This window comes from Gordonia sp. X0973 (assembly GCF_013348785.1).
Classification (GTDB): Bacteria; Actinomycetota; Actinomycetes; order Mycobacteriales; family Mycobacteriaceae; genus Gordonia.
Genome location: NZ_CP054691.1, coordinates 1,018,698 through 1,130,980 on the forward strand (window position 1 = coordinate 1,018,698; position 112,283 = coordinate 1,130,980).

Sequence of the window (112,283 nt, forward strand, 5' to 3'; positions counted from 1 at the left end):
GTAGAGGACGACGCCGAGCCACCGGGGTGCCTGCGGCCACGCGATCTTGAGGATCATGCCGGCCAGCGCGCCGCTCCAGACGATGCCGAGCACCCACCACCGTGTCGGCGAGGGGAGGGCCAGGTAGCAGAACGGGGTGTACGAACCGGCGATGAACAGGAAGATCATCGAGTGGTCGGCCCGCTTCATGAGCATGGCGGCCCGTTCCGAACCCCACTTGTGGCGGTGGTAGGTGGCGCTGATGGTGAAGAGGCCGAAGACGGTGATGCCGTAGACGGCGCACGCCACCGCGGCGCCGACGCCTTTGAGTTGCGCGGCGCCGATCACGATCGCCGCGACGGCGAGCGTCGAAATCCAGGCCGAGTACTGGTGGATCACGCCGCGCAGCCGCGGCTTGCTCTCCAGGTGAATCGGAGTGGGGATCGGGGAGGTCATGAACCTACGGTACCGTAAGTTACTCTCGGGTATCTCGTTTTGGTGTCGGACCTCACTGGCGACCGGCGTAGGATCGGACGCGATGAAACTCCTTCCCGACACGCTGCGTACCCCCATGTACGCGGTCTATGAACGACGGCTGGCGCAGCTGTTGGACCGGGAACGCCTGCCCAAGCATGTCGCCATCATCTGCGACGGCAACCGGCGTTGGGCGCGCGAAGCGGGTTTCGAGGACGTCAGCCACGGCCACCGGGTGGGTGCCGCCCGCATCGCGGACATGCTGTCCTGGTGCGATGAGCTGGGCATCGGCACGGTGACCATCTACCTCCTCTCGACGGAGAATCTGCAGCGCCCCTCCGAGGAACTCGACGCGCTGATGGAGATCGTCCCCGACATCGTCGACGAGATCTCCGCCCCGGAGCGGGGATGGCGCGTACGCCTCGTCGGCAACATCGACCAGTTGCCCGCCGTCGCGGCCCAGCGGTTGAAATCCGCGGCCGACCGCACGTCGTCGCATGACGGCCGGCTCAACGTGAACGTCGCCGTCGGCTACGGCGGCCGCCAGGAGATCGTCGACTCGGTCCGCGACCTGCTCGCCGAGCACATCGCCGCAGGCGATTCCGGCGACGCGCTCATCGAGGCGGTGACCGTCGACGCGATCGACCGCAATCTCTACACCAAGGGCCAGCCCGACCCCGACCTGGTCATCCGGACCTCGGGTGAACAGCGCCTCTCCGGCTTCCTGCTATGGCAGAGCGCCTACTCGGAGATCTGGTTCACCGACGCCTATTGGCCGGAGTTCCGCCGCGTCGACTTCCTGCGCGCGCTGCGCGACTTCGGCGCGCGGAATCGCCGGTTCGGGCGTTGACGTGAATCCGCTGGTCGTCACACTAGATTGAGCTTATGTACGACGACGCGGACGAGTGCGAGACGCAGACCGGTCTCGGTGATTTCGAGTTCGAGCGGAAATTCCTCCTGCGCGACCTGCCCGTCGAGGCGGCCGGCGACCCCACGCCCACCCTGATCGTGCAGGCCTATGTCTTCGCCGACGACGGGTTCGCCGTGCGCGTGCGGATCAGCGGACCCGCTGGAGAACTCGACCTCGACTCGGCACCGTCGGATCTGGCGCAGGCGCTGACCGAGAGCGACGACGCGATGGGAACGCTCGGCGTCAAGGGGCCGGCGAATGCCGGAACCCGATACGAGGCGGAGCGGGCGATCGATCCGCTGGTCGCCGGGTCGATCGCGGCCCGGTCGTCGGCGCTGATCGCGAAGGTCCGGTACTCGATGTGGATGGGGGAGGACGGGTGGATCGTCGACCGCTTCCTCGCCGACAACGCCCCGCTGCTGGTCGGGGAGGTGGAACGGGCGCGGCCGGTGACCGACCTCGCCATCCCGGACTTCTGCGTCACCGAGGTGTCGGAGGATCCGCGGTTCGGCAACGAATACCTCGCCCATCATCCGTTCCCGACCTGGGCGGCACAGTTCGCCGACGAGTACCGCATCCTCGGGCCCGGATTCATGCACACGCTGGGCGAGAACCGCTTCGGGGTCGAGTAGTTGCTGTTGGTGCCGCTTACCGGCATCAACAGCAACCTGAGAGGAGAGCGATGAAGGCAGTGGTGCTCGGATCGAGCGGGACGATGGGCGCACTCGTGTGCAACCAGCTGGGCGAGCGCGGCGTCGAGGTCGTCGAGGCGAACCGCCGCACCGGGGTCGACGCCGAGACCGGAGCGGGGCTCGCGGCCGCCGTCGACGGTGCCGACGTGGTCGTCGACTGTCTCAACCTCAACACCCAGTCCGCGAACAAGGCCAAGGCGTTCTTCGGCACGGCCGCGCGCAACACCGCCGCCGCGGCGAAGAACGCGGGGGCTCGGGTGGTCTGCCTGTCCATCTGCAACGCCGCCGATCCCGCGGTCAATCGCCGCATGGGCTACTACCAGGGCAAAGCCGCCCAGGAACAGGTTTATCGCGACGCGCTGGGCGACCGGTTGACCATCGTGCGGACGACCCAGTGGTTCGAATTGGCCACCACGATGCTCGACCGCATGTCGATCGGACCGCTGGCCGTCGTACCGCATATGGTGACCGCGCCGCTCGCCGCCTCCGACGGCGCGGTGGTGCTGGCAGACGCGGCGACCGGCGAGAACTACCGGGCCAAAACCGTCGTGGAAGTACGGGGACCCGAGCAGCTGGACCTCGTCGACGTGGCCAAGGCGCTGCGCGCCGCGCAGGGGCGGCGCGGCCCCGTGGTGCCGATCAGCTTCGGCGGGTCCGCCTTGCGCGACGGCGGGCTGATCCCCGTGCACGCCGACGTCGTCACCGCGATGACGCTCACCCAGTGGGTGGCGGCACAGCCGGTGCGCTGAAGCGGCGTTTCAGAGCTTGCGCAGCCGCACCCGGTTGATCGAGTGATCGGAGTCCTTGCGCAAGACCAGGTCGGCGCGCGGACGCGTCGGCAGGATGTTCTCCACCAGGTTGGGCCGGTTGATCGACGTCCAGATGTCGTGGGCGGCCGCGGTGGCCTGCACGTCGTTGAGCCCGGCGTAGGAGTGGAAATGCGAATTCGGGTCGGCGAACGAGGTGGTGCGCATCTGCAGGAAGCGCGAGATGTACCAGCGCTCGATGTCGGCGGTCTTCGCGTCGACGTAGACCGAGAAGTCGAAGAGATCCGAGACCATCAGCGTCGGCCCGGTCTGCAGCACGTTGAGGCCCTCGATGATGAGGATGTCGGGCTGGCGGACGAAGTGCCGGACGTCGGGGACGATGTCGTAGGTCAGATGCGAGTAAACCGGGGCGGTGACCTCGCGCGCCCCCGACTTCACCTCGGTGACGAACCTCATGAGCGCACGGCGGTCATAGGACTCCGGGAAGCCCTTGCGGTGCATCAGACCGCGGCGCTCCAACTCCCGCTTGGGGTACAGGAATCCGTCGGTGGTGATCAGGTCGACCTTCGGGTGGGTGTCCCAGCGCGCCAACAGGGTGGCCAGCAGGCGGGCCGTCGTCGACTTGCCCACGGCGACGCTGCCGGCGATGCCGATGACGAACGGCACCTGCTGGGCGGTCTGCAACTCCCCGAGGAAGGTCGAGGTCGCGGCGTATAGACGTTGGCGGGCGGCGACGCGCAGGTGGATGAGACGCGACAGCGGCAGATAGACGTCGGCGACCTCGGCCATGTCGAGCTTCTCGCCGAGGCCGGCGATCGCGTCGAGTTCGCCCTGCGTCAGGACCATCGGCATGGATTCGCGCAACTCGCGCCACTGCCGACGGTCGAGCTCGAGGTACAGGCTGGGATCGCGCCCCGATGATCGCTTCATCGGCGCACCCGCAACCCTGGTCTGTTACCGGACGGCATCTGACAAGCGTATTGGCCGCGTCGTTGCGGTGTCAGGCGGGTCCAGTCGCGGGGTCGCCGACGGCATGGCGAGTCGGTCCCCCGCTACCAGGGCTCCCGCGTTCTTGATCCGACGGTGCAGGGCGAAGAACTCGTAGCCGGTGATGCCGTCGATGGTGGCGAGCGTCGTCGTGATGAAGCCGTAGAAACTGTCGTGATCGGCCGCCATCACCGTCGCGGAGAGGTTCCAGGTCCCGCTAATGGCAGCGGCGAAGGGCACTGTCGGGTTCCTTCCCAGGGACTGGCCGGCGGCGTCGAGTTTTGCCGGCGCCACGTTCATCCAGATCGCCGCCAGCACACCTCCGGTCGCGGCCTGCGCCACGTCGACGTCGAAGTAGGCCACGCCGGAGGAGACGAGTTGCTCGACGCGCCTGGTCACCTTGCCCGTCGTCGTATCGAGGTTGCGGGCCAGCGTCGTGAAGGGCAGCCGTCCGTCACGGGTGAGATGCTCGATGATCGCCCGATCCTCGGTGCCCGGCAGTCGCCCCTCGGAGGGGGATTCCGGTTGCCGGAAGAGATTGGTGGCGGCCAGCGATTGGATCTGCGAGGCGGTCAGCGTGCCCTGCCAGTGGTGCCAGTCGTGCGGACTTCCGCCCGCGAACTGGTGCAGGACCGTGGCGGTGCGGACATCGAGGACCTGTGGCGTGCGAGGAAGCATCCGGGTGAGCAGGTCGGAGGCGTCCTCGCTGGTCTTTGCGCGCAGGTTGAAGACGATTTCCCAGCCGGCGGAGTGGATCGACACCCAGGACACGTCGTCGCGACGGGCCAGCGATAACGCGATGGCGTCGGCGGCCTCCGGGCGACAGCGCAGTCGCACCAGTTTGATCGCCCCGCCGAAGGCCCGGGGGTCCAATGCCAGGGTCACGCGCAACAAGCCCTCGCGGCGCAGTCGGCGGTATCGTCGCGACACCGTGTGCTCCGGCTCGCCCAACGCCTCCGCGATCTCGCGAAACGACGCCCGGGGCGAGATCTGAATGGCAGCGACGATTTGCGTATCCAAGAGGTCGAGATTGCTGAAAATATCTGGAACTGAGCGATCCATTGTGGGAATTCTACGGCATTCGCGGATGTGAGTGACTGAAATCGCCACCCGGCGCGAGACTGGGGTCAACTCGATTCCTGAGATTAAGGGGCCTTTCATGACACGCAAATGGTGGACACTGGGCGTTATCTGCGCGGCAACCTTCATGTTGCTGCTCGACGTCACCATCGTCGCCGTCGCGCTACCCCAAATCCAACATTCCCTCGGTGCCAGCTTCACCGCTCTGCAGTGGATCACCGATTCGTACGCGCTGGCCCTTGCCGCCCTCCTATTGACCTCCGGGTCTATCGCGGACCGGTTCGGCCGCAAACGGGTGTTCCTCGGTGGTTTGATCGTCTTCACCCTCGGATCGGTGCTGTGCGGTATTGCGCAGAGCGCCGAGATGCTGATCGCCTCCCGCGTGCTCCAGGGTGTCGGCGGTGCCGCGCTCTTCGCCACGTCGCTGGCACTGTTGGCCGCGACCTTCCACGGTCGGGAACGTGGCATCGCCTTCGGCGTGTGGGGGGCGGTCACCGGCATCGCCACCGCACTCGGTCCCGTCCTGGGCGGGGTCATCACCACCGAGATCAACTGGCGCGGGGTGTTCTGGGTGAACCTGCCGATCGGGATCGCGGCCATCGCCGTCACGGTGCTGCGCGTCGACGAGTCCCGGTCCCCGCACGCCCGACGGGTCGATCTGGCCGGCATGGTGGTCTTCACCGCGGCTCTGCTGGCACTCGTCTACGGGCTGACCGAGGCCGGCCAGCGCTCCTGGGGTGACGCCCTCGTCGTTTCCTCGCTGATCACCGCGGCGGTCCTGCTCATCGTGTTCACCGTGATCGAGGCAACCGTTGCCGAGCCGATGTTCGATCTCTCGCTACTGCGAGTGCCTACTTTCGTCGGTGGCTCGATCGCCGCGGTAACGATGAACGGCACCCTGTTCGCGATGCTGATCTACGTCGTCCTCTATCTGCAGGACGCGCAGGGCTACAGTGCGATGCAGACCGGCCTGCGGTTGCTGATCATGTCGGTCTGCTCGATGGTGGTGGCCACCGTCTCGGGTCGCCTATCCGAGCGCGTCCCGGTGCGGTGGCTGATCGGCCCCGGACTCTTCCTCGTCGGCGTCGGCCTCCTGCTGATGCAGGGTCTGCGCGCCGACAGTTCCTGGACCCACCTGATCCCGGGACTGGTCGTCGCCGGCATCGGATCCGGGCTCGTCAATCCTCCGCTAGCCTCCACCGCGGTCGGCGTGGTCGACGTCCACCGGTCGGGCATGGCGTCGGGAATCAACACGACCTTCCGGCAGGTCGGCATCGCCGTGGGCATCGCGGTCTACGGCTCGATCTTCTCGGCCCGATTGGCATCTGGCCTGCGGGAGCGGCTCGGCTCCTCGTCGGGAATCGACCCGGCGCGACTGGCCGGCGCCGCACACAACGGGCAAGCGCAGGCGCTGATCTCGCGGTTCCCCGCCGCGCGGCAGGAGATGCTCACCGCCGCGGTACACGGCGCCTTCGCCGACGCGATGAACGCGCTGTTCCTCACGAGCGCGGTCGCCGCGATCATCGGGGCGGTCGCCGCAGCGGTGCTCATCCGGAGCAACGACTTCGTCGTCCAGGCGCCAGCGGCGCCCGCACCCGAGACCGGCGAACCGGTGGCCATCGTTCGGTAACGTCGACGCCATGCCCGTCTACCTCCCCGCCGACGACGAGATCGTCACCGAATACCTGCGCATCGGGTTGGCATTCGACCTCTTGGAGGAGGGGTTCGTCGACGCCTACACCGGCGACCCGGCCCTGCGCGCCCAGGTCCGTGACGAGGGACGGCCCGACCCGGCCGTCCTCGCCCGCAGCGCGGCACAGCTGCACGACCGGCTGCCCGGCGATCTGCCGGCCGACCGGGCCGAGTTCATCGGATCGCATCTGCGGGCGCTGGAGTGCTCGGCGCGCAAATTCGCGGGCGAGGACATCGGCTTCGTCGACGAGGTGCGGGCCTACTTCGACGTCGACATCGCCCCGCAGGACCCGCAGGTATACCGGGAATCGCACCGGCAACTGGCCGACGCGCTCGGCGTCGCCGACGATCCAGAGACGTTGCGCGCCGCGTACCGCGCCTACCGCAGGGCCACCGAGATCCCCGCCGACCGTCTCGGCGACTGCGTCACCGCCTTCGCCTCGGCATTGCGCGACGAGGTGCGCAAATCCGTCGACCTCCCGGTGGCCGAGACCGTCGAGTTCGAGATCGTCTCCGACCAGCCCTGGTCCGGGTTCAACTACTACCTCGGCGGCTACCGCTCGCGCGTCGCCATCAACACCGACGTGCCGCAGCAACTTTCGGCGCTGCCGCATCTGGTCGCCCACGAGGCCTATCCGGGCCATCACACCGAGCACTGCCGCAAGGAGGAGCTGCTCGTCGGGGGCGGGCAGGGGGAGCAGACGATCTTTCTGGTCAACACGCCGCAATGCCTCATGGCCGAAGGGCTGGCCGATCACGCGCTGCGCGCGGCGATCGGGCCGGATTGGCCGCTGTGGGCCGAAACCGTCTACGCCGACCTGGGGCTGCGGTTCGACGCCCATCGCGCGCGGGCCGTCGGCGAGGCGACGGCCGGGCTGCTGGCGGTGCGCCAGGACGCGGCCCTGCTGCTGCACGACCGGGGCTCCGACGCCGACGAGGTCACCACCTATCTCGCGCGCTGGCTGCTCGTCGGCGAGGACCGGGCACGGCAGATGCTGCGGTTCCTCACCTCTGGGCTGTGGCGTGCCTACATCAGCACCTATGTCGAGGGATACCGCCTGCTCGGCGACTGGCTCGACGCCGGTGCCGCCGATGCGCCGGACCCGGCGGCGGCGCGAGCGCGGCGATTCGGCCGGCTCCTCGACGAGCCGCTGACCCCGGCCCGACTCCGCGCCGAGTTGGCCAACTAAACTCGCCGGTATGGCTGAGGCGAATGAAGCAACGTCGGTGAACACGATGTCCCTGGCGGAACTCGACCCGGATGTCGCCGCGGCGATGAATGGCGAACTCTCCCGCCAGCGCGACACCCTGGAGATGATCGCCTCGGAGAACTTCGTGCCGCGCGCGGTGTTGCAGGCGCAGGGCAGCGTGCTGACCAACAAGTACGCCGAGGGCTACCCGGGCCGTCGCTACTACGGCGGCTGCGAATACGTCGACGTCGTGGAGGACATCGCCCGCGACCGCGCCAAGGAGCTGTTCGGCGCGGAGTTCGCCAACGTGCAGCCGCATTCGGGCGCGCAGGCCAACGCCGCCGTGCTGATGAGCCTGATGGAGCCGGGCGAGACCCTGATGGGCCTCGACCTCGCCCACGGCGGGCACTTGACGCACGGTATGCGCCTGAACTTCTCCGGCAAGCTCTACGAGAACGTCTTCTACGGGGTCAGCAAGGAAGACTTCCGCGTCGACATGGACGAGGTGCGCAAGATCGCCCTCGACACGAAGCCCAAGGTCATCTGCGCCGGCTGGTCGGCCTACCCGCGCACCCTGGACTTCGCCGCCTTCCGCGAGATCGCCGACGAGGTGGGCGCCCACCTGTGGGTCGACATGGCCCACTTCGCCGGACTGGTCGCCGCCGGACTGCACCCGAACCCGGTGCCGCATGCCGACGTCGTGTCCACTACCGTGCACAAGACCCTCGGCGGCCCGCGCTCCGGCCTGATCCTGGCCAAGAAGGACTGGGCGAAGAAGCTCAACTCCGCGGTGTTCCCCGGCCAGCAGGGCGGACCGCTCATGCACGTGATCGCAGGCAAGGCCGTCGCGCTCAAGATCGCCGGCGGCGAGGAGTTCAAGGCCCGTCAGCAGCGCACCCTCGCCGGTGCGAAGATCCTCGCCGAGCGGCTCACCGGCTCCGACGTCGCCGACTCCGGCGTCTCCGTGCTGACCGGCGGCACCGACGTCCACCTGGTACTCGTCGACCTGCGCAACAGCCAGCTCGACGGCCAGCAGGCCGAGGATCTGCTGCACGAGGTCGGGATCACCGTCAACCGCAACGCCGTGCCCTTCGACCCGCGCCCGCCGATGGTCACCTCCGGGCTGCGCATCGGCACTCCGGCGCTGGCCACCCGCGGATTCGGCGACGAGCAGTTCGCCGAGGTCGCCGACATCATCGCCACCGCGCTGGCCGCCGGGAAGTCGGCCGACGTCTCGGCCCTGCGCGGCCGGGTCTCCGCGTTGGCGCTGGACTTCCCGCTGTACGAGGGCCTCGAGCAGTGGGGACTCATGAGCCGGGTCTGAGACCGGGTATCCTGTTCGGCGTGAGCATCCTCGAAACCGACGACCTCGTCATCGCCCTGGAAAAGGCGCTCCCCGAACTGTCGGAGGAGCACCAAGTCGACGCGACCGCGTGGAACCCGCACGACTGGGTGCCGTGGGATCTCGGCCGCAACTACGCCTTCCTCGGCGGCAAGGACTGGGAGCCGTCCGACAGCGACACCTCTGCCGAGGTGCGCGCGGCGGTGCTGGCGCTGCTGCTGCTCAAGGACAACCTGCCGTCGTACCACCGTCTGCTGGCGATGTACTTCCCGGCCTTCTCCGACTGGCGCCAGCTGGTCGGCGTGTGGACCGCCGAGGACAACCGCCACGCCATCGTGCTGCGCGACTGGCTCGTCGTGACCCGTTCGCTCGACCCCGTCGACGCGGAGAACCGTCGTCGCATCCACGTCGTCGCCGGGTACCGGCAGACCGAGGACGCCATCGCTGACCTGCGCCCGATGGACGTGCTGGCCCTGCTCGCGGTCCACGAATTCCAGACCGTCGGCTTCATCGCGAAGTTGCAGGAGGCCACCGCCGACGACGTGCTCTCGCAGATCCTCACCAAGATCTCGAACGACGACGAGGCACAGGCCCGCTACTTCGCCGGATTCCTCGGTGCCGGACTCGTGGCCGACCAGGATGCCACGGTGAAGGCGATCGACTGGGCGCTGAACCACATCGACACCATCGGCGCCGACATCGCCGACTACGACGAGCAGCGCAAACTGTTCGCCTCTTACGAGGACGAGTCGACCCGCGGCGTGATCGCCAAGGCCATCGTCGACCAGGTCAAGCTGGAGAGCATCGACGGTCTCTCCGACGAGGCCGACGCCGCCAAGAAGCGGATCCTGGAGCTCGCCGCCAAGGCGTAGCCGAACCCCGCAGTTTCGGATGGACCCGACGCCCTCTGGGTGTCGGGTCCATTCCGTTCTGCAGGGTTTGCACAAAGTTCACATGGCGCACGGCGCGCCACCGGTTCTCGTGGCCCGTGCGGCGTAGCGTCGGAGGCGATGAACCGCAGGGGAAAGCGATTCATCCGGGAGGTCCGATTCGTGGATTTTGCAGTCACGAGGGGGCCGGCCCCGGTCCCACGCTCGCGCGGCTAGCCCGGTCGCAACAGCACGGATCCGCCGGTCACCAGTAACACCCAGTCGGTGCGGGTGCCGCGCCGACATAGGAGTCCACGTGACTACTCGCACCTATGTCCTCGACACCTCCGTGCTGCTCTCCGATCCGAAAGCGGTGACCCGCTTCGACGAGCACCGCGTGGTCCTACCGCTGGTCGTCATCAGCGAACTCGAGGGCAAACGCCACCATCACGAGCTGGGCTGGTTCGCCCGAGAGGCGTTGCGCCTGCTCGACGACCTGCGTGGCGAGTACGGCCGGCTCGACCGGCCGATCCCGATCGGGGAGAGTGGCGGCACCCTGCAGGTCGAACTCAACCACACCGACCCGTCGGTGCTGCCCAGCGGATTCCGTACCGACGACAACGACTCGCGCATCCTCGCCTGTGCGCTCAACCTGCGGGCCGAGGGACTCGACGTCACGCTCGTCACCAAGGACACACCGCTGCGCGTCAAGGCGGGCGCGGTGGGGCTGGCCGCAGACGAATACCACGCCCAGGACGTCGTCGTCTCCGGGTGGACCGGGATGACCGAGCTCGAGGTGGACCGCGACACGATCAACGCTTTGTTCGACGAGGGTGTCGTCGACATCGACGAAGCGCGCGACCTGCCGTGTCACACCGGCGTCCGCCTGCTCGGCGGGACGTCGAGCGCGTTGGGTCGGGTGAACGCCGAGAAGCGGGTGCAGTTGGTGCGGGGCGACCGGGAGGCATTCGGACTGCACGGCCGCTCCGCCGAACAGCGGGTCGCGCTCGACCTGCTGCTCGACGACAGCGTCGGCATCGTGTCGCTCGGCGGCAAGGCGGGTACCGGCAAGTCCGCGCTCGCGCTCTGCGCCGGGTTGGAGGCCGTGCTGGAGCGCCGCACCCAACGCAAGGTCGTGGTCTTCCGGCCGCTCTACGCCGTCGGCGGTCAGCAATTGGGCTACCTGCCGGGCGGGGAGGCGGAGAAGATGGGGCCGTGGGCGCAGGCCGTGTTCGACACGTTGGAAGGATTGGCGTCGACGGAGGTCATCGACGAGGTCGCGTCGCGCGGGATGCTCGAGGTGCTGCCGCTCACACATATCCGCGGGCGTTCGCTGCACGATTCCTTCGTCATCGTCGACGAGGCGCAGTCGCTGGAGCGGAATGTGCTGCTGACGGTGCTGTCGCGCCTGGGCTCGGGTTCCCGGGTGGTCCTCACCCACGACGTGGCGCAGCGCGACAACCTGCGCGTCGGGCGCCACGACGGTGTCGCCGCGGTGATCGAGAAGCTCAAGGGCCATCCGCTGTTCGCCCACATCACGTTGACGCGCTCGGAGCGGTCGCCGATCGCGGCGCTCGTCACCGATGTGCTGGAGGAGTTCACCTAGACGGGGAAACGAATCGGCCCCACACTCCCTGGCGGGTGAGTGTGGGGCCGATTCGTTTGGTGTGCGTCAGCTCTGTCCGACCTTGCCGAGGATCTGGGGCAGGATGTTGAGCGCCCCCTCGACGATGCCGCCGAGAAGCCCGCCGGCAGCGCCGTTGGGGGAGTCCTTCATGTTCTGCGGACTCGCGCCGGCGGCGTCGCCGCTCGGTGCCTGGGCGTTGACGCCGATGGTGATCTTCGGCGACTTCGCCGGATCCAGCCACTTGAGGATCTTGACCATCTCCGACTGTCCCACGGCCACGCAACCCTCGGTGGGCTGGCCGTTGGTGACGTGCAGGAAGATCGCCGACGCCTTGCCGGGGACGCGGCTCGGGTTGTGGGCGATGTTCACCGCGTAGTCGTAGACCGGACCCGAGTTGTAGAGGTTCTCCGCGTCGGCACTGGGCTTGCCCTTGTGGTGGACCAGCGTGTTGTAGGTCTTGGACTTCATGTCCGAGTCCCACCAGTCGTCGACGGTCACCTGCTTGTACGGCATCTTGGTGCCCGGGTTGGCCTTGCGTCCGAAGGCCTGGTCCAGGGCGAAGGTGCCGCTCGGCGTGCGGGGCACGTTGTCGGCGGGTTCGCCCTGGCCCTTGGAGCCGAGGTGCGCGGTGGTCGGTCCGACGACGGGCTTCCAGTTGCCGTCGGCGCCGCGCTCGTAGGCGGTCAGGGTGCCGGTGGTATCCGAGGCAGCTTTCGCATTGACGACGATGAGCTGCGAGGTCTGGCCGGTGACATTGGTCTTGTCACCGGGGTTGCGACCGGTCAGCTGGTCCAGGATGCCGTTCAATTCTCCGCCCGCGGACCCGGTATCGGGGAGCGGTACGGCTGCGGCCATCGCCGGGACGGTCAGCGCGGTCGCGAGCAATGCCGCGAAGGCGAGTCCCAAAAGTCTCAAATTTCTCTGTAGTAACTTCAGCACCATTTCAGTGTGCCATCCAAAATCGGACATCGAGTCACGTGACGATCACAGTGCGGCAAGGATCCGGTCAAGTCGGATCACCGGCCGACCAACTCGAACCCGACGGCCCGCCGCCCGCCGAAGTCCTCGCGGGCGGGGGTGGTCATCTCCACCTGCCGCTGCGCCTGTTCGGCCACCGGGGTGTCCGGGTCCAGGACGCGTAGGTATTCACGGTGCTCGGCCAGGGAGCGGACCGCGGCCTCGATATCCGCGTGCGAGACGGCGACGGCGTGCGTGGCCAGCGGGCCGTTCTCGAACAGCCAGCGCGGCCCGGTTCCGCGCAGCTCGCCAACCGCCTGCCGCACCGCGGCGGCGAACTCCATGTGATCGCGTTGGTTGGGGAAGCCGGGCGCCCACTCCGGTCCGCCGTAGGTTGCCAGCACCACGTCGGGCCTGATGCGTTCGACGGCCTCGGCGACCTTCGCCCGCAGCGGGCCGGTGTTGAACACCTCGCTGTCGGGAAAGCCCCAGAACTCGACCTCGGAGACCCCGACCTCGGCGGCCGAGGCCCGCTGCTCGTCCTCCCGCAGCGGACCGCACTCCTCCGGTGCCATGCCCTCGATACCGGCTTCGCCGCTCGTCGCGAGTCCGTAGACGACGCGTTTGCCCTCGTGTGTCCACCGGTGTACAGCGGCGGCCATGCCGTATTCCGGATCGTCGGGGTGGGCGACGAGGACGAGGGCGGTCTGCCAGTCGTCGGGAAAGGGGAGCAGGGCGGTCATGACCCCAGGCTAGCCACGGTCATGCGTGCGTGTGCATGTCGATGTGGTCGGCCGGCTTGGCGCGCCGGCCCTCGTCGACGTCGAGGAACTCGTTCGCGGAGATGTAGGCCCGGCTGATGAGTTCGTCGGCGCGGGAGAAGTCCAACGCCCCGATCGTCAACGGGCACGGTGGTGGCAGCACGCGCAGGTCGGCGGTGTCGGCGTACTCCCGGATGTCGCGGACGAGGCGTTTCTGGATCAGTAGCGACATGGTGTGCAGAATCGTGTCGGCGACCGTCCGCGGCGGCTTGAGAAGCGCGCACGGATAGCCGCACGGCAGGACGTAGATCGTGTCGGCGGCCGATTCGACGGCCAGCGAGACCGGCGTGTTGTCGGCGACCCCGCCGTCGACGAGGAGCCGGCCGCCCAGTTCGACGGCCGGGAAGATCCCCGAGATCGCGCTGCTCGCCAATATCGCGTCGGCCGCCGACCCGGAGGCGAGGTCGACCTGTTCGCCGGTCAGCAGGTCGGTGGCCACCACGGTCAGCGGCGTCCGGGCCCGCTCGATCAGGGTGAAGTCGAGGTGTTCATCGATGAGGGTGCGCATACCCCGGTTGCTGAACAGGGCCGATTGGCGGCCGACGAGTGCGCCGAACAACTGTCCGGCATGCGGTCGGAACAGTTGCCAGGCGCTCAGCGAACGCCACACGTCGCCGAGTGACTCGACGACGGCAGGACTCGTGCCCCGGTTGGCGAGGTAGGCGGCGTTGAGCGCCCCGGCCGACGTGCCGAACAGCAGATCCGGGGCGATGCCGCGCTCGGCGAGGGCTGCCAGCATCCCCACCTGCATCGCACCCAGGTTCGCGCCTCCGGAAAGGACAAAGGCCGTGGTCATCGTCGCACCTCCTATTCCAGGATAGGAGGGTGCGGCGACGACCTCTGGTCGCCTCGCTCAGGTCAACGCGACGACCGGGCCGTCGGACATGACGACGCCGGTGTCGACGACGGGCCGATTGGTCGGTGCCAGGCCCCCGTCGGCGCGCACCCGGTAGGTGGTGATCCGGGTGGTGATTCCGACGGTGAGGACGTCGATGTCGTAGAGCCACTTGCCGCTCGGGTGCAGCGCGACCTGTCCGCACAGCGTGCCGGCCGGCCCGGGGTACGGTGATCCCGCGATGCGGGTCAACCGGCCGTCGGGGTGGATGCGGTAGGCGGCGATCGAGGTGCCGACGGCGTTGGGGACGTAGAGGCGTTTGCCGTCGGGGCTGGTGATGACGCCGTGGGGCACGCCACCGGTGGGATACGGCGAGCCGGGTGTCGGGGTGAGCGAGCCGTCGGCGTGGATGCGGAACCCGGACAGGCCGAAGCCGAATTCGTCGCTGGAGTAGAGGAATCTCCCGTCGGGCGTGTAGCCGGGGGCCACGGGTCCGAAGGCGACGGGGGTGGTGCCGATGCTGCGTGCCCCGCCGTTCGGGCTCAACGCATAGCTGGTCAGCGTGGTGCTGATGTAGCTGGTGACGCGCAGGAATCTGCCGTCCGGATCGATCGAGGCCATGCCGACGGCGCTGCTCGGGGTGCCGATGGCGGGCCGCGGCCGGTTGAGGGGGCGCAGTGCGCCCGACGGGGTGATCGCGAGCGTGGCGACCTGGCCGGGGAAGCCGCCGAGGACGACGTACAGGTGCTTGCCGTCGGGGGTGACGCGCGCCCCGGTCGGGGCGCCGCCGACGGCGACCGTGTTGAGCAGGTGCAGGCTACCGGCGTCGTCGATCCGGAACGCGCTGACCGCGCCGTCGCCGACATGCGGGACGTAGAGCTTCTTCTTGTCCGGCGAGACCGAGATCCCGAGGATTCCGAAGCCGGTGCGGAAGGGACTGCCGGGTGTCGGCGTCAGGGCGCCGTCGTCGTGGACGCGCATCACGCTGAGTCCCATCGACGCGTCGCCTGCGGTGATCAGGAAGTGTTTGGCGGGTGGTTCGGCGACCGCGCTCGACGACGGTAGTGCGCCGACGGACATCAGGGCTGCCGCACTCAGGGCGGTCAGGACCGATAGGAATCGGGGAGGATGCATCTGAGGATTCTCGATGCGTATCCCCTCGCGCGGTGTCCAAGGTCTGGACACTCTGCGTCCGGTGGGCGATTCCCCGGGTGTCGGTCAGCGCTCCCGGTCGAGATTGGCCATTTTCAGGACGTCCAGGCGAGCGTCGAGTTCCGCCTCGGTCAGCTTGTCGCCGATCAGGCCGCGGTCGATCACGGTCTGGCGGATCGTCTTGCCCTCCTTGAGCGCCTGCTTGGCGACGGCGGCGGCCTCCTCGTAGCCGATCGCGCTGTTGAGTGGCGTCACGATCGACGGGGAGCTCTCCGCAAGGGTGCGCAGGCGGTCGGTGTGGGCGACCAGTCCGCTGATGCACCGGTCGGCGAAGAGGCGCGACACGTTGGTCAGCAGGGTGATCGATTCCAGCACGTTGCGGGCCATCATCGGGATGTAGACGTTCAACTCGAAGGCGCCGTTGCCGCCGCCCCAGGTGACGGCGGCGTCGTTGCCGATGACCTGGGCCGCGACCTGGGTGACCGCCTCGGGAAGCACCGGGTTCACCTTGCCCGGCATGATCGAGCTGCCCGGCTGCAGGTCGGGGAGCTGGATCTCGCCCAGGCCGGTCAGCGGGCCGGAACCCATCCACCGGATGTCGTTGGCGATCTTGGTGAGCGAGACGGCGATCGTCTTCAACTGGCCGGACAGTTCGACGAGGCCGTCGCGGGCGGCCTGCGCCTCGAAGTTGTCGGCCGCGAGGCGTAGCGCGTCGACGCTGGTCAACTTCACGAGTTCCGCGACGACCTTGGTGCCGAAACCGTCGGGGGCGTTGAGCCCGGTGCCGACAGCGGTGCCGCCGATCGGCAGTTCCCCGACGCGGGGGAGCGTCGATTCGATGCGCTCGATGCCGGCCTGGACCTGACGGGCGTACCCGCCGAATTCCTGACCGAGAGTGACCGGCACGGCGTCCATCAGGTGGGTGCGCCCGCTCTTGACCGTTTCCCGCCACTCTTGCGACTTGGCGGCCAAGGCGTCGTGTAGATGCGCGAGGGCGGGGATGAGCTGCGTGACCGCGGCCTCGGTGGCGGCGACGTGCGTCGCGGTGGGGAAGGTGTCATTGGACGACTGCGACATGTTGACGTCGTCGTTGGGGTGGACGTCGACGCCCTGGGCCTTGGCGATCGACGCGATCACCTCGTTGGCGTTCATGTTGGAACTGGTGCCCGACCCGGTCTGAAAGACGTCGATCGGGAACTGGTCGTCATGCTTACCGTCGGCGATCTCTGATGCCGCGGCGATGATGGCGTCGGCCTTCTCGGCGCTGAGCAGGCCGAGATCCTTGTTGACCTGGGCGCAGGCGGCCTTGAGTAGGCCGAGTGCGCGGATCTGGGTGCGCTCCAGCGGGCGGTGGCTGATGGGGAAGTTCTCGACGGCCCGTTGGGTCTGTGCGCGCCAGAGCGCGTCGACGGGCACTTTCACCTCGCCCATCGTGTCGTGCTCGATGCGGTATTCCTGCTCTGCCATGCGAGATTCCTCCGGAGTCGACGTAGTTAGGTTGCCCTACGTTCTCGACGGTACCAGCGCGCGTCCTCGCGGCTAGAACGGCGGATCGCCGGGTTGCCGTGGTGAGCGTTCGCGGCTCCGGCGGTTGCGGGTGCGTTCGGCTCGGCGGCGTTCATGTTTGCGCTGTGTGCGCGTCTTGACTCGGCGGGGCCGGTCGGGGGTGGTGGGTGGCGCGGTTTGTGCCGATGTTTCGGATGTTCGCCATCGGTAGCGCACCAAGCCGCCGAATAGGTCGGCGTTGTTCTCCGCCGGGCCGTCGATGATGATCCGTTCCGGTGTTGCCCACGTGGTCCGGGTGTGTCCGTCGGCGTCGGTGTGCTGGTCGTCGACCCAGTTGCTGAAGGTCTTCAGCAGGTGGTGGAACTTGCACTTGGCGTTGAGGTAGTCGGGGTGGGTGGGTCCGCCGGTGGCAGGCGAGTCGTGGTCGTATTCGACGACGTGGTCGATTTCGGCGTCGAATGCCGGACGGTCGCAGCCGGGGACCGTGCAGTAGCCATCGCGGATGCGGATGAACAGATCGAGCGCCGCTGACGGGCGGTACGGGTTGGTGGGCTGGTACAGCGGCAGCTCCGGCGTGGACGAGTCGGCGGGCGCCGCGCGTCCCGCGACTGGCCGGACGGTCGAGTCGGGGCGGTTGATGATGTCGCGGGCGTGGTCGGCGCTGATGACGCCGTGGCCGGCCAAGAATCCGGGATGGTCGGCCGAGTCGGTGGCGGTCGCCTCGTCGCAGACGACGTGGACGACGATTCGGCCTGCCGTGTCGGTTGCCAGCTGCCCTGGAGCGGGGATGTCGGCGGTGCAGTCTTTGTGCCCGCATTCGCAGGTGAATGCCTGGCCGGTGAGGAGGCTGTAAAAGGCGTCGCTCGCTCGGGCGTCACGGCTGCGGGTGTCGTGCTCACAGGCCGTGGCGGCCAAGGCGGTGACGGCGTCATGAGCGATGCGGGCGTTCTCGGCGGTCATCGAGGCGCCGATGGTTGCCATGCCGTTGGCGGTCGGATTGGTCCACGTGGTGCGGCCCGCGAGGCTGCGTTCCCGGGCACGACGCACCGCGTCGGGATCGTGGCGGAACACGATCCGATCGGCCAGGTTGCGGATGCGGCTGGTGGACCAGGCGCCGGGCTTGGTGCGGATGGCGGTGGCGATTCCGGCGTCGACCGGTGCGGTCTCGTCGTCGGCGAGTAGTTCGGTGCGGGAGATGATGAGTCGCGCGTCGGCGGGAGAGATCAGGCCGTCGCGCAGGCACTCGTCGACACGGGGGAGCCGGTCGCGCAACGCGAGCCCTTGACCGAGCAGGTTCTCGGCCCAGCCCTGGGAGATGGCCATGGTCATTGCCAAGCGGGTGGCGGTCTGGGTATGCGCGTCGAAGAGGTCGAGGCCGTCGTCGCCCGCATCGGTCATGGCGGCGAGGACCGTGTCGAACAGTTCGGCACTGCGCCGATAGCGCAACCAGGCGATAAACGACTCGGCACGAACACACGCCCCTACCCCGGCAAGGGTGGATTCCGCGTCACCGCCGGCGGGATCCGACGCGAAGACGGCCATCGCGGCGCTGACATCGGCCCAACGTGCCGACGCCGAATCCTCGACGCGAGGAGCCGCCATACCACGGGTGTCGGTGCTGGTGGCGGGGCTCATGGACCAATTCTACTCGAATGTATGTGCTAATACAACACCTCGTTGTGCGGCTTTGCTTGTTCTTTCGATAAGGGTCGTCACCGTGTTATCGGCCACCCCGTCGATGAGTTCGTACCGGTGGCCGTCGTCGGGCATGTTGTCCGCGGCTTCGCCCGCTTCCCCGGCCTCAAGTGGCGGGTGCCGGGCGAATGAGCTGCCGCGGTTAGCGCTCTTTCGACCGGATTCGCACGCCGCTGATCGGCACGTTGACCGTGCCCGAGGGGTCGGTGAAGAAGTCGTTGCCCTTGTCGTCGACGACGATGAAGGCGGGGAAGTTCTCCACCTCGATCTTCCAGACCGCTTCCATCCCGAGTTCGGGGTACTCGATCACTTCCTGGCTCTTGATGCAGTCGAGCGCCAGGCGCGCGGCCGGGCCACCGATGGAACCGAGGTAGAAGCCGCCGTGCGCGTCGCACGCCTGCGTGACCTGCTTGGAGCGGTTGCCCTTGGCGAGCATGACCATCGATCCGCCGGCGGCCTGGAACTGCTCGACGTAGGAGTCCATGCGCCCGGCGGTGGTGGGTCCGAAGGATCCAGAGGCCATGCCCTCCGGGGTCTTGGCGGGTCCGGCGTAGTACACCGGGTGATCCTTCAGGTACTGCGGCATCGGCTCCCCGGCGTCGAGGCGCTCGGCGATCTTCGCGTGCGCGATGTCGCGGGCGACGACGAGCGGGCCGGTCAGCGACAGCCGCGTCTTCACCGGGTACTTGCTCAACTCGGCGAGGATCTCGGCCATCGGCCGGTTCAAGTCGATCTCGACCACCTGCCCGCCCTCGATGTCCTCGGCCACCCCGGCGTCGGGCATGTACTGCGCGGGGTCGGTCTCGAGCTGCTCGAGGAACACCCCGTCGGCGGTGATCTTGCCCAGCGCCTGACGGTCGGCCGAACACGAGACGGCGATCGCGACGGGGCAGGACGCGCCGTGTCGGGGCAGCCGGATGACGCGGACGTCGTGGCAGAAATACTTGCCGCCGAACTGCGCGCCGATCCCGAAGGACTGGGTCAGCTTGAAGACTTCCTCCTCCAGCTCGCGGTCGCGGAAGCCGTGCCCGGACATCGAGCCCTCGGTGGGCAGGGTGTCGATGTAGTGCGCCGACGCGTACTTGGCCGTCTTGAGCGCGAACTCCGCCGAGGTCCCGCCGATTACGACGGCCAGGTGGTAGGGCGGGCAGGCCGCGGTTCCCAGCGAGCGGATCTTCTCGTCGAGGAATTCGAGCAGGCGCTTGGGGTTCAGGATCGCCTTGGTCTCCTGGAACAGGAAGGACTTGTTGGCCGATCCGCCGCCCTTGGCCATGAACAGGAACTTGTACTCCGGCCCCTTCGGGCCCTGCCCGGTCGCGTAGATCTCTACCTGGGCGGGCAGGTTGGTGCCGGTGTTCTTCTCGTCGTAGACGGTGAGCGGCGCCAGCTGCGAATAGCGCAGGTTGAGCTTGGTGTAGGCGTCGTAGACACCGCGCGAGATCGCTTCGGCGTCGTCGGCGCCGGTCAGCACGCCCTCGCCCTTCTTGCCCATGATGATGGCGGTGCCGGTGTCCTGGCACATCGGCAGCACGCCGCCGGCGGAGATGTTGACGTTCTTGAGCAGGTCGAGCGCGACGAAGCGGTCGTTGCCCGAGGCCTCCGGGTCGTCGATGATCTTGCGGAGCTGCTTCAGATGCGCTGGGCGCAGGTAGTGGCTGATGTCGTGCATCGCCTCTTCGGTCAGCGCGGTGATGGCCTCCGGCGACACCGTCAAGAACTTGCGACCGTCGACCTCGAACGTCGACACGCCTTCGGTGGTGATGAGCCGGTAGGGCGTCTCATCCGGGCCGGTGGGAAGCAGGTCGGAGTACAGGAATTCCGGAGCCTGGGCTGGAGTGCTCACATCCGGAATGATACTGAGCACGCCCGTTTACCTGCGGGTTAGTGCAGGCTAACTAATCGATCAGACCGCGTTCGCGCGCCAGCGCGATGACCTTGGTGCGGCTGTTGACCCCCAGCTTGTCGAAGATGTGGACCAGGTGCGATTTGACCGTCGCCTCGGAGATGAACAGGCGGCGCGCGATCTCCCGGTTTGATCCGCCGACCGTGAGTTGCTCGACGATGTCCAGTTCGCGCACGGTCAACGCCTGTGTCGGCGACGCCATCCGGTCCAGGAGCCGGGCGGCGACCGGCGGCCCGAGGACCGTCGCGCCCACCGCGGCTTCCCGAATTCCGGAGATCAGGTTGTCCGGTGCCGTGTCCTTGAGTAGATAGCCGGTGGCGCCGGCGTCGACCGCGCGCACGATGTCGGCGTCGGAAGCGTAGGTGGTCAGGATGATGACTCGAGGTGCGTCGTCGAGGGCTCGGATGCGGGCGGTGGCACCAACGCCGTCGGCGCCGGTATCGGCACCGCTGCGCAGGCGCAGGTCCATGAGGACGACATCGGGGCGGTGGCGGCTCGCGAGCTCGACGGCTTCCTGCGCCGACTCGGCTTCGGCGACGATCTCGATGTCGTCGACCGGATCGAGTACCGCACGCAACCCGGCCCGGACGATGGGATGGTCGTCGACCAGCATGACGTGGATCAACTGCGGACCTCCGACTGGTTGCCGACGGGCAGACAGACATGGACGGTGGTGCCGTCACCGGGCTCGGAGTCGATGGTGACCGCTCCGCCGAGCCGCTGAATCCGTGACCGCAGCGCCGCCAATCCGAATCCGGTGCCTGTTCCGGTCGGGCGTGCGGGCATACCGCGCCCATTGTCGACGACATCGAGATGGATCTCGTCGCCGAGCGAGGTGAGGGTGACGATTGCCTGGTCGGCGCCAGAGTGGCGGGCGGCGTTGCGCAGTGCCTCGTTGGCGGCGCGGATCAGCGCATCCCGGATCTCGGGGGTTGTCGTGATCGGGTCGCCATGAGTCTGCAACCGCGTGGGCAGGCCCAGGCTGCGGGCCTGGTCGACCGCATCGCCGACCGCCGCCGAGAGTGAATCCGCGGATGGTCGAGAGTCGATGCCCCGCAAGAAGTCTCGGGTCTGCGCCAGCGCGCTCGACGCCATGTCGAGAGCCGTGCGCGTCTGCGTCAGTCGTTGCGCCGCCGGCGTCGTCTCGTCGGTCGCCGACTGCAGGAGCATGACGATGCCGGCCAACGCCTGCCCGGCGCCGTCGTGGACCTCGCTGCCGAGTCGTTCCCGCTCTGCGAGTATGTCGGCGTCGCGGCGCTGTCGGGACAACTGTTCTTGGGTCTCCAACAGCCGGCGGTTCAATTCCTCGCGCCGCTGGGCCGAGGCCACGACGCGGTGCAGGGTTTCGGTGACCGCGATTGCCGAAGCGATACCGATGAGCGGACCGATGACCGCGCCGGGGCCGGACGGTCCCAGCCGCTGGGACGCGGTCGCGGCAACGGCTGCGACGGCGATCTCGACGGGTATCGCGGCGACGACCGGCAGGAAGTGCCAGCACAGCATGGCGAGGACGAAAGCCACCCACACGAAGCCGGGCCAAAAGGTGGCCAGCAGCGCCCAGCCGCCGACGAGGACGATCAGCCATAGGATCGCGAAGCGTGAATGGTCGGCGCGGAGGAGGACCGCCCCCGCGACGTACCAGGCGCAGAGCGCGGCGGCACAGAGCACGGGGATCAACACGGCCCCCTCCGACGTGAGAACACGTGCCACGCCCACCCCCATGAGGACGCCGAAGAGCAGATGGCCGGCCCACCGCATGTAGCGGTCGCCGGCGAGGGGGTGGGGGTTGGTCGAGCGCACGTACCCAGTATCGCGGTGACCGCCATCGGCCGCCTCCAACTTTCGGTTGAGGTGAAGACCGTTCTTCGAGGCGATTCGGGCCGGGCTTCGCCGCTTCTAGCGTGGGAAGCACCGAAATGGAGGTGCAGATGTACATCGGATGGCGCGAGATCCGTCGATCGGCGGGCAAGTTCGGACTGATGGTCGGCGTGATCGCGCTCTTGGCTTTCCTGGTGGTCATGTTGTCGGCGTTGACGGCAGGACTGGGGTGGCAATCCTCGTCGGCAGTCCAACGACTGCCGGGCGTCGGACTGATCGTTCAGCGCGACGCCGGGGGGACCCCGGTCAACCTGGTCGACAGCCGACTCGACGAGACCGTGGTCGCGCAGGTCGGCGAAGCCGACCCGCAGGCGCGACCGTTGGGGATCGCCATGGCGGGACTCTCCGCTCGGCACCTCGACGCCGCGGTTGCCCTCGTCGGGCGGGAAGGCGCTGCCCCAGGTGTGACGATCAACGCTGCGACCGCCTCGACCCTCGGTGTACGCGTGGGCGACCCGGTCTCCGTCGGCGGCGTTTCAACGACGGTGACCGCGATCGCCGACACCGCGATGTTCGCGCACGCCCAAGTGGCCGAGGTGCCGATCGCCGTGTGGCGCGTCGCGGCACATCGCACCGAACCGAGCGCCATGATCCTCACGCGCGAAGTCGGACCGATCTCCGGGGCGTCGACGGCCATCGGGGGGAGCCGTCTGAACCTGATCCCCGGCTACGCCTCCGAGCACGGCTCGCTGCTGCTTATCCAGGGACTGTTGGTGGTCATCGCGGCGGTCGTCGTGGGGGCCTTCTTCGCCGTGTGGACCAGTCAGCGGCTGGTCGGCCTCGCCGTCGTACGAGCGATGGGCGCTGGACGCGGGTACCTACTAGCCGACGGACTCGGCCAAGTAGCGGCAATTCTCGCTGTCGGATTGGTCCTGGGTACCGCCGCTGGCGGAGGGCTCGCCGGCGCCGTCGCGGGCGTGGTGCCGATCTCTCTCACAGCGAGCGGTGTCGCGCTCCCCGTAGCGATCATGGCTGTCCTCGGACTGGTCGGTGCGTTGCTCGCGCTGCGGCCGTTGACCTCCGTCGACCCTTTGACCGCCCTCAACCGTTAGGAGCCCAGGAATGAGCCTTTCCTTGTCGAACGTGACCCTCACCTACCCCGACGGCGACGCCGATCGCGTGACCGCCGTCGACGATCTGAGTCTGGCCGTCCGCCCCGGCCAGGTGATTGCGCTGACCGGACCATCAGGGTGCGGGAAGTCCAGTGCGCTGGCGGTCGCCGGCACACTCATCCGCCCCGACTCCGGAGATGTTGAGATCGATGGCGTCGACGTCGGCGAATTGGCCTCCCGGGATGCCGCCCGGATACGGCGGGACAAGATCGGCTTCGTCTTTCAGAACGACAATCTGCTCCCGGATCTGTCCGTGCTGGAGCAGCTACTGCTCACCGCCCACCTGCGTGGCGAGCGGCCCGCGCGGCATCGCGACGAGGCGATGGGCCTCCTCGCCGACGTCGGTCTCTCGGGCAGCGAGCACAAACTCCCGCACCAACTCTCCGGCGGTATGCGGCAGCGGGTGAACATCGCCCGCGCGCTGATGGGGCCGCGCCGGGTGCTGTTGATCGACGAACCGACGTCGGCGCTCGACCAGGCGCGCGGTCGCGCCATCGTCGATCTGATCGTGAGGCTCTCGAAGGTGCGCGACCTGGCGGCGCTCCTGGTCACCCATGACCTGCAGTCGTTGGACGGCGGCGTCGACGGCGTGGTGCACATGCTCGACGGACGCCTCGTCGACGAGGATCCGGCCGCCTGATACCCGTGCCGCCAGCGGCCGTGTCAGACGTCGATGCGGGCGTATTCGCGCAGCTTCTTGGTGCGGTGGATGCTCTCGATGCGGCGGATCGTGCCCGACTTGGAGCGCATCACCAGCGAGCGGGTCGTCGCGCCGTTGGCGCGGTAGGAGACGCCGCGCAGCATGTCGCCGTTGGTCACGCCGGTGGCCGCGAAGAAGGTGTTCTCGCCGCTGACCAGGGTGTCGGTGTCCAACACCTTGTCGAGGTCGTGGCCGGCCGCGATGGCCTTGGCCTTCTCCTCGTCGTTGCGGGGCCAGAGCTTGCCCTGGATCTCCCCGCCCATGCACTTCATCGCGACGGCGGTGATGATGCCCTCCGGGGTGCCGCCGATGCCCATCAGCAGGTCGACCGAGCTGGCGTCGTCGGCGGCGGCGATCGCGCCGGCGACGTCGCCGTCGGAGATGAGTCGCACCTTCGCGCCGGCGGCCCGGATCTGCGCGATCAGATCGGCGTGGCGGGGGCGGTCGAGGACGACGACGGTCAGATCGGCGACCTCGATGCCCTTGGCCTTCGCGACCGACTCGATGTTCCAGCCGACCGGCTTGGTGATGTCGATGTGGCCCTTGCCCTCGGGGCCGACGCAGATCTTATCCATGTAGAAGACGGCCGACGGGTCGTACATCGTGCCGCGCTCGGACACCGCGATCACCGCGATGGAGTTGGGGCGACCCTCGGCCATGAGGGTGGTGCCGTCGATCGGGTCGACGGCGACATCGCAGTCGGGGCCCTCGCCGTTGCCGACCTCTTCGCCGTTGTAGAGCATCGGCGCCTCGTCCTTCTCGCCCTCGCCGATGACGACGACGCCGCGCATCGACACGGTCGAGAGCAGTTCGCGCATCGCGTCCACGGCAGCACCGTCGCCGCCGTTCTTGTCGCCGCGTCCGGCCCATCGTCCCGCGGCCAGGGCGGCGGCCTCGGTCACGCGGACCAGTTCCATCGCCAGGTTGCGGTCGGGGGCTTCATGGGTCTCGGACATGTGGGTGCCTCTCCTGAGTCGAGCTTCGTCGGGCCCGACTGTGCCGCCGGGTGGTCGGTTGGTGTTGGGTCTATCTTTTCACGGCGTCCGCTACCGCTTTTCACAACTCCTACTGTTGCAACGGTAGGAGTTGTGAGAACCGGTAGCCGACGTGGCCGATCCGGCTGGGATACTGGGGGTCATGGCGCCGAAACCGCGAATCCTCAACGACAGCCGCGACATGATCTGGACGCTGCTGGCCCTGCTGGTGCTGGTCGCACTCGTGGTGGTCTCGTCGCGGAACTGCTCGGTGGGGCTGCACGGCAATGCCTCCGACGACAAGATCCCACCCTTCGACACCCATGCCGCGCTGCAGGCCGATGCCGCGACGATGGGCTTCCCGATCCGCCAGCCCCTATTGCCGGCCGATTGGAAACCGAATTCGGGGACGTCCGCGAACGTCGGCGCGACGCGGGTCAGCACCGTCGGGTGGATCACCCCGAGCGGCTACTACCTGGGACTCTCGCAGACCAATGCCACCGAGGAAGCGCTGCTCCCGACGTTGAGCCCGGACCCGGACAAGGAGGGCACGCTCTCCGGCACCGGCACCCGCGAGATCGAGGGAACCCGCTGGGTCACCTACGTCGCCGGTGACCGCCTCGCCCCGGACAAGGGGGTGCGCAAGGTCTGGGTCGCCAACCTCGGCGACGTGCGGATCGGATTGACCGGCAAGTCCGACGACGCGGACTTCACCACGCTGGCGCGCTCGGTGGTCCAGGCCAAGCCGCTGCCGTCGCGGCGGTAGGCCGGATCGCCGCTACTCGTCCTCGTCGTTGAGCACTGCCTCGATGCGCTCGCGCGCGCCCGCAAGATGTTCCTCGCAGCGATTCGCCAGCGCCTCGCCGCGTTCCCACAGCTTCACCGAGGTGTCGAGGTCCAGGCCGCCCTGCTCCAACGCGCCGACGACCTCGACGAGTTCGTCGCGCGCCTGCTCGTAGCCCAGTTCGGCGACCGGGGTCCACGACGACGGGTCGATGCTCACGGCTTCTCCTCCTGATCGGTGACCTGTGCGCGCACCGCGCCGTCGGCGACGCGGATCCGCAGCCGCGCGCCGGCCGGCAGGTCGTCGAGCTTTCCGGCGACGCGCGAACCGTCGTCGAGATTCTGCACGATCGCGTAGCCGCGGGCCAGTGTCTGCGCCGGCCCCAAGGTGGCCAGACGGGCGGCGAGGTGCTCGTGGCGGTGCCGTTGGGTCTCGACGAGACGACTGATCTCGCGGCGCGCGTCGGCCCGATGCCGCTGCACGGCACTCGCATGGGCGTCGACGATCCGCAGCGGATCGGCCAGCACCGGTCGTGCGCGCAGGCCGTCGACGATGTGGGATTCCCGCTGTACCCAGTTGCGCAGGGCGCCGGCGCTGCGTCGGCGCATCGTCGCGATACCGGCCAGCTCGGCCTCGACGTCGGGCACCACGCGCTTGGCGGCGTCGGTGGGGGTGGCGGCGCGCAGGTCGGCGACGAGGTCGAGCAGCGGGGTGTCCGGCTCGTGGCCGATGGCGCTGATCACCGGGGTGGCGCAGGCGGCGACGGCGCGCAGCAGCTGTTCGTCGGAGAAGGGCAGCAGGTCCTCGACGCTGCCGCCGCCGCGCGCGATGACGATGACGTCGATCTCGGGATCGTCGTCGAGGATCTTCAGCTCGCCAAGGATGCGCGGCACCGCCGACGGTCCCTGAACGGGGGCGTCGCGCACGGTGATCCGCACCGCGGGCCAGCGCGACTGGGCGACGGATACGACGTCGCGACTGGCGGCGGAGGCGCGCCCGCTGATCAGGCCGACGCCGCGCGGCAGGAAGGGCAGCGGCCGTTTGAGGCGCGGGTCGAAGAGTCCCTCGGCGGCCAGCAGTTGGCGCAACTTCTCGATCCGGGCCAGCAGTTCGCCGATGCCGACGGCACGGATCTCGGTGACGCGCAGCGAGAGGGTGCCGCGGCCGGTGTAGAAGGACGGGCGGCCGCACAGGACGACGCGCGTGCCGTCGGCGAGGGGGACCGGGGATCGGTCGATGACCTCGGGCGGGCAGGTGACCGTCAACGACATGTCCGCGGCCGGATCGCGCAGCGTGATGAACGCTGTGCGGGTGCCCGGCCGTCGAGACAACTGGGTGATCTGTCCTTCCACCCAGATCTGGCCGAGCCGATGGATCCAGTCGGCGATCTTGGCGTTGACCGTGCGGACCGGCCAGGGCTCGTCGGCGGAATTGGCTGCGGTCACCGCGAGTGGCAGCCTAGCGGTCCGACTTCGCGGCGATGCGGTTCTCCAGCATCGTCAAGAAGGGGGTCCGATTGCGGCTGTCGCGCTCGTAGTCGGCGAGGATGCGCAGATCGTCGACGTCGACGCTGCGGATCTTAGCGCGCAGCTGGGCCAGCGTCAGGTTGTCGTAGTCGAGGAACTCGGCGACCTCCGGTGCCGGGATCTTCGACTTCTTCGGCTCGGCGGCGCGCGCCGGGGGGTCGGTGACCTCGGGAACCGAGCTGTAGAGCGCGAACCGCCCGGTGCTCGCCTCGGCGACCGGAGACCCCGCGTCCGCGGCGGGTGCCGCCTTCTTCGCCGCCGTTTTCTTAGCCGGGGCCTTCTTGGCTGCGACTTTTTTCGCGGCGGCCTTCTTGGCGGGTGCCTTCTTCGCCGGAGTGGTGGTCGCGGCGGGCGCGGGTGCCGGTTTTGCGGGGGCGGGCGGCGGCGGGGTAGCCGGAGCCGACTCCTCGTCCTCGTCGAAGACGGCCCACGCGGGCTGCTCCTCGGGCTTGTCGAAGAGGCCGTCGAGTACGGCGTCCCCCTTGATGGCCAACTCGGCGATGTTCTGCTGCAGTCGCATGCCCGCCTGGACGGCGCTGCTCACCGCGGTCATCGGCATGGTCACGAGCTGGGTGGGGAGCCTGCGCGTCTCTTCCAGAGCGGTCACGATCAGGCCGGCCGCGAGGCGCGCGGAGTACGGGCGATGCTTCATGCCCTCAACTGTGCCATATCACGCGTGCCAGCCGTTTAGCCACCGGCGTCGGAAGTCCGTACCCTAGAGGTCATGTCATCCAAGCGCGTCCTGCTGGCCGAACCCCGCGGCTACTGTGCCGGAGTCGACCGGGCGGTCGAGACGGTGGAGCGGGCCCTCGACAAGCACGGTGCCCCGGTCTACGTCCGCAAGGAGATCGTGCACAACCGGCACGTCGTCGACACGCTGTCGGAGCGCGGGGCGGTCTTCGTCGGGGAGACCGACGAGGTGCCCGAGGGGGCCATCGTCGTGTTCTCGGCGCACGGGGTGTCCCCGGCCGTCCACGAGTCGGCGCAGCAGCGGAATCTGATGACGATCGACGCGACCTGCCCGCTGGTCACCAAGGTGCACCAGGAGGCCAAGCGCTTCGCCCGCGACGACTACGACATCCTGCTGATCGGCCACGAGGGCCACGAGGAGGTCGAGGGCACCTCCGGCGAGGCACCCGAGCACATCCAGATCGTCGACGGTCCGGACCACGTCGAGGACGTGACCGTGCGCGACGGGAGGCCCGTCGTGTGGCTGTCACAGACGACGCTGTCGGTCGACGAGACGATGGAGACGGTCAAACGACTGCGCGAGAAGTTCCCGCAGCTGCAGGATCCGCCCAGCGACGACATCTGCTACGCCACCCAGAACCGCCAGGTCGCGGTGAAGGCGATGGCCAAGCACTGTGAACTCGTCATCGTCGTCGGGTCGAAGAACTCGTCGAACTCGGTGCGCCTCGTCGAGGTCGCGCTGCAGGCCGGCGCCTCGAACGCCTACCTCGTCGACTACGCCCGCGAGATCGATCCGCAGTGGCTCGAGGGTGTTTCGACGGTGGGCGTGACGTCGGGGGCATCGGTGCCCGAGGTGCTGGTCCGCGGCGTGCTGGACTTCCTGTCCGAGTACGGCTACGACTCGGTGGAGACGATCAACACCGCCGAGGAGACGCTGACCTTCGCGCTGCCCCGCGAGCTGCGCCCGTCGCGCACTGCGAAGTAGGGCCCGCTACCTCGGCGCAACGACGCGAATGCCCGCGTCGGTGGCCGCACGTGTGAGTTCGCCGTCGTAGGTCGCGATCTCGTCGACTCCCAATCGCAGTGCCGTGGCCAGGTGGATGGCGTCGTTGGAGCGCAGCGGCGAGTGCGTGCCGGCCGCCATCAGATCGCCTCGCGTGATGTCGACGAGAACTGTCGCATCGAGCACGGTCGTGATCGCTTCGGCGGTGACCACCGACGGGTGACGACCCGAAGCGCAGTGCAACTCGGTGTGCAGTAGCCACGATGCGACCAGCCGGCGATCGGGATGTTCGGCGAGCTCGTCGGCAATGGCCTGAGATTCGGTTTCCTCGACGATCAGCTTCATCGCCGCCGACGTGTCGAGATAGGTAGTCACCATCGGCCGCGGGTGTCGGAGATGATAGCGGCCGTCGTGACCGGCGACGTGCGACGGCGAATGGTCCCGACTGCGGACACCGGGAGGCGGGCCGGGCGCGCCTCGCCTCGTGCGATCGCCGCGTCGAGGGCATCGCCACCAGCCGGTACGAGCAGCGCGGTCGGGTGACCGTTGTTGGTGACCTGCAGGGTTTCACCCGACGCAACGCGGCGAAGGATCTCGGCGCTCTGGTTACGCATCTCGCGGTGGGTGATCGACTCCATGTAGCACATCGTAGCACTCGCTTGAGGTCACAGTCCGTCGTCGGGCATCGCCACCATCCGGTGGCGCGGTTTCCGGAAGGCGATGACCGCGCCGAGTAGGACGGCCAAGCCGAAGGCGCCGCCGATCGCGGCGATCCGAGGCGTGAGGTCGGGATCGGGTGCGGGCGGTGCCGGTCGGAACCGGATCGACGACGGGGAGTCGTCGGCCACGCCGGTGACCGTCAACGCCGCCAGCGGGTCGACCACCCCGCACCCGGTCCGCGCGTCCGGGGCGGTACCGCGACCGATGGCCGTCGCGGTGATCCGACGCATCACGGCGCGGGCGTCGAGATCGGGGAAGCGCGACCGCACCAGGGCGACCGTGGCCGTGACATAGGCGGCGGCGAAACTGGTGCCGCTGACCGGGACGGCGCCCTGCGCGCCGGAGAGTCCGCTGACCAGCCCCGATTGGCCGGGACGCGGGTCCAGACTGGTCAAATCGGTGCCCGGGGCCGCCACGCTCACCCACGGGCCGCCCAGGCTGAACCCCGACGGCTTGCCGTCGAGCGAATCGACGGCCCCGACGGTGAGCACGTAGTCGGAGAACCAGGCCGGCGTGGCGACGGTGCGCACCGCCGACCACTGCTGTCGCGCCGCGGCGGGTGGATTCTGCTCGCGGCACCCGCCGTCGGAGGAGACGTTTCCGGCCGCCACCACGACGACCACGTCCCGGTCCACCGCGTGGCGCAGGGCCACACCCAGCTCGCCGTCGTGCAATGCACTCGCCGCGGCGGCCGGGGCGCACGCGACCTCGGAGATGTTGACGACGGTGGCGCCGAGCCGGACGGCCCGCATGACCGCGGCGGCCAGTCCGGCGACCGTCCCGTAGCCGCCGCCGACGACGGGCTGTTCCTCCTGGTCACCGCTGCGCTGCCGCGGTGCGAAGGCGGCACTGGATTGTCGGATGGAGATGAGTGAGACGTCGGGCGCCAACCCGGTGAAATCGTCGGTGGCGCTCGGCCGTGCCGCGATGAGCCCGGCGACCAGCGTGCCGTGTGCGTCGCAATCGGTGCGTCCGCTGCCACCGGTGACGAAGTCGCCTCCGTCCAGCACGGCGGGCAGTCGCGGATGTGGGCTGACACCGGTGTCGATGACGGCGACCCGTTGCCCGCGCCCGGTGCTGATCCGGTGCAGGCGGTCGACTTCGAGTTGGGCATGGACCGCACGCGTCGCCGACGTCGTGCGGCTCGTGGCGATCGGCACCGCACACTTGGTGCGCTGTTCGGCGGTGCCGGCCGGCACCGAGTCGGACGGGGGAGCGGTCTGCGCGACCTGCGGCGGACGGACCGCGACGGCCGGTCCGCCCGACAGTGCCGCGACGAGGATCGCACCCGCGGCGACGCAGGCCCGCACGGCCTTCACCAGGCCTCCCGGATCACGCGGTAGACCTCCAGCGTCCACAGCAACAGCGGCAACAAGGCGACGAGAAGCGCGTATTCGACGAGTTCGGCCATCCGCCGCTGGACCGGGGAGAAAGTGCGCCCGGCCGCCCACCAGCCGATCAGCGCCGCGACGGTGGCGACCCCGCACGCGGTCGCCGCACCGGCGAGGCACAGGGCCGGTCGTTGCAGGACCAGTGACGTGACGACGGTGGCTCCGAGTGATCCGATGATCACCGCGATACCACCGCCGACCAGCGAAGACGCCTGAAGCAGATCGGTGTGCGACCGACCGCGCAGCATCATGGTCAATCCCACGATCACGACGATCGCAGTGAACCGCCAATCGGGCGGGTCGACGCCGAGGACCACGGCGGCGGTCGCGGCCGCCACGGTGGTACCCGCGCAGATCCCGGTGAGGCAGGACCGGGCGTGTTCGGCTCGCTCCACGAGGGCGTCGACGTCGGGGAGATGACTGGACGAGACGGCGTCGACCGCGTCGATCGTCGGGAGCAGCGGCGACTCGACCGGCTCGATGGGCTCGCCAGGCGACGGTACCGGTGGGAGCGGGATCTTCGCGACGGCGACGGTCAGTCGCGGTGCCGCATTGGCGCCGAGGAGGGCGAGTACCGCTATCAGTGCCGCGACCTGTGGTCGGGACAGCCCAGCCAGCGCCGCCGCAGCCGCGACCGTGGCGAGGCATCCGAGGGTGATCGTTGCGATGTGGGCGATCGGCCCCACCCGCGTGTACCGCAGCGTTAGCGTCGCGGCCACCGTTGCCGCGACGGCGGCGAGCAGTGCGCGCGGTGCGTCGGCCGATCCGGGGACGACGGCGAATCCGGCTGCGGCGGCCATCAGCGTCGCCGTCGGGCACAGCGCGGCGAGGACGATCGGATCGCGCTGCTCGCGCCGGCCGGCGTACAGGGCGGCGGCGATCAGCATCACCGCGCCGACCGCGGCGAAGAGCGCGGCGCCGAACGCGACTGTCGTCGACGACGAGATGCCGGCGACCCCCAGTCCGCCCGCGCCCACCGCCGATGCCGCGACCACGCCGAACGCCCCGGCGATCCGTGCCGCACGCGGCGACCACGAGCCGTGGCGCGCACCGGTGACCTCGGTCAAGGCGTCGAGGGTGTCGTCGACGAGCACGGCCGGTTCCTCGGCCGGTCCCTCCCGCAGCAGGAGCCACGTCCCGTCGTGGATCTCCGCGTCGCGCAGGGTGTCGCCCGGTGCGAGCGGAGCGCCGCCGAGTGGGCTCAACGTCCACTCCAGCGTCGGGTCGGCGACCTCCGGTTCACCGGCGAGGCGGGCCACCAGTTCGTCGAGAAAGTCGGTGATCGGCAGGCCGGTGGGCAGGCCGACGTCGATGCTCGACGACGGTCCGGCCACGGACACGCGTGCCCAAGCAGTCATTTTCATCCCCCCAGATGAGATCCCTGACCGCAGGGTTTACCAGGGGCACACCCGGCGGGGGAACGAAACCGGGAAACCCGTTCACGCAATCCGCGTCGCGGCGCGCCCGCACGCCGATAAGGTGCCGTCAGGCGGTCCGGGGGGGAGCGCCGTGGTCAACGATCTGGGGGGATCCGTGACTGATTCGACGCGGCTGTTCGTGCGCGAGACCAGGGTGGCGCCGCCGCCGGCGCCCGGTGGCGACATCGACCTCGTCGCGCCGCCGGAGGTAGCGCGTCCGGTGCCGGCCGGCCTCGCCGCATCCGCGCTACCAGCGGTGATGGTGGTCGCGGTCGTCGGGATGATCGCGCTCATGTTCGTCACCGGCGGCCGTTCGGTGCTCGCGAATCCGCTGTTTCTGATGTTCCCGATGATGATGCTCATGTCGATGGTCGGCATGTTCGCGACCGGCGGGCGCAACGGCGGCAAGCGTGCGGCTGAATTGGGCGCCGAGCGTCGCGACTACTTCCGCTACCTCGCCCAGCTGCGCGGGCAGGTCGCCACGACCGTCGACGAGCAATCCGCCGCCCTGCGCTGGTGTCATCCGGCGCCGAGCGCGCTGTCGCGGCTCGTCGGGTCGCGCCGGATGTGGGAGCGTCGCGGTGGTGACGCCGACTTCGCCCACCTGCGGTTGGGCGTCGGTTCGCAGCGCCTGGCCACCCGGTTGGTGCCGCCCGAGATGGCGCCGCCCGAGGACTTGGAGCCGGTCGCGATGGTGGCGCTGCGCCGATTCCTGCGGGCACATGCGGCGGTGCACCGCCTACCGATCGCGGTCTCGCTGCGCGGATTCCCGGTGGTCGCCGTCGACGGTCCGCTCGACGACGCACGTGCGCTGGTCCGCGCGATGCTGCTCCAGCTGGTGGTGTGGCACGGCCCGGACCAGGTGCGCATCGCCGTCGCGGCGGACCCCGCGCGGTGGCCCGAATGGGATTGGGTCAAGTGGTTGCCGCATGCGACCCGGACCGATGACCAGGGCGAACAGCGATTGGGCGCCCCGGCGCTGCTGGTCCCTTCGCTGCACGAGGTGGAGGCCGCGTTGGCCGCCGTCTTCGCCGAACGCACCCGGTTCACCCGCGGCGAACCGGGGACGCAGGCCCTGCCGTTGGTGGTCATCGTCGTCGACGGCGGCCTGATCACCGGAAGCGAGCGGCTGGCCGGTGAAGCCGGCATCGACGGGGTGGCGATCTGTGCGCTCGACGGCGCGCTGAGCCATGTCGCGAGCCGGCGCGGCCTCGCGCTCGAGATGGTGGGGACCAAGGTTGCCGCGCGCACCGCGATCGGTCGGGAGGAGTTCGCCGTCGCCGATCGTCTCAGCGTGGTGGCCGCGGCGTCCGCGGCGCGGCGATTGGCGCCGTACCGGCCGTCGACGGCATTGCAGATGCTCGTCGACCTCGACGACGGCGGGCCCGTCGGCGATCCCGGCTTGGGCGGCCTGCTCGACCTGGGTGATCCCCGCGCATTCGACCCCACTGTTCGCTGGCGCGGGCGCACCGGGCGGGAACGACTGCGGGTGCCGATCGGCTACACACCCGACGGGACCGCGGTCGAACTGGACCTCAAAGAGAGCGCCCACGGCGGGATGGGGCCGCACGGTCTCTGCGTCGGCGCGACGGGGTCGGGGAAGTCCGAGTTGCTGCGCACCCTCGTGCTGGCGTTGATGGCCTCGCACTCGCCCGACGAGCTGAACCTGGTCCTGGTCGACTTCAAGGGCGGTGCGACCTTTCTGGGCCTGGAGCGCGGTCGGCACGTCGCCGCGGTGATCACGAACCTGGAGCAGGAGTTGTCCCTGGTCGACCGTATGGGCGACGCGCTGCGGGGAGAGCTGAACCGACGTCAGGAGGTGCTGCGGGCGGCCGGGAACTTCGCGAACGTGACCGAGTACGAGCAGGCCCGTGCCGACGGCGCCGACCTGGCGCCCATGCCGGCGCTGTTCGTCGTGGTCGACGAGTTCTCCGAACTGTTGGCCCAGAAGCCGGACTTCGCCGAACTGTTCGTGGCCATCGGCCGTCTGGGGCGCTCGCTGCACATCCATCTGCTGCTGGCGTCGCAGCGGTTGGAGGAGGGGAAGCTGCGCGGTCTCGATTCGCATCTGTCTTACCGCATCGGACTGAAGACGTTCTCCGCCAACGAATCTCGCTCGGTCCTCGGTGTGCCGGATGCCTATCACCTGCCCAGCGTGCCCGGATCGGCCTATCTCAAGTGCGACTCCGACGCGCCGCGCCGGTTCAACACCTGCTACGTCTCCGGGCCCGTTCCCGACGGTTCCGACGATCAGGGAGGGGAGGTCGACGAGTCGGCGCGGCGGGGTGCGCAGCGCTCGACCGGACTGGTCCTGGATTTCACGGCGGGGTCGGGATGCACCGGGTCGGGGTCTCGATACACCGGGTCTCGATACGCGCGCTCCTCCGTCGCGCCCACTCGACCCAAGTTGGCTGGCGCCTCGTCGGCACTCGACCACCGGGGAACCGCGCCGGGCGAGCCAGGGTCCGCGCGCCGGGGCGGGCCGTCGCTGTTGGAAGTCCTCGTCGGGCGCATGGCCGGGCATGGCTCCGCGGCGCACGAGGTGTGGTTGCCACCCCTGGACGAGTCGCCACCCGTCGGGACCTTGCTCGATCCGTTGCCTGCCCGGATGACCGGTGTGACCGGGGCGCTGCGCCTGCCGATCGGACTCGTCGACCGCCCATACGATCAACGGCGCGAACTGCTCGTCGTCGACCTGTCCGGTGCCGCCGGGAATGCCGCGGTGGTCGGCGGCCCGCAGTCGGGGAAGTCGACGGCACTGCGCACGCTGATCGCGTCGGCCGCCCTGACCCACACCCCGTCGCAGGTGCAGTTCTACTGCCTCGACTTCGGGGGCGGGGGTCTGCTCGGATTGGCCGGACTGCCACATGTCGGATCGGTGGCGACGCGGGCCGACCCGGAACGGATCCGCCGGACCCTCGCCGAGGTGCGCGCGGTGATCGCCCGACGAGAAGAGGCATTCGCGCGGCTCGGCGTCGAATCGATGCGCGAGTATCGGGACCGTCGTGCTCACGGGGATCTCGCCGATCCGCACGGGGACGTCTTCTTGGTCGTCGACGGCATCGGCGCGTTGCGCGACGAGTTCGAGGAACTCGAGGCCGATCTCGGTGCGATCGCGCTCGGCGGCCTGTCCTACGGCGTACACGTCGTCCTCAGTGCCACCCGCTGGGCACAGATCCACCCCTCGGTGCGCGACCTCCTGGGGTCGCGGGTCGAGCTGCGGCTCGGCGACCCGCTCGATTCCGAGATGAGCAGGCGCTGCGCCGAACTCGTTCCGATCAACCGCCCCGGTAGAGGGATCACCGCGGAGGAACTGCACCTGCTCGTCGCCCGCCCGGCACTCACGCCGGATACCGGGCTGGCCGAACTCGTCGAGCACGTCGCGGCCCAGCATCCCGACGAGCAGGCCCCGCCGGTGCCGTTGTTGCCCTCTGTCCTCGCGCTGTCGGAGTTACGCGGACGGCTCGCCGAAGCCGACCTCGTCCTGCCCGCCGGTGTCGTGCCGATCGGCGTCGGGGAGGCGGATCTGGCGCCGGTGCTGCTGGATTTCACCACCCGTCCGCACCTGCTGGCCTTCGCCGACGTCGAACACGGCAAGACGACGCTGCTGCGAACCCTCGCCTCGGGCGTCGTCGACAGTGGATCGCCGGAGGAATGCAAGGTCGTCCTCGTCGACTACCGCCGCACGATGCTCGGACTGATCCCGGATTCGCATCGGGCCGGGTATGCCAGCTCCGCCGCGTCGGCCGGGCCGTTGATGATGGAGCTCGCGAATCTGCTGGAGGGGCGGCTGCCGCCGGCCGACGTCACCCCCGCCCAGCTCGCGGCACGCGATTGGTGGTCGGGCCCCGACATCTACCTTTTCGTCGACGACTACGACATGGTGGCCACCGCGTCGGGAAACCCGCTGCTACCGCTAGTCGAGCTGCTGTCCAGTGCGCGCGACATCGGCTTTCACCTGATTCTCGCGCGACGTTCCGGCGGCGTCTCGCGCGCGCTGTTCGACCCGGTCATCGCCGCGCTGCGGGAGCTGTCGGTCGACACCTTGCTGATGAGTGGTGACCGCGACGAGGGCTACGTCGTCGGTCAGACGCGCATGAGCCGGCGCATTCCGGGTCGCGGCGAATTCGTCACGCGGACCGGTAGCGAGGTGATCCACGTGGCCGGTGGCGTGTGAACCGCCCGCTGGCGATCGCGCGCAGTCACGCCGATGCGGGGGTCGCGGCGCTGCTCGTCGTCGAAATCGGCCGGGATGACGAGTGGCGCGTCCACCGCGTCGCAGGTGCGGCCGCGACGTCGTCGACGCTGGTGCTGCGCGGCCTGTCCGTCGCGGACATGGGTGGGATCGCCGCGCTGGCGGCCGACGTCGACCTGGTGGTCGTCGACGCCGACGGGCCACGCCGCCGGGCCGCGTTGCGATCGGTCGCTGCCGTCGCGGGGCCGGTGCGGTTACTCGCCGTCGACGACGAACTGCTCCACCGGTTCGGCGCGCACCCTCCGCTGCCGCCCGTCGCGCCGCAGATCGTTCCGCTGCGCCGGGCGCCGTCGAGGAGCTGGCCGGTGGCCGTGGTCGCGCTGGTCGCCGTGCTGGTGTGCGGGGCGGTCGGGGTGTCGGCCGTCGGACGGGCGCACCGCGACGGATCGACCAGCGTGGCCCGGGTCGGCACTGTGGCGGTGGCGATTCCCGACGGGTGGCGGCGCACCGACCTCTCGGGGGAGCCGTCGCCGCGAGCGGTCTTCGCCGATCCCACGTCGGGCAGCCGCGTCATCGTCGCGGTAAGTCCGTTGCGCTCGGGGGCGACCGCCCGCAGCGTCGCCGCGAGCCTCGCCGAGCGGATCCGGCAGCGCGGGGACGACGCGGTGAGCGAGTTCGCCGCCAGCGCCGAATTCGCCGGACGTCGGGTGACCGTCTACCGGGAAACTCCCGACTCGGGTGCTCCGATTCGCTGGTACGTCCGGGTGGTCGGGTCCGTGGAGCACGGTCGACGGCAGGTCAGTATCGGGTGCCAGGACTCCGGTGGACGCGCGTTGGCCGCAGCCTGTCGTCGGGCCGTCGCGAGCGTGCGGTAGCGCAACGGGCCCCGAGCGTCGATCGAACAGTCGAGGAAGCTCCGCGGGTTGCCGGCGAGGGATTAGTCTTCGCCCGTGAACACAGGTTCGGACGGTCGCGGATCGGTCACCCTCACCCAGGGCCCGCCCGGCACGGTGTGGATTCCCGGTCAATCCGCGATCATCGGGTCCGACGCGCACGACGACGAGGAGGCGCCGGCCCGCTCGGTGACCGTCGACGGCTTCTGGATGCAGGCGCACCAGGTCACCAACGAGCAGTTCGCCCGGTTCGTCGCCGACACCGGGTATGTCACGGTCGCGCAGCGGCCGCGGAACCCGACCGACTATTCGGATGCGCCGGGGGAGAATCTGCAACCGGGGTCGATGGTGTTCCAGGCGACGCCGGGACCGGTCGACCTGCGGCACCCCGGTCAGTGGTGGACGTGGACACCCGGTGCGGCGTGGAACCATCCGCTCGGCCCGGGCTCGACCATCGAGGGGCACGAGCGGCACCCCGTCGTCCATGTCGCCTTCGAAGACGCGCAGGCCTACGCGCGCTGGGCCGACCTCGACCTGCCCACCGAGGCGCAGTGGGAGGTCGCGGCGCGCGGCGGTCTGCCGCACGCCGAGTACACCTGGGGTGATCGGCCCGAGGCCCCCTGGCAACCATTGGCGAACTATTGGCACGGCGAGTTCCCGTATCTCCCCGATACCGGCTACGGACAGCTGGCTCCCGTGGGCAGCTTCCCGCCCAACGCCTACGGCTTGTACGACATGGCCGGCAACGCGTGGGATTGGACCGTCGACCGGTGCGGCCCGCGTCGCGACGAGCACCCCGGCTGTGCCCCCGCGTCCGTCGACCCGGCGCGTCCGGGGTTCGGCGTGCCGCGCCAGGTGATCAAAGGCGGGTCGTTCCTGTGTGCCGATGGCTACTGCGTGCACTACCGGCCGGCCGCGCGACAGCCGCAAGCGATCGACACCGGCACGAGTCACATCGGGTTCCGCTGCATCAAACGCGCGGACCCGCCGAACCTGCTATCCGTGCGTGGGATCTAGCCGTGCGCTGAACTCGAGCTCCACCTCGTCGGCGACCTTCAACGCGCCCATCGCCAGCGAGTAGGGCTTGAGCCCGACGGTCTTGTGGCTGATCGTCGTCGTCGCACTCAGTTCTCGGACCGTGCCGGTCTCGGCGACGGTGATGCCGACCCGATGGGGCACGGTCTTACCGGCGACGGTCAGCTCGCCGTCGAGGCGGAATCCGCCGTCGACGGGGGAGATGTTCGTCGACGAGAAGGTGATCGCCGGGAACTTCGACGCCTTGAGCGACTTGAGCGCGTTGGACCGCGCCAGCACCTTCTCGGCGCCGGTCATCGGGGTCAGACCGCCCTCGCCGCTGAGCACCTCGAGCGAATCGACGACGACGCGCAACTCCACGCGTCGCGGATCGGCGCCGTCCACGTCGACGGTGCCCGTCCAATCGTCGAACCGAATGGTGAGTCGGTGGCCGGTCTTGGCGGCCGGACCGGTCTTGTCGGTCTTGATCAGCAACTCGCCGTCGGCCGGACCGATCGTCCACTGCGTCGCGCTCATGGTCCCGACCCTAGTGCGGCGGGGGGCCCGTCGCGCGTTTTGACCCTGATCAGGGGACTGAAGTACTCTGGCGTGCTGGTGCTTCGGCATCGGTGTGCGCTGCGGCGCGCCCGATAATCGGAGTCCTCGGGTCCCAACTGGTCGCCGAGGATGACTCCGCCGCCGCCCCTGACCAGCAGTCACGACAAAGAGTTGAGGATCAACCGTGTCTACCTACACCCCGAAGGCGGGTGACATCACGCGCACGTGGCATGTCATCGACGCCACCGACGTGGTGCTCGGCCGCCTCGCCGTGCAGAGCGCAACGCTCCTGCGCGGCAAGCACAAGCCGACCTACGCCCCGCACATCGACGGCGGCGATTTCGTCGTCATCGTCAACGCCGACAAGGTCGCCATCACCGGCAACAAGGCCACCGGCAAGATGAAGTACCGCCACTCGGGTCACCCGGGCGGCCTCAAGTCCACCGCGCTCGGCGAGCTGCTCGCGACCAAGCCGGAGCGCGCCGTCGAGCAGGCCATCAAGGGCATGCTCCCCAAGACCAAGCTCGGTCGTGCCATGGGCTCCAAGCTCAAGGTGTACGCCGGCCCGAATCATCCGCATGCGGCGCAGAGCCCCGTGCCCTTCGAGATCAAGCAGGTGGCCCAGTGAGCGACGAGAACGTGACTGAAGAGAACATCGAGGTCGTCGAGACCGCCGACGGCGACATCGAGATCGCCGCCGACGACTACTCCACCGAGACCGAGGCCCCCGCGCCCCGCGTCGAGCGCGCCCCGGTCGTGCTGGATCACCCGATCCAGACCGTCGGTCGCCGCAAGGAGGCCATCGTCCGCGTCCGCATGGTGCCCGGCACCGGCGAGTTCCACCTCAACGGTGGCCGCGACCTGGCGACCTACTTCCCGAACAAGGTGCACCAGCAGCTCGTCAAGTCGCCGCTGGTGACCGTCGACCGCAGCGAGTCGTTCGACATCTACGCCCGCCTCAACGGCGGCGGCCCCTCGGGCCAGGCCGGCGCGCTGCGCCTGGCCATCGCGCGTGCGCTGATCGAGGTCAGCCCCGAGGATCGCCCGGCCCTGAAGAAGGCCGGCTTCCTCACCCGGGACGCGCGTGCCGTCGAGCGCAAGAAGTACGGCCTGAAGAAGGCGCGTAAGGCCTCGCAGTACAGCAAGCGCTGACCCGAGTGTCACACTCCGATCTGCAGGTCGCGGCGCCGCCGCGCCTGTTCGGAACCGACGGCGTCCGCGGTCGGGCCAACGCGCAGCTCACTGCCGAGCTGGCGTTGCGCCTGGCCGCGGCCACCGCGGAAGTTTTGCACACCCCGAGTTCGGGCAACGCCCGGCCGACGGCCGTCGTCGGCCGCGACCCGCGTGCCTCCGGGGAATTCTTGGAGGCCGCCGTGTGCGCCGGATTGGCCGCGCACGGGGTGGACGCGATCCGCGTCGGCGTGGTGCCGACGCCGGCGGTCGCCTTCCTCACCGCGGACTACGACGCCACCTTCGGCGTGATGATCTCCGCGTCGCACAATCCGATGCCCGACAACGGCATCAAGATCTTCGGCGCCGGCGGGCACAAGCTCGACGACGCGGTGGAGGACCGCATCGAGACGGCGATGGAAACCGTCGAGACGATGAAGCGTCCCACCGGGGCCGACATCGGGCGCCTGATCGACGCTCCCGACGCCGCCGCGCGCTACCTGGACCACCTCGCCCAGCAGGTCTCCACCGATCTTTCCGGGCTGACCGTCGTCGTCGACTGCGCCCACGGGGCCGCGTCGACCCTCGCGCCGCTGGCCTACCGTGCGGCCGGGGCGAACGTCATCGCGATCCACGCCGAGCCCGACGGCCTCAACATCAACGACGGCTGCGGCTCCACCCACATGGACAAGCTGCGCGCCGCCGTCGCCGAACACGGGGCCGATCTCGGCCTCGCGCACGACGGCGACGCCGACCGCTGCCTGGCCGTCGACGCCCGCGGCGAGGTCGTCGACGGCGACATGATCATGGCGATCCTGGCCACCGCGATGGCGCGGGCCGGGAGCCTGCGCGACGACGTGCTCGTCGCGACGGTGATGAGCAATCTCGGTCTGCACCTGGCGATGGACAAGGCCGGTATCGAGTTGCGCACGACCGCCGTCGGTGACCGCTACGTCCTCGAGGAACTGCGCCGCGGCCAGTACTCGCTGGGCGGGGAGCAGTCCGGCCACATCGTCGTGCCGGGCGCTGGGACCACCGGGGACGGCATCCTCACCGGGTTGCTGGTGATGGAGCAGATGGCCGCGTCGAAGCAGGGCCTCGCCGACCTGGCGTCGATTATGACCGTGCTGCCACAAGAGCTGATCAACGTGCGGGTTGCCGACAAGCATGCCGTCGCCGACGCGGAGTCCGTGCGTGACGCGGTCAGCGTCGCCGAGGCCGAATTGGCCGGCGAGGGACGGGTGCTGTTGCGCCCGTCGGGCACCGAGCAGCTGGTGCGGGTCATGGTCGAGGCACCGACCGCCGACGCCGCGCACGGCATCGCCACGCGTATCGCCGACGTCGTCGCGGCCGCCGGTAGCTGATTTCCTAGTCGATCGCGGTGGCCAGCATTGCGGCTGCGTTGCGGTCGCCGGCCATGAACCACGCCGCGAGCCGATCACCGTCGCGCCTGGCGACCAGGGTGGGGCGGTCGGCGGGGACCAGCGGCGAATTGAACTCCACGATCCCGCGCAGCGGGCGCTCCCGTAGGTCGGGATGTTGCGCGAGTGCCTCCTCCAACGCCGCCCAGTAGACGGCGTTGTTGACGTGGCGCATCATGTCGATATCCGCCTCGCGCAGCAGGAAGGGGACCGGCTGGGCGTCGGGGTGCGGTTGGGCGTCGAGCCACGCCCGCCAGCGCAGCGGGCCGGGCTCGGCCGGCGCCCCGAAGGTCGTGACGAAATGGTCGTCCAGGCGCGACGGGGTCTCGGTCTCGGCGTTGAAGTTGATCCAGAAGGCGTCGGTCTCCACGTGCGCTCCGGTCTCGCCGTCGAGGTCGATCCGCACCCCGCACCAGTGTGATCCCATCTTCGAGCACCACCGCACGGCGGTGAGTTCCTCCGGCCAAGTCCCGCCGTGACGGATGTCGATCACCGTGCGTCGTGCGATCCAGTGCGGGTGGATCTCGTCGTAGTCGAGGGCGGCCAGGTGGTCCTGCCCGGCGTCCTGCAGATAGCGGGCGATGGCGTCGAAGCGGAGGCTGCCGTCGGGGCGCACGGCGTCGATGCGGACGGGGCGGTTCCGGCGGAACACCACCCCGCTCGCGGTGAGCTCGTCCAAGGCAGAAGGGCGGCGCTGGAGCGGATCGCTGATCATGGGTTCAGTCAATCACGACGGGATGATTGCGCCCCGGTTTCGATTGGGCCACTGTCCTCATCGGACCCTTGGGGAGTGGGGCGATTGAGTTCTAAAGTTTCTGATGTGACTCCTGTGATTAAACGACGCAACACCGGCAGGCTTACCCGGGCAGCAGTGGCGGTCGCCGCTGTGCTCGGCCTCGGCGTTGCCGGCGTCGTGACCGTCGCATCCTTCGGCCACGGCACCGCACCGTCGCCGGTGGCCCGGATCTGGGGCATCGACCTCGGTTCGCTCTCTCCCGGACCCGCCCCGGTAGACCATCGGGTGAACCACCCGCCGCGGCACGGCAAACCGGGCGCCAAGCCGGGAGTCAAGAAGCCCGGGGCCAAGCCGGGCGCGAAGAACCGGCATCACAAGCCGGGTCCGCGCACCGCTCCGCGCCGCGGCGGCAACGCACTGCCCGGCGTCGGCCGGCGGTGTACCCGCGTGCAGGCAAACGTCATCCGCTCGACGCCGCGCGGTCCGGTCGTGTGCGCCCAGATGGGATCGGGCGATCACCGGTGGATCAGCATCAGCGGCGTCGACCCGCAGGTCCGCAAACTCGGCGGCAAGTGCTCCGGGCAGTACACCACCGCCCGTGGTGCGCGCGGTCGTGCGATGCAGTGCGCCCGGGGGCACTGGACGTACAACGGCTGAGCGTCGCCGTCACATGGCGCCGCGCGCCAGGATCGCGTCCGACCACGACGCGGAGACGGCGGTCAGCCCGCGCAGGGCCTTGGCATAGCGGGGCATGATCTCCAGCGGCCGGTGTTTGGCCGCGTACACGATCCACTCGCCGGCCGCCTCGGCCGAAAGAGCGGGGGCGTGGGCGTACTGCGTCGTCGGGGCGATCATCGGCGTGGCGACCAGCGGGAAGCAGACGTTCGTGACGTCGACGCCCGTGTCGTTGAGCTCGGCCGCGAGGCTGCGGCCAAAGGTGGCCAGCGCCGCCTTCGACGCGCCGTAGGCGGCGAACTTGGGCATGGCACCGTTGGTGACGCCCCAGGTACACACGTTGATGAAATGCCCGTCGTCGCGTTTGCGGAACTCGTCGAGGACGCCGAGCGTGAGGCCCACCGGACCGAAGTAGTTGATCGCCATGGTGCGCTGGAAGTCGTGCATGCGCGACGTGGAGTCCGCGACGTCGCGGCGGATCGACCGCCCGGCGTTGTTCACGATGATATCGGGGGTGCCGAATCGGGTCAGCACCGCGTCGAGGATGTCGCCGACGCCCTGCTCGGTGGACAGGTCGCCGGGGACGGCGAAGGCCGTGCCGCCGGCGGTGGCGATCTCGTCTGCGACGCGGTTCAGCTCGTCGGCGCCGCGCGCGACCAGGATGAGCGTCGCGCCCTCGGCCGCGAGCTGCCGGGCCGCCTCCTCGCCGATCCCCGACGAGGCGCCCGTGACCAGCACGGTCTTCCCGGACAGGTCACGCGGCGAAACGGCGTCGGCCAGGTCGTGCACGGTCACCGCGCGCTGCAGTGCGGTGCGGGTCGCGAGCTGTCGGGAGCCGCGCGAGAGGGTGCGGAGGAGCTTGGGAGCCATGGTTGACCAGCCTAGTCGGGGGTCCGACGCCCGGGTGGAGCGGGAAGACCGTTCGATGGAACCGTTCGGGCCGGCACTGCGTCTAAGGAATATGGGGCACACACGACAGATCCGGATGGATGCCGACGAAGCGCGGCGGCTGGCGGGCGACTGCCGCCGGGTAGCGGAGACCATCGACGAGCACGTGGCACTGCTGCTGACCGGCGGATACGGGTCGGTCCGGGGCGATCGGGCGGCACCGTCGCATTCCGGATACCGTGCGGCGGTGGAGACCGTCGCGGGGCGCCTGGCGCTGCGGGCCGTCGAGTTGCGGTCGGCCGCACGCGGACTCACCGCCCGTGCCGAGACGACGACCCTGGCCGATGCCGCCGCGGCACGGCGTATCGCCGGAATCGCCGCACGATGAGTGCCGCGCAGCGCGCGATCGGCGTCGACCTCGGATCCCTCACGGAAGACGCGAATCTGCTCCGATCGGTCGGAGCGCGGCTGGATGATCGATGGCGGGAGACCGACGAACTGCGTTCCCGCGCCGTGGACCTCGGATTCGTCGACGGCGAGGAATCCGTCCTCGACCAGCACCCGGCGGATCTCCTGTCCGTATTGGCCGATCTGCCACGGCGGCTGCGCGACGACCTCGAAGCGCTCGGGCACGTCGCGGAAGCCGTCGAGGCCGCACGCGACGGCCTGGCGCAGGTCTGCTCCCGCGTCGCCGACATCCTCGGTGATGCGGTTGACGCGATCGGTGGACCCGGCGCCGATGTCGACGATCCGTCGGAGCCGGACGACTCCGCCACAGCGGGGATGCAAGCGGCGGATATCGATCAACGCGTGGTCGTCGCGACGCGGAGCGGAGCACGTCGGATCGACGACGAGCTGGCCGGGCTGGATTCCGACCTGGTCCTGATCGGCGGGCACTGATGGGGGAGCGGACCGGGCGGATCCGCTCGGCGATCGCGGAGACCCTGGCGGCCATCGACGCCGCGGAACTCGCCCGCGCCGACGAAATATCGCAGGCGAATCCCGCCCGGGCCAGCCCGCCGTCGACGGCGTCGGCGCGGCAATCCGAACGGCTCCTGCGCCCGGCACGCTGGTGGGAATAAGCTCGACGGGTGTTTGGCAACAAGAAGGCCCCGGCGCCCCCGCCGCCCGACGAGCTGATGACCGATCTGGCGCGCCGCGGACCGCACAAGGTGCTGCGCGGCGACCTCGGCTTCGTCGGCGTACCGGGCGCGCTGTTCACGCCCCAGCCGTCCAGCGACCAACCGGCCAGCGGTCTGCCGCTGGTCGTCTTCGGCCACTCCTGGCTGTCGGACAGCGGGCGGTACCGCGATCTGATGGTGCATCTCGCCAGCCACGGCTTCGTCGCCGCCGTGCCCGACGTCGAGCGCGGTCCCGCCCCCTCGGACGTGGCCCTGGCCGCCGGGCTCCGCACGGCGCTGGCGAACCTGCCGCGGGTGCGTCTGGGACTGTCCGAGTCGGTCACCGTCGACGGCGAGCGGACCGTGCTGGCCGGACACGGCTTCGGCGCCTCGGCCGCCGTCCTGGCCCTCGGCCCCGACGTGCTGGCCGGCACCGAGACGGTCGACGCCCAGGGGTTGGCGGCGGTCTTCCCCGCGCCGAGCACCACGACGGCCTTCGCGGCCGCCTCGTCGGTGCGCACGCCGGCGATGGTCATCGCCGCCGGTCAGGCGCTCGACACCGTCGACGCGAACCCGTTGCCGCTGGCCCAGGCACTGGCCGGACCGGTCACCCTGCACACCCTCCCGGGTACGTCGGAACGGGCGCTGCTGCAGCGGCACACGCTGAAGTCCCTGATCGGCGTCAACGGTGCGGCCAAAGACACCCATGCCGCCGTGCGGGCCATGCTGACCGGCTTCCTGCAGGCCACCGTCGGCGACGATCCGCAGCGCTACGAGACCTTCCTCGACCCGGAATCGACGCTGGGTGCTGCGCTTCCCGTGGATCGCGCCGAACCGGACGACGACGACCGCAGCCATCTGGAGAAGCTGGTCAGCGGTCCGCCGAAGCCCCCGTCGAAGACCTCTGCCCTCTCGCCGATTCGGGCGCTGAGCGGGCGCTAGGTACCCTAGAACGCTATGTGCGGAATCGTCGGATACGTGGGCCAGCGCCAGGCGCTGGGGATTGTCGTCGACGCCCTGCGCCGGATGGAATACCGCGGCTACGATTCCGCCGGCGTGGCCATTCTCGACGGCCGGGGCGGCCTCGTCGTCGAGAAGAAGGCCGGGCGCCTGGAGAACCTCGACAAGCAGATCGCACTGGTCGATCCGGCGTCGTTGACCGGCACCACCGGTATGGGCCACACCCGGTGGGCCACCCACGGCAAGCCGACGGATCGCAACGCCCACCCGCACGTGTCGGCCGACGGGAAGATCGCCGTCGTCCACAACGGCATCATCGAGAACTATGCGCCGCTGCGCGCCGAACTCGAGGCCGCCGGCGTCGAATTCCACTCCGACACCGACACCGAGACCGCGGTCCACCTTGTTCAGCGCGCCTACGATTCCGGCGAGACCGCGGGTGACTTCGTCGCCAGTGCCTATGCCGCGCTGCGCCTGCTCGAGGGTGCGTTCACCCTGGTGTTCACCCATGCCGACCACCCGAACACCATCGTCGCGGCACGACGGTCGACGCCGCTGGTCGTCGGCGTCGGCGACGGGGAGATGTTCGTCGCCTCCGACGTCACCGCCTTCATCGAGCACACCCGCGACGCGGTGGAACTCGGCCAGGACCAGGTGGTCGTCATCACCGCCGACTCGTACGCGATCACCGACTTCGACGGCACCGCCCGCGACGGCAAGCCCTTCCACATCGACTGGGACCTCGCGGCCGCCGAAAAGGGTGGATACGACTACTTCATGCTCAAGGAGATCGCCGAGCAGCCCGAGGCGTTGACCAACACGCTGCTGGGCCACCTACGCGACGGCCATATTGTGCTCGACGAGCAGCGGATCTCCGACGACGACCTGCGCGATGTCAACAAGGTCTTCGTCGTCGCCTGCGGTACCGCTTACCACGCGGGGCTGCTCGCCAAGTACGCCATCGAGCACTGGACCCGGCTGCCCGTGGAGGTCGAGCTCGCCAGCGAGTTCCGCTACCGCGACCCGGTGCTGGACCGCTCGACGCTGGTCGTCGCGATCTCCCAGTCCGGCGAGACCGCGGACACCCTCGAGGCCGTGCGCCACGCGAAAGACCAGAACGCGCGCGTGCTGGCCATCTGCAACACCAACGGCGCCCAGATCCCGCGCGAATCCGACGCGGTGCTCTACACCCACGCCGGACCCGAGATCGGCGTCGCCTCCACCAAGTGCTTCCTGGCGCAGATCGTCGCGGCCTACCTCGTCGGCCTGGCGCTGGCGCAGGCGCGCGGCACCAAGTTCACCGACGAGGTGACCCGCGAATTCCACGAGATGGAATCGGCGGCCACCGCCGTGCAGCAGGTGCTCGACTCGATGGATCCCGTGCGCGAGCTGGCCAAGAAGATGGCCGATCGTGACACGGTGCTGTTCCTCGGCCGCCACGTCGGCTACCCGGTGGCGCTGGAAGGCGCGCTCAAGCTCAAGGAATTGGCCTACATCCATGCCGAGGGATTCGCGGCGGGTGAACTGAAGCACGGTCCCATCGCCCTCATCGAATCCGGACTGCCGGTATTCGTCGTGATGCCCTCGCCCGAGGGGCGCGCGGTGCTGCATTCGAAGATGGTCAGCAACATCCGCGAGATCCAGGCCCGCGGCGCGGAGACGATCGTGATGGCCGAGGACGACGACGAGGCCGCGCGCGCCGTCGCCGACCATTTCATCCCGCTGCCGCGCACCTCCACGCTGTTGCAGCCGCTCGTTTCGACGATCCCGCTGCAGGTCTTCGCCGCGACCGTCGCCGAGGAACGTGGCTACGACGTCGACAAGCCGCGCAACCTCGCGAAGTCCGTCACCGTCGAGTAGCCGCTGTGGACGCGTTGACCGTTGCGGTGTCCCAGCCCCGGACACGGTCGAACGACGTCGCCGCCAACGCAATGGAGCACGCGCGGGCGATCGTCGACTCCCGCGCGCGGTTGGTGGTCTTTCCCGAGTTGTCGCTGACCGGCTACGAACTGGACGCCGAACCGGTCGCCGTGGACGACGAGCGGCTCGCGCCGATCATCGACGCCTGCGCCGCGACGGGTGCGGTGGCCTTGGTCGGCCTGCCGGTGCGCGACGGTGGATCGTCGTATATCGCGACGGTGAGAGTCGACGCCGACGGTAGCGCGCTCGCGTACCGCAAGCAGATGCTCGGCGGTGCGGAGTCGAGGTCCTTCGCCGCCGGGAAGGGGCCGGCGGTCATCGAGGTCGACGGGTGGCGGGTCGGGCTCGGTATCTGCAAGGACACCGGCGCGGCCGGGCACATCCGGGCGACGGCCGAGCTGGGGATCGACCTTTATGCCGCGGGCCTCGTCCACCGACCCGACGAGGCGGCCGAACAGGACCGACGGGGTACGGCGATCGCGACGGACTGCGGCGCCTACGTGGCATTCGCCAGCCACGCCGGACCGACCGGCGGAGGATATGAGACGACACTGGGACGGTCGACGATCTGGTCGCCGGAGGGACGGGTGATGGCGACCGTCGGCGATCGTCCCGGCGAGACCGCGGTGGCGGCCTGTCGCCGGGCCGCATGACTGTGATCGACGAATCAGGAATGGTGGTCGGTATGTCCAACCCGCGCATCGAACCCGACGTCCGGTACCCGACGGTCGCGCAGATCCGCGACGCGGAGGCCGCGACGGGGCTGCTGGCGGGCGGTGTCCTGATGAGCCGGGCCGCGCACGGGGTGGCGTCGGCCATCATCGACGACCTGCGCGCCACCGGCGGTGTGTACGGCCGGCGGGTCGGTCTGGTCGTCGGGTCCGGCGACAACGGCGGCGACGCACTGTTCGCCGGCGGGGTTCTGGCCCGGCGCGGAGTCGCCGTCTCCGCCGTGTTGCTCGCGCCGGACCGCGCACACCGCGGCGGCCTGGCGGCGCTGCGCGCGGCCGGCGGCCGGGTCGTCGCCGAGTTCGGCGAACTCGACGTCGTCGTCGACGGGGTGGTCGGTATCGGCGGCACCGGTCCGCTGCGCCCGCCCGCGGCAGCGGTCTTCGACGCGGTTGGAACGCGGTCGCCGCGGGCGCGCGTCGTGGCCGTCGACCTGCCGTCCGGCGTCGACGCCGATACCGGCGAGGTGCACGAGCCAGCCGTGCGCGCCGATCTGACCGTCACCTTCGGCGTCCCGCGTCGTGCCCACGTGCTGGCCGCACCGCAGTGCGGGCGGATCGTCGTCGTCGATATCGGACTCGGGCATCACGCCGCAGACGGCGCCGTACTCGGATCGCTGTCGGATGCGCAGGTGGGTGCGGCCTGGCCGGTGCCCGGACCGTTCGACGACAAGTATCGCCAGGGCGTCGTCGGAATCGTGGCCGGATCGGCGCGCTATCCGGGCGCCGCGCTGCTGTGTACCGGTGCCGCCGTCGCGGCGACGTCGGGGATGACCCGCTACGCCGGACCCGCGGCAGCCGCCGTCGTCGACCACCATCCCGAGGTCGTCGTCGCCGACGAACCCGAGCGGGCCGGAAAGGTCCAGGCGTGGGTCGTCGGCCCCGGATTCGGCACCGACGATGCCGCACTGATCCGGTTGCGCACGGTGCTGGCCGCCGACGTGCCCGTCCTCGTCGACGCCGACGGGATCACCCTGCTCGCACAGCATCGGGAACTCCTCGCCGCGCGCACCGCCCCGACGCTGCTCACCCCGCATGCCGGGGAGTTCGCCCGGCTGACCGGTGAACCGCTGGGACCCGACCGGGTCGCTGCCGTCGCCGCCTGCGCCGCCGAGTTCGGTGCGACGGTGCTGCTCAAGGGCCGGGCGACGGTGATAGCGGCGGCCGACCACAGTCAGGTCCTCGTCAACGAGGCCGGATCGTCCTGGGCGGCGACCGCCGGATCGGGGGACGCGCTGGCCGGGATCATCGGGGCGTTGCTGGCGACGGGGCTGCAACCCGCCGTCGCAGCGGCGATGGGGGCACGTGCGCATAGTGTCGCCGCACACATCGCCGCGGGGAGTCCGGGCGCCCCGATCGGAGCATCGTCGCTGGTAGCGGCCATCAGCGACGCGATTCGGACGCTGCGCGGGCAAGCGGGTCCGGCATCGTCGGTCGGCGGAATCTGAGACAATAGTTCCTTGATGCCTGTCTCCACCGGAACCACAGCTCTGGGCACCGCCACCGTCGACCTGGCGGCCATCGCCCACAACCTCCGCGTCCTTTCCGATGTCGCGGGGGTGGGCGTGCTCGCCGTCGTCAAGGCCGGCGGATACGGTCACGGCGCCCTTCCCGTCGCGCGCACCCTCGTCGACGCGGGGGCCGTCGGGCTGGGCGTCGCCCACGTCGGTGAGGCGGTCGCACTGCGCGAGGGCGGGATCGCCGCACCCGTGACCGCCTGGCTGCACACCCCCGACACCGATTTCGAGTCGGCCATCGCCGCCGACGTCGACGTCGCCGTCTCCTCGTCGCGCCAACTCGACGCGGTCGTCGCGGCGGCGGCCCGGCGCGGGGAGACGGCCAGCGTGACGGTGAAGGTCGACACCGGGATGAACCGCGGCGGTGTGGCGGCGCCGGAGTGGCCGGCCTTCGTCGAGGCCTTTGGCCGGGCGCACGCCGCCGGCGCGGTACGGCTGCACGGGGCGATGGCGCACCTGGCCTGCGGCGACGAACCGGAGAATCCGGCGAACGACGAGCAGGCGGCCGGGTTGCGCGCCGCCGTCGACGACCTGCGCCGCATCGGCGCGCAGCCGGAGCTGGTCCACCTCGCCAACACCCCGGCCGCCCTGACCCGCCCCGACCTCGCCTTCGACGCGGTGCGCCCCGGGATCGGCGTATACGGGCTGAACCCGGTGCCGCGACACAGCACGGCCGACCTCATCCCCGCCATGACGCTGCGCACGCAGGTGTCGCTGGTGAAGCAGGTGTCCGCGGGCAGCGGAATCTCCTACGGCCACACCTATCGCGCGCCGGCCGACACCGTGGTCGCGGTCATCCCGGTCGGTTATGCCGACGGTGTGCCGCGGTTGCTCTCGGGGCGTCTGCGGGTGCGGATCAACGGACGCGACTTCACCGGTGTCGGGCGGATCTGTATGGATCAGTTCGTCGTCGACCTCGGCCCGGACGGCGGCGGCGTCGTCGAGGGCGACGAGGTGACGCTGTTCGGCACCGGTGCCGACGGTGGCCCGACCGCGCGCGAATGGGCCGATCTCACCGACACCATCGACTACGAGATCGTCACCGGCATCGGCCCCCGCATCGCGCGCGTCTACACCGGAGGTGGGGCCTGATGGCACGCCGACGTAATCCACGGGCGGGTGTTTCGACGATCGGCACCCTCGCGGCCAGCGGCGTCGCGCGGCAGCTGACGCAGGCCCGCGCCGGACTCGACGACCCGTACGCCGACATCGCCTTCGACTCCGTCTACCGCGACGACGAGTACACGGTCGCCGCCGACGACGGGGTGCGGCTGGCGGCCCGCGTCGTGGGCGGCGGAACGGACCCCGAACTGACCGTGGTGTTCGTCCACGGGTTCGCGCTGCGGATGAGCTCGTGGTACTTCCAGCGCGCCGCCCTCGCCGAGGCGTGGGGGGAGCGGACCCGCCTGGTGTTCTTCGATCACCGCGGCCACGGGCGCAGCGCCGCGGCCCCGGCGCATTCCGCGACGATGACACAGCTCGGCGACGACATCGCGGCCGTGATCCGCGCGCTCGCTCCGACCGGTCCCGTCGTCATCGTCGGCCACTCGATGGGCGGCATGGCGACGATGGCGCTCGCACGCCGCCAGCCCGGGCTGTTCGGTCCCGGCGGGCGCGTCGTCGGGGTGGGGCTGATCGCCACCGCGGCCCGCGGCATCACCGACGCCGGCGTCGGCACGGCACTGCAGAACCCGGTCGTCACCGCCTTCCGCGCCGTCGTGCGCCGCGCGCCCTGGTTCATCCAGGCCGGGCGCACCCGGGCCCGCCGCGCCCTGGAGCCCGTGCTGCTGGCTGCCAGTTTCGGCCCCGATTTCTACAGCCCGACCGCGGCGCGCGCCGTCGAACGGATGATCCGCCAGACGCCGCTCTCGACGATCGTGCATTTCCTGCAGGTCCTCGAGGTGCATGACGAGACGGCCGCGTTGCCGGTGCTCGCGCGGGTGCCCAGCGTGGTGGTCTGCGGCGACGAGGACTGCATGACGCCCTTCCCCAATTCCTATTCGCTCTACGGGGTGCTCGGGGAGAACTGCCGGCTGACCATCGTGCAGGGGGCCGGTCACATGGTGCAGATGGAACGCCCGGCCGAGATCGACGAGATTCTCGACGAGCTGATCACCCGGGTGCGCGAGGAGCTGTCCGTGCGGGTGGCCGCGGACGGCCCCGCGGAGCCGCTGGTCGAAGAGCCCTTCGTCGTGCCCGATTCACCGCCCGCGCCGAAACCGTGGTGGAAGCCGTGGGCATGACCGCCGGTGTATCCGGCGAGGTCGTGTTGACCGAGGTCGCCGACACCGAGGACTTCGGCCGTTCGCTGGCGACTACGTTGCGCGCCGGCGACCTGGTGATCCTCGACGGCCCGCTCGGGGCGGGGAAGACCGCGCTGTCACGGGGTATCGGCGCCGGGTTGGGCGTCGTCGGGCGGGTGACCTCGCCGACGTTCGTGATCGCCCGGGCGCATCGGGCCTCGGAGCCGGGTCGTCCCGGTATGGTGCACGTCGACGCCTACCGGCTCGGCGGCAGTGAGCCCGGATCGGATACGGGTGTCGATCTGCTCGACGAACTGGACGCGTTGGACCTCGACACCGACCTGCGCGACAGCGTCGTCGTCGTCGAATGGGGGGCCGGGGTGGCCGAACGACTCGCCGCGCGGCATCTGTTGGTGCGGCTGTCGCGGGAGCCGGAATCCGAGGTGCGGCACGCACGGTGGCGGTGGGTCGATGCCTGACGAAGGGGTGGTCGACCGCGAGCGACGCGTCCTCGTGATCGACACCGCCACGTCGGCGGTGGTGACCGGGCTGGCCGTCGTGTCGGGCGACGGCACGGTCGCCGAGGCCGGCTCGCGGATCGTCGCCGACGACCGCCGCCACGCCGAGACGCTGACCACCCTGATGCGGGAGTGTCTCGCCGAAACCGGCTGGCACGGAACCGATCTCGACGCCGTCGTCGTCGGGTGCGGCCCCGGTCCGTTCACCGGGCTGCGGGTCGGGATGGCGACCGCCGCCGCCTACGGCGATGCCCTGCGGATCCCGGTGTACGGCGTATGCACCCTCGACGCCCTCGCCGGCACCGTGTCCCGCGACGTCGATGCTCGCTCACTCGTCGTCGTCACCGATGCGCGACGCCGCGAGGTCTATTGGGCGCGATATGTCGACGGCAAGCGTGTCGACGGTCCCGGTGTGCTCGCGCCCGCCGCGTTGGCGCAGCAACTCGCCGACGAGACGACCGACCTCGTCGCGGGCGTGCCGTCGATGCTGCCCGAAGTGGGGGAGCGGATCGTCGACGCGACGCCGGATGTCGTCGGCCTGGCCGCCGTCGCCGCCGAGGACGTGCTCGCCGCCGCCGTTCCGGAGCCGTTGGTGCCGCTGTACCTGCGTCGCCCGGATGCCGTCGAACTCGCCGACCAGAAGAAGCACGCGGCACGCAAGAAGCGGGTCGCCCGATGACGGTGATCGACGAACTGAAGCTGGCCGACGTCGGTGTGTGCGCCGCCTTGGAGCAGGAGCTGTTCGCCGGTGACTCGCCCTGGCCCGCGGCCGCGTTCCGGGCCGAGTTGAAGGCGCCCTACAACCGCTACTTCGCCGCGCGCGAGGAAGCGGGGGAGCCGCCCATCGGATACGCGGGCATCTCCATCCTCGGTCCGGCAGATGATCACGAGTGCGAGATCCACACCATCGCCGTGGGTCTGGCCCATCGCGGAAGAGGGCTCGGGCGCGACCTGCTCGACGCCATGCTCGCCGTCGCCGATGCCCGCGACGCCCCGGTGTTCCTCGAGGTCCGCGTCGACAACGACCCCGCGATCGGGCTCTACGAGAGCGCCGGGTTCATCCGCTCCGGGATCCGCAAGGGGTACTACCAGCCGTCCGGTGCCGACGCGTACACCATGATCCGTCCCGCGGCGAGCGGGAAGATGCCGGAGAACCCCGATGAGTGAACCGTTGATCGTGATGGGTATCGAGAGCTCCTGCGACGAGACCGGCGTCGGCATCGTGGAGTGGATGCCGAACCGTGGCGGCTCGTCCGCGGCCGCGGGTCCCGTCCGACTCCTCGCCGACGAGGTGGCGTCGTCGGTCGCCGAGCACGCCCGCTACGGAGGCGTGGTGCCCGAGGTGGCGTCGCGAGCGCATCTGGAGGCGATGGTGCCGACGATGCGGCGCGCCCTGGCCGCGGCGGGTATCGAGAAGCCCGATGCGATCGCGGTGACGATCGGACCCGGACTGGCCGGTGCGCTACTCGTCGGGGTGGCGGCGGCGAAGGCGTACGCCCTGGCTTGGGAGGTGCCGCTATATGCGGTGAACCACCTCGGCGGCCACGTCGCCGTCGATACGCTGGAGCACGGCCCGATGCCGCCGTGTATCGCGCTGCTCGTCTCCGGCGGACACACACATCTGCTGCGCGTCACCGATCTGGGCGAGCCGATCGAGGAACTCGGGACCACCGTCGACGACGCCGCCGGTGAGGCCTTCGACAAGGTCGCGCGGTTGCTGGGCCTCGGCTACCCGGGCGGCCCGGCGATCGACGAATTGGCGCGCGACGGGGATGCGACGGCGATCGCGTTCCCGCGCGGCATGACCGGTCCTCGAGACGCGCGGTACGACTTCTCGTTCAGCGGGCTGAAGACCGCGGTCGCACGGTATGTCGAGGGATGCGAACGTCGCGGCGAGGAGGTGCCGATGGCCGATGTCGCCGCGTCCTTCCAGGAGGCCGTCGCCGACGTGCTGACCAAGAAGGCGCTGCGTGCGTGTGCCGATTTCGACGTCGACACGCTGGTGCTGGGCGGCGGTGCGACGGCCAATTCCCGCATCCGGTCGTTGGCGCAGGAGCGCTGCGACGCGGCGGGGATCACCCTGCGCGTGCCCAAGCCGCGGCTGTGTACCGACAACGGCGTGATGATCGCGACCCTGGGCGCCCATGTGATCGCCGGCGGCGCGGCTCCGTCGCCGCTCACCGTCGCGACCGATCCGGGGATGTCGGTGCAGATCAGCGCTTACTGACTGCCCAGTCGGCGTGATTGGGGTGCCCAGTCGGCGGGTTTGGGGTGGGTAGGCGTTACTGGTCGAGGGTGGCGCCGCCATCGACACGCAGATCGTGCAGCGTGATGTGGCGGGCCTCGTCGGAGGCCAGGAAGACCGCGGTGGCCGCGATGTCCTCGGGTTGCGCGAGTCGGCCCAGCGGGATACCAAGTCGGAAATCCTGCGCCGAACCCGCGATCACCGCATCGGCGCTGTCCTGCGCGGGCACCGACTCGGGCCACATGCCGCGCAGCATCGGGGTGTCGGTGGAGCCGGGCGTGATCACGTTGCACCGGATACCGCGCGCCGCGAGTTCCAGTCCGGCACTGCGCACCAGACTGGTGACCGCCGCCTTCGTCGCGCCGTAGGCGGCGAGACCCAGACGCGGGGAGGCGGCCGCGTTCGACGAGATCACGGTGATCGTCCCGCCGTCGGCGATGGCGCCGGACGAAGCGCGCAGCAGCACCATCGTCGCGGTGAGGTTGACCGCCAGCAGCCGGTCCCACTCCTCGTCGTCGATGGAGCTGACCGGTCCGGTGGCCAATCGGGCCGCGGCGTGTACGACGGTGGTCAGCGGGCCGCCCAGGAGTTCGGGTGCGCGCCGGATCAGATCGGCGACGGCGGCCCGGTCGGCGAGGTCGGCGACGACGGCCCGACCGCCGGTCTCCTCGGCGATCGCGGTTACCGCCGGATCGGCGTCGGTGAGCAGCACCGATGCCCCCGCCGTGGCGAAGGCTCGCGCCGTCGCGGCACCGATGCCCCCGGCCGCCCCGGTGATCAGCGCCCGGCGCCCGGCCAGCACGGCGTCAGACATTGGACTTCAGGGCGGTCAGCACGTCGTCGGAGGAGATGGACACGCCGCAGGTGGTGTTCACGTAGTCGACCGCGTCGGCGTGGAAGTCGGCGTTGAAATCGGCGATCCCGTCGGTGACCAGGAAGGCCTGGACGTCCTGCATGAACGCGTCGGCGGCGGTCAGCATGCAGCCGATGTGACCGTAGATGCCGGTGATGATCAGCTGGTCGCGACCGTCGTGGGCCAGCAGCGACCGGAGATCGGTCCGCGCGAAGGCCGAGTACCGCCACTTGGTCACGGTGATGTCGGCCGGTCGCGGCGCGAACGGTTCGATGATCGCGGCTTCCTCGTCGGTGCCGATGCCCGTGCCCCAGCGCTGCGTCAGCAAACCGCGCCGGGACGGGTGCTGGTTGGGCGGCTGCGCGGTGAGGATCGTCGGGACGCCCGCCGCGTCGCACGCATCGCGCAGCGCGCCGATCGCCGAGATGACGCTCGCCAGCGGCTCCGATCCGGGCTCGTAGACGTCGACGAAGTAGTTCTGCATGTCGTGGATGAGCAGCGCGGAGCGACTCGGATCGACCTGCCAGTCGAGCATCGGCGCACTGCGCGGCCGCACGTCGGAGAGCCGGTACTCCGCAATCGGGGGGATGGACATATGTGCTCCGATCAGGGTTCTAGCTCAGGGCGCCGGTGATGTCGCGCAGGATGGCCTCGACGCCGAGCGGGCCGGTTCCGCTCGTCCACGGGGCCCCGTCGACGGGGATGACGTGCCCGGCCTTCGCCGCACCCAGGGCGTCGAATCCGGGTTTGGTGCGTGCCGTCTGCAGCGCGGCGCGGGCCTGCTCCGCGCTGCCGAGCACGCCGAAGAAGATGTAGTCGGCGTCGATGAGGTCGAGCTTCTCCATGCTGACCTTCTCCCCGGAGCGGTGCGCCGAGTCGATCTTCTCCTGGGCGGCGGGCCGCTCGATGCCGACACGGCGCAACACCTGGCTCGACAGCGAATTCCCGCCGACGAGGGTGGGCCCCTCCGCGGTCCAGCGCACCACGCTGGCGGTCAGCGGCTTGCCGCCCGGGTGCGCCGCGACGAGGCGGTGCGCGGCGTCGAGCTTGCCGGTGATCTCGGCCAGCACCCGATGGTGCTCGTCGGGGCGGTTCAGGACCTGCGCCATCTGCGCGAAGTACTTCTCCCAACCGTCGCTCGTCTTGGCGACGAGGATCGTCGGCGCGATCTTGGCGAGGTCATCGATGCTGTTGCGCGAGCCGGTGGTGTCGTCGACGACGATGAGATCCGGGTGGACCTTGAGGATCTGCCCCAGGTTCGGGGAGCGCGTGGAGGCGACGATCGGGATCTGCGCGCCCTTCGCAGCGGGTGCGAGGTAATCCGGGATGCCGGATTGGCCGCGCCCGGACGTCGTGCCGACCGGGGTGACGCCCAACGCGAGCGCGGCGTCGAGGGAGCCCTCGGCCAGCGTCACGACCCGCTTCGGCGTCGTCGGGATGGTGACGGCACGCCCGGCGGCATCGGTGTAGGAGTGGTCGGGACCGCCGGAGGATGGTGAACCGGACGAGCCGCAGGCCACCGTCCCGAGTAGCAGCAATGCGGCGCCGGTGGCCGCCGCCAGACCCCGCAGCGGTCGTCGGGTGAGCGTCGTTGTCAGGGGCTTCACGGTGCCGCCTTTCGGGTGGGGGATGGTTCGGTCAGGTCGTCGAGCAGCAGCGTCGCCCACCACACGATGTCGTGCCCGCCGGCGAATCGGCGCAGCTCGACGGGCCAGTCGGCCGCGGTCAATTTCTCGGCCAGCGCTTCGACGGAGTCGACGAGGAGGTGCTCGTTCGCGCCGACGGCCAGCCGGAGGGGACGGGGGAGGGCGCGGGAGAGTTCGTCGCCGATCCAGCCCGGCCCGGGGGCCCACTGCTGCGGGCGCGCCGTCCGGCCGGGCTCCCACCACATGGACGGCGAGTAGGCGAGGACCTCGTCGACGGCGTCGGGGAACCACGCGGCCGCCGCCAATGCGGCCACGGCGCCGAGGCTCTGGCCGGCCCACACGGTGCTGGTGGGGGTGCCGAGCGTCGCGCGGGCCGGTGCCAGCACCTCGTCGACGACGGTGGTGAGGAATTCCCGGTTCGCGCCCAGTTGGCGCAGTCGGGGCGATGCGCCGACCGGCGCGTCGATGCCGAGGAGTGCGACGGGGGAGTCGTCGGCGCCGAGCCGCCCGGCGAGTACCCCGGGCAGATCGCAGGTGTCGAACCACTTGTCGGCGTCGAGGAGCACGACGATCCGCGTCGGCGCCGTCGTGTCGGGCTTCGAGGTGTCGGGCACTCTGCCGATCGGCGCGGTCAGCCGCCATCGCACTGGGGCCGAGTCCGCGTCCCCCCACGTGGCGGGTTCCAGTGTGCCGCTCGCGAGAAGCGCGACGCGATCGCCCGTGGGACGGTGCCACGCCGCCAGGTCGGGTGCGCCCGCGGTGCGCAGGACCGACCCGAAGGGCGATTCGGCCAAGGGGTTCGCCGGATCGCTCACGGCTTTGGCCGCGACGTCGCGCGAATAGTGCAGCATCCCGTCGTCGTGCAGGGCCGGGTCGTCGGCCGGATAGGGGTAGAAGCGGTAGGTCGCCATCGTGCCGCGCGGCACGGCGAGTTCGGCAATCCAGTCGTCGGTGCCCGGTCGGCGGCGCATCTGCCCGCGGCTCAGCGCCGGGCCGTCGGTGAGGCGGTTGACCCAGGCGTAGACGCCGTGGGTGTCGGCCGGGGCGGTGAAGCGCAGCACGACCTTCTCGGTGTGCGGCTCGGCGGATTGCGGCGCATCGGTCGGTGCCGCGACGGTCGGCGTCGTGTTCGTCGACGGGGAGTCGTTGAGGATGTCGGCGACGACGGCGAGGGAGTCGGGGGAGACCATTCCGGGATGGTCGACGGGGAGCCCGGTGTAGGTCGGCGTCCCGTCGACATGGGGTTCCCACGCGGTCGCCGAGAGGAAGTCCTCCGCGCCGCGCTCTGCGGCGAAGTGGGCAACGTCGACGTCGACGACGCCGGTGCGGTGCTCGCGCATGAGCGTCGCGAAGTGGCTGACGACGTCGGTGATGCGCCGGACCTGCTCGAGGGTGAGGGTGCCCAAGGCCGCGTGGTGGTCGCGCAGGGCGGCGAGCACCTCGTCGTCGGAGTCGAGCGCCGCGTCGTCGCGCGTACCCGCCATGATCAGCAATGCCCGGCGGACCTCGGCGGGCGTCGCCGGGGCCCGATCGGCCCAGCACTCGCTCGGATAGGCGTCGAGCAACACCAGCTGGGTGACCTCGCGGCCGCGGGCGGATGCCTGCGCGGCCATCTCGTGGGCGATGACGCCGCCGACGGACCAGCCGAGCAACCGGATCGGCCCGGTGGGCGCGACCTTCTCGACGGCGTCGAGGTAGTCGGTGGCCACCGAGGTCAACGAACGCGGAAGGTGTTCGCCGCGCAATCCGTCGGCCTGCAATGCGTAGAGCCCGACTTTCGGGTCGAGATGGGGCAGCAGCCCGGCGTAGCACCAGCCGAGCCCGCCCGCGGGGTGGACGGCGAAGACCGGTGCGGGGACATGGCTGCGGTGCCGGTCGTGATCGGGGGCGGCGCGCAGGGTGAGCAGCCGGCCGAACGGGTCGGCCGCCGGGCCGTCGCCGGCCAGCTGCGCGGCGAGTGCGGCGACCGATGGCGCGGCGAACAGATCGGCGACGCCGACGGGGGTGCCGAGAACCTCGGTGCAGCGCAGGGCGAGCGCCGAGGCGCTCAGCGAGGTGCCGCCGAGATCGAAGAAGCTGTCGGTGACCGACACCTCGTCGCGCAGCAGTGCCTGGGCGAAGAGCGGTTCGAGGGTCATTTCGACGGGGGTGCGCGGGGCGATGATCGACGTCGCGCCCAGCCGCGGTTCGGGGAGCCGGCGGCGGTCCAGTTTGCCGTTGCGGGTCATCGGCAGGGCGTCGAGCACCTCGATCGCGTCGGGCACCATGTAGCCGGGCAGGCGACGGGCCAACTGATCGCGGACCTGCAGCGGATCGACCCCCGCACCGACCGCGTAGCCGACGATGATCGTCGAGTCGCCGCTGCCGGTCGTGATCGTGCGGGTGACCACGACGGCCTGCTCGACGCCGGGCAGATCGGCCAGTGTCGCCTGGATCTCGCCCAGCTCGATACGCCGCCCGCGGACCTTCACCTGGTCGTCGACGCGACCGTCGTAGATCAACCGCCCGGCCTCGTCGCGGTGTACGAGGTCGCCGGTGGCGTACATGCGCTCCCCATCGGCGAAGGGGTCGGCGACGAAGCGCGTCGCGGTCAACGCGGGGCGGCCCAGGTAGCCGCGGGCCAGCTGGATGCCGGACAGGTAGAGCTCGCCGACCGCTCCGGCGGGCTGCGGGCGCAGCGCCTTGTCGAGGACGTAGCAGGCGGTGTTGGCGATGGGGGACCCGATCGGCACCTCGTCGCCGGTCCAGTCGGGCCCGGGGGTCCAGTGGGTGACGTCGACGGCGGCCTCGGTGGGGCCGTAGAGGTTGTGGACCGCGGCCGGCAGTGTGTCGGTCGCATGGCGCAGCACGTCGGGCGGCAGGGCCTCGCCGGAGCAGACGACGAGGCGCAGGTGCTCGAGTGGGGTTTGCTCCACCGCATCGGCGGCGAGGAAGGCGGCGAGCGCCGAGGGGACGAAGTGGCAGACCGTGATGCGGCGCTGCGCGAACTGCGCGGCCAGGGCGGCGGCGTCGCGCTCGATCCCCGGCGTCGCGAGCACCAGGGTGGCCCCGCTGATCAACGGCCAGAAGAACTCCCACACCGAGACGTCGAACGAGTACGGCGTCTTCTGCAGCACCCGATCGGCGGGCGTCAGCGCGAACGTGTCGTCCATCCACCGCAGCCGGTTGACGATGCTCCGGTGCTCGACGACCACACCCTTCGGGCGCCCCGTCGATCCGGAGGTGAAGATGATGTACGCCGCGTCGCGAGGGGCGGGGTCTCCGTACACCGGCGCGGCTGGTGCCTTAGTGGCATTCGACCACCGGAATGAGGACCGCGTCTCGCGGACGAATTGGAGGCGGCTCGAGTCGGACCGCTCTTCGGGCAGGGTGAGCAGTGCTGCCGGTTGCGCATCGGCGAGCATGCCGTCGATGCGCTCGTCTGGCAGCTCCGGGTCGATCGGCAGATAGGCGGCGCCGCAGGCGAGCGTGGCCAATATGGCGATCACCATTTCCGGGGAGCGGGCCATCTTCAGCGCAACGACGCTGCCGCGCCCGACGCGCAGCGCCCCGACGAGATCGGCGACGGAGGCGTGCAACTCGGCATAGGTGAGGGAGCCGCCGTCCCATTCCAGGGCGACCCGGTCGGCGTGCTCCGCGGCGGCGGCCGCCAACAGCTGCCACAGCGTCGTCGACTCGGCCTCATCGCGGGTGGGCTCGTCGTCGGTCTGGTTGAGGTCGACCGACTCGCGGCGGGCCTCGGCGGGGAGCGCGACGGGCAGCGATCCGAGCAGCACCTGCGCGTCGGCGGAGCTGAGGCGTCCCAAGAGGTCGGCGATCCGCTGTCCGTGCGCCCGCGTCTCGTCGACGCTGTAGCGCGCCGGGTTGGCCTCGACCTCCAGCACGAAGCCGCCGTCGGGCTGCGGGGAGCCGGTGAGCGTCAGGTCGTCGACGGGTCCCATCGCGATGTTGCCGACGGTGCCGGTCGCCGGGCCGAACCGCAACTGCGGCGTGAAGAATTTGAGGTTGGCGACCGGGCCGTAGAGCGGGGTGTCGGCGCCGACGAGCCCGAGGTCGCGGCGCAGGTGATCGGCCCGATACCGGGTGTGCGGGCGCACCGCCCGCAATTCGGTGCCCACCTCGTCGATCAATCCGCCCACGGTCGCGGTCGGGGTCACGTGCAGCCGCAACGGAAGGATGTTGACCTCCGGCTCCAGCGTCACCGGGGCACCCAGTCGACGGTTCGCCCACGGCACGCCGATCGTCGTGTCGGATTCGCCGGAGTAGGCACCGACGTAGCAGGCCAGGGTCGCCATCAGCGATTCCGCCCAGCCGCGGTCGGTCGCCGAGGTCCGCGGCGGCAGCCGGTGGGTGAACCGGATCGCGCGGTCGTGGGCGAGGGCGGGTTCGCCGCGCGACACCGAGGGCGGCCGGGCCGTGTCGACGTAGTCGGCCCAGAATCGCGCATCGCTGGCGGCGTGATCCGCCTCGTCACCCGCGCCGGGTGCCGCGAAGGGGGACTCGGGGCGGGGCTGTCCGTCGAGGTCGGCGGTGTAGCAGTCCGCGACCCACCGCAGCAGCCGCGCGAACGAATACCCGTCGACGGCGATGTGGTGGATCCGCGTGATCCAGACGTGCCGTACGTGCTCGCCCGCCGCTTCGGGCAGCACGCGCACGAGGTGCTGGCCGGAGAGCGCGTCGCCGACGATCTCGTCGACGATCGGGGCGGTCGTCATCGCGGCGTCGATGATCGCGGCCACGTCGCCCGCGACGGCCTCGCTGATCTGGACCGGGTGATCCGCCACGCCGGGGAGCGGGTGGGCGCGCGGTCCGTCGCCGTCGTCGGCATATCGCACGTTGAGCGCGGGCACCTGCCGCAGGCAGTCGCCGAGCACCGAGGCGAAGCGCTGCGCGTCGAAGTCGCCGTCGATATCGATGCGCTCGGCGCACTGATACACGGGGGCGTGGGCCACCTGCAGCTGCGCGAACCACACAGCGAGCTGGGCGGCGGTGAGATCGATCGGCAAGGGCGGGCTTTCCATCGGGTGTGGTCTCTAATTAGGTTAGCCTATGGTTTAGGATCGACGGATGCCTGGTTACCCCGCTGAAGTGGCAGAACAGTATCGGGAAGCCGGATATTGGATCGGCCAGACGCACAGCTCGATGCTTGCCGATTCCGTCGCCGCACATCCCGGGGCGATCGCGGTGAGCGACGACCGCCGGGCGCTGACCTATCGCGAACTGCTCGAGGGTTCGCGCCGTGTCGCCAACGGGATCGTCGAGCGCCACGACCTGCGGCCCGGCGACCGCGCGGTGGTCCAATTCCCGAACGTCGTCGACTACGTCGAGGTGCTGTTCGCGCTCTTCGACGCCGGTGTGCTGCCGGTGTTCGCCCTCGCGAGTCACAGCACCGCCGAGTTGGAAGACCTGGTGACGCGCTGCGACGCCGCCGCCTTCATTACCGCCGACACCGGCTCCGGTGCCGATTTCCGTGCGCATGCCGACCATCTCGCCCGGGTGCGGCCGACCATGTCCGACGGGCGCCCCTTCGCGACGATCGTCGCCGACCTCGACGCACCCGATCCGCTCGCCGCGGTCCGCAGCGCCAACGCCGATTCGACGGGCCGCTCCGGCGCCCCGTCCGACATCGCCTTCCTGCAGTTGTCCGGCGGGACGACGGGGGCGCCGAAGCTGATCGGGCGCACCCACGACGACTACCTCTACTCGGTGCGCGAATCGGCCCGCATCTGCGGCCTCGACGAGACCTCGGTGTTCGGGGTGGTGTTGCCGGTGTCGCACAACTTCACCATGAGCAGCCCGGGCATCCTCGGGGCGCTGTACGCCGGGGCCCACATCGTGATGGTGCCGGCCACGGATGCCCGAACGGTCTTCTCCGCGATCGCCGAGCACCGGATCACCCAGCTGTCGGCGGTGCCGCCGCTGGTCGCGACCTGGCTCGACTCGCCGGAGTCCACGCGGCACGACACGTCGTCGTTGCGCGTGCTGCAGGTCGGCGGGGCGAAGCTGCTGGAGACGGTCGCCCGGCGCATCCCGGAGGTGTTCGGCCGCGTCACCCTGCAGCAGGTGTTCGGGATGGCCGAGGGGCTGGTCAATTACACGCGGCTCGACGACGATGTCGAGCGCATCGTCTCCACGCAGGGGCGTCCCATCAGCCCGGCCGACGAGGTGCGGATCGTCGACGCCGACGGCAACGCCCTGCCCGACGGGCAGGAGGGCAGCCTGCAAACCCGCGGCCCGTACACGATCCGCGAGTATTGGGGCGGCGCGTCGCCGGAGTCGTTCACCGCCGACGGCTTCTACTGCACGGGCGACCGCGTCATCCGCGACGCCGCCGGCTATCTCACCGTCGTCGGGCGCGACAAGGACCAGATCAACCGGGCGGGGGAGAAGATCGCGCCGACCGAGGTGGAGGAGGCGCTGCTGCGGCACCCCGCGGTACGCGACGCCTCGGTGGTCGGCGCACCAGACGAGCGGCTCGGCGAGCGGATCGTCGCTTACGTGATCCCGTCCACGGCCGCGGTGCGGGACGAGGAAGTACCCGACGAGTTCGCCCTGCGCGGCTTCCTGCGGGAGGCCGGATTGGCGCGGTTCAAGATTCCCGACGACGTGCTCGTCGTCGACGAGTTCCCGACCACGGCTGTCGGCAAGGTGAGCAAGAAGGATCAGCGACGCGACGCCGGGACCTCCGGCGACGGTGCCACGACGGCCGCACCGGAGGCGAGCGGTAACCCCCTGGACGACGAGCGGCTGCGAGCCGATCTCGCCGACAAGCTGATGATCGATCCGGCGGCGCTGTCGGGAACGGTCCTGCTCGCCGACAGCGGGATCGACTCGTTGGCACTGATGGCGCTGCTGGACAAGTGGCGGGCCGCCGGGGCGGTGGGCCTGGACTTCGAGACCGTCGCACAGTCGCCGACCCTGGACGACCTCTTCGCGGCCGTCCGGCAGGCGGCCCGGTGACGGCGGTCGCGCCGGCACGCGGCGCGGCGCGGCGCGGACGGTCCGCCGGGCGCCTCGCCCTGTGGTGGGCGGTGTTGCTGCTGATCGTGGTCGCCCTGGTCTGTCTCAGCGTGTTCGTCGGCGCCCGCGACGTCAGCCCGGGGGCCGTGTGGGATGCGCTGACCGGATCGCGCCACGGCTTCGACCTCACCGCGGTCACCGGCTACCGCGTTCCGCGCGCGATTTTGGCGATCCTCGTCGGCGCCGCCCTCGGTGTCTCGGGCCTGCTGATCCAACGGCTGATGAGCAATCCGCTCGGCGACCCGCAGATCCTCGGCGTGAACGCCGGCGCCTCGCTCGCCATCGTCGTGATGGGGCTGTTCGGGCTGACCGCCATCTGGGCCTACGTCTGGTTCGCCTTCGCCGGGGCGATCATCGCCATGGCGATCGTCTACGCGCTCGGCACGGCCGGGCGCGGTCCGCTCACCCCGCTGCGGGTCACGATGGCCGGTATCGCGGTCACCGCGGTGCTCACCGGGCTGGTGCGCGGGGTCGCGCTGATGTGGCCGCACACCTTCGACAACATGCGCATCTGGGAGGTCGGCTCGGTCACCGGGCGCGACCTGTCCGTCGCCGCATGGGTGGCACCGTTCATCGTCGTCGGCATCGTCGTCGCGTTCGGGATCGCGCATGCGGTCGACGTGATCGGCATGGGCGACGAGATGGCCACCGCGCTCGGCGTCCGCGTCGGGCGGATCCGGGTCATCGCACTGGTCGCCGCCACGTTGCTGGCCGGGGCGGCGACAGCCGCCGCCGGGCCGATCGGGTTCGTCGGCCTCATGGTGCCGCACGCGATCCGGCTGACCCTGGGCGTCACCGGGCGGTGGGCGGTCGCCTTCGCCGTCCTCGGCGGTGCACTCGTGGTGCTGGCCGCCGACATCGTCGCGCGCCTGTTCAACGAGGACGCGATGCCCGTCGGGATCGTCACCGCCTTCGTCGGCGCGCCGATCCTGATCCTGTTGATCCGCAACTCGGCCGGGGCGAACCGATGAGCGCGCCGCCGGTGCCGATGGGACCCTCGACCGGGGGAAGGGCGGCCGGGATCGACTTCGGCCGGCCGCAGGTCGTCGTGCGGGTGGGCGGCTACTCACAACGGCTCGACCGCCGCGCGGTCCTCGTCGGCTCCCTCGTCGCGGTCCTGCTGGTCGTCGCCTTCGTCGGCGGGCTGGTGGCCGGGGACGACGGGGTCGGGCTGGCCAAGGTTCCCGCCGGTCTGTTCGGCGGCGACCAGCTGGCGGAGTTTGCCATCCGCGAACTGCAACTGCCGCGCGTCCTCGCCGCGATCGTCCTCGGCGCCGCGATGGCCCTGTCCGGCGGCATCTTCCAACTCCTGACGCGCAACCCCCTGGGCAGTCCCGATCTCATCGGCTTCGGTGTCGGCTCCTACACGGGCGCGCTGATCGCCTCCCTGCTCCTCGGCCTGGGCTTTGCCGGAATGTCATTGTTCGCGCTGGTCGGCGGCCTACTCACCGCGGCGGCGGTCTACCTGCTCGCCTACCGGGGCGGGGTCGGCGGATTCCGGTTGGTGATCACCGGTGTCGCGCTCAGCGCCATGCTCGCCGCGGTGAACTATTGGCTCATCCTGCGGGCCCCCAACCTCGACGACGCCATGCTCAGCGCGCAGTGGGGGGCGGGCACGCTCGACACCCCCGTCGCGCGCAATTGGTCCTACCTGTGGCCCGCCTTCGCCGTGGTCGCCGTCCTGGCGCTGGCGCTGGCACTGCTGGGCCCGCGCACCCGCGTCCTCGACCTCGGCCCCGACCTGGCGCGCGCGATGGGGGCCCAGACCCGCGCCGGGACGATCGCCCTGCCCGTCATCGGCGTGGCGCTGATCGCGGTGGCGACGACCATCGCCGGTCCGGTCGCCTTCGTGGCCCTGGCCGCGCCGCATATCGCGCGTCGGCTGTGCCGCTGCGGGCACACACCCTGGACCGTCACCGCCCTTGTCGGCGCCCTGCTGTTCCTGCTCGGCGACATCCTCGCCCAGCGGATCTCGGCGGTGGTCGGCGGATCGCTGCCCGTCGGCGTCATCACCGTGTGCGTCGGCGGGGTCTACCTCTGCTACCTGTTGTTCACCGAGATGAGGCGAGCCCGTGGCTGAACCCCTACCCGAATCCGACCGGCTCGCCGCGCGCGACGTCACGCTGGGCTACGACGGCACTGTCGTCGTCGACGGGCTGAGCCTGTCGATCCCCGACGACCGGTTCACCGTCATCATCGGGCCCAACGCCTGTGGGAAATCGACGCTGTTGAAGGCGCTGGCGCGGGTATTGGCCCCGACCGGTGGCGGCGTCGTACTCGACGGGAAGGCGATCGACTCCTATGCGCCGCGCGAGGTGGCGAAGATCCTCGGCCTGCTGCCGCAGTCGTCGACGCCGCCGGAGGACATCCGGGTGGCCGAGCTCGTCGCGCGCGGGCGGTTCCCGCACCAGGGCTTCCTGCGGAACTGGTCGCCCTACGACGAGCAGGTCGTGGCCGACGCCCTCGCCGCCACGCGCACCACCGAGCTGTCCGGGCACCGCGTCGACCAGCTCTCCGGCGGTCAGCGCCAGCGGGTGTGGGTCGCGATGGTGCTGGCGCAGCAGACGCCGCTCATCCTGCTCGACGAGCCGACCACCTTCCTCGACATCGCCCACCAGATCGAATTGCTCGAACTGTGCCGCTCGCTCAACCGTGAGCAGGGCCGGACCGTCGTGGCCGTGCTGCACGACCTGAACCAGGCGTGCCGCTACGCCGACCACATCGTCGCGATGCGTGACGGGCGCATCGTCGCGCAGGGCGAGCCGGCGCGGGTGGTGACCGAGGAGGTCGTGCAGGAGGTGTTCGGGCTGGCGTGCCGGATCATCGACGACCCGGAATCCGGCACACCGCTGGTTATCCCGAGGATGATGCAGCCATGACCGACCCCGCATCCGGCACCCTCGACCTGGCGCGACTGCCCGCGACGCGCCGCGACCTGCACGCCCATCCGGAATTGGCCTTCGACGAGCACCGCACCGCCGGGGTGATCGCCGACTACCTGCGCGGACTCGGCATCGAGGTGACGACGGGGATCGGCGGCACCGGCGTCGTCGGCGTGATCGTCGGCGGCCGACCGGGCCCGACGGTCGGCCTGCGGGCCGACATGGACGCGCTGCCCATCGTCGAAGAGCTGCCGCGCGAGCACGCGTCGACCGTCCAGGGCGTCATGCACGCCTGCGGTCACGACGGGCACTGCGCCATCCTGCTCGGTGCCGCCGAACTCCTTTCCACCGCACCCGATTTCGCGGGAACGGTCGTACTCGTCTTCCAACCGGCCGAGGAGGGCGGGGCCGGGGCCGCGGCGATGATCGCCGACGGGGTGCTCGAGAAGTTCGGGATCCTGGAGATCTACGGGCTGCACAACATCCCGGGCATTCCGGCCGGGCACTTCGCGGTGCGCCCGGGTACGCAGCTGGCCTCCTTCGACGACCTCGACATCGTGCTGCGCGCCACCGGCGGGCACGCGATGGCGCCGCATCTCACCGGTGACGTCATCGTCGCGGGTTCGGCGCTGGTCACCGAGCTGCAGACCGTCGTGGCGCGACGTCTGGACCCCCTGGTCCCCGCCGTCGTGTCGATCACCCAGTTCACCGCCGGGACGACCAACAACGTGCTCCCGCCGACCGCCCGCCTGCGCGGCACCGCCCGCTGTCTGGAGGCCGCGGCGCGCACGGAGATCGAGAAGCTGGTGCGGCAGATCTGCGAGTCGGTCGCCGCCGCACACGGCGTCGAGGTCGAGCTGACCTATGAGCACCGCTATCCGTGCACCGTGAACGACCCGGTCGCCGCGGCCCGCTCGGCCCGCGTCGCCGCCGGTCTGGTCGGTCCCGACCGTGTCGACCCGAACTGCGCGGGGATCCTCGCCGCGGAGGACTTCGCCTTTTTCCTGAACGAGATCCCGGGCGCCTATGCGTTCATCGGGAACGGGCCGATCACCGCGGAGTCCGGGCCGGTCCACAACCCGGCCTACGACTTCAACGACGCGATCATCGAGCCGGGGGCTCGGTACCTGGCCGCGATCGCCCGGCAGGCGTTGGCCGACCTGGCCTGATCAGCTCGGCCGGACCACCGTGAGCTTGCCGCTGATGTGCTGGCTCCCGTAGACGATTCCGGTCTTCTGGTCGACGACCACGGTGTGCACGGCGGCACCGGTCGGCAGGGTGGCGACGATCGCGCCCGAATCCGCGTTGAGCACCGTGATGGTCTTCTTCTGCAGATTCGCCGTATACGCGAGGCGCCGACCAGCGTCGAACGCGATCTTCGACGGCGAGGTCTTGGTGTCGATGGTCCGCACGACCCGGAGCGATGCCGGGTCGATGATCGAGATCTTGCCGGTGTCGAAGCTCGCGGCCCACACTCGGCCGGTCGTCGGGTCGACCTTCGGCCGGGAGTTCGACGGCGTCGGGATCTTCTTGATCACGCGCCCGGTGCGCAGGTCGACGACTGCCACGAAGTTGTTCTTCTTGGCCTCGTAGTCGGCGTTGCCGACGTAGAGCCGGTTGCGCCCGGCGTCCACGTCGAGGAAGGAGGCCTTGTACAGGTTGCCGATGTCGCCGATGTGGCGTCCGGCCGAGCTGAAGACGGCGACCTTGTCCGCGCCGTTGAGGCCGACGTAGAAGCGGCCGGTGGCCGGGTCGGCGACAGCGCCCATCGGGTGCGACTTCGGCAGGGAGGTGAGATTGCCCGGGCCGACGCGCTTGTCGTCCATCCCGAACACGGTGATACCGCTGGCGTGTGCGTTGGTGACCAGCACCCGACCGCGTCGGGAGTCGATGGCGAGACCGTCCGGCACCTGCTTGACCGGGATGAGTTCGGCGCCGCCGATCATCATCATCCCGCCGGGCTGGTTGGCCAGGTCGATGGAGCGAACCGGCCGGTTGGTCGTGGTGTCGAAGACCTCGACCTTGGGGCGCACGGGATCCGGGCTCGGGATGAAATCCGAGCCGCGGGTGCGCAGCGAGTCGTTGTTGTCGGCGATGAACAGGCGGTTGCGGCCCTGGTCGAGGGCGAGTTCGCCGCCGCTCGCGACACCGGCCGGGACCGACGACACCGCGAAGCGCGGGGCCGCACCGGCCGGGGCGATCGGGGAGAGCAGCGCTGTCGAGGCGGTGACGGCGACAGCGGCGGCGGTCAGCGAGCTGCGAAGAAGACGGCGATCCATGAGGTAATCCTAACCTAGGCTCCGGCCGTGGACCGGAGATGGGCTCTCGATCACCTCGGAGAGGCGGGCCCGCGGAGTCCGGCATAAGCACCAGCCTCCCTTGAGTGCTGGCACTCTCGGGTATAGAGTGCTAGTCGGCACTGTGAGATCCCTCGTTCACCCGCGACGGCGAGGGTTTGTCCGAGCAGGGCCACAAACGTCAGCGTTTTTCGTTCAGGAATGAAAGTAGAGGACTCACATCGTGGCGAGTGTGAACATCAAGCCGCTCGAGGACAAGATCCTGGTCCAGGCGCTCGAGGCCGAGACCACCACCGCTTCTGGCCTGGTGATCCCGGATACGGCGAAGGAGAAGCCCTCCGAGGGCAAGGTCATCGCCGTGGGCCCGGGTCGCTGGGACGACGCGGGTGCCAAGCGCATCCCGGTGGACGTCGCCGAGGGCGAAACCGTGATCTACAGCAAGTACGGCGGGACCGAGATCAAGTACGACGGCCAGGATTACCTGATCCTGTCCGCGCGCGACGTTCTCGCCGTCGTCGGCAAGTAATACGCCGCAAGCGTAAGACCGCCCCGGGCCGATTGGCCCGGGGCGGTCTTGTCTTGTCGTCTGTGTCGTGCTCAGCCGGCCAGTTTGCCGCGCCGGCCGCGTCCCTTGAGGATCATCGCCCGCTCGGACTCGCCCAGGCCGCCCCAGATGCCGTACGGTTCGCCGACGCGCAGCGCGTGCTCGCGGCACTGCGCCAGGACCGGGCAACTGTGGCACAGTTCCTTGGCTCGCCGCTCGCGCCGGGCGCGGGCACTGCCGCGCTCGCCGTCGGGGTGGAAGAAGACTGACGATTCTTCGCCCCGGCAGGTGCCCAGGCGCTGCCAGTCCCAGATGTCGGCGTTCGGGCCGGGTAGCGATGGAAGCGACATGATGCGTCTCCTTGGGTGTCGTCGTTGTTGCAGCCCCGGGGTCGGGGCGTTCTCGGGCCCCTTGTGGGGTGCCCTCGCGGCCACAGTAAACACGCGCAACGACATAAGTCAATTTACTGAATCCAATATCGAGGATAGTAAAAATTACACCAGATTTAACGTTCTGGTTACTGGTCAGAAGGGTCTGGACCTGATACTGGAGTATCGGGTCCGACCTGACCGATCGAGCACCGATCAAGCACCGACCACATGCCGCGGGACCCTCCGATAGCGTTGGCGCTCATGGTGGACCTGGTGGCGGCGCAGGCGTCGTGGACGGAGGCCGTGGCCGTCGGCGCGACCGGTGCGGTCGCACGCGCGCGGAGCCTGCTCGACCGCCTCGACGCCGCGCTCGGTCCGTGCGGCGATCCGACCGCGCGCGCACTGCTCTCCCTGTCCGCCAGCACCCGCGGGTCGTGGCTGCGCCAGTCCAACCGACATCGAGCCGCGCTGCGTTTCGACGGGGAGGCGGCGCGGCTGGTCGCCGAGGGCTTCGGGCGGACACCGCCGAGGGGGCTGCCCCGCGCCGCGTTCGCCGACGCCCTGATCGGCCTGGCCGCCGACGAACTGGGGTTGGGTCGGTTCGACGATTCGTCGCGCCTGTTGCGGCGGGTGCGCACCGCCCTCGATGCGGACGGCGGCGAACCGGGGGAGCGGCCCTGGTTGACCGACGGCCGCGTCGAACTGCGCTGGCGCTGGGTCATGGCCGAGAACGCGCTCTACCGAGGGGACGCCGAATCCGGTTCCCGCTGGGCGCGCGCCGCCGGTGACTTGGGACGCGAGGCGCCGACGGCGCACCACCGGCTCAAGACGCGCCTGATCGCCGCGGCGGCGGCAGCGGCGACCGGGGATCGCACCCTGGCGGCCGACGAGGCGGCGGCGGTGGCGCGGGAGGCCGCGAGCAACCGGCTGGTGCCGCTGGAGTGGGCCGCGGCGCAGTTGGCGGCGGGGGTCGACTCCTGTGACTGGGCGCCGCGCCGCATCGTCGAGACATCCGCGGCGCTGCGCGAATCCGGGTTTGCCGAGGCGGCGGATTTCGGAACTGTCGGCGACGGCGGATAGGCTGGATCGGCGATTGTGGACCCGGGCGTTTTCGGATGCCCCGGCCACGTGTAACACGGGGATTGCAGCTGACGATGAAACTTACGGGTGACGCGCTTGATACGGCCGTCCTGGCCGCTGGCCAGGGTGACCGGCAGGCGCTAGCCGACGTTCTCGAAAGCATCCAGGAGCCACTTCTGCGGTACTGCCGGGGACGGATCGGAGTCGGAGAACGCCACCTGTTCTCCGCTGATGACATCGCGCAGGAGGCATTGATGGCGGTGATGACGGCGCTGCCCCGGTATCGGGATGAAGGCCGTCCGTTCCTGGCGTTCGCCTACGGAATCACCGCGCACAAGGTCGCCGACGCGATGCGCGTCCTGCACCGGACGAAGGCCGACCCGACCGACGAGTTGCCCGAGGGGGTCAGCTTCTCCGACAGTCCCGAGCAGCACGCCGTGCATGCGGACGGGAATCGTCGGATGACGGCTCTACTGGCGACGCTGCCGGAGAAGCAGCGCGAGATTCTCGTGTTGCGCCTGGTGGTGGGACTGTCCGCCGAGGAGACCGCCGACGCGGTGGGGTCGACGCCGGGAGCCGTGCGCGTCGCCCAACACCGTGCGTTGGCGAAACTGCGCGACCAGATCTCCGGGCGCGCCCGATGACCACTGAGAACGAGAGGCGATCACCGATGAGCGATCAAGCGAATACCGACCTCGCGAACGTTGACGTCGCCGCGATCACCCGTGACGAGGAGATGGTCGAGGCCCTCGGCCTCGGGCTGCCGGTCGTCGCCGACACCCCGGCCGATTTCGAGCTGGCGCAGATGCTGGTCGACTGGCGTCAGAGCGTCCACGCCGGACCCGTGGACAACCCGATCACCGTCGACGACGTGGAGCACGCCATCGCCGCGTCGGCCGCGGCGCAGCGCAAGTCTCGCAGCACCGGACGGCACCTGCGACTCGTCGCCGGGGCCGCCGCGGTCATCGGGGTGGCGCTCGGCGGGCTGACGATCATGTCCGAGGGCGCGCATCCCGGCGATCCGCTGTGGAATGTCAAGAAGGTCGTGTACCCGACGAAGGCCGTGCAGACACAGGCGTCCTATGACGCGCAGCTGCAGATCGCGTCGGCGGAGAAGGCGCTGGCCGCCGGGAAGCCCGACGACGCCAAGGCCGCACTGAAGCGTGCGCAGGCCAGCCTGACCCCGATTGCGAATCAGCAGGACCGGGCGCCGCTCGACGCGGCCATCGGGCGCCTGACCGCCTCGGCCGAGGCCGCGATCAAGGCCGCGACTCCGGCACCGCCGAAGAAGCTGCCGCCGCATCGGCCGATCTACACGCCGCCGCCGGTGACCGACTACATGCCGCGCTTCACGCCTCCGCCGGTTCCGCAGCCGCAGTACACGCCGCCACCGGTGCAGCGCCAGGTGCCCGCGCCGGAACCGCAGCCGGAGTACACCGCGCCCCCGGCTCCGCGGCCGAAGCCGCGCGGACCGATCTCGATTCTGCCGAACTGATCGGTGGTCAGCGCCGTCCGCGGCGCGCCTGGCCGTCGGCGTAGCCGCGGCAGTAGTCCCAGGTCACATAGTCTTCCGGGCGGGGGTCGACGGCGGGCTCGTGCGGCCGCACGGTGCCGTCGACGAGTAGCTGCTGGAGATTCGCGCGCAGCATGTCCCAGTCGTGGTAGTGGTCCTCGTTGCAGTCGTCGCACATGACCACCAGGCCGCGCACGCCCTCGGGTGCCAACAGGGATTCGTAGACGGCGAGATCGGCCAGGTCCTCTTCGACGGCCAGACGCTCGGCGAGGTCCAGCGGGATCCCCGGCTCGACGGAATCGAGTACCCCGGCGGGGTCGCTCGGGTCATCGGCGAACGGGTCCGGCGGCAGGCCGGGCGGATTCAGGTTGGCCACCTCTCCACCGTAGCCGATCGCAGGTGGCGGGTCGGTGCGGCGCACGGCTGTGACCGGCGACATTATCGGTGACGGGGCCGGACGGGGGCATTGCCGAAGCCGCTAGGATGGGGCAATGGTGAATGTGCGGACCGGTGGCGACGATCCCGACAAAGTGGCAATGCTCGGCTTGACGTTCGACGATGTGCTGCTCTTGCCGGCCGCGTCGGATGTCATCCCCTCCGACGTGGACACGTCGTCGAGGCTGACCAAGAGCATTTCGCTGCGCGTACCCCTCGTCTCGTCGGCGATGGACACGGTCACCGAGGCGCGGATGGCCATCGCGATGGCCCGGGCCGGCGGCATGGGCGTGCTGCACCGCAATCTCTCGGTGGAGGCGCAGGCCTCGCAGGTGGAGACGGTCAAGCGCTCCGAGGCGGGCATGGTGACCGACCCGGTGACCTGCACCCCGGCGCACACGCTCGCCGAGGTCGACGCGATGTGTGCCCGCTACCGCATCTCCGGGCTGCCCGTCGTCGACGAGAAGGGTGAGCTCGTCGGCATCATCACCAACCGCGACATGCGGTTCGAGGTGGACCAGCGTCGCCCGGTCGCCGACGTCATGACGCCCGCGCCGCTGATCACCGCCCAGGAGGGCGTCTCGGCCGACGCGGCGCTGAACCTGCTGCGCCGCCACAAGATCGAGAAGCTGCCGATCGTCGACGGCGCCGGACGGCTCACCGGCCTGATCACCGTCAAGGACTTCGTGAAGACCGAGCAGCATCCGCTCGCCACGAAGGATGCCGACGGAAGGCTCCTCGTCGGCGCCGCCGTCGGTGCCGGTGACGAGGCGTGGACGCGCGCGATGGCGCTGGCCGACGCCGGCGTCGACGTGCTCATCGTCGACAGTGCCCACGGACATTCGCGCGGCGTGCTCGACATGATCGGCAAGTTGAAGGCAGAGGTCGGGGGGCGCGTGCAGCTCGTCGGCGGCAACGTGGCCACCCGTTCGGGTGCGCAGGCGCTGATGGAGGCGGGCGTCGACGCGGTGAAGGTCGGCGTCGGACCGGGCTCGATCTGCACGACGCGCGTCGTCGCCGGTGTGGGCGCCCCGCAGATCACCGCGATCATGGAGGCCGTGGCTGCCTGCAACCAGGCCGGTATCCCGGTGATCGCCGACGGCGGTCTGCAGTACTCCGGCGACATCGCCAAGGCGCTGGCTGCAGGGGCGTCGACGGCGATGCTCGGCTCGCTGCTGGCCGGCACCGCCGAGTCGCCGGGTGAGCTGATCCTGGTCAACGGCAAGCAGTTCAAGAGCTACCGCGGCATGGGCTCGCTCGGTGCGATGCAGGGCCGCGGCCAGGGCAAGTCCTACTCGAAGGACCGGTATTTCCAGGACGACGTGCTCTCGGAGGAGAAGCTGGTGCCCGAGGGGATCGAGGGGCGCGTGCCGTTCCGCGGTCCGCTCGGCGAGGTCATCCACCAGTTGGTCGGCGGCCTGCGCGCGGCGATGGGTTACACCGGCGCCGCCACCATCCCCGATCTGCAGCAGGCGAAGTTCGTGCAGATCACCGCGGCCGGGCTCAAGGAGTCGCACCCGCACGACGTGACGCTGACGGCCGAAGCACCCAACTACTATTCTCGCTGACCGGTACGTCCGGAGATTCATGATGCCGGCGCGACGCCCGGCAGGAAGGCGCGGTCCTCGTGCGTGATCTTGTGGAATTTGGGATGGGGCGGACGGCCCGTCGCACCTATGAATTGGCCGATATCAGCATCGTGCCGTCGCGGCGGACCCGGTCGTCGAAGGATGTGTCGACGGCGTGGCAGATCGACGCGTACCGGTTCGGCGCGCCGATCCTCGCGCATCCGACCGATGCCCTGATGTCGCCGGACACGGCCGTCGAACTCGGCCGCCTCGGCGGTCTGGGCGTCCTCAACGCGGAGGGGTTGTGGGCGCGGCATGCCGACGCCGACGAGAAGGTCGCCGCGCTGCTCGACGTCGCCGAGAACGATCCCGATCCGCGCGCCGCGGTCCGTTTCCTGCAGCATCTGCATTCGGCGCCGATCGACACCGGTCTGCTGGCCCAGGCGGTGTCGCGGGTGCGTGAAGCAGGTGTGACCACCGCCGTGCGCGTCAGCCCGCAGCGTGCCGCCGAACTCACCCCGACGCTGCTCAAGGCGGGCGTCGAGGTCCTGGTCGTCCACGGCACCATCATCTCCGCCGAGCACGTCGCCGAGGGCGGCGGCGACCCGCTCAACCTCAAGACCTTCATCGCCGACCTCGATGTGCCGGTGATCGCCGGCGGCGTCCACGACCACCGCACGGCGCTGCACCTGATGCGCACCGGGGCCGCCGGGGTGATCGTCGGCTACGGCGCGACCGAGGGTTCCACCACGACCAACGACGTGCTGGGCATCGGCGTGCCGATGGCCACCGCGATCGCCGACGCCGCGGCCGCGCGCCGCGACTACCTCGACGAGACCGGTGGTCGCTACGTCCACGTCCTGGCCGACGGCGACGTGAACACCTCCGGCGACCTCGCCAAGGCGATCGCCTGCGGTGCCGACGCCGTGGTGCTCGGCTCCCCGCTGGCGTCGGCGTCGAGCGCGCCGGGCGGCGGCTGGTATTGGACCTCGTCGGCCGCGCACCCGGACACCCCGCGGGGCGCGATGCTGCAGATTTCGACGCCCGACGACCGGCCCTCGCTCGAGCAGATCCTCAACGGCCCGTCCGACGACCCCTTCGGCGAGCTGAACCTCGTGGGTGCGCTGCGCCGCTCGATGGCCAAGGCGGGTTACAGCGACCTGAAGGAGTTCCAGAAGGTCGGCCTCTCCGTCCGCGACTGACGCCGAGTGGGCACCCCAACCCCGCCGAGTGGGCACCCCAACCCCGCCGAGTGGGCACCCCAACCCCGCCGACTGGGCACCCCAACCCCGCCGAGTGGGCACCCCAACCCCGCCGAGTGGGCACCCCAACCCCGCCGAGTGGGCACCCCAACCCCGCCGAGTGGGCACCCCAACCCCGCCGAGTGGGCACCGGGGCCACCCGTTCCGCCAATGCGACAATGGACGTTGTGACATGCCAGCTATGATCACTGCATGTCTCGCAGCCCACAGGACAGTCACTTTGACGTGCTCATCATCGGTTCCGGCTTCGGCGGCAGCGTCAGCGCGCTCCGTCTGACAGAGAAGGGGTACCGCGTCGGGGTGATCGAGGCCGGACGACGGTTCACCGACGAGCAGCACGCCAAGACCAGCTGGCGACTGCGGAAGTTCGTCTGGGCACCGAAACTCGGCCTGCTCGGCGTGCAGCGCATCCACCTCCTCAAGGACGTGATGATCCTGGCCGGGGCAGGCGTCGGCGGTGGTTCGCTGAACTACGCCAACACGCTGTACAAGCCGCCGTCACCCTTCTTCAACGACAAGCAGTGGGCGCACATCACCGACTGGGAGTCCGAGCTCACCCCGTACTACGACCAGGCCAGCCGCATGCTGGGCGTCGTGAAGAATCCGACGTTCACCAACTCCGACCGCATCATGAAGGAGGTCGCCGAGGACATGGGCGTCGGCGACACCTTCGTCACGACGCCGGTGGGCGTCTTCTTCGGCGCCAAGACCGGGGGAGCGGGCGAGCCGGGCGAGACCGTGCCCGACCCGTACTTCGGCGGTGCCGGCCCCGAGCGCACCGCCTGCACCGAGTGCGGCTCGTGCATGACGGGTTGCCGCGTCGGCGCGAAGAACACGCTGGTCAAGAACTATCTCGGGCTGGCCGAGTCGGCCGGTGCGCAGGTGATCGAGCGGACCACCGTCGACGGTCTGCGGCAGCGCGGTGACGGCACCTGGGAGGTGTCGACGCGCGGCTCGTCGTCGTGGGGTCCCTTCGGTGCGCGCAAGCGGACCTTCACCGCCGACAACGTCGTCATGGCGGCCGGCACCTTCAACACGCAGAAGCTGATGCATGCGGCCAAGGGGTCGACGCTGCCGAAGATCTCCGACGCGATGGGCGTCCTCACCCGGACCAACTCCGAGTCGATCCTCGGTGCGATGAGCAGCAAGATCGACCCGGACTCCGACTTCTCCGAGGGCGTCGCCATCACCTCGTCGTTCCACCCGGATTCCTCGACGCATATCGAGCCGGTCCGCTACGGCAAGGGCTCGAATGCGATGGCCTACCTGCAGACGATCCTCACCGACGGCGGCACGCGGCTGTACCGCATCCGCCAGCTGCTTCGGGTGCTGCTGACCCACCCGTGGTATCTCGCACGCCTCCTGGTACCCAAGGGGTGGAGCCAGAAGACGGTCATCGCGCTGGTCATGCAGTCGTCGGACAATTCGCTGACGACCTTCGTCCGCAAGCGCGGGCCGTTCAAGTACGTCACCAGCCGCCAGGGGCACGGCGAGCCGAATCCGACGTGGATCCCGGCGGGCAACGAGGCGACGCGGCTGATGGCCGACAAGCTGCCCGGCGGGTTGGCCGGCGGTACGTGGGGCGACATCTTCAACATTCCGCTGACCGCCCACTACCTGGGCGGATGTGTGATCTCCGACGACCCGGCCGTCGGCGTCATCGACCCGTATCACCGCGTGTGGAACTACCCGTCGCTCTACGTCGTCGACGGTGCGTCGATCACCGCGAACCTGGGGGTGAACCCGTCGCTCTCGATCAGCGCGCAGGCCGAGCGGGCCGCGTCGCTGTGGCCGAACAAGGGCGAGGAAGACCGGCGTCCGCCGCAGGGTGAGCCGTATGTCCGCATCCAGCCCGTCGAGCCGGTGGCGCCGGTCGTGCCCGCCGACGCCCCGGGTGCGCTGCGGCTTCCGATCACGCCGGTCGCGTCCGGTCGGACGGCCTCGAAGAAGGCGCAGAAGGCCGCCGGATGAGCGCCGACTGGCGCGCGGAGCGGGCCGACGAGATTCGCGGATTGATCCGACGGGGAGCCCCCGACGTCGTCGAAGAGGCGAAGTGGGTCAAGCCGTCGAATCCCGACGGTGTGCCGACGTTCAGCTCGTCAGGCCTGCTCTGCACGCTGGAGACGTACAAGGACAAGGTGAAGGTCACCTTCGCCAAGGGGGCGTCGCTGCCCGATCCCGCGCACGTCTTCAACGCCAGCCTGACCGCGGGGACCCGTCGTGCCGTCGACGTCGGGGAGAACGACGTGCTCGACGCCGACGCCTTCGTCGAACTCATCCGCGCCGCCGTCGCGCTGAACGAGGCGAAGTAGGAATTCTGTTCGACCAGCTGGATGTGGCGTCCGGCGCTGTGTTGATCTACCGCTAATCGGAGCCATGCCGCGCCCGATGCGGATGGTTGGATCATCTCCGCTCGCGGGGGGAGCGCACTCGTGTTTACCCGGTAAACACCGGCAGCCAGGGACCATCCCTCGGCGAGGGAGCAACTCGTGACGGTCAAATATCGAGATCGTCAAGATCGATTTTAGCGTTTGAGTGGTCAAGCTCGACGGGCTGTTACCAGCCTTGGGGGTGGCTTGAGGCTGTCCATCATTGATATCATTCTTGATATCAAGAAGGAGGTGATCGTGGTGGCCTCAGTCGTCATCCGGGGTCTTGACGACTCGGTGAAGGAGCAGCTTGCCGCGCAGGCTAGGGCGCACGGCCGGTCGATGGAGGCCGAGCTGCGCGACATCCTGACCCGGGCCGTGCGACGGCCCAATATCGGGCTGGCGATGTACCAGGCGTCGCGTGAACTCGGTGGGATCGACCTCGAAATCCCGGCGCGTACCGACATCGCCCGGGCAGTGGACTTCGAGTGATCGTCCTCGACACGAACGTCATCTCGGAGGTTCTTCGGAAGCGCCCCGATCCATCCGTTCTCGCGTGGATGGAGTCCCTGACCGGCGAGGTGGCGATCACGGCGATGACTGCCGCCGAACTCCTCGCCGGGGTACGACGACTTCCGGCAGGTAAACGTCGGGCTGCGCTCGGCTCCATGATTGAGACGGTGTTGCGGACATACCGTGATGGTGGCGTGGTGCTCCCGTTCGACGAGGGCGCCGCCGCGGAGTATGCAGAGGTGCTATTCCTCCGAGAGAGGGTCGGTCTGCCGATCACGACTGCCGATGCGCAGATCGCGGCGATCTGCAGATCGAAACACGCGGTATGCGCGACACGAAACGTGCGGGACTTCGCCAAGACCGGTATCGAACTGGTCGACCCCTGGGCTACCCGGTGAACTCTGAGGGTGTTGCGATAACCCTGTGCTCGAACCTCATCAGCCGAACTCGGCCCCGTCGAAGTCCTCCGGTGTGTAGTCACGCGATTCGACGAGCACCATCCAGTTCCCCGAGTTGTCGCGCATCAGCGCCTCGACGCCGTAGGGCCGTTCCTCGGGCGGCTGGATGAACTCGACACCCTTCGCGGACAGTTCCTCGTAGGTCTTACGACAATCGTCGACGGCCAACCCGAAACCGGGCAGACCGCCGTCGGCCTGGGCGCGCTGCATCGCCGCGATCAGGTCGTCGGACAACGGCTTCGACGGGGTGGTCAGGTGCACCTGCAGCTCGGGCTGCGCGGGATGGGCGACGGTGACCCAGCGGAAGTCGGGTCCCATCGTGATGTCGTCCTTGGGCTCGAAACCCATGATCGACGTGTAGAACTCGAGCGCTTCGTCGAGGTCGCGGACCCACAGCGAGATGAGCGAAATGTTTGTGATCATGGGACCGACGGTATCCGCGCCACGCGCGTCGGTGCTTCTCCTAGGTTGCGGGGCCGTGCCGCTCGGCCAATCCGGCCATGAAGATGAAGCAGCTGGGGATGCGCGGCGCCCCGTCGGACCAGCGTCTGCGGAACTCCGACGGTGATTCGCCGACCAACTCCCGGAACCTGCTGCTGAACGAGCCGAGGCTGGAGAACCCGACGGCCGTGCACACTTCGGTGATGGTCAGGTTGGTCGCGCGCAGCAGGTCTTGGGCCCGTTCGATGCGACGACGGGACAGGTGCTCGGCAGGTGAGCAGCCGTAGGTGGCGACGAACAACCGCTGGAAGTGGAATTTGCTGACCCCGGCCACCGCTGCCAGAGCGGCGAGATCGAGCGGCTCGGCATAGTTGCGATCGGCGTGGTCGCGGGCCCGGCGCAAATGGGGCAGCAGATCGTCCGGTGCCCGTGTCGCCATCGCCCCATCCCCGTCGTGAGTGGTCACATGAGCCTAATCGGCCAGAGCGGTCCGTTGTCCGACCTCGGGACCATCATTGCCGCATGGCGACCGGGGGAGCGCACCCGCACGGAACTGCGGCACAACTTGTCGGCGGACGACGCGGCCTACGTCGCGCTCGCCGAGGCGCTGGGGGCGACGTCGCTCGTGACGACCGATGCCCGGTTGGCGCGAGCGCCCGGCATCGGTTGCCGCGCCGAACTGTTGAGCTGACCCACCGGGGCAGATCGGCGCAGGGCCGTCCGCCGATGACGACCTCGGCGCCCATTAGACTGGCCGCCGTGGCCCAGACTTCCAATGCCAGCCCGCGTCCCGTCCTCGTCGTCGATTTCGGTGCTCAATACGCGCAGTTGATCGCACGGCGCGTGCGCGAAGCGCGGATCTACTCCGAGGTGATCGCCCACGACGCCCCGATCGAGGAGTTCCGGGCCAAGAACCCCGCGGCACTCGTCCTCTCCGGCGGCCCCGCGTCGGTCTACGCCGACGGTGCCGCGACGCTCAACCCGGCGATCCTGGAGCTCGGCATCCCAGTCTTCGGCATCTGCTACGGCTTCCAGGCGATGGCCCAGGCCCTCGGCGGCATCGTCGCCAACACCGGCGGCCGCGAATTCGGCCGCACCGCGATGACCTGCGACGGCGGCGTCCTCCACGACGGCCTCGGAGACAGCCAGCCGGTGTGGATGAGCCACAACGACGCGGTGCAGGTCGCGCCCGACGGGTTCACCGTCACCGGTTCGACGCCCGGCGCGCCGGTGGCCGCCTTCGAGAATGTCGACGCCAAGATGGCCGGCGTCCAGTACCACCCCGAGGTGCTGCACAGCCCGCACGGCCAGCAGGTGCTCACGCGGTTCCTCTACGAGATCGCGGGTCTCCAGCCGACGTGGACGGCCGCCAACATCGCCGAGTCGTTGATCAACGACGTCCGCGCCCAGGTCGGCGACGACGGACTGGCCATCTGCGGCCTCTCCGGCGGCGTCGACTCGGCGGTCGCGGCGGCGCTGGTCCAGCGCGCCATCGGCGACCGTCTGACCTGTGTCTTCGTCGACCACGGCCTGCTGCGCGCCGGTGAGCGCGAGCAGGTCCAAACCGACTTCGTCGCCGCGACCGGCGCTCGCCTGGTCACCGTCGACGCCGCGGACACCTTCCTCTCCGAATTGGCCGGCCAGTCCGATCCGGAGACGAAGCGCAAGATCATCGGCCGCGAGTTCATCCGTTCCTTCGAGGGTGCCGTCACCGATGTCCTGGGCGATCAGGCCGCCTCCGGCAAGAAGGTGGACTACCTCGTCCAGGGCACCTTGTACCCCGACGTCGTCGAATCCGGCGGCGGCTCCGGCACCGCCAACATCAAGAGCCACCACAACGTCGGCGGCCTGCCCGACGACCTCGAGTTCAAACTGGTCGAGCCCCTGCGCCTGCTGTTCAAAGACGAGGTGCGGGCCGTCGGCCGCGAACTCGGGCTGCCCGAGGAGATCGTCAACCGGCAGCCGTTCCCCGGGCCCGGCCTGGCCATCCGCATCGTCGGCGAGGTGACCAAGGAGCGTCTCGAACTGCTCCGCAAGGCCGATGCCATCGCGCGCGAGGAACTCACCGCTGCCGGACTCGACGGCCAGATCTGGCAATGCCCCGTCGTCCTGCTCGCCGATGTGAGAAGCGTTGGCGTGCAGGGTGATTCGCGGACCTACGGGCATCCGATCGTGTTGCGCCCGGTCTCCAGCGAGGACGCCATGACCGCTGATTGGACCCGTATCCCCTACGAGGCCCTCGAAACCATCTCCACCCGGATCACCAACGAGGTCCCCGAGGTCAACCGCGTCGTCCTCGACGTCACCAGCAAGCCGCCGGGGACCATCGAGTGGGAGTAGAAGGAAACCGCATGCCCAAACTCATGATCGTCGTCGGCAGCGTGCGTCAGGGTCGGATCGCCGAGCCCATCGCGCAGTGGGCGCGCCGCACCGCGGAGGCCGACGGCCGGTTCGACGTCGACCTCGCCGACCTGCGCGAGATAAATCTGCCGATGATGGACGAGCCGAACCACCCGCGCCTGGGCGACTACACCCATCGGTACACGATGGACTGGAGCGAGCGCGTCGCCGCCGCGGACGCCTTCCTCTTCGCGTTCCCCGAGTACAACTACAGCTTCGCGCCGGCGATCAAGAACGCGATCGACTATCTGAGCGCCGAGTGGAACCGCAAGCCGGTCGGCTTCATCAACTGGGGCGGCAACTCGGCCGGCACGCGTGCCCAGACGGCGCTGCGACCGGTCGTCGCGGCGGTCGGACTGGTCATCACCAAGCCGAACGTCGAGATCAATTTCGCCCAGAAACAGCTCGACGACGACGGCGCCTTCATCCCCAACGAGCAGCAGGCGACGGTGCTCGCCGCGCAGCTCGACGAGCTCGTGCTCCTCGACGGTGCGCTGCGGCCTCTGCGCGGATAGCGGACACCGCTAGAGCAACAGGGTCGCGACGAGCAGCAGGAGGATCCCGACGAGGATCGCGGCGATCGTGATGGCGGTGCCGTGTTGCTGCCACACCGAGCGTTTCGGCGAATCGCCGGCGGCGGCGACCAGGGCCGACGCCGGTCCGGCCGCGCCCGCCAGCGTCGAGCGCGGCTGCGGCGGCGGGGCCGGTACGTAGGAGCGGGGGAAGGAGCCGGTCTTCATCCGCGGCGGTTCCGGCGTCGCGAGCGCCCACAGCGGGGTGTGGCCGTCGGGACGGCTGATCCGCCCGGTGAGCACGTGTTCGGGCGTGGTGCGGTTGGCCGTGGCCACGAGCAGGGCGAGCCGGTCGCGGACCTGCGCCATCGTCGGCCGCCGAACCGGGCTGGGGGTCAGCATGGCCAGCAGCTCGTCCTGCAGCAGCCCGGCGTTGCTCGGCGGTCGGATCTGGGCGCGCGCGACCCGGTCGAGCAGTGCGCTGATGTCCTCGTCGTCGGCGCCGAACGGGGGCTGTCCCTCCACCATCGTGTAGATCGTCGACCCCAGCGTGTACACGTCGGAGGCCTCGCTGTGCGGGGCGCCGCGCGCGACCTCGGGGGCGAAGTACGCGGGCGTGCCGGAGACCAGGCCGCTGTCGTCGGTGTGGTCGGCGCGGTGCTGGGCGATTCCGAAGTCGGTGAGCTTGACCAGCCCCGCGTCGCGCCCGATGCTGGCGATGAGGATGTTGCCCGGCTTGATGTCGCGATGGATGATGCCGGCGTTGTGCGCGACCGCCATCGCCGCCGCGATCTGCGCACCGATCTGGGCGGCCTCGATCGGGTCGAGGTGCCCAACGGTGTGCAGGATCTGGGCGACGCTGCGCGACGGCACGTATTCCATCACCAGCCACGGGGTGCCGTCGTCGAGGACGACGTCGTGTACCGCGATCGCGTTGTCATGCGCGAGCTTCGACGCGATGCGCCCCTCGTGCAGCGCCTTGGCGCGGATGTCGGCGACGTTCTCGGCGGGCACGTCGTCGAGCGAGACGATGCGTTTGACGGCGACCTCGCGCCCCAGCAGTTCGTCCTTGGCCGACCACACCGAGCCCATGCCGCCCTCGGCGATGCGGGAGCGCAACCGATAGCGCCCCGCCACTAGGCGGTCGGGTCCGGGAACGGTCTGCTGGGTTGTCACGCCGTGAGTATAGGGCGGCCCCGATGTGCGGCGGTCGCCGGTCGTCACGCCCCGAGCCGCTGTGCCTCACCGCGGATGTCCGCGGGCAGGTCGTCGTGCGGATCGCCCAGGCCGAGATGGTCGCGCAGCGTCGTCCCCGTGTACTCCTCGCGGAACAAGCCGCGGCGGCGGAGTTCGGGTACGACGTAGTCGACGAATTCGTTGAAAGTGCCGGGGGATTGGGCGCTGGACACGATGAATCCGTCGGCCTCGCCGCCGTGGAAGGACTCCTCGATCTGGTCGGCGACGTCGGCAGCGGTCCCGACGAACTGCGGCAGCAACACACCCTGTGCGTACAGCTTGCCGATGTCGCGCAGGGTGAGGGCGTCGCGCTGGGAGAGCCGCCGCGCCACGTCGAACAAGCCCTGGGTGCCGCTGACCGTGATGTCTTCGACGGGGGCGTCCAGGTCGTATTGCGAGAAGTCGTGATCGGTGTGTACCGAGAGGGTGATCAGGCCGGAGATCGGGTCGGCCAGCTCGTTGTGGAAGGCCTGCTTCTCGCGGGCGATGGACTCGGTCTCGCCGATGAACGGGATGAACGACGGGAAGATCTTGACGTGGTCGGGATTGCGGCCGAAGTTCGACGCCCGCGACTTCACGTCGTCGTAGTAGGCGCGCCGGCCCTCCGGCGTCGGATCGATCTCGAAGATGGCCTCGGCCCAGCGGGCCGCGAAGTTCTTGCCGGTGTTCGACGACCCGGCCTGGATCAGCACCGGCCGGTGCTGCGGCGATCGGGGCTGGTTGAGCGGTCCGCGTGAGCGGTAGTGGTCGCCGACGTGGTCGATCGTGTGGATCTTCGACGGATCGGCCCACACGCCGGTCTTCTTGTCCGCGGTCACCGCGTCGACCTCCCAGCTCGACCACAACTTCACCGCGGTGCTCACGAATTCTTCGGCCAGCTCGTAGCGCCGATCGTGCTCGACGTGCTCGTCGAAGCCGAAGTTCTGCGCCTCGGCCTGCGAGAGCGAGGTGACGATGTTCCAGGCGATCCGCCCCCGGGTCAGATGGTCGAGCGAGCCGAAGACGCGGGCCACCTCGTAGGGGTGGAAGTAGGTGGTGGACTTGGTGACCGCGATGCCGAGCCGGCTGGTCACGGCACCGATGCTGGCGGCGACGAGGCTCGGGTCGATGGTCGCGGCCGCCTGCGTCCCGCGGCGGAACGGCTCGGACTGGTCGCCGCCGAACCGCACCGGCGCTGCGAGGAGGTCGGCGAAGAAGGCGAAGTCGAAGGTGCCGCGCTCGAGGATGCGCCCGACGCGGTGGTAGTGGTCGGGGCCGAAGTAGTCCGTCTCCGAGCCCGGGTGCCGCCAGGCGGCGTGCGAGTGGGTGACGGGGGAGGCGATGAGGAAGCCGCCGAGGTGGAGTTGGCGCTGGGGCATGGGAGTGTCCGTCCTGGTCTGGGTGAGTCGGTGAGACAAGTGAAACCGCCGGGGCATGGCGCGGTCGACCTTGTGTGCGCGCTGATCGCAACCGGCTCGTCGCCGGCGCCGGACCGCCGTCGTCGTGTGCGGGATTGACATAGAAGTAGAACATGTGTTCGCATTGGGGAATGCGGTGGTCCGAACAAATGATCGACATGGACGACGGGGGATTGCCCGGGTTGGGCCGCTCCGATCTGGTCCGGACGGTCACGACGCCGGAGTTCGCCGGGATCACCTTCCACGAGGTGCTGTGCCGGTCCCTGCTGAATCCCGTCCCGGTGACGTCGGGTATGCCGTTCCGGTTCAGCGTCAACACTTTTCGCGGGTGCACCCACGCCTGTCGGTACTGCTTCGCGCGTCCGACGCACGAGTACCTGGACTTCGACGCGGGGGACGACTTCGACCGGCAGATCGTCGTGAAGCTCAACGCTGCCGCGGTGCTGCGCAAGGAGTTGCGCCGGCGCTCGTGGCAGCGCGAGGTCGTCGGTTTGGGGACCAACACCGATCCGTATCAGCGCGCCGAGGGGCGCTATCGGCTGATGCCGCCGATCATCTCGGCGCTGGCATCGTCGGGGACGCCGTTCTCCATCCTGACCAAGGGCGCGCTGCTGCGCCGCGACCTGCCGTTGCTGCGCCAGGCCGCCGACGTCGTCGACGTGTCGCTCTCGGTGTCGTTGGCAACGGCCGACGCCGAGTTGGCCGGTCGCCTGGATCCGGGGGCGCCCGCGCCGCGGGCCAGGCTGGAGTTGATCCGCTCGCTCGCCGACGCGGGATTCGCCCCGCATGTCATGGTGGCGCCGGTCATCCCGTACCTGACCGACTCGACGGCCCAGCTCGACGCGTTGCTGGCCGAGCTGGCGGCAGCCGGGGCGGCCAGCGTGTCGGCGATTCCCATGCATCTGCGCGGGTCGACGCGGGGTTGGTTTCTGCAGTGGCTGGCCGACGAGCATCCGGCGCTGCTCAAGCGTTATCGCGTGCTGTACGGCCGCGGTGCCTATGTGCCGGGGGAGTACTCGGCGCGGCTCGCGCAGCGCTTGCGCCCGCTGGTCGCCGCACACGGTCTGCAGGGACGGTCGGGGCCGGTTCCGACGACCGATCCCGCGGTGGCTTCACCGCCGGTCCCGGTACCTGCGGCGATGGCTGAGCCGACGCTTTTCTAGCCTTCTGACCAGGCGATATTCCCGCTCTTGCGCATTGTCGGACCTTCGGTCTACAGTCAGTGAATCGAATGAATGTTCGATGAAGTCGGAACCCTTCCCGACCGGCTTCGCCAGGTGTGAAAACACGCGGAAAAGCGTTGCGCGAGAGGCGTAAAGGTCGGGAGGAACGATGGTCGAGGTAGCGGTGGAAGGGTCGGCGGTCGACCCGACGGTGGCGCAACTGCGCCAGGCGATGGCCGGGGTCGGAGTTGCGACGGCGGGTACCGCGGCGCGGCGGTTGGAGGTCGGACCGGGGGAAGACGGTCCGCCGCCAGACGTCCTGGCGGTACCCGCCACCCTCGCGGGATTGTTCCCCGGGGGCGGGCTGGGCCGGGGGAGCGTGGTGACGGCCGCTGGAGCCGGCTCCCTGTTGCTCTCGATGATCGCGGCGGCCAGCGGAGCCGGGGCCCAGGTCGCGGTGGTCGGCCTCAAGCGGCTGAGCATGCTCGCCGCCGCGGAGATGGGGGCGGATCTGAACCGGGTCGCACTGATCGCCGACCCCGGCCCGGATCCGCTGCAGATCGCGACGATCCTGCTCGACGGCATGGACCTGGTGGTGCTGGGCCTCGGCGGGGCATCCGTGCCGCCGTCGCGGGCCAAAGTGCTCGCGGCCCGGGCGCGGCGCAACTCCTCTGTCCTACTCGTCGTCGACGGCTCCTGGCCCGGCGCCGCCGCCCAACTGACCGCCCGGGTCAGCGGCTACCGCCGTGGTCCGACGGTCCGGTGCGGCTATGGCCGGATCGACGGGTGGGATCTCGCGGTATCGGTCCGCGCCCGCAGCCGCCCGCCGCGCAGTGTGCGTCTCACCGCGGGTGGGGGAATGCCCTGTGTCGAATCCGGGGAGGTGGACCGGTGACTCGTCGCATCCTCGCGCTGTGGGCGCCGGATTGGCCGGCCGTCGCGGCCGCGGTGGAACGGGATCTGCCGCCCGACGCCCCGTTGGCGGTCCTCACGGCCAATCGGGTCGTCGCCTGCTCGGCGCCCGCGCGTCGTCTGGGCATCCGGCGCGGTATGCGCAAACGTCAGGCGCAGTCGAACTGTCCGGAACTGGTGGTCGTCCCCGCGGAACTGGACCGGGACGGGCGGCTGTTCGGCCCGGTCGTCACCGCCGTGACGCGGGTGCTGCCCGCGACCGAGGTGTTGCGCCCGGGGGTGCTGGCGGCATCGATCTCGGGGATGCGGTATTTCGGCTCCGAGGAGAACCTGGCCTCGGCCGTGACCGAGGCGGTCGCCGAGGTCGGCGCAGAGGTACAGCTGGGCATCGCCGACGAGATGTTCACCGCCGTCCTGGCGGCGCGGCGGGAGACGATCGTCGCACCGGGGGAGGATGAGCGGTTCTTGGCACCGCTATCGATCCACGAGTTGGCGGCCGAGCCGGCGCTCGTCGGCGAGTCGCGATCGGAGCTGGTGGACCTGCTGTGGCGCCTCGGGTTGCGCACACTGGGGGCTTTCGCGACGCTGCCCCCGACTGATGTGGGCAGTCGTTTCGATGCCGAAGCTCTCGTCGCGCATCGGCAGGCGTCGGGTAAACCGGGGCGCGTCCCGTCGGCCGTACCGGTTCCGCCGGAGCTGGCCGTCGTTCACGCCTGTGACCCGCCCGTCGACCGGATCGACGCGGCCGCGTTCCTGGCCCGCCGGCTCGCCGTGCAGTTGCATGAAAAGCTGACCGCCGCGGCGATGTCCTGCACGCGGTTGGCGGTATCGGCGAGAACTGAGCACGGGCAAGAGAACTCGCGAATCTGGTGCTGTGCGCTGCCGCTGACCCCGGAGACGACGGCCGATCGGGTGCGCTGGCAGCTGGAGGGGTGGCTGATGGAGGGGGCCGCCGGTGCGGCGGAGGGGCCCGATTCGCCGGTCGTCGAGCTGGTGTTGGAACCGGTCGAGGTCTCCTCCGGGGCCGGTCTGCAGTACGAACTGCCCGGGCCCGGAGAGACGTGGGCCGACGGATCCCGCGCCGATCGGATCCGTCGTGCGGTGGTCCGGGTGCAGGGTTTGCTCGGCGCGGACGCGGTGATGGTCCCGGTGCGCGACGGCGGGCGGGGGCCGGCCGAGCAGATCACCCTGGTTCCGGCGGGCGAGTCGGCGGTCCCGGTTCGGGCGGTGAACGCGCCCTGGCCGTCGCGGTTGCCGCAGCCGACGCCGGCCGTGTTGGTCGACGCCCCGGTGGCGGTGTGCGACGCGACCGGCAGCCCCGTCGGGGTGACCGTGCGCGGAGCATTCACCGGGGAGCCGGCGACCGTCGTCTCGGGGGCGTCGCACAGTTGGTCGGTGCAGTGGTGGGCCGGCCCGTGGCCGTGCGGGCTGTCCGGGGACGAGGTGCTGGCCCGCGCGCAGGTCCTGCTCGACGACGAGCGGGCACTGCTGTTGCGCTTCGGTGCCGACGAGCAGTGGCGGGTCGAGGGGGTCTACGAGTGATCGCGTCGGGTGTCGGGGGTTTTCGGGTAGTGCACTACGCGTGTCCTCCGTGGGTGGTCGGCGGACTCTTGGATGACAGGCCGTGCTCCGACGGTCTGCGGATATCGAAGGACTGACGATCATGACCAACCAGAACACGTTCAAGCGGCGCCGAGACCTGACGCGGATCAATCCCCAGCCGTTGCCTCCGGGCGGCATCAACTGGATCAACCCGCAACCGCTCCCTCCCGGCCCCGATCGCCGCGCACCGCAGCGCCGCTATCGCACCCGCTGATTCCGAGTGGTGCGGGCGATGAGAACTCTGCGTGCGGCGATGCTGGGTACGACGACGGTCGCGGTACCGCTGGCGATGGGCGGGCCGGTGGTCAACGCGTTGACGCTGGGCACGTCGTGGGTGCGCGTCGACGCCGTCGACAACGGTGACGAGACGGTGACGTTGCGCGTCACCAATCTGGATCGGGAGAACCCGATCACTTGCGCCGCCGTGCTGACCGATCCCGGGGCCGGGCCGACTACCCAGGCGGGCTTCATCTCCCTGCGCGCCGACCTGGCTCCCGGGCAGTCGAGGAGCGAGACGCGCGGCACGGTGCCCGGCCACTACCGGGTCGCGGTGCGCTGCGACGGCGAGGCATGGCGGTACACCGTCTCGCCCGGCAGCCTGTTCACCGTCTCTCCGCGCAGCGTTGCGGCCTAGTCGGGCGCGCGTCGAAGGTATATTGGTACCTATAGACAGGTAGGTGGGTACCACGATGGCGATGAACATAAAGAATCCGCGAACGCATGAACTCGTCAAGCAACTTGCGCGACTGACCGGTCAGAGCCAGGAGGCTGCGGTGGAGTCTGCGGTGGAAGCCCGATTGCGCGAGTTGCTCGAGCGCGACGAGGCGAGTCGGATTCTCGACCAGGGGGCCGAGATCGGTGTGCTGATCGGGCTTGCCCCGGGTGTCGACCCCACGGCGGAACTCTATGGAGAGGGCGGGCTGCCCGAATGATCGTCGACACCTCGGCCATCGTCGCGATCCTGGCCGGTGAGGATGATGCACGACGGTATGCGACTGCTCTGGCAAGACAACAGGCGGTCATGTCTGCCGGTACCTATCTCGAGTGTTCCATCGTGATCGACCGCAAGGGTGTTCCCGAAGCGAGTCGCGCCTTCGACTCCTGGATGAAAGCGACGGGGATCGAGGTGGTGCCGGTCAGCGTCGAGCAGTCCCGCATCGCCCGACGGGCGTACGCCGACTTCGGCAAGGGGAGTGGTCACCGGGCGGGACTCAACTTCGGCGACTGCTTCGCTTACGCGCTGGCCGTCGAACGCGACGAGCCCCTTCTCTGGAAGGGTGACGACTTCACCCATACGGGCGTGCGCTGTGCGCTGGACTGACCACACATACCCTGCACTTCTGGACAGACCCCACACCCGAAAGGTGCTGGGTATGTCCGGAACTGCTGGGTTTGCCCACAACCCAGCAATGCGAACATACGTTCGATATACTGACTCGGGTGGGATGGTCCAACGGGCCGCCGAGTTGGGCGGAGATGGAGCGGGTGCTGTCGGGACGGCCGCGCTCGGGCAAGACCGGGTACCCGGAAGACCAGCACGTCGACGATGTGGGCGTCCCCGACGGCGGCGACTCACCGGCGTGGACGCGTAAGCGGGACGCCTACCTGGCCGACGAGACGGTGCGCCCGGTCACCTCCACCGTGCCGTTCGCCGAATTGCACGCCCACAGCGCGTTCAGCTTTCTCGACGGGGCTTCGACACCGGAGGAGATGGTGGAGGAGGCCGTCCGCCTGGATCTCAAAGCGCTCGCGCTGACCGACCACGACGGCTTCTACGGCGTGGTCCGATTCGCCGAGGCGGCCCGCGAGTTCGGTCTCCCGACCGTTCTCGGCGCCGAACTCTCCCTCGAGCCAGACGTGGTGCGCACCGGGGTCCCCGATCCGTCCGGCGAGCATTTGCTGGTCCTGGCCCGCGGGCCGGAGGGCTACCGGCGGCTGTCGCAGGCCATGGCGTCGGCCCACATGAGCGGCGGGAAGAAGGGGCTGCTGCGCTACGACCTCGACGAGCTGTCGCGCACGAGCCACCAGGGCCATTGGCTCATCCTCACCGGCTGCCGCAAGGGCGGGTTGCGCCGGGCGCTGGACCGCGGCGGTCCCGACGCGGCCCGCCGGGAGCTGGGCGGGTTGATCGAACGGTTCGGGCAGGACAACGTCGCCGTCGAACTCACGTCGACGGCCCAACCGGATGACGACGAGCGCAACGCGCTGCTCGCCGCCCTCGCCGCGGAGTGTGGTTTGCCCGTCGTCGCGACGACGGGCGCGCATTTCGCCGGCCCGCAGCGCCGTCGGCTGGCGCTCACCATGGCCGCCATCCGCGCGCGCACCGACGTCGAGACCATCGACGGGTGGATGCCCGGCGTCGGGGGAGCCCATCTGCGCAGCGGCGACGAGATGGCTCGGCTCGTCTCGGCGCATCCCGACGCGCTCGACAACGCGGTGAACCTGGCCGCCGACTGTGCTTTCAAGCTGGATCTCATCGCCCCGAACCTGCCGCCGTTCGCCGTCGACGAGGGGTACACCGAGATCACCTTGCTGCGTGAGCTCACGATGATGGGTGCGGCCCGGCGGTACGGCGCGCATCCGGAACGGGACAAGGCCTATCGGCAGATCGAGCACGAGCTGGCGATCATCGAGAAGCTGGATTTCCCCGGCTACTTCCTGGTGGTCCACGACATCGTCGACTTCTGCCGGGAACACGACATCCTGTGCCAGGGCCGCGGTAGCGCCGCGAACTCGGCGGTCTGCTTCGCCCTGGGCATCACCCCGGTCGACCCGGTTGCCAACCGCCTGCTCTTCGAGCGCTTCCTCTCACCCGAGCGCGACGGCCCGCCCGACATCGACGTCGACATCGAGTCGGATCGTCGCGAGGAAGTGATCCAGCACGTCTACGCCAAGTACGGGCGGGACTACAGCGCACAGGTCGCCAACGTGATCACCTATCGTCGACGATCCGCCGTGCGCGACACCGCCCGCGCCCTCGGCTATGCCACCGGGCAGCAGGACGCCTGGAGCCGCATGCCCGACGAGGCGCCCGACGACGTGCAGGAGATGGCCGCGCAGATCAAGGGGTTGCCCCGGCACCTGGGCATCCATTCCGGCGGCATGGTGATCTGCGATCGGCCCATCGCCGACGTGTGCCCAACGGAGTGGGCGCGGATGAAGGACCGCAGCGTGTTGCAGTGGGACAAGGATGATTGCGCGGCCATCGGGCTGGTGAAGTTCGACCTGCTGGGACTGGGGATGCTCTCGGCGCTGCGTTACGTGATCGACCTCGTCGAGGAGCACAAGGGGATCACGGTGGATCTGGCGCGCATCGACATGGCCGAGACCGCCGTCTACGACATGCTGTGCCGCGCCGACTCCGTCGGAGTGTTCCAGGTGGAGTCGCGGGCCCAGATGGCGACCCTGCCGAGGCTGAAGCCGCGCGAGTTCATGGACCTGGTCGTCGAGGTCGCGCTGATCCGGCCCGGCCCGATCCAGGGCGGCTCGGTACACCCGTATATCCGGCGCCGGAACAAACTCGAAAAGGTCGTCTACGACCATCCGGCCCTGGAGAACTCCCTCGAGCGCACCATGGGCATCCCGCTGTTCCAGGAGCAACTCATGCAGATGGCCGTCGACATCGCCGGGTTCAGCGCGGCCGAGGCCGATCAGCTGCGCCGGGCGATGGGCTCCAAACGGTCGCCGGAGAAGATGGCCGCGCTGCGGCAACGGTTCTTCGACGGGATGGCGCAGTTGCATGGCATCACCGGCGAGGTGGCGGAGCGGATCTACGAGAAGATGGCCGCCTTCGCCAACTTCGGCTTCCCGGAGAGCCATTCGCAGAGCTTCGCGTCGCTGGTCTTCTACTCGGCGTGGTTCAAGCTGCACCATCCGGCGGCGTTCTGCGCCGCGCTGCTGCGGGCACAGCCGATGGGCTTCTACTCGCCGCAGTCGCTGGTCGCCGACGCCCGTCGGCACGGGGTGACGGTACACCGCCCCGACCTCAACGCATCGTTGCCGCACGCCACGCTGGAAGAAGCGGGAACCCAAGTGCGCCTGGGGCTTTCACGGGTGCGCGGCATCGGCGACGAGGTGGCGCAACGCATCGTCGACGAGCGGTCCGCGCACGGCGACTTCGCCGACCTCGACGACGCGGCTGCCCGCGTCGAGCTGAGCCAGGCGCAGTGGGAGGCGTTGGCGACCGCGGGTGCGCTGGACTCCTTCGGGCTGAGCCGTCGGCAGGCGCTGTGGTCGGCGGGGGAGGCGGCACGGCACCAACGCGACCAACTGCCGTTGCGCGCGGGTTCCCCGGCACCGGAGTTGCCCGGTCTGTCCGCGGTGGAATTGGCGGCGTCGGATGCGTGGGCCACCGGCATCACCCCGACCAGCTATCCGACGCAATACCTGCGCCCGCGGTTGGCGGCGCTCGGGGTGGTGCCGGCCGACGGGCTGCTCTCCGTCGCCGACGGGGAGCGCGTCCTGGTCGCCGGCGCCGTCACCCATCGGCAGCGCCCGGCTACCGCGTCGGGGGTCACGTTCATCAACCTGGAGGACGAGACCGGCATGGTCAACGTCGTCTGCTCGGTGGGGTTGTGGCGCAGGTATCGCGAGTTGGCGCACACGGCAACGGCTTTGGTGGTCCGCGGCAAGGTGCAGAACGCGGAGGGTGCGGTCACCGTCGTCGCCGACCGGTTGCAGGCGCTGGACCTGAAGATCGGCACCCGGTCGAGGGACTGGTGTTGACGACCGGCGGTGCTAGGTTCGACCCGTGGACTCGGAGAAGAACAGGACGCGCCGGTCGAAGCCGCGCCACGCGGCGCCGTGGACGTGGTCGTCATTCGCCAGTCGAACGATCGAAGGCTTCGGGCACGCGCTGTATTGGCGGATGGAGAACTTCTTGACCGGCCTGCCCAGCATCGTCGCCTTCGTCGCAGGTTTGTTCGCCGGTTCTGCGGTGGCCGGTTGATGTACCCCGGCGACGACACCGACCGCACCGACGACGTCGCCGACCGTCCCGACTACGCCGCCGAGCGCCCCGACGACCGATGGCGGTGGGTGCGGTTCACGTTGACCGGCCGGTTCTCCATGTGGGTGACGTACCCGATCATCACGTTCGTCGTGGGGTTCGCACTGGCCTACCTCCAGCCCTAGTTCCGGCCTCAGACAGCGCCGTCGAACCCGTGTTGCCGCCACGCCTCGTACACGGCGAGGGTGGCCGAGTTGGCCAGGTTGTGCGACCGGCGCTGCGGGAGCATCGGGATGCGTAGCCGGTCGGTGACGTGCGGGTCGGCGAGCATCTCCGCGGACAGCCCGGTCGGCTCTGGGCCGAACATCAGCACGTCTCCCGGCTCGTAGGAGACGTCGGTGTAGTACCGCGACGCGTGCGCGGTGAACGCGTACACGTGCTCCGGCCGCAGCGAATCCCATGCCGCGTCGAGATTCGGGTGCACGGTGACGTGGGCCATCTCGTGATAGTCGAGGCCGGCGCGGCGGACCTGCGCGTCGGACAGCTCGAACCCGAGCGGTTCGACGAGGTGCAGCTCGCACCCGGTGTTCGCCGCCAATCGGATCGCGTTGCCGGTATTGGGCGGGATGCACGGTGCGACGAACAGGATGCGGAACACGCTCGCACGTTAGCAGCCCGCGCCAGGGGGACCGGCGACCCGACATGGAAGAATGGCACTGTGACAGCGACACGACTCGACGGCATCGTTACCCGCGACGAAATCTTCACCGACCTGGCCGCCCGGGTCGAGAAGCTCAAGGCCGCGGGGATCGAGCCCGGTCTCGGCACCGTCCTCGTCGGCGACGATCCCGGTTCCCGCTCGTACGTGAAGGGCAAGCACAACGACTGCGCGAAGATCGGCGTCAACTCGATCCGCCGCGACCTGCCCGCCGACGCGACGACCGAGCAGCTCAACGCCGCGATCGACGAGCTCAACGCCGATCCCGCCTGCACCGGCTACATCGTGCAGCTGCCGCTGCCGCGCCACCTCGACGAGAACGCCGCGTTGGAGCGGATCGCGCCGGAGAAGGATGCCGACGGCCTGCACCCGATCAACCTCGGCCGCCTGGTGCTCGGCGAGGAGTCGACGCTGCCGTGTACCCCGCGCGGCGTGATCCACCTGCTGCGCCGCTACGACATCCCCCTCGACGGCGCGCGGGTCGCCGTCGTCGGCCGCGGGGTCACCATCGGCCGGCCCATCGGCCTGCTCCTGACCCGGCGCAGCGAGAACGCCACGGTCACCCTCTGTCACACCGGTACCCGTGACCTCGCCGCCGAGACCCGCCGCGCCGACATCATCGTCGCCGCCGCCGGCGTCGGACACCTGATCACCCCCGACATGGTCGCGCCCGGCGCGGCGGTCATCGACGTCGGCGTCAGTCGCGGCGACGACGGGAAGCTGGTCGGCGACGTCCATCCCGACGTGTGGGAGGTCGCCGGGGCGGTGTCCCCCAACCCCGGCGGGGTCGGGCCGCTGACCCGTGCCTTCCTGCTGGTGAACATCGTCGAACGCGCCGAGGCGCAGTTGGCGGCGCGGGGGGCCTGACGATGGGCGATCCGGGCGCGGTGGCAGCTGGCGGGACGGACCCCGCGGAGCCGGGCGGTGCGCACAACGTGACCCGTCACGTCGATCCCGCGTCGGCGCTCTCCGCCGTCGAGGATCTCCCCGACAACGCCGAACGGGCCAAGAAGCTGCGCCGCGCGCGGGTCCGGCGCTGGTATGTCATGCAGATCCCGTACTTCGCGGTGCTGCTGGTGCTGCTGGTGGCCGGTGTGTTGGTCCTCGTGGATCGTTGGCGACGCGGCGCCTTCGTCTTCGGCGGCGGGCTGGCGTTCGCCGCGGTGCTGCGGGCCTTCCTGCCGACGAGCCGGGCCGGTCTGCTGCAGGTGCGCAGCCGCGGTTTCGACGTGGCGGCCTATGCGGCGCTGGCCGCCGCCGTGCTGTGGATGGCGATCACCATCGACCCGTTGGGCACGCGCTAACCGTCAGGAACGGCGGGCGAGGTCGACGGTCTGCGCGAGCAGATCGGCGATGGCGTCGTATTCGATGAGGAACGCGTCGTGGCCGTAGACCGACTTCACGACGCGCAGTCCGCCGACGCAGTTGCCGAGGAACTCGGCGAGTTCCTCCTGCAGCCGGATCGGGTAGAGCCGATCGGTGTCGATCCCGCCGACGATGACCGGTGTCTGGCAGGCGGCGAGCGCGGCCCGCACTCCGCCGCGGTTGCGCCCGACGTCGTGGTTGTTGAGGACCTCGGTCAGCGCCACGTACGACGCGGGGTCGAAGCGGGCGATGATCTTCTCGGCCTGGTGGTCGAGGTAGCTCTGCACCGCATACCGACCGCCGTGCAGCGGATCCTCTTGTCCCTGAGCCGAATTCGCGAACCGCTCGTCGAGTTCGAGTTCGTGGCGGTAGGTCAGGTGCGCGATGCGGCGCGCGACGCCCATGCCCGTCGTCGGGGTGATGCCGGTGCCGTGGTAATCGCCGCCCTGCCACGCGGGGTCGGCCTTGATGGCGGCGATCTGCGTGGTCTGCGTGCCGATCTGATCGGCGGTGGCCCGGGCCCCGACGGCCAGCACCAGTGCCGCGCGGGTCCGCTCGGGGTACGTGACGGCCCATTCCAGGGCACGGGCGCCGCCCATCGACCCGCCGACCGCGGCGGCCACCGAGGTGACGCCCAGTTCGTCGAGCAACGCCGCCTCGGCGCGCACCTGGTCGAGCACGGTGAGCTGCGGGAAGCGCGAACCCCACGGCTTTCCGTCGGGGGCGGTCGACGACGGGCCGGTGGAGCCGTTGCAGCCGCCGAGGACGTTGGCCGCGATGACGCACCACTCGTCGGTGTCGAGGGCCGCGCCGGGACCGATCAGCCCGTCCCACCATCCCGGGGCCGCGTGCGCGGCGTCGGCGGGGCCGGTGATGTAGGTGTCGGCGGTCAGCGCGTGCAAGACCAGGACGATGTTGTCGCGCGCCGCGTTCGGCTGTCCCCAACGGGAGAACGCCATCGTGACGTCGGGGATGGTCTCCCCGCCGTCGAGGGCGATCGGGCCGATGCCGATCTGGTGCAGCGATCCGTCGGGAGTCGTCGCCCACTCCGGCGGAGCCGGAACATCCTGCCCGGTCGGCTCAGCCGCCGACGACGGTGCGGACGTGGTGTCCGCGCCGTGTCGGCGGCTGTGCAGGATGGTCACTTCGGCCTCGCTGATCGCTGTCTCCTCGTCGCTAGCCCTTGGCCGCCGCGAAGCCGCGCTCGAGGTCGGCGATGATGTCGTCGACACCCTCGATGCCCACCGACAGGCGGACCAGGCCCGGGGAGACGCCCGCGGTGACCTGCTCGTCGCCGGACAGCTGGCTGTGCGTCGTCGACGCGGGGTGGATCGCCAGCGAGCGCACGTCGCCGATGTTGGCGACGTGGCTGTGCAGGGTCAACGCGTCGATGAACTTCTTGCCTGCCTCGACGCCGCCGGCCAGCTCGAAGCTGATGACCGAACCGGTGCCCTTGGGCAGCAGCTTCTGGCCCAGCGCGTAGTACGGCGAGGACTCCAGGCCGGCGTAGTTGACCTGCTCCACCTGCGGGTGCTTGGTGAGGAAGTCGGCGACCTTCTTGGTGTTCTCGACGTGCCGCTCGACGCGCAGGCTCAAGGTCTCCAGACCCTGTGCGGTGAGGAAGGCGTTGAACGGCGAGATCGCCGCACCGGTGTCGCGCAGCAGCTGCACGCGGGCCTTGAGCGCGTAGGCGGGGGCCCCGAGGTCGACGAACTTGACCCCGCCGTAGCTGGGGTCGGGCTGGGTGAAGCCGGGGAAGAGGTCTTTTCCGTCGCGCTGCACCGACCAGTCGAAGTTGCCGCCGTCGATGATGACGCCGCCGATCGAGGTGCCGTGTCCGCCGATCCACTTGGTGGTCGAGTGCACGACGATGTCGGCGCCGTGCTCGAGCGGGTTGAGCAGGTACGGGGTCGCGACGGTGTTGTCGACGATCAGCGGGACGCCGTTGCGGTGGGCGACCTCGGAAACGGCGGGGACGTCGAGGATCTCGATCTTCGGGTTGGAGATCGTCTCGCCGAAGAAGGCGCGGGTGTTGGGTCGCACCGCGGCCTGCCACGACTCCGGGTCGTCGGGATTCTCGACGAAGGTCGTCTCGATGCCGAACTTCGGCAGCGTGTAGTGCAGCAGGTTGTAGGTGCCGCCGTAGAGGCGCGGGCTGGCGACGACGTGGCCGCCGGCCTCCACGATGTTCTGGATCGCGTAGGTCTCCGCGGCCTGGCCCGACGCGAGCAGCAGGGCCGCGACGCCGCCTTCCAGGGCGGCGAGGCGCTGCTCGACAACGTCCTGGGTCGGATTCATGATGCGGGTGTAGATGTTGCCGGGTTCGGCCAGACCGAAGAGGTTCGCGGCATGCGTCGTGTCGTTGAACGTGTACGACGTCGTCTGGTAGATCGGCAGGGCCCGCGCGTTGGTCGCCGGATCGGCTACCTGACCTGCGTGGACCTGCTTCGTTTCGAAGCTCCAGCCGGCGGTGGGATCCTCGGGGGTTTGGGACATGGTTCTTCAATACCTTCCGGTCGGTCCGGGTCTCCCCGAACACTGGGCCCGACCGTCGGACCCGCGCTTGCCGTGCGGTTTGCCGCACGACCAGGTCATCACCCGGGAGCACCCCACCGCGGTGGAGGGTTGCCGGTCAGCAAGCCGGGGCTTGGCGCTGACGCTCTGGACCTGCATCAAGGATATAACACGGGTATTCGCGGCCTTGACGGGTCTGGATTCAGCGTGAGCGCAACCTGAGTTTGACCACCTGCAGCCCGCTTTGTCCGAGATCTCGGGGTGATGTGGGTCACGCCGCCGTCTCCGGCACCCGTTCGGCCGCGGTTATAGAGAAGTCAACTGACTTATCAGTAAGTTTTCCTGTGATCTGAGTCATAGCGGTTTACACTGACAAAGCCCGCCCACAGCAACGCACGTTTCCAGATGCGTCGAGTCGTGGTCTGGCGCAGCCACATTGGATCCGAGCCCAGGTCAGCCGGGGTTCGAACGAGTCCACAGGAGACCGTTGACATGACAGCCCCCATCGTCGACGACACGCCGGTCACCGGCGAACACCGCACCCGCCAGCGTTGGACGGGTGCCAAGCGAGCCACGGCGATCGCCGGTATTGCCGGAGCCGTCGCGCTCGGCGCCTCGTTCTTGAGTCCCCCGGGCGGTGCGCACGCGGCCTGTTCGCAGAACGGCGCCGTCGTCGTCGTGCCGGGCACCAACGATCCGACCGGGCGCGGCTCGATGGGCGGGATCATCGACTCGGCGAAGGCGCAGGGCAAAGACGTGATCGTCGTCGGCTATCCGACGACCCTGTGGCCGGCCGGCACGGTCGGCTACAACCAGGATGTCGCGATGGGCAAGGCCGCGACGAGTGCCGCGATCTCGGAGTACCAGTCCAAATGCGGCGTCGTCGACCCCGACAAGGACGCGACGGACAAGACCGGCCACATCCAGGTGGTCGGGTACTCGCAGGGCGCGCGGGTCGCCGGCGACGTCTTGGCGGACATCGGTCAGGGCAAAGCCGGTGCGCCCTCCGCCGAGGGCATCAGCGGAATTCTGTACTCCGATCCGCGTCAAGCGGGGCGCGAGTCGGGGCGCGGCATCGAGCAGAGCTTCCTCGGCGTCATCCCCGGTTTGACGATGACCGGCTCACGCGGCGGATTCGGCGTGCTCGCCGACAGCATCGTCTCGGTCTGCAGCCAGGGCGACCCCATCTGCGACCTGCCCGATCTCATCCACGACCCGCTCGGCGCGATCGACGGGCTGATCGGCTATTTCATCAAGCACGGCGACTACCCGCGAGCCGGGAACTGGGGCACCCAGGGGCCGACCGCCGACCGATGGGACTGGGAAGACCCGTCGACGTGGACCGGGGCGAACAACTGTCAGACGCTGAGCAACGGCGGCGGCACGCTGTGCACCAAGCCGCAGGAGTCCTCGATCGGCCGGTTGGTCAGCCAACTCGGCGATCAGCTGGGCATCCACGACATCCCCGACTTCTTCGGCGAGATCAACCGCGTCCTGAACATCAACGGGATCCTCCCGCACGCGAACCTCGCGGATCTGCAGCCGGTGGTGGACCTCGTCTACAACGCGTTGCCGAAGCTGCCGTACCTCACCTATCACTCGGGTGGCTACCTCCCCGACGTGCTCACCTTCGGGAATCTCCTCGGCGCGATCGTCCCGGCGATCAGTGGCCAGGGGACCGGACCGTTGGTGGATGCCGCGAAGGCGATCGGCATGAGCGTCGTCAGCATCGTGCTGATCCCGGTCAACGGGACGATCTTCTGGGGCAACCAGCTCAGCCAGCTGATCGCCCACCAGGACGTGTTCTCCGGTTCGACGGTCAAGACCATTCAGGCCCTCGGTCAGATTCCCGACGTGTCCAGGGACTGGAGTCTGACGCCGAGTTGGAGCGACGGCGGCGGCCCGGTGGGGTGGGGAACCACGGGTGCGACACCGCAGACCGTTTCGGCGGCGTCCACACCGGTGGCCGACAAGTCCGTCCTGCTCTCGAAGGTCGCCGACGTGCAGGACACCGGCCTCTACCGGGCGGCGGCTGCGGGAGGTGCCGTCGCATCCGGGCCGGTCGTCGGCACGAAGGTGGACGAGAAGGCCGCGGGTCACCAGTCGCCGACCACCACACCCGACGTGAAGTCGGGGGCGGTCAACGCGGACCAAAGCGTCCCGGGCCGGGTCGGCGAGCAGGGCAGCCCCTCCCATCAGGGAACACCGGCCGATCAGGGCACACCGTCGACGTCGGACTCCCGCACTCGTCGGTGGTCCACCCCGAACCCGGGGCCGACCGACTCAGGTCCGACCGAATCGGGTCGTCCGGGCGGATGGTGGGGTCACGGTGCTGCGCAGCCACCCACCGGGCAGCCGCCCACCGCGCAGACGCCCGCTCCGCAGGCACCGGCGCCGGTGGTTCCGCAACAAACCCCGGCCGTACCGCAAGCCCCGGCCGTCCCCGAGGCTCCGCAGCAGTACAGCCCGCCGCAGCAGAACAACACCGGCACTGGCTACGGCAACGGCGGCGGGCAGTCCGGGTGGTCCGGCGGCACGCCCGGCTGGATGCACGGTGGCAATTCCAGTGGCGGCGGTAGCCCGAGTGGTGGCGGCAACGGTGGTGGTAACCCGAGTGGCGCTGGCAACCCGGGCGGTGGTGCCGGTGGCGGCAGTCCGAGCCCGAGTGGCTTCGGCGGTGCTGGCGGCTAACACACGTGCAGCGGCGCGCGGGGGACTTCACCGCGTAGGCGGATGAGCTCGCGGGCGTGGGCGTCGAGCGCGACGTCCTCGTCGGTGACGGGATGCCATGCCCGGACCTCGGTCGCATCCCCGTCGTCGTCGATGGCGGCGACGATCGCCAGGGCGTGCCCGGTGTCGCGGAAGACTCCGGTGCGCGGGTCCGCGGCGCTCATCTGCACGCCGATGTGCATGGTCTGACGACCGGTGTGCAGCAGTCGGGAGCGGGTGCGCACCACGTCGCCGATGTGGACCGGCGAATAGAACCGCACGCCGCCCACATAGGCGGAGACGCAGTTGCCGCCGGTCCACTGCGCCGCGCAGAGGTAGGCGGCTTCGTCCATCCACTCCATGATCCGGCCGCCGTGCGCGTTACCACCCCAGTTGACGTCGGTCGGCGCGGCGAGAAATCTCATCGTCGCCCGTGGCGCGGTGCCCGCCGGGCTGTAGACGGCCGAGTCGATCTCGACCTCGATCCGCTTGCGCAATCCGATCCGGGCGATAGCCGATTCCGCTTCGGCGATCTCGCCCAGCGTCGTCGGCCGCCACGCGGGTACCGGTCGCGGTCGGCGGTCCTGGTCGAGTGCGACGAGGACGACCAGGCAGTCGCTCACCTCACGGTACTCGCCGGTGTAGGGATCGGCCGACGAGACGGTACACATCAGATGCATGCTGGAACTGCCGGTGTAGACGATCCGGGCGTCGACCTCGACGAGGTCGCCGGCCACGACGTGGCGGGAGAACCGGACGTTGCCGACGTAGGCCGTCACGCAGTAGCCGCCCGACCACGCCGCGGCGCACGCGTAGGCAGCCTTGTCGATCCAGTTCAGCAGGCGGCCGCCGCGCACCGCGCCGCCCAGCGAGGCGACGTCGGTGGGGGCGGCGAGGAAGCGCAGAGTGATCGTGCCGGGTTGAGTCATGGCATCTCCTGAGGGGCGGCGGGCGTGGTCGTGCAGCCATCGTGCCGTGGGCGAAATCCTCACCACGTGCCCGGTCGGGGTGGTGCGGAGTCGGTGATCTGACGGAAACGCCGACGCCAACTGGGCACAACAATCGTCGTCGGCCGACTGTCGGGCGGCGGGCGGGAGTGCGGGCGCCTAAAGTCTGGGGAATGAATACGCGTCGCATGCCCCTCGCCGCTGCTGTCGCGGCCCTCGTCGTCACCGTTTCCGGGTGCGCGGTCGAAGGCACGCCGCACGCGAATCCGACGATCAGCTCGGTGGAGATGAGCACCCCGTACATCGACGACTCCGGGCCGTCCAACCTCCCGCCGCCGCCGGCCGACTACGCGACGATGAGCTGCCGCGCCTACACGGTCGCGCCGGAGCCGGTCCAACAATCCGTGGTGAAGGCCATCCTCGGCCCGGACAAGAAGAACGTCAGTCTCAACGCCACACTCGCCAACCTCATGTGCATGCGATCCCCTGATTCGACGGTGGTGGACGCTCTCACCAGCATCAGGCCGGGAATCCTCAACTGACGAGGGACGGCTCAGCGCAACGGATTGGTGCTCGTATGTGGTCTCAATCCGTTGCGCTGCCGCATTTCGGACAGCGCTGAAACGTGCCGGCCCATCCCAGCTTGCGCAGCATCGTCGCGACCTTGAGCGCGGTGCCGCACGGGCGCTCGTACACCTGCCCCCAGCCGAGTCGAAGCGTGCGTCGGTCGGCTCCGACGGCGGCGTCGAGGTCGCGCTCCATATCTCGATCGCGAGCCTTCGCGCTGTCGTGTGGGAATCGTCCGTCTAGCTCGACGATCAGGTGATGCTCGTCGTAGTCGACATCGCGAAACCCCGGGCGTCCCACGGTTGTGCGTGCTTGGCGTCGGCCGCGGGGGAGTCGGTGGGCGCGCTCGACGTTGCGGAGATATTCGTGCTCTAGCACCGAGCAGGCGCCGTCAGCGGTGTCGGCCAGCACGGCTTGGAGGAGTTTGCGGCGCCTGACCCGCGACCTGCCTGCCAGGGCGTCACTCAACCGGGCCGCCGTGGTGACGCGCGCCTGCACCGCATCGGCGATGCTCGCAATGGCCTGCATCTCGGTGGCGGCGGATTCTGCCACATCAAGGACGGCATGCTCGACGCGAAGACGCGGCGGCCGGGCGTTCCACAGCACGCGGTCGTCGATCTGTTCGCAGTGATGGACGACGATGCCGGCCCGCGGTGTCACAGTGCGGAAGCGTCCGACGACGATGTGGACGGACTTCGAGCGCGGCATCGCCAATCCGGCCGCCCTTAGCGCGGACTGATGGGCCAGCGCTGCGCCGGTGGTCGAGAGAACTGCCGCCCACGAGTGCTGCGACCACGTCGGCGGGCCGTTGTGAGTCACATATACGCCGGGCCAGATCGGGACCCATTCGCGTCGACGGAGCTTGCCTCGGAGCTCTGGTGCCGTCAGGCCACGAGCCAGCGCCTGCTTCCGGGTGAGCACGCCGTCTTGGTGGTCGAGGAGATCCACGAGGTTCACGCATCTGAGTGTGTGGCTTGCGCGTACCCGGACAGGCGAGTGGACCGTCCCGCGGAAGCCAACCTGGGGACAACCCGAAACTGTGGATAGCGCAACGGATTGGCGCTCGTATGTGGTCGTAATCCGTTGCGCCGAGCGGACTTCGGACGTCAGATGTCGAACACGGTGGTGACGGCGCTGTGGTCGGACCAGCGCAGGTCGTAGGCGCTCGGGCGGTGGACGTACGACTTCACCGCACTGGCCGCCAACGCGGGGGTGACCAGGTGGAAGTCGATGCGCCACCCCGCGTCGTTGTCGAAGGACTTCCCGCGCCACGACCACCAGGTGTACGGGCCGGGGACATCGCCGGTGAGGTCGCGCATGACGTCGGCCCAGCCGTCGTCGAGGAGCGAGGCGATCCATTCGCGCTCGTGCGGCAGGAAGCCCGGGCTGCGCTTATTCGTCTTGAAGGCTTTGAGATCGTTCTCGGCCGGGGCGATATTCCAGTCGCCGCCGACGATCGCATGACAGCCAGCGGCACGCGTCGAAGCCAGGTGCGCGCCGAACTCGTCGAGGAAGCGCTTCTTCTCGGCGAACTTCCGCTCGTCGGTCTCGGTCGCCGTCGACGTGTGTGCCGGGTCGACGGCGCCCTTCGGCAGGTACAGGCTCGCGACGGTGATCGGTCCGGTCGCCGTCGGCACGTCGACCTCGAGGTAGCGGCCGAGCGAATCGAACTCGGCGCTGCCGAATCCGGCGCGGACCGTCGTCGGCTCGACACGGGTGAGGACGCCGACACCCGCATGCCCCTTCACCGTCGACTCGCTCATCTGCAGCTGCCACCCCTGGTCGAGTGCCGGGGCCAGGGCTTCGCGCGCCTGCTCCTCGGTGGCCCGGATCTCTTGCAGGGCAACGGCATCGGAGTCCAGTTCGGCCAACCACGGAAGCAGGCCGAGGTTTTCCGCCGAGCGTTCCTTGACCGCGGCGCGGATGCCGTTGACGTTGACCGTCGTTACCGAGAAAGTGCTCACCCGGCCACGGTATCCGGGTGCACCGACACCGGGCGAGTCGGGGAACCGGCCGACACGGCGTCACCTCGCCCCGGCCTGTTGGCGCGCGGTACATCTGAAAGACTGGAGGTATGAGTGACGACAAGCCGGCCCGCCACGTGCGGGTGCTGTCGGGCATCCAGCCCACCAGCGATTCCTTCCACCTCGGCAACTACCTGGGTGCGGTGAAGCAGTGGGTCGAACTGCAGGACGAGTTCGACGACGCCTTCTACTTCATCCCGGACATGCACGCGATCACCGTCGCCACCGACCCGAAGAAACTGCGGGAACGCACCCGGGTCAGCGTCGCGCAGCTGCTGGCGCTGGGCGTCGACCCGGCCCGGTCGACGATCTACGTGCAGTCACACATCCCGGAGATCGCCCAGCTGACCTGGGTACTCTCCTGCATCACCGGCTTCGGCGAGGCCAACCGGATGACCCAGTTCAAGGACAAGTCCGCCCGGCAGGGAACCGAGGCCGCCGGTGTCGGCCTGTTCACCTACCCCATTCTGATGGCCGCCGACATCCTCGCCTTCCAGGTCGACGACGTGCCCGTCGGTGAGGACCAGCGCCAGCACCTCGAGCTGACGCGCGACCTCGCCAACCGGTTCAACACCCGGTTCGGCGAGACGTTCACCGTGCCCAGGCCGTACATCGTCAAAGAGTTCGCCAAGATCTACGACCTGCAGAACCCGACGGCGAAGATGAGCAAGTCGGCCGAGTCCGACGCCGGGCTGATCAACCTGCTCGACGAGCCGAAGCGCTCGGCCAAGAAGATCCGTTCCGCCGTCACCGACAGCGACTCGGTGATCGCCTTCGACCGCGAGAAGAAGCCGGGAGTGTCCAATTTGCTCACGATTCAGTCGGCGCTCACCGGGCGTTCGGTCGACGAGCTGGTCGCCGGCTACGAGGGCAAGCAATACGGCCACCTGAAGGTCGACACCGCGGATGCGCTCACGGAGTTCGTCACCCCGCTGCGCGGCAAGGTCGACGAACTGCTCGCCGACCCCGATCATCTCGACGGCATCCTCGCGGCCGGTGCCGCCAAGGCCCGTGCCGTGGCCGCGCCGACCTTGCAGCGGGTCTACGACAAGGTCGGGTTCCTCGCGCCGTCGGCGCGATAACGGTACTTTCGAGGTCCGATGCCCTCCCTGCCCCCGCCCCTCGCCGCCGCCTGGAGCACTGCCTCCGCGGTCGTCGAGCGCGTCATCGCGTGGGTGACCGGGGTGTGGGACGCGCTGCGCAAGCGGATGCCGATCATCGACCGGATCGTCGTCGCGCTCAAACGCCACGACGAGCACTTCGGCGGCGCCTTCGCGGCGGCGATGAGCTTCCGCACGGTTATCGCAATGGTGCCGATGCTGATGGTCGGATTCGCGGTGGCCGGTTTCATCTTGAACGCCCACGTCGACCTGCTCGACCATTTCCGGCAGTCGATCGTCGACGCGATGCCCGGCGGTCTCGGCGAGACGGTCGCGAAGGCGATGGACTCGGCGGTGAACTCGCGTACCACCGTCGGCATCGTCGGTTTGGCCGGTGCGGCCCTGACCGGGCTCAACTGGATTTCCGGTCTGCGCGAGGCGATGACCGCCATCTGGGGTGGGCGGGTCAGCCGCAATCCGATCCTGGGCAAGGTGTACGACCTGGGGATGTTCGTGGTGCTCGGCCTGGGGTTCACGGTGTCGATCGGGCTGACGGTGCTCAATTCCGGCGGCGTGCTGGATTGGCTGCTGGTGTGGCTCAACCTCGACTATTGGCATGCCGCGGTCGTCGCCTTCCAGATCGCCGTGCCGATCCTGGCCATTCTCATCCTGTGGCCGCTGCTCACCTTCGTGCTGGCCAAGGTTCCGCTGGTCAACCTGCCGTTGCGCAATGCCGCGAAGGCAGGTCTGGTCGCGGCGATCGCGATGGAAATCCTCAAGACGGTGGCCGGCCGGGTCATCGAGGCCACCAGTCGCGGTCCGGCCGGGGTGGCCTTCGGCTCGATCATCACGGTGATGATCGTGATCAACCTGATCGCCCGGCTCATGTTCTACGCCACCGCCTGGTGCGCCACCGATCCGGTCAACGCCGGATACCTGCTCAACGACGAGAAGTCCGATGAGGAGGAGTCCGACGATAAGGCTTCCGTTGACGATGAGCCGGCCACGTGACCTGGAGGCGCAAGGATTGATCAAGATTATTCCGAAGGTATTGAATTAATGGCGTTCTCCCCCGAGCGAATCAGGGCGTTTGACCTCCTATCCGCAGACATCACGAAGGTGAGCAAGAAGGCAAAGCTACCCTTTCGTACGGTCAACGATCTCATCAGGACCAACGAACGTTATCCCGAACTGATCCCGCTACTCACCGATTGGTTGCGCAACGTAGAGAGCAAGTCGCGGCTGACAGATCCGCGTGAGATCGCTCAATTGCGCGAAACGCTGGCCCGGACGCTGACGACCATTGACGCGATGGGTACCGAGGCGGTGCCGGTGCTCTTCGACCAGCTGTATGTCGAGCCACCGATGCCCGAGGTGAATATGGCCGCCGTTGGGAACGCGCTCGGTTACCTGGCAGTGCCGACCGACTATAAGCGGATGTCGGCGGCGGCCGCCGACCGCAGCCTTGGATACGGTCGGGCTGGCATCATCGATTGGATCTGTAAGCAGGGGATCGACGAAGGTTTGCAGCTCGTCGTCGACCAGCTTGCCGATCCGAGCGTCCGCCCCTTCTGCCTCCGCTCGATGCGACAGTTCAAGCCGTTGCCGAGTGGCTTGCATCCGACGATTGAGCAGTACGTCGACGATCCCGACAGCGAGGTTCGCAAACAAGCAAAGCTGACGCTTAAGAAGCTGCCCGACTGAGTCAACGCTTGGTGCGCCACCGAGCCCGTCGACGAGGTCCAGCCCGACCGTCGCGCGTGAGGGGCCGCCGAATCTAGTGCTGCCTACTGCGCTATGTTAGGTTTGCCTTGCCAAACAAATGGCCAATCTGGAGGTAAACGCATGTCCACACTGATTCGTGCGATAGCGGCAGGCTTCTTCGCGCTGCTCGTCGCCGCCGGTCTCACTGCGCCCGCACAGGCGGACGTGGGGGTGAGAGGGTCGACGGCGTCGTGGCTGAGCGTCCGCTCCGAGAAGCCCTCCGCCAACCAGCTCGAGCGCCAGTTCGCCGCGTTCTGGAACCCGAGCATCCCGATGGGGCCCAAACTGGCCGTGACCTACAAGGGTGATACGCCGAAGGTGCAGAAGTCGGTCAAGAGCGTGATGGCGATGTCGTCGTCGTACGACTTCTTCTCCATCAGCGGTCGCTTCTCGAGCCCGACGATCACCGGCAACCGCATGAAGGCTCGCGGCGACGGCGTCATGGCCGGGTTCCCGGCGACGTCGATGAACTTCTACTACATCCGCGAGGGCGGGCTGTGGAAGTTTGACTGGAAGAAGATCTGCACAGATTTCAAGTGCAACGGAAACCCGGACTGGGGCTACTGAGCCCCATAGTCCTTCGGATGGCCGTCGTCAGCGCTTGGAGATGATGCGGATCCCGAGGAAGCCGAGACCGCCGACCACGACGGCGGCGATCAGGCCGAGGACCAGGCTGTTGCCGAGGATGCCGGTCGGCTGGGACGCCGGCTCGCCCGCCGGTGCGGCAATCGGGTGACTCGGGACGGAAGTGGGGGAGGGGCCCGACGCCTTGCCGGTCGTCTTCTGCGACGACACCGCGTCGAGTGTTCCGATCGACGCGCCGGTCGGCGCGCGGCCGCCCCAGGCCAGGAGGTCCTTGGCCTGCGTCCAGTAGGACGACGTCTCCACCGACAAACCGTAGAGCTGCACGATCAGCACGTCGCGCGAGCCGACGTGCGCGGCGCCGACGAAGGTCTTGAGCGCATCGTCGGTGTACCCGGTCTTGCCGCCGATCACCCCCGGATAGCCCTCGACGAGCAGGTTGTTCGACGTGAACATGTCGTAGGCCGGGTGGTCGGGGTCGCCGGGGATCTCCGGGCGCGGCGGGTATCCGGGAAAGCGGTATTGCCGGGTGCCGATGAGCTGGCGGAACGTCGGATTCCGCAGTGCCGCACGGAAGATCAGCGCCAGGTCGTAGGCCGAGACCGACATCCCGGGCGCGTCGAGACCCGACGGCGAGGCCGCACGCGTGTCGAGGGCGCCGAGCTTCTTGGCGCGGTCGTTCATCTTGGTCAGCGTCGCGTCGACGCCGCCGAGTTCACGGGCGATCACCATCGCGCAGTCGTTGCCGGAGACCATGAGCAGCCCGGTCAGCATGTCGCGGTTCGTGTAGCGGCCGCGCGGCCCGGTGCCGCACGAGTCGCCCTCGGTCTCCCACTCGGACTTCTCGACGACGACGGGGGAGTCGAGTTGCAACTCGTCGAGGGCCACCAGTGCCAGCAGCACCTTGATCGTCGACGCCGGGCGGTAGCGTCCGTGCGGATCCTTCGCGGCGAGCACGTCGCCGGTTCCGAGATCGGCGACCAGCCACGCCGCCGACGTCAGGCGCGCCGGCGGCGCCCCCATCCCGGTCGCGGTGATGACCCCGCACTCGCCGAGTCGGGGTCCACCGATCGGCGGTTCCTGAACGGGGAGCGGCTTGGGTGCGGTCATCCCCGGCTTCGGCACCTCCGAGGTGTCGACCGGTGCCGGTGCGGCCAGCTTGTGCGGGCAGTGGTCGGTCGCCGGGGTGGTCGGAACCGCGGCCGGGTCGAACCCGGGCGGCTCCGCTAGCGATCTGGCGGTCCCTACCGTCGAGCCGAAGAAGGCGGTTGCCGCGATAAACGATCCGGCCACGACGACGGCGGCGCCGCGAACGGCGCGACGGTAGCCGCGTGAGTCCCCCGAGAAGTGCACGCCCAACCCTAACAAGGCGCGGCGGTCCGGAGTCGGACCGCGACGGCGCGCTCACCGCGCCGCGCACCTGACCTGGCCGCCGCGATCCACCGAGGTCTGCGCGTCGATGATCTCACCGTTGCGAGCGACGATGCAGCGCGCCAGTTCACCCTCGGTGGTGAAGTCGACCGTCAATCGCACGGCCGTCTGCGCCGTGTAGACGAGCGTCGACGTCCAGAGACGGTCGGGTCCGGACTGCTCGACGAGGACGGTCTGCTCCTGCCGGCGGGGCCGGGCCAACGAGTCGTACCAGGCCGACACACCGTTCTCGCGCACGTCGGAGACGAGCGTGAGGGCGATCCGGTCACCCTTCGACGCGACCGCGGCGGGTGCGGGAGGCGACGGTGCGGACGAGGGAAGGGCCGATGTCGGCGGAGTGCGCGGCGGGGCGGCATGAGCCGGGGCGTTCGCGGCCAGGGGCGGCCAGAGAAGAAGGAAGGAGGCGGACAGGATGCGGATCAGCGTTGCGGTCATATTCCTTAGACGCACCGGCGCGCCGAACGGATCCCTCCGGCGCCCGAACGCTCCTCCCGGCGGGCATTGCAAAAGGCGCGAGCCCCGTCGAGAAGGAGAATCGACGGGGCTCGCGGTGGTCGGTGCCGTAGGGATCAGCGCGAGAACATCAGCGCGCGCTTGACCTCCTGGATGGCCTGGGTGACCTGGATGCCGCGGGGGCAGGCATCGGTGCAGTTGAAGGTGGTGCGGCAGCGCCATACGCCGTCGACCTCGTTGAGGATGTCGAGGCGCTCGACCGCACCCTCGTCGCGGCTGTCGAAGATGAAGCGGTGCGCGTTCACGATCGCGGCCGGGCCGTAGTACGAGCCCTCGTTCCAGAAGACCGGGCAACTCGTCGTGCAACACGCACAAAGGATGCACTTGGTGGTGTCGTCGAACCGCGCGCGGTCCTTCTGCGACTGGATGCGCTCCTTGGTGGGCTCGTTGCCGCTGGTGATCAGGAAGGGCTTCACGGCGCGGTAGGCGTCGAAGAAGGGCTCCATGTCGACGACGAGGTCCTTCTCCACCGGCAGGCCCTTGATCGGCTCGACCGTGATGGTGAGTTCCTTGCCCGCGTCCTTGGGCAGCAGGTCCTTCATGAGGAGCTTGCAGGCCAGCCGGTTGACGCCGTTGATCCGCATCGCGTCGGAACCGCAGACGCCGTGCGCGCAGCTCCGGCGGAAGGTGAGGGTGCCGTCGAGGTAGCCCTTCACGTACAGCAGGAGGTTGAGCAGACGGTCGGTCGGCAGCGCGGGGACCCGGAAGGTCTCGAAACCGGCGGCGTCGGGGTTCTCGGGGTTGAACCGGGCGATCTTCAGGTTCACCATCCGGGCCTCGGCCGGAACCGGCGGCAGCGGCGGATCGTTCTGCGTGATTGTCTCTTCGACGGTTGCGGTCATCAGTACTTGCGCTCCATCGGCTCGTAGCGGGTCTGGACCACGGGCTTGTAATCCAGTTCGATGTCGGCGATCAGGCCGGTGCCCTTCTTGTACGCCATCGTGTGCTTCATGAAGTTCGCGTCGTCGCGCTTGGGGTAGTCCTCGCGGGCGTGGCCGCCGCGCGACTCCTTGCGGTTGAGCGCGCCGACGACGGTGACCTCGGCCATCTCCAGGAGGAAGCCGAGTTCGATCGCCTCGAGGAGGTCGCTGTTGAACCGCTTGCCCTTGTCGTGGACGCGCACGTGGTTGTAGCGCTCCTTCAGCGCCCGC

General features: G+C 69.5%; 111 protein-coding genes and 1 riboswitch (2 of these 112 cut by a window edge). Of the genes, 67 read left to right on the forward strand and 44 right to left on the reverse strand.

Annotated features, from left to right (window positions below):
• Positions 1-435 carry the 5' portion of a hemolysin III family protein gene (locus tag HUN08_RS05040; protein WP_124247845.1) on the reverse strand. 240 nt of this gene lie to the left of the window's left edge, so 435 of the gene's 675 nt are visible here — the first part of the coding sequence; the start codon lies at positions 433-435; the stop codon falls past the left edge of the window.
• A gap of 82 nt (positions 436-517) precedes the next feature.
• Here HUN08_RS05040 and HUN08_RS05045 point away from each other — a divergent pair, with 82 nt between their 5' ends.
• From HUN08_RS05045 to HUN08_RS05055, 3 genes are read left to right on the forward strand one after another with little or no spacing between them, the layout of a single operon-like run.
• Positions 518-1,303: an isoprenyl transferase gene (locus HUN08_RS05045; RefSeq protein ID WP_124247846.1), complete on the forward strand. Its 786-nt coding sequence runs from the start codon at positions 518-520 to the stop codon at positions 1,301-1,303.
• 35 nt (positions 1,304-1,338) lie between these two features.
• Positions 1,339-1,995: a CYTH domain-containing protein gene (locus HUN08_RS05050; protein ID WP_124247847.1), complete on the forward strand. Its 657-nt coding sequence runs from the start codon at positions 1,339-1,341 to the stop codon at positions 1,993-1,995.
• A gap of 50 nt (positions 1,996-2,045) precedes the next feature.
• Complete coding sequence (locus HUN08_RS05055) at positions 2,046-2,804, forward strand: SDR family oxidoreductase (RefSeq protein ID WP_124247848.1); 759 nt, start codon at positions 2,046-2,048, stop codon at positions 2,802-2,804.
• A 9-nt stretch (positions 2,805-2,813) separates the two neighbouring features.
• Here the strand turns inward: HUN08_RS05055 and coaA are convergent, their stop codons facing one another.
• Together coaA and HUN08_RS05065 are read right to left on the reverse strand one after the other, a co-directional pair.
• Positions 2,814-3,752 carry a type I pantothenate kinase gene (coaA, locus tag HUN08_RS05060; protein WP_124247849.1) on the reverse strand — a complete coding sequence of 313 codons (939 nt, stop codon included), beginning with the start codon at positions 3,750-3,752 and terminating at the stop codon, positions 2,814-2,816.
• Positions 3,753-3,776: 24 nt separating this feature from the next.
• Complete coding sequence (locus tag HUN08_RS05065; protein ID WP_124247850.1) at positions 3,777-4,871, reverse strand: Lrp/AsnC family transcriptional regulator; 1,095 nt, start codon at positions 4,869-4,871, stop codon at positions 3,777-3,779.
• Between the two features lie 97 nt (positions 4,872-4,968).
• Here HUN08_RS05065 and HUN08_RS05070 point away from each other — a divergent pair, with 97 nt between their 5' ends.
• The 5 genes from HUN08_RS05070 (at position 4,969) to HUN08_RS05090 (ending at position 11,588) form a co-directional block, all read left to right on the forward strand.
• The gene (locus HUN08_RS05070) at positions 4,969-6,519 is read left to right on the forward strand and encodes an MFS transporter (protein WP_124247851.1); all 1,551 of its coding nucleotides are present in this window, start codon (positions 4,969-4,971) and stop codon (positions 6,517-6,519) included.
• A gap of 10 nt (positions 6,520-6,529) precedes the next feature.
• On the forward strand, positions 6,530-7,771 hold the full coding sequence (locus tag HUN08_RS05075) for a DUF885 domain-containing protein (protein ID WP_124247852.1): 1,242 nt from the start codon (positions 6,530-6,532) through the stop codon (positions 7,769-7,771).
• A 46-nt stretch (positions 7,772-7,817) separates the two neighbouring features.
• On the forward strand, positions 7,818-9,095 hold the full coding sequence (gene glyA / locus HUN08_RS05080) for a serine hydroxymethyltransferase (protein ID WP_124247911.1): 1,278 nt from the start codon (positions 7,818-7,820) through the stop codon (positions 9,093-9,095).
• Positions 9,096-9,115: 20 nt separating this feature from the next.
• Entirely contained in the window at positions 9,116-9,985 is an 870-nt protein-coding gene (locus tag HUN08_RS05085) for an acyl-ACP desaturase (protein ID WP_124247853.1), read from the forward strand.
• A gap of 313 nt (positions 9,986-10,298) precedes the next feature.
• Complete coding sequence (locus HUN08_RS05090; protein WP_124247854.1) at positions 10,299-11,588, forward strand: PhoH family protein; 1,290 nt, start codon at positions 10,299-10,301, stop codon at positions 11,586-11,588.
• A 66-nt stretch (positions 11,589-11,654) separates the two neighbouring features.
• Here the strand turns inward: HUN08_RS05090 and HUN08_RS05095 are convergent, their stop codons facing one another.
• From HUN08_RS05095 to HUN08_RS05135, 9 genes are all read right to left on the reverse strand, one after another.
• Complete coding sequence (locus HUN08_RS05095; protein WP_301546966.1) at positions 11,655-12,515, reverse strand: L,D-transpeptidase; 861 nt, start codon at positions 12,513-12,515, stop codon at positions 11,655-11,657.
• A 110-nt stretch (positions 12,516-12,625) separates the two neighbouring features.
• Positions 12,626-13,309 (reverse strand): PIG-L deacetylase family protein, encoded by a 684-nt coding sequence (locus HUN08_RS05100; protein WP_124247856.1) that lies wholly within the window; start codon positions 13,307-13,309, stop codon positions 12,626-12,628.
• 19 nt (positions 13,310-13,328) lie between these two features.
• Positions 13,329-14,183, reverse strand: coding sequence for a patatin-like phospholipase family protein (locus HUN08_RS05105; protein WP_124247857.1), 855 nt, complete (start codon positions 14,181-14,183; stop codon positions 13,329-13,331).
• Between the two features lie 57 nt (positions 14,184-14,240).
• Positions 14,241-15,356, reverse strand: a complete 1,116-nt coding sequence (locus HUN08_RS05110; protein WP_124247858.1) for a beta-propeller fold lactonase family protein — start codon at positions 15,354-15,356, stop codon at positions 14,241-14,243.
• 84 nt (positions 15,357-15,440) lie between these two features.
• Positions 15,441-16,841 (reverse strand): class II fumarate hydratase, encoded by a 1,401-nt coding sequence (locus HUN08_RS05115; RefSeq protein ID WP_124247859.1) that lies wholly within the window; start codon positions 16,839-16,841, stop codon positions 15,441-15,443.
• 72 nt (positions 16,842-16,913) lie between these two features.
• On the reverse strand, positions 16,914-18,515 hold the full coding sequence (locus HUN08_RS05120) for an HNH endonuclease signature motif containing protein (RefSeq protein WP_124247860.1): 1,602 nt from the start codon (positions 18,513-18,515) through the stop codon (positions 16,914-16,916).
• A gap of 202 nt (positions 18,516-18,717) precedes the next feature.
• The gene (locus HUN08_RS05125) at positions 18,718-20,418 is read right to left on the reverse strand and encodes a fumarate hydratase (RefSeq protein WP_124247861.1); all 1,701 of its coding nucleotides are present in this window, start codon (positions 20,416-20,418) and stop codon (positions 18,718-18,720) included.
• Between the two features lie 52 nt (positions 20,419-20,470).
• Positions 20,471-21,103, reverse strand: a complete 633-nt coding sequence (locus HUN08_RS05130; protein WP_124247862.1) for a response regulator transcription factor — start codon at positions 21,101-21,103, stop codon at positions 20,471-20,473.
• Positions 21,100-22,278: a sensor histidine kinase gene (locus HUN08_RS05135; RefSeq protein WP_124247863.1), complete on the reverse strand. Its 1,179-nt coding sequence runs from the start codon at positions 22,276-22,278 to the stop codon at positions 21,100-21,102. Before HUN08_RS05135 ends, HUN08_RS05130 begins: the two co-directional genes overlap by 4 nt.
• Before the next feature lie 101 nt (positions 22,279-22,379).
• Between HUN08_RS05135 and HUN08_RS05140 the strand changes: the two genes are divergently transcribed.
• A complete protein-coding gene (locus HUN08_RS05140; protein ID WP_301546897.1) occupies positions 22,380-23,408 on the forward strand; it encodes an FtsX-like permease family protein in 1,029 nt (342 codons plus the stop codon).
• A gap of 10 nt (positions 23,409-23,418) precedes the next feature.
• Complete coding sequence (locus HUN08_RS05145; protein WP_124247864.1) at positions 23,419-24,108, forward strand: ABC transporter ATP-binding protein; 690 nt, start codon at positions 23,419-23,421, stop codon at positions 24,106-24,108.
• A 23-nt stretch (positions 24,109-24,131) separates the two neighbouring features.
• On the opposite strand, the gene glpX is transcribed toward HUN08_RS05145, so the two are convergent.
• Positions 24,132-25,124: a class II fructose-bisphosphatase gene (glpX, locus tag HUN08_RS05150; RefSeq protein ID WP_124247865.1), complete on the reverse strand. Its 993-nt coding sequence runs from the start codon at positions 25,122-25,124 to the stop codon at positions 24,132-24,134.
• Positions 25,125-25,305: 181 nt separating this feature from the next.
• Here glpX and HUN08_RS05155 point away from each other — a divergent pair, with 181 nt between their 5' ends.
• Positions 25,306-25,908, forward strand: a complete 603-nt coding sequence (locus HUN08_RS05155; protein ID WP_124247866.1) for a DUF4245 domain-containing protein — start codon at positions 25,306-25,308, stop codon at positions 25,906-25,908.
• Between the two features lie 12 nt (positions 25,909-25,920).
• Here the strand turns inward: HUN08_RS05155 and HUN08_RS05160 are convergent, their stop codons facing one another.
• From HUN08_RS05160 to HUN08_RS05170, 3 genes are read right to left on the reverse strand one after another with little or no spacing between them, the layout of a single operon-like run.
• Positions 25,921-26,145, reverse strand: coding sequence for an exodeoxyribonuclease VII small subunit (locus HUN08_RS05160; RefSeq protein WP_124247867.1), 225 nt, complete (start codon positions 26,143-26,145; stop codon positions 25,921-25,923).
• Positions 26,142-27,371 carry an exodeoxyribonuclease VII large subunit gene (gene xseA / locus HUN08_RS05165; protein WP_124247868.1) on the reverse strand — a complete coding sequence of 410 codons (1,230 nt, stop codon included), beginning with the start codon at positions 27,369-27,371 and terminating at the stop codon, positions 26,142-26,144. The genes HUN08_RS05160 and xseA overlap by 4 nt, the downstream gene beginning before the upstream one ends.
• A 13-nt stretch (positions 27,372-27,384) precedes the next feature.
• On the reverse strand, positions 27,385-28,104 hold the full coding sequence (locus HUN08_RS05170; protein WP_124247869.1) for a lipid droplet-associated protein: 720 nt from the start codon (positions 28,102-28,104) through the stop codon (positions 27,385-27,387).
• 72 nt (positions 28,105-28,176) lie between these two features.
• On the opposite strand from HUN08_RS05170, the gene HUN08_RS05175 reads away from it, so the two are divergent.
• Positions 28,177-29,127, forward strand: coding sequence for a 4-hydroxy-3-methylbut-2-enyl diphosphate reductase (locus HUN08_RS05175; protein WP_124247870.1), 951 nt, complete (start codon positions 28,177-28,179; stop codon positions 29,125-29,127).
• Between the two features lie 6 nt (positions 29,128-29,133).
• On the opposite strand, the gene HUN08_RS05180 is transcribed toward HUN08_RS05175, so the two are convergent.
• From HUN08_RS05180 to eccD, 4 genes are read right to left on the reverse strand one after another with little or no spacing between them, the layout of a single operon-like run.
• Positions 29,134-29,523, reverse strand: coding sequence for a type II toxin-antitoxin system VapC family toxin (locus tag HUN08_RS05180; RefSeq protein ID WP_124247871.1), 390 nt, complete (start codon positions 29,521-29,523; stop codon positions 29,134-29,136).
• On the reverse strand, positions 29,517-29,783 hold the full coding sequence (locus HUN08_RS05185; RefSeq protein ID WP_124247872.1) for a type II toxin-antitoxin system Phd/YefM family antitoxin: 267 nt from the start codon (positions 29,781-29,783) through the stop codon (positions 29,517-29,519). The genes HUN08_RS05180 and HUN08_RS05185 overlap by 7 nt, the downstream gene beginning before the upstream one ends.
• Before the next feature lie 27 nt (positions 29,784-29,810).
• On the reverse strand, positions 29,811-31,184 hold the full coding sequence (mycP, locus tag HUN08_RS05190; protein WP_301546898.1) for a type VII secretion-associated serine protease mycosin: 1,374 nt from the start codon (positions 31,182-31,184) through the stop codon (positions 29,811-29,813).
• A complete protein-coding gene (gene eccD / locus HUN08_RS05195; protein WP_165353337.1) occupies positions 31,181-32,614 on the reverse strand; it encodes a type VII secretion integral membrane protein EccD in 1,434 nt (477 codons plus the stop codon). The genes mycP and eccD overlap by 4 nt, the downstream gene beginning before the upstream one ends.
• A gap of 175 nt (positions 32,615-32,789) precedes the next feature.
• Here eccD and eccCa point away from each other — a divergent pair, with 175 nt between their 5' ends.
• From eccCa to HUN08_RS05210, 3 genes are all read left to right on the forward strand, one after another.
• Complete coding sequence (gene eccCa, locus HUN08_RS05200) at positions 32,790-36,851, forward strand: type VII secretion protein EccCa (RefSeq protein WP_124247874.1); 4,062 nt, start codon at positions 32,790-32,792, stop codon at positions 36,849-36,851.
• Positions 36,848-37,744, forward strand: a complete 897-nt coding sequence (locus HUN08_RS05205) for a type VII secretion-associated protein (RefSeq protein WP_124247875.1) — start codon at positions 36,848-36,850, stop codon at positions 37,742-37,744. The genes eccCa and HUN08_RS05205 overlap by 4 nt, the downstream gene beginning before the upstream one ends.
• 75 nt (positions 37,745-37,819) lie before the next feature.
• Positions 37,820-38,779, forward strand: a complete 960-nt coding sequence (locus HUN08_RS05210) for a formylglycine-generating enzyme family protein (protein ID WP_301546899.1) — start codon at positions 37,820-37,822, stop codon at positions 38,777-38,779.
• Here HUN08_RS05210 and HUN08_RS05215 read toward each other — a convergent pair.
• Positions 38,759-39,313 carry a YceI family protein gene (locus tag HUN08_RS05215; RefSeq protein ID WP_124247876.1) on the reverse strand — a complete coding sequence of 185 codons (555 nt, stop codon included), beginning with the start codon at positions 39,311-39,313 and terminating at the stop codon, positions 38,759-38,761. The two genes, HUN08_RS05210 and HUN08_RS05215, sit on opposite strands and share 21 nt — an antisense overlap.
• A gap of 205 nt (positions 39,314-39,518) precedes the next feature.
• Between HUN08_RS05215 and rplM the strand changes: the two genes are divergently transcribed.
• From rplM to glmM, 3 genes are read left to right on the forward strand one after another with little or no spacing between them, the layout of a single operon-like run.
• Positions 39,519-39,962: a 50S ribosomal protein L13 gene (gene rplM, locus HUN08_RS05220; RefSeq protein ID WP_124247877.1), complete on the forward strand. Its 444-nt coding sequence runs from the start codon at positions 39,519-39,521 to the stop codon at positions 39,960-39,962.
• A complete protein-coding gene (gene rpsI / locus HUN08_RS05225; RefSeq protein WP_124247878.1) occupies positions 39,959-40,486 on the forward strand; it encodes a 30S ribosomal protein S9 in 528 nt (175 codons plus the stop codon). The genes rplM and rpsI overlap by 4 nt, the downstream gene beginning before the upstream one ends.
• Before the next feature lie 5 nt (positions 40,487-40,491).
• On the forward strand, positions 40,492-41,868 hold the full coding sequence (gene glmM / locus HUN08_RS05230) for a phosphoglucosamine mutase (RefSeq protein ID WP_301546900.1): 1,377 nt from the start codon (positions 40,492-40,494) through the stop codon (positions 41,866-41,868).
• Positions 41,869-41,872: 4 nt separating this feature from the next.
• On the opposite strand, the gene HUN08_RS05235 is transcribed toward glmM, so the two are convergent.
• Positions 41,873-42,640, reverse strand: a complete 768-nt coding sequence (locus HUN08_RS05235; RefSeq protein WP_124247879.1) for an acyl-[acyl-carrier-protein] thioesterase — start codon at positions 42,638-42,640, stop codon at positions 41,873-41,875.
• A 105-nt stretch (positions 42,641-42,745) separates the two neighbouring features.
• Here HUN08_RS05235 and HUN08_RS05240 point away from each other — a divergent pair, with 105 nt between their 5' ends.
• Positions 42,746-43,318 carry a hypothetical protein gene (locus tag HUN08_RS05240; protein WP_124247880.1) on the forward strand — a complete coding sequence of 191 codons (573 nt, stop codon included), beginning with the start codon at positions 42,746-42,748 and terminating at the stop codon, positions 43,316-43,318.
• A 9-nt stretch (positions 43,319-43,327) separates the two neighbouring features.
• Here the strand turns inward: HUN08_RS05240 and HUN08_RS05245 are convergent, their stop codons facing one another.
• On the reverse strand, positions 43,328-44,206 hold the full coding sequence (locus HUN08_RS05245; protein WP_124247881.1) for an SDR family NAD(P)-dependent oxidoreductase: 879 nt from the start codon (positions 44,204-44,206) through the stop codon (positions 43,328-43,330).
• A 115-nt stretch (positions 44,207-44,321) separates the two neighbouring features.
• On the opposite strand from HUN08_RS05245, the gene HUN08_RS05250 reads away from it, so the two are divergent.
• The 12 genes from HUN08_RS05250 to tsaD all read left to right on the forward strand — a co-directional run bounded on the left by HUN08_RS05250 (position 44,322) and on the right by tsaD (position 55,458).
• Positions 44,322-44,612, forward strand: coding sequence for a hypothetical protein (locus HUN08_RS05250; RefSeq protein WP_124247882.1), 291 nt, complete (start codon positions 44,322-44,324; stop codon positions 44,610-44,612).
• Entirely contained in the window at positions 44,609-45,124 is a 516-nt protein-coding gene (locus HUN08_RS05255) for a hypothetical protein (RefSeq protein WP_124247883.1), read from the forward strand. The genes HUN08_RS05250 and HUN08_RS05255 overlap by 4 nt, the downstream gene beginning before the upstream one ends.
• A gap of 191 nt (positions 45,125-45,315) precedes the next feature.
• The gene (locus HUN08_RS05260) at positions 45,316-46,287 is read left to right on the forward strand and encodes an alpha/beta hydrolase (RefSeq protein WP_301546901.1); all 972 of its coding nucleotides are present in this window, start codon (positions 45,316-45,318) and stop codon (positions 46,285-46,287) included.
• Between the two features lie 15 nt (positions 46,288-46,302).
• The gene (gene glmS, locus HUN08_RS05265) at positions 46,303-48,165 is read left to right on the forward strand and encodes a glutamine--fructose-6-phosphate transaminase (isomerizing) (protein WP_124247885.1); all 1,863 of its coding nucleotides are present in this window, start codon (positions 46,303-46,305) and stop codon (positions 48,163-48,165) included.
• 5 nt (positions 48,166-48,170) lie between these two features.
• Positions 48,171-48,878 (forward strand): carbon-nitrogen hydrolase family protein, encoded by a 708-nt coding sequence (locus HUN08_RS05270; RefSeq protein WP_124247886.1) that lies wholly within the window; start codon positions 48,171-48,173, stop codon positions 48,876-48,878.
• A gap of 32 nt (positions 48,879-48,910) precedes the next feature.
• Positions 48,911-50,401 carry an NAD(P)H-hydrate dehydratase gene (locus HUN08_RS05275; protein WP_124247887.1) on the forward strand — a complete coding sequence of 497 codons (1,491 nt, stop codon included), beginning with the start codon at positions 48,911-48,913 and terminating at the stop codon, positions 50,399-50,401.
• 15 nt (positions 50,402-50,416) lie between these two features.
• Positions 50,417-51,562, forward strand: coding sequence for an alanine racemase (gene alr, locus HUN08_RS05280; RefSeq protein ID WP_124247888.1), 1,146 nt, complete (start codon positions 50,417-50,419; stop codon positions 51,560-51,562).
• Positions 51,562-52,713, forward strand: coding sequence for an alpha/beta fold hydrolase (locus tag HUN08_RS05285; protein ID WP_124247889.1), 1,152 nt, complete (start codon positions 51,562-51,564; stop codon positions 52,711-52,713). The genes alr and HUN08_RS05285 overlap by 1 nt, the downstream gene beginning before the upstream one ends.
• Positions 52,710-53,192: a tRNA (adenosine(37)-N6)-threonylcarbamoyltransferase complex ATPase subunit type 1 TsaE gene (gene tsaE / locus HUN08_RS05290; protein WP_124247890.1), complete on the forward strand. Its 483-nt coding sequence runs from the start codon at positions 52,710-52,712 to the stop codon at positions 53,190-53,192. Before HUN08_RS05285 ends, tsaE begins: the two co-directional genes overlap by 4 nt.
• Entirely contained in the window at positions 53,185-53,910 is a 726-nt protein-coding gene (tsaB, locus tag HUN08_RS05295; RefSeq protein ID WP_124247891.1) for a tRNA (adenosine(37)-N6)-threonylcarbamoyltransferase complex dimerization subunit type 1 TsaB, read from the forward strand. The genes tsaE and tsaB overlap by 8 nt, the downstream gene beginning before the upstream one ends.
• Entirely contained in the window at positions 53,907-54,398 is a 492-nt protein-coding gene (gene rimI, locus HUN08_RS05300) for a ribosomal protein S18-alanine N-acetyltransferase (protein WP_124247892.1), read from the forward strand. Before tsaB ends, rimI begins: the two co-directional genes overlap by 4 nt.
• A gap of 4 nt (positions 54,399-54,402) precedes the next feature.
• The gene (tsaD, locus tag HUN08_RS05305) at positions 54,403-55,458 is read left to right on the forward strand and encodes a tRNA (adenosine(37)-N6)-threonylcarbamoyltransferase complex transferase subunit TsaD (protein ID WP_124247917.1); all 1,056 of its coding nucleotides are present in this window, start codon (positions 54,403-54,405) and stop codon (positions 55,456-55,458) included.
• Between the two features lie 55 nt (positions 55,459-55,513).
• Here the strand turns inward: tsaD and HUN08_RS05310 are convergent, their stop codons facing one another.
• Genes HUN08_RS05310 through HUN08_RS05325 form a run of 4 tightly spaced genes read right to left on the reverse strand, consistent with a single transcriptional unit; the run spans position 55,514 to position 62,996 of the window.
• Positions 55,514-56,290, reverse strand: a complete 777-nt coding sequence (locus HUN08_RS05310; protein WP_124247893.1) for an SDR family oxidoreductase — start codon at positions 56,288-56,290, stop codon at positions 55,514-55,516.
• Positions 56,283-56,924, reverse strand: coding sequence for an isochorismatase family protein (locus HUN08_RS05315; protein ID WP_124247894.1), 642 nt, complete (start codon positions 56,922-56,924; stop codon positions 56,283-56,285). Before HUN08_RS05315 ends, HUN08_RS05310 begins: the two co-directional genes overlap by 8 nt.
• A 19-nt stretch (positions 56,925-56,943) precedes the next feature.
• A complete protein-coding gene (locus HUN08_RS05320) occupies positions 56,944-57,936 on the reverse strand; it encodes an ABC transporter substrate-binding protein (protein WP_301546902.1) in 993 nt (330 codons plus the stop codon).
• The gene (locus HUN08_RS05325; protein WP_301546903.1) at positions 57,933-62,996 is read right to left on the reverse strand and encodes a non-ribosomal peptide synthetase; all 5,064 of its coding nucleotides are present in this window, start codon (positions 62,994-62,996) and stop codon (positions 57,933-57,935) included. The genes HUN08_RS05320 and HUN08_RS05325 overlap by 4 nt, the downstream gene beginning before the upstream one ends.
• A gap of 46 nt (positions 62,997-63,042) precedes the next feature.
• Between HUN08_RS05325 and HUN08_RS05330 the strand changes: the two genes are divergently transcribed.
• From HUN08_RS05330 to HUN08_RS05350, 5 genes are read left to right on the forward strand one after another with little or no spacing between them, the layout of a single operon-like run.
• Positions 63,043-64,935 carry an AMP-binding protein gene (locus HUN08_RS05330; protein ID WP_124247895.1) on the forward strand — a complete coding sequence of 631 codons (1,893 nt, stop codon included), beginning with the start codon at positions 63,043-63,045 and terminating at the stop codon, positions 64,933-64,935.
• Positions 64,932-65,966: an iron ABC transporter permease gene (locus HUN08_RS05335; protein ID WP_124247896.1), complete on the forward strand. Its 1,035-nt coding sequence runs from the start codon at positions 64,932-64,934 to the stop codon at positions 65,964-65,966. The genes HUN08_RS05330 and HUN08_RS05335 overlap by 4 nt, the downstream gene beginning before the upstream one ends.
• Positions 65,963-67,075 carry an iron chelate uptake ABC transporter family permease subunit gene (locus HUN08_RS05340; protein ID WP_301546904.1) on the forward strand — a complete coding sequence of 371 codons (1,113 nt, stop codon included), beginning with the start codon at positions 65,963-65,965 and terminating at the stop codon, positions 67,073-67,075. The genes HUN08_RS05335 and HUN08_RS05340 overlap by 4 nt, the downstream gene beginning before the upstream one ends.
• Positions 67,068-67,874, forward strand: a complete 807-nt coding sequence (locus HUN08_RS05345; RefSeq protein WP_124247897.1) for an ABC transporter ATP-binding protein — start codon at positions 67,068-67,070, stop codon at positions 67,872-67,874. The genes HUN08_RS05340 and HUN08_RS05345 overlap by 8 nt, the downstream gene beginning before the upstream one ends.
• Positions 67,871-69,046 carry an amidohydrolase gene (locus HUN08_RS05350; RefSeq protein ID WP_124247898.1) on the forward strand — a complete coding sequence of 392 codons (1,176 nt, stop codon included), beginning with the start codon at positions 67,871-67,873 and terminating at the stop codon, positions 69,044-69,046. The genes HUN08_RS05345 and HUN08_RS05350 overlap by 4 nt, the downstream gene beginning before the upstream one ends.
• Here HUN08_RS05350 and HUN08_RS05355 read toward each other — a convergent pair whose 3' ends face one another.
• Entirely contained in the window at positions 69,047-70,156 is a 1,110-nt protein-coding gene (locus tag HUN08_RS05355) for a YncE family protein (RefSeq protein ID WP_124247899.1), read from the reverse strand.
• 241 nt (positions 70,157-70,397) lie between these two features.
• Between HUN08_RS05355 and groES the strand changes: the two genes are divergently transcribed.
• Positions 70,398-70,700 (forward strand): co-chaperone GroES, encoded by a 303-nt coding sequence (gene groES, locus HUN08_RS05360; RefSeq protein WP_124247900.1) that lies wholly within the window; start codon positions 70,398-70,400, stop codon positions 70,698-70,700.
• A gap of 71 nt (positions 70,701-70,771) precedes the next feature.
• Here groES and HUN08_RS05365 read toward each other — a convergent pair whose 3' ends face one another.
• Complete coding sequence (locus tag HUN08_RS05365) at positions 70,772-71,068, reverse strand: WhiB family transcriptional regulator (RefSeq protein WP_124247901.1); 297 nt, start codon at positions 71,066-71,068, stop codon at positions 70,772-70,774.
• A 282-nt stretch (positions 71,069-71,350) separates the two neighbouring features.
• Between HUN08_RS05365 and HUN08_RS05370 the strand changes: the two genes are divergently transcribed.
• The 3 genes from HUN08_RS05370 to HUN08_RS05380 all read left to right on the forward strand — a co-directional run bounded on the left by HUN08_RS05370 (position 71,351) and on the right by HUN08_RS05380 (position 73,664).
• On the forward strand, positions 71,351-72,169 hold the full coding sequence (locus HUN08_RS05370; RefSeq protein WP_124247902.1) for a hypothetical protein: 819 nt from the start codon (positions 71,351-71,353) through the stop codon (positions 72,167-72,169).
• A 74-nt stretch (positions 72,170-72,243) separates the two neighbouring features.
• Positions 72,244-72,813: a sigma-70 family RNA polymerase sigma factor gene (locus tag HUN08_RS05375; protein ID WP_124247903.1), complete on the forward strand. Its 570-nt coding sequence runs from the start codon at positions 72,244-72,246 to the stop codon at positions 72,811-72,813.
• Between the two features lie 26 nt (positions 72,814-72,839).
• On the forward strand, positions 72,840-73,664 hold the full coding sequence (locus HUN08_RS05380) for an anti-sigma-D factor RsdA (RefSeq protein WP_165353336.1): 825 nt from the start codon (positions 72,840-72,842) through the stop codon (positions 73,662-73,664).
• 7 nt (positions 73,665-73,671) lie between these two features.
• Here HUN08_RS05380 and HUN08_RS05385 read toward each other — a convergent pair whose 3' ends face one another.
• The gene (locus HUN08_RS05385) at positions 73,672-74,058 is read right to left on the reverse strand and encodes a DUF5319 domain-containing protein (protein ID WP_124247905.1); all 387 of its coding nucleotides are present in this window, start codon (positions 74,056-74,058) and stop codon (positions 73,672-73,674) included.
• A gap of 115 nt (positions 74,059-74,173) precedes the next feature.
• Here HUN08_RS05385 and guaB point away from each other — a divergent pair, with 115 nt between their 5' ends.
• From guaB to HUN08_RS05415, 6 genes are all read left to right on the forward strand, one after another.
• The gene (gene guaB / locus HUN08_RS05390; protein WP_124247906.1) at positions 74,174-75,685 is read left to right on the forward strand and encodes an IMP dehydrogenase; all 1,512 of its coding nucleotides are present in this window, start codon (positions 74,174-74,176) and stop codon (positions 75,683-75,685) included.
• Positions 75,686-75,744: 59 nt separating this feature from the next.
• Positions 75,745-76,887: a GuaB3 family IMP dehydrogenase-related protein gene (locus HUN08_RS05395; RefSeq protein ID WP_124247907.1), complete on the forward strand. Its 1,143-nt coding sequence runs from the start codon at positions 75,745-75,747 to the stop codon at positions 76,885-76,887.
• Positions 76,888-77,139: 252 nt separating this feature from the next.
• Positions 77,140-78,918 (forward strand): FAD-dependent oxidoreductase, encoded by a 1,779-nt coding sequence (locus HUN08_RS05400; RefSeq protein WP_124248183.1) that lies wholly within the window; start codon positions 77,140-77,142, stop codon positions 78,916-78,918.
• Positions 78,915-79,259 (forward strand): DUF1801 domain-containing protein, encoded by a 345-nt coding sequence (locus HUN08_RS05405; protein ID WP_124248182.1) that lies wholly within the window; start codon positions 78,915-78,917, stop codon positions 79,257-79,259. Before HUN08_RS05400 ends, HUN08_RS05405 begins: the two co-directional genes overlap by 4 nt.
• Positions 79,260-79,523: 264 nt before the next feature.
• Positions 79,524-79,808, forward strand: a complete 285-nt coding sequence (locus HUN08_RS05410; protein WP_301546905.1) for an Arc family DNA-binding protein — start codon at positions 79,524-79,526, stop codon at positions 79,806-79,808.
• Complete coding sequence (locus HUN08_RS05415; protein WP_124248181.1) at positions 79,805-80,227, forward strand: type II toxin-antitoxin system VapC family toxin; 423 nt, start codon at positions 79,805-79,807, stop codon at positions 80,225-80,227. The genes HUN08_RS05410 and HUN08_RS05415 overlap by 4 nt, the downstream gene beginning before the upstream one ends.
• Before the next feature lie 39 nt (positions 80,228-80,266).
• Here HUN08_RS05415 and HUN08_RS05420 read toward each other — a convergent pair whose 3' ends face one another.
• Entirely contained in the window at positions 80,267-80,710 is a 444-nt protein-coding gene (locus HUN08_RS05420) for a VOC family protein (protein ID WP_124248180.1), read from the reverse strand.
• Between the two features lie 40 nt (positions 80,711-80,750).
• Positions 80,751-81,167 carry a helix-turn-helix transcriptional regulator gene (locus HUN08_RS05425; RefSeq protein WP_124248179.1) on the reverse strand — a complete coding sequence of 139 codons (417 nt, stop codon included), beginning with the start codon at positions 81,165-81,167 and terminating at the stop codon, positions 80,751-80,753.
• Between the two features lie 27 nt (positions 81,168-81,194).
• Between HUN08_RS05425 and HUN08_RS18350 the strand changes: the two genes are divergently transcribed.
• From HUN08_RS18350 to HUN08_RS05440, 3 genes are read left to right on the forward strand one after another with little or no spacing between them, the layout of a single operon-like run.
• Positions 81,195-81,419 carry a hypothetical protein gene (locus HUN08_RS18350; protein WP_124248178.1) on the forward strand — a complete coding sequence of 75 codons (225 nt, stop codon included), beginning with the start codon at positions 81,195-81,197 and terminating at the stop codon, positions 81,417-81,419.
• Between the two features lie 35 nt (positions 81,420-81,454).
• On the forward strand, positions 81,455-83,068 hold the full coding sequence (gene guaA, locus HUN08_RS05435; RefSeq protein ID WP_301546906.1) for a glutamine-hydrolyzing GMP synthase: 1,614 nt from the start codon (positions 81,455-81,457) through the stop codon (positions 83,066-83,068).
• 11 nt (positions 83,069-83,079) lie between these two features.
• A complete protein-coding gene (locus HUN08_RS05440) occupies positions 83,080-83,643 on the forward strand; it encodes an NADPH-dependent FMN reductase (protein WP_124248176.1) in 564 nt (187 codons plus the stop codon).
• A 9-nt stretch (positions 83,644-83,652) separates the two neighbouring features.
• On the opposite strand, the gene HUN08_RS05445 is transcribed toward HUN08_RS05440, so the two are convergent.
• Together HUN08_RS05445 and HUN08_RS05450 are read right to left on the reverse strand one after the other, a co-directional pair.
• Positions 83,653-84,816 (reverse strand): protein kinase, encoded by a 1,164-nt coding sequence (locus tag HUN08_RS05445; RefSeq protein WP_301546907.1) that lies wholly within the window; start codon positions 84,814-84,816, stop codon positions 83,653-83,655.
• A 44-nt stretch (positions 84,817-84,860) separates the two neighbouring features.
• Positions 84,861-86,234: an LLM class flavin-dependent oxidoreductase gene (locus tag HUN08_RS05450; protein WP_124248175.1), complete on the reverse strand. Its 1,374-nt coding sequence runs from the start codon at positions 86,232-86,234 to the stop codon at positions 84,861-84,863.
• 170 nt (positions 86,235-86,404) lie between these two features.
• Between HUN08_RS05450 and HUN08_RS05455 the strand changes: the two genes are divergently transcribed.
• The 10 genes from HUN08_RS05455 (at position 86,405) to HUN08_RS05500 (ending at position 95,083) form a co-directional block, all read left to right on the forward strand.
• The gene (locus tag HUN08_RS05455) at positions 86,405-87,436 is read left to right on the forward strand and encodes an Rv2578c family radical SAM protein (RefSeq protein WP_124248174.1); all 1,032 of its coding nucleotides are present in this window, start codon (positions 86,405-86,407) and stop codon (positions 87,434-87,436) included.
• Positions 87,437-87,605: 169 nt separating this feature from the next.
• Positions 87,606-88,331 (forward strand): hypothetical protein, encoded by a 726-nt coding sequence (locus tag HUN08_RS05460; RefSeq protein WP_129624365.1) that lies wholly within the window; start codon positions 87,606-87,608, stop codon positions 88,329-88,331.
• On the forward strand, positions 88,328-89,890 hold the full coding sequence (locus tag HUN08_RS05465) for a DNA polymerase Y family protein (protein WP_174900879.1): 1,563 nt from the start codon (positions 88,328-88,330) through the stop codon (positions 89,888-89,890). Before HUN08_RS05460 ends, HUN08_RS05465 begins: the two co-directional genes overlap by 4 nt.
• Before the next feature lie 121 nt (positions 89,891-90,011).
• The gene (locus tag HUN08_RS05470) at positions 90,012-90,164 is read left to right on the forward strand and encodes a hypothetical protein (protein ID WP_165353488.1); all 153 of its coding nucleotides are present in this window, start codon (positions 90,012-90,014) and stop codon (positions 90,162-90,164) included.
• Between the two features lie 18 nt (positions 90,165-90,182).
• Positions 90,183-90,584 (forward strand): hypothetical protein, encoded by a 402-nt coding sequence (locus HUN08_RS05475; protein WP_124248172.1) that lies wholly within the window; start codon positions 90,183-90,185, stop codon positions 90,582-90,584.
• Positions 90,585-90,627: 43 nt separating this feature from the next.
• Positions 90,628-90,882 carry a type II toxin-antitoxin system VapB family antitoxin gene (locus HUN08_RS05480; RefSeq protein ID WP_124248171.1) on the forward strand — a complete coding sequence of 85 codons (255 nt, stop codon included), beginning with the start codon at positions 90,628-90,630 and terminating at the stop codon, positions 90,880-90,882.
• Positions 90,879-91,271, forward strand: coding sequence for a type II toxin-antitoxin system VapC family toxin (locus tag HUN08_RS05485; protein WP_124248170.1), 393 nt, complete (start codon positions 90,879-90,881; stop codon positions 91,269-91,271). Before HUN08_RS05480 ends, HUN08_RS05485 begins: the two co-directional genes overlap by 4 nt.
• 119 nt (positions 91,272-91,390) lie before the next feature.
• Entirely contained in the window at positions 91,391-94,675 is a 3,285-nt protein-coding gene (locus HUN08_RS05490) for an error-prone DNA polymerase (RefSeq protein ID WP_124248169.1), read from the forward strand.
• Positions 94,676-94,700: 25 nt separating this feature from the next.
• On the forward strand, positions 94,701-94,898 hold the full coding sequence (locus HUN08_RS05495) for a hypothetical protein (RefSeq protein WP_124248168.1): 198 nt from the start codon (positions 94,701-94,703) through the stop codon (positions 94,896-94,898).
• On the forward strand, positions 94,898-95,083 hold the full coding sequence (locus tag HUN08_RS05500) for a hypothetical protein (protein WP_124248167.1): 186 nt from the start codon (positions 94,898-94,900) through the stop codon (positions 95,081-95,083). Before HUN08_RS05495 ends, HUN08_RS05500 begins: the two co-directional genes overlap by 1 nt.
• Positions 95,084-95,091: 8 nt before the next feature.
• On the opposite strand, the gene HUN08_RS05505 is transcribed toward HUN08_RS05500, so the two are convergent.
• Positions 95,092-95,556, reverse strand: a complete 465-nt coding sequence (locus HUN08_RS05505) for a tRNA (cytidine(34)-2'-O)-methyltransferase (protein WP_124248166.1) — start codon at positions 95,554-95,556, stop codon at positions 95,092-95,094.
• Between the two features lie 60 nt (positions 95,557-95,616).
• On the opposite strand from HUN08_RS05505, the gene HUN08_RS05510 reads away from it, so the two are divergent.
• Positions 95,617-96,483 carry a bifunctional methylenetetrahydrofolate dehydrogenase/methenyltetrahydrofolate cyclohydrolase gene (locus HUN08_RS05510; RefSeq protein WP_124248165.1) on the forward strand — a complete coding sequence of 289 codons (867 nt, stop codon included), beginning with the start codon at positions 95,617-95,619 and terminating at the stop codon, positions 96,481-96,483.
• 146 nt (positions 96,484-96,629) lie between these two features.
• Complete coding sequence (locus tag HUN08_RS05515) at positions 96,630-96,920, forward strand: DUF3017 domain-containing protein (protein WP_301546967.1); 291 nt, start codon at positions 96,630-96,632, stop codon at positions 96,918-96,920.
• 3 nt (positions 96,921-96,923) lie between these two features.
• Here the strand turns inward: HUN08_RS05515 and HUN08_RS05520 are convergent, their stop codons facing one another.
• Positions 96,924-98,126 (reverse strand): homoserine O-acetyltransferase, encoded by a 1,203-nt coding sequence (locus HUN08_RS05520; protein WP_124248163.1) that lies wholly within the window; start codon positions 98,124-98,126, stop codon positions 96,924-96,926.
• A 31-nt stretch (positions 98,127-98,157) separates the two neighbouring features.
• A complete protein-coding gene (locus HUN08_RS05525; protein WP_124248162.1) occupies positions 98,158-99,477 on the reverse strand; it encodes a bifunctional o-acetylhomoserine/o-acetylserine sulfhydrylase in 1,320 nt (439 codons plus the stop codon).
• A gap of 58 nt (positions 99,478-99,535) precedes the next feature.
• A riboswitch (SAM riboswitch) is annotated at positions 99,536-99,649 on the reverse strand.
• Between the two features lie 338 nt (positions 99,650-99,987).
• Between HUN08_RS05525 and HUN08_RS05530 the strand changes: the two genes are divergently transcribed.
• Positions 99,988-102,186 carry a PE-PPE domain-containing protein gene (locus tag HUN08_RS05530; protein WP_165353487.1) on the forward strand — a complete coding sequence of 733 codons (2,199 nt, stop codon included), beginning with the start codon at positions 99,988-99,990 and terminating at the stop codon, positions 102,184-102,186.
• On the opposite strand, the gene HUN08_RS05535 is transcribed toward HUN08_RS05530, so the two are convergent.
• Entirely contained in the window at positions 102,183-103,133 is a 951-nt protein-coding gene (locus HUN08_RS05535; protein WP_124248160.1) for an acyl-CoA thioesterase, read from the reverse strand. The two genes, HUN08_RS05530 and HUN08_RS05535, sit on opposite strands and share 4 nt — an antisense overlap.
• Positions 103,134-103,324: 191 nt before the next feature.
• Between HUN08_RS05535 and HUN08_RS05540 the strand changes: the two genes are divergently transcribed.
• Complete coding sequence (locus tag HUN08_RS05540) at positions 103,325-103,693, forward strand: hypothetical protein (protein ID WP_124248159.1); 369 nt, start codon at positions 103,325-103,327, stop codon at positions 103,691-103,693.
• Positions 103,694-103,736: 43 nt separating this feature from the next.
• Here HUN08_RS05540 and HUN08_RS05545 read toward each other — a convergent pair whose 3' ends face one another.
• Together HUN08_RS05545 and HUN08_RS05550 are read right to left on the reverse strand one after the other, a co-directional pair.
• Positions 103,737-104,675, reverse strand: coding sequence for a hypothetical protein (locus tag HUN08_RS05545; RefSeq protein WP_124248158.1), 939 nt, complete (start codon positions 104,673-104,675; stop codon positions 103,737-103,739).
• A 149-nt stretch (positions 104,676-104,824) separates the two neighbouring features.
• Positions 104,825-105,682 (reverse strand): exodeoxyribonuclease III, encoded by an 858-nt coding sequence (locus HUN08_RS05550; RefSeq protein WP_124248157.1) that lies wholly within the window; start codon positions 105,680-105,682, stop codon positions 104,825-104,827.
• Positions 105,683-105,792: 110 nt separating this feature from the next.
• On the opposite strand from HUN08_RS05550, the gene trpS reads away from it, so the two are divergent.
• From trpS to HUN08_RS05570, 4 genes are all read left to right on the forward strand, one after another.
• Positions 105,793-106,824, forward strand: a complete 1,032-nt coding sequence (trpS, locus tag HUN08_RS05555; protein ID WP_124248156.1) for a tryptophan--tRNA ligase — start codon at positions 105,793-105,795, stop codon at positions 106,822-106,824.
• Between the two features lie 18 nt (positions 106,825-106,842).
• Complete coding sequence (locus HUN08_RS05560) at positions 106,843-107,853, forward strand: YhjD/YihY/BrkB family envelope integrity protein (protein ID WP_124248155.1); 1,011 nt, start codon at positions 106,843-106,845, stop codon at positions 107,851-107,853.
• A gap of 48 nt (positions 107,854-107,901) precedes the next feature.
• A complete protein-coding gene (locus tag HUN08_RS05565) occupies positions 107,902-108,546 on the forward strand; it encodes a hypothetical protein (RefSeq protein ID WP_124248154.1) in 645 nt (214 codons plus the stop codon).
• 141 nt (positions 108,547-108,687) lie between these two features.
• Positions 108,688-109,173 (forward strand): hypothetical protein, encoded by a 486-nt coding sequence (locus HUN08_RS05570; RefSeq protein WP_124248153.1) that lies wholly within the window; start codon positions 108,688-108,690, stop codon positions 109,171-109,173.
• A gap of 27 nt (positions 109,174-109,200) precedes the next feature.
• On the opposite strand, the gene HUN08_RS05575 is transcribed toward HUN08_RS05570, so the two are convergent.
• The 4 genes from HUN08_RS05575 to sdhA form a co-directional block, all read right to left on the reverse strand.
• Positions 109,201-110,541 (reverse strand): D-alanyl-D-alanine carboxypeptidase family protein, encoded by a 1,341-nt coding sequence (locus HUN08_RS05575; RefSeq protein ID WP_301546908.1) that lies wholly within the window; start codon positions 110,539-110,541, stop codon positions 109,201-109,203.
• A 51-nt stretch (positions 110,542-110,592) separates the two neighbouring features.
• Complete coding sequence (locus tag HUN08_RS05580; protein WP_124248152.1) at positions 110,593-111,054, reverse strand: hypothetical protein; 462 nt, start codon at positions 111,052-111,054, stop codon at positions 110,593-110,595.
• Between the two features lie 134 nt (positions 111,055-111,188).
• The gene (locus HUN08_RS05585; RefSeq protein ID WP_124248151.1) at positions 111,189-111,974 is read right to left on the reverse strand and encodes a succinate dehydrogenase iron-sulfur subunit; all 786 of its coding nucleotides are present in this window, start codon (positions 111,972-111,974) and stop codon (positions 111,189-111,191) included.
• On the reverse strand, positions 111,974-112,283 hold the end of the coding sequence (gene sdhA / locus HUN08_RS05590; RefSeq protein WP_124248150.1) for a succinate dehydrogenase flavoprotein subunit. The gene runs 1,445 nt beyond the window's last position; only the last 310 of its 1,755 coding nucleotides appear in the window; its start codon lies off the right edge, out of view; it ends in the stop codon at positions 111,974-111,976. Before sdhA ends, HUN08_RS05585 begins: the two co-directional genes overlap by 1 nt.

Excerpts from the sequence above, each read along its gene's own strand:
- HUN08_RS05275 (WP_124247887.1), top strand. The coding sequence starts at position 48,911 with ATGTCCAACCCGCGCATCGAACCCGACGTCCGGTACCCGACGGTCGCG.
- HUN08_RS05170 (WP_124247869.1), bottom strand. The coding sequence starts at position 28,104 with ATGAAGCATCGCCCGTACTCCGCGCGCCTCGCGGCCGGCCTGATCGTG.
- HUN08_RS05500 (WP_124248167.1), top strand. The coding sequence starts at position 94,898 with ATGTACCCCGGCGACGACACCGACCGCACCGACGACGTCGCCGACCGT.
- HUN08_RS05570 (WP_124248153.1), top strand. The coding sequence starts at position 108,688 with ATGTCCACACTGATTCGTGCGATAGCGGCAGGCTTCTTCGCGCTGCTC.
- guaA (WP_301546906.1), top strand. The coding sequence starts at position 81,455 with ATGACGACCTCGGCGCCCATTAGACTGGCCGCCGTGGCCCAGACTTCC.
- rimI (WP_124247892.1), top strand. The coding sequence starts at position 53,907 with ATGACGGTGATCGACGAACTGAAGCTGGCCGACGTCGGTGTGTGCGCC.
- HUN08_RS05355 (WP_124247899.1), bottom strand. The coding sequence starts at position 70,156 with ATGGATCGCCGTCTTCTTCGCAGCTCGCTGACCGCCGCCGCTGTCGCC.
- HUN08_RS05215 (WP_124247876.1), bottom strand. The coding sequence starts at position 39,313 with ATGAGCGCGACGCAGTGGACGATCGGTCCGGCCGACGGCGAGTTGCTG.
- HUN08_RS05330 (WP_124247895.1), top strand. The coding sequence starts at position 63,043 with ATGCCTGGTTACCCCGCTGAAGTGGCAGAACAGTATCGGGAAGCCGGA.
- HUN08_RS05375 (WP_124247903.1), top strand. The coding sequence starts at position 72,244 with ATGAAACTTACGGGTGACGCGCTTGATACGGCCGTCCTGGCCGCTGGC.
- HUN08_RS05340 (WP_301546904.1), top strand. The coding sequence starts at position 65,963 with ATGAGCGCGCCGCCGGTGCCGATGGGACCCTCGACCGGGGGAAGGGCG.
- HUN08_RS05120 (WP_124247860.1), bottom strand. The coding sequence starts at position 18,515 with ATGAGCCCCGCCACCAGCACCGACACCCGTGGTATGGCGGCTCCTCGC.
- guaB (WP_124247906.1), top strand. The coding sequence starts at position 74,174 with ATGGTGAATGTGCGGACCGGTGGCGACGATCCCGACAAAGTGGCAATG.
- HUN08_RS05460 (WP_129624365.1), top strand. The coding sequence starts at position 87,606 with ATGGTCGAGGTAGCGGTGGAAGGGTCGGCGGTCGACCCGACGGTGGCG.
- tsaE (WP_124247890.1), top strand. The coding sequence starts at position 52,710 with ATGACCGCCGGTGTATCCGGCGAGGTCGTGTTGACCGAGGTCGCCGAC.
- HUN08_RS05365 (WP_124247901.1), bottom strand. The coding sequence starts at position 71,068 with ATGTCGCTTCCATCGCTACCCGGCCCGAACGCCGACATCTGGGACTGG.
- HUN08_RS05450 (WP_124248175.1), bottom strand. The coding sequence starts at position 86,234 with ATGCCCCAGCGCCAACTCCACCTCGGCGGCTTCCTCATCGCCTCCCCC.
- HUN08_RS05075 (WP_124247852.1), top strand. The coding sequence starts at position 6,530 with ATGCCCGTCTACCTCCCCGCCGACGACGAGATCGTCACCGAATACCTG.
- HUN08_RS05455 (WP_124248174.1), top strand. The coding sequence starts at position 86,405 with ATGCGGTGGTCCGAACAAATGATCGACATGGACGACGGGGGATTGCCC.
- HUN08_RS05155 (WP_124247866.1), top strand. The coding sequence starts at position 25,306 with ATGGCGCCGAAACCGCGAATCCTCAACGACAGCCGCGACATGATCTGG.
- HUN08_RS05115 (WP_124247859.1), bottom strand. The coding sequence starts at position 16,841 with ATGGCAGAGCAGGAATACCGCATCGAGCACGACACGATGGGCGAGGTG.
- HUN08_RS05535 (WP_124248160.1), bottom strand. The coding sequence starts at position 103,133 with ATGACTCAACCCGGCACGATCACTCTGCGCTTCCTCGCCGCCCCCACC.
- HUN08_RS05070 (WP_124247851.1), top strand. The coding sequence starts at position 4,969 with ATGACACGCAAATGGTGGACACTGGGCGTTATCTGCGCGGCAACCTTC.
- HUN08_RS05055 (WP_124247848.1), top strand. The coding sequence starts at position 2,046 with ATGAAGGCAGTGGTGCTCGGATCGAGCGGGACGATGGGCGCACTCGTG.
- HUN08_RS05050 (WP_124247847.1), top strand. The coding sequence starts at position 1,339 with ATGTACGACGACGCGGACGAGTGCGAGACGCAGACCGGTCTCGGTGAT.
- tsaB (WP_124247891.1), top strand. The coding sequence starts at position 53,185 with ATGCCTGACGAAGGGGTGGTCGACCGCGAGCGACGCGTCCTCGTGATC.
- HUN08_RS05145 (WP_124247864.1), top strand. The coding sequence starts at position 23,419 with ATGAGCCTTTCCTTGTCGAACGTGACCCTCACCTACCCCGACGGCGAC.
- HUN08_RS18350 (WP_124248178.1), top strand. The coding sequence starts at position 81,195 with ATGAGCCTAATCGGCCAGAGCGGTCCGTTGTCCGACCTCGGGACCATC.
- coaA (WP_124247849.1), bottom strand. The coding sequence starts at position 3,752 with ATGAAGCGATCATCGGGGCGCGATCCCAGCCTGTACCTCGAGCTCGAC.
- HUN08_RS05530 (WP_165353487.1), top strand. The coding sequence starts at position 99,988 with ATGACAGCCCCCATCGTCGACGACACGCCGGTCACCGGCGAACACCGC.
- HUN08_RS05440 (WP_124248176.1), top strand. The coding sequence starts at position 83,080 with ATGCCCAAACTCATGATCGTCGTCGGCAGCGTGCGTCAGGGTCGGATC.
- HUN08_RS05475 (WP_124248172.1), top strand. The coding sequence starts at position 90,183 with ATGAGAACTCTGCGTGCGGCGATGCTGGGTACGACGACGGTCGCGGTA.
- HUN08_RS05045 (WP_124247846.1), top strand. The coding sequence starts at position 518 with ATGAAACTCCTTCCCGACACGCTGCGTACCCCCATGTACGCGGTCTAT.
- HUN08_RS05250 (WP_124247882.1), top strand. The coding sequence starts at position 44,322 with ATGGATGCCGACGAAGCGCGGCGGCTGGCGGGCGACTGCCGCCGGGTA.
- HUN08_RS05245 (WP_124247881.1), bottom strand. The coding sequence starts at position 44,206 with ATGGCTCCCAAGCTCCTCCGCACCCTCTCGCGCGGCTCCCGACAGCTC.
- alr (WP_124247888.1), top strand. The coding sequence starts at position 50,417 with ATGCCTGTCTCCACCGGAACCACAGCTCTGGGCACCGCCACCGTCGAC.
- HUN08_RS05310 (WP_124247893.1), bottom strand. The coding sequence starts at position 56,290 with ATGTCTGACGCCGTGCTGGCCGGGCGCCGGGCGCTGATCACCGGGGCG.
- HUN08_RS05315 (WP_124247894.1), bottom strand. The coding sequence starts at position 56,924 with ATGTCCATCCCCCCGATTGCGGAGTACCGGCTCTCCGACGTGCGGCCG.
- HUN08_RS05175 (WP_124247870.1), top strand. The coding sequence starts at position 28,177 with ATGTCATCCAAGCGCGTCCTGCTGGCCGAACCCCGCGGCTACTGTGCC.
- HUN08_RS05585 (WP_124248151.1), bottom strand. The coding sequence starts at position 111,974 with ATGACCGCAACCGTCGAAGAGACAATCACGCAGAACGATCCGCCGCTG.
- HUN08_RS05420 (WP_124248180.1), bottom strand. The coding sequence starts at position 80,710 with ATGATCACAAACATTTCGCTCATCTCGCTGTGGGTCCGCGACCTCGAC.
- HUN08_RS05100 (WP_124247856.1), bottom strand. The coding sequence starts at position 13,309 with ATGACCGCCCTGCTCCCCTTTCCCGACGACTGGCAGACCGCCCTCGTC.
- HUN08_RS05110 (WP_124247858.1), bottom strand. The coding sequence starts at position 15,356 with ATGCATCCTCCCCGATTCCTATCGGTCCTGACCGCCCTGAGTGCGGCA.
- trpS (WP_124248156.1), top strand. The coding sequence starts at position 105,793 with ATGAGTGACGACAAGCCGGCCCGCCACGTGCGGGTGCTGTCGGGCATC.
- HUN08_RS05560 (WP_124248155.1), top strand. The coding sequence starts at position 106,843 with ATGCCCTCCCTGCCCCCGCCCCTCGCCGCCGCCTGGAGCACTGCCTCC.
- HUN08_RS05485 (WP_124248170.1), top strand. The coding sequence starts at position 90,879 with ATGATCGTCGACACCTCGGCCATCGTCGCGATCCTGGCCGGTGAGGAT.
- HUN08_RS05425 (WP_124248179.1), bottom strand. The coding sequence starts at position 81,167 with ATGGCGACACGGGCACCGGACGATCTGCTGCCCCATTTGCGCCGGGCC.
- HUN08_RS05405 (WP_124248182.1), top strand. The coding sequence starts at position 78,915 with ATGAGCGCCGACTGGCGCGCGGAGCGGGCCGACGAGATTCGCGGATTG.
- HUN08_RS05255 (WP_124247883.1), top strand. The coding sequence starts at position 44,609 with ATGAGTGCCGCGCAGCGCGCGATCGGCGTCGACCTCGGATCCCTCACG.
- HUN08_RS05285 (WP_124247889.1), top strand. The coding sequence starts at position 51,562 with ATGGCACGCCGACGTAATCCACGGGCGGGTGTTTCGACGATCGGCACC.
- HUN08_RS05325 (WP_301546903.1), bottom strand. The coding sequence starts at position 62,996 with ATGGAAAGCCCGCCCTTGCCGATCGATCTCACCGCCGCCCAGCTCGCT.
- eccD (WP_165353337.1), bottom strand. The coding sequence starts at position 32,614 with ATGACTGCTTGGGCACGCGTGTCCGTGGCCGGACCGTCGTCGAGCATC.
- HUN08_RS05180 (WP_124247871.1), bottom strand. The coding sequence starts at position 29,523 with ATGGTGACTACCTATCTCGACACGTCGGCGGCGATGAAGCTGATCGTC.
- HUN08_RS05400 (WP_124248183.1), top strand. The coding sequence starts at position 77,140 with ATGTCTCGCAGCCCACAGGACAGTCACTTTGACGTGCTCATCATCGGT.
- glpX (WP_124247865.1), bottom strand. The coding sequence starts at position 25,124 with ATGTCCGAGACCCATGAAGCCCCCGACCGCAACCTGGCGATGGAACTG.
- glyA (WP_124247911.1), top strand. The coding sequence starts at position 7,818 with ATGTCCCTGGCGGAACTCGACCCGGATGTCGCCGCGGCGATGAATGGC.
- HUN08_RS05565 (WP_124248154.1), top strand. The coding sequence starts at position 107,902 with ATGGCGTTCTCCCCCGAGCGAATCAGGGCGTTTGACCTCCTATCCGCA.
- HUN08_RS05065 (WP_124247850.1), bottom strand. The coding sequence starts at position 4,871 with ATGGATCGCTCAGTTCCAGATATTTTCAGCAATCTCGACCTCTTGGAT.
- HUN08_RS05105 (WP_124247857.1), bottom strand. The coding sequence starts at position 14,183 with ATGACCACGGCCTTTGTCCTTTCCGGAGGCGCGAACCTGGGTGCGATG.
- HUN08_RS05370 (WP_124247902.1), top strand. The coding sequence starts at position 71,351 with ATGGTGGACCTGGTGGCGGCGCAGGCGTCGTGGACGGAGGCCGTGGCC.
- HUN08_RS05350 (WP_124247898.1), top strand. The coding sequence starts at position 67,871 with ATGACCGACCCCGCATCCGGCACCCTCGACCTGGCGCGACTGCCCGCG.
- HUN08_RS05525 (WP_124248162.1), bottom strand. The coding sequence starts at position 99,477 with ATGTCCCAAACCCCCGAGGATCCCACCGCCGGCTGGAGCTTCGAAACG.
- HUN08_RS05185 (WP_124247872.1), bottom strand. The coding sequence starts at position 29,783 with ATGGAGTCGATCACCCACCGCGAGATGCGTAACCAGAGCGCCGAGATC.
- HUN08_RS05580 (WP_124248152.1), bottom strand. The coding sequence starts at position 111,054 with ATGACCGCAACGCTGATCCGCATCCTGTCCGCCTCCTTCCTTCTTCTC.
- HUN08_RS05470 (WP_165353488.1), top strand. The coding sequence starts at position 90,012 with ATGACCAACCAGAACACGTTCAAGCGGCGCCGAGACCTGACGCGGATC.
- HUN08_RS05380 (WP_165353336.1), top strand. The coding sequence starts at position 72,840 with ATGAGCGATCAAGCGAATACCGACCTCGCGAACGTTGACGTCGCCGCG.
- HUN08_RS05235 (WP_124247879.1), bottom strand. The coding sequence starts at position 42,640 with ATGATCAGCGATCCGCTCCAGCGCCGCCCTTCTGCCTTGGACGAGCTC.
- HUN08_RS05540 (WP_124248159.1), top strand. The coding sequence starts at position 103,325 with ATGAATACGCGTCGCATGCCCCTCGCCGCTGCTGTCGCGGCCCTCGTC.
- glmS (WP_124247885.1), top strand. The coding sequence starts at position 46,303 with ATGTGCGGAATCGTCGGATACGTGGGCCAGCGCCAGGCGCTGGGGATT.